General features: G+C 34.8%; 105 protein-coding genes. 50 read left to right on the plus strand and 55 right to left on the minus strand.

Going from position 1 to position 115,343, the window contains the following annotated elements:
* Positions 1 to 121: 121 nt before the first annotated feature.
* The 11 genes from BM296_RS12520 to BM296_RS12570 all read left to right on the plus strand — a co-directional run bounded on the left by BM296_RS12520 (position 122) and on the right by BM296_RS12570 (position 17,001).
* Entirely contained in the window at positions 122 to 1,057 is a 936-nt protein-coding gene (locus BM296_RS12520; RefSeq protein WP_091903323.1) for a nuclear transport factor 2 family protein, read from the plus strand.
* An 83-nt stretch (positions 1,058 to 1,140) separates the two neighbouring features.
* Positions 1,141 to 1,542 (plus strand): nuclear transport factor 2 family protein, encoded by a 402-nt coding sequence (locus tag BM296_RS12525; RefSeq protein ID WP_091903324.1) that lies wholly within the window; start codon positions 1,141 to 1,143, stop codon positions 1,540 to 1,542.
* Positions 1,543 to 1,564: 22 nt separating this feature from the next.
* Positions 1,565 to 2,077 carry a RidA family protein gene (locus BM296_RS12530; protein WP_091903325.1) on the plus strand — a complete coding sequence of 171 codons (513 nt, stop codon included), beginning with the start codon at positions 1,565 to 1,567 and terminating at the stop codon, positions 2,075 to 2,077.
* Between the two features lie 236 nt (positions 2,078 to 2,313).
* Positions 2,314 to 5,361: an ATP-binding protein gene (locus BM296_RS12535; RefSeq protein ID WP_091903326.1), complete on the plus strand. Its 3,048-nt coding sequence runs from the start codon at positions 2,314 to 2,316 to the stop codon at positions 5,359 to 5,361.
* Positions 5,354 to 7,519, plus strand: a complete 2,166-nt coding sequence (locus BM296_RS19630; protein WP_245787013.1) for an ATP-binding protein — start codon at positions 5,354 to 5,356, stop codon at positions 7,517 to 7,519. Before BM296_RS12535 ends, BM296_RS19630 begins: the two co-directional genes overlap by 8 nt.
* Before the next feature lie 6 nt (positions 7,520 to 7,525).
* Positions 7,526 to 9,643, plus strand: a complete 2,118-nt coding sequence (locus BM296_RS19635; RefSeq protein ID WP_245787014.1) for a sensor histidine kinase — start codon at positions 7,526 to 7,528, stop codon at positions 9,641 to 9,643.
* 18 nt (positions 9,644 to 9,661) lie between these two features.
* Positions 9,662 to 13,315 (plus strand): sensor histidine kinase, encoded by a 3,654-nt coding sequence (locus tag BM296_RS12550; protein ID WP_091903327.1) that lies wholly within the window; start codon positions 9,662 to 9,664, stop codon positions 13,313 to 13,315.
* 52 nt (positions 13,316 to 13,367) lie between these two features.
* On the plus strand, positions 13,368 to 13,742 hold the full coding sequence (locus BM296_RS12555) for a response regulator (protein ID WP_027067458.1): 375 nt from the start codon (positions 13,368 to 13,370) through the stop codon (positions 13,740 to 13,742).
* A 4-nt stretch (positions 13,743 to 13,746) separates the two neighbouring features.
* Positions 13,747 to 14,787 (plus strand): adenylate/guanylate cyclase domain-containing protein, encoded by a 1,041-nt coding sequence (locus tag BM296_RS12560; protein WP_091903328.1) that lies wholly within the window; start codon positions 13,747 to 13,749, stop codon positions 14,785 to 14,787.
* A gap of 27 nt (positions 14,788 to 14,814) precedes the next feature.
* Complete coding sequence (locus BM296_RS12565) at positions 14,815 to 15,441, plus strand: Pycsar system effector family protein (RefSeq protein ID WP_245787015.1); 627 nt, start codon at positions 14,815 to 14,817, stop codon at positions 15,439 to 15,441.
* A 54-nt stretch (positions 15,442 to 15,495) separates the two neighbouring features.
* On the plus strand, positions 15,496 to 17,001 hold the full coding sequence (locus tag BM296_RS12570; protein ID WP_091903329.1) for a M28 family peptidase: 1,506 nt from the start codon (positions 15,496 to 15,498) through the stop codon (positions 16,999 to 17,001).
* A gap of 213 nt (positions 17,002 to 17,214) precedes the next feature.
* On the opposite strand, the gene BM296_RS12575 is transcribed toward BM296_RS12570, so the two are convergent.
* A complete protein-coding gene (locus BM296_RS12575; protein WP_091903330.1) occupies positions 17,215 to 18,198 on the minus strand; it encodes an SDR family oxidoreductase in 984 nt (327 codons plus the stop codon).
* 293 nt (positions 18,199 to 18,491) lie between these two features.
* On the opposite strand from BM296_RS12575, the gene BM296_RS12580 reads away from it, so the two are divergent.
* Together BM296_RS12580 and BM296_RS12585 are read left to right on the plus strand one after the other, a co-directional pair.
* Entirely contained in the window at positions 18,492 to 20,519 is a 2,028-nt protein-coding gene (locus BM296_RS12580) for a S9 family peptidase (RefSeq protein WP_091903331.1), read from the plus strand.
* A gap of 4 nt (positions 20,520 to 20,523) precedes the next feature.
* Complete coding sequence (locus tag BM296_RS12585; protein ID WP_091903332.1) at positions 20,524 to 21,366, plus strand: endonuclease/exonuclease/phosphatase family protein; 843 nt, start codon at positions 20,524 to 20,526, stop codon at positions 21,364 to 21,366.
* A gap of 71 nt (positions 21,367 to 21,437) precedes the next feature.
* Here the strand turns inward: BM296_RS12585 and BM296_RS12590 are convergent, their stop codons facing one another.
* On the minus strand, positions 21,438 to 22,271 hold the full coding sequence (locus BM296_RS12590) for an alpha/beta fold hydrolase (protein ID WP_027067463.1): 834 nt from the start codon (positions 22,269 to 22,271) through the stop codon (positions 21,438 to 21,440).
* A 127-nt stretch (positions 22,272 to 22,398) separates the two neighbouring features.
* Between BM296_RS12590 and BM296_RS12595 the strand changes: the two genes are divergently transcribed.
* Positions 22,399 to 23,007 (plus strand): FMN-binding negative transcriptional regulator, encoded by a 609-nt coding sequence (locus tag BM296_RS12595; protein WP_091903333.1) that lies wholly within the window; start codon positions 22,399 to 22,401, stop codon positions 23,005 to 23,007.
* Between the two features lie 103 nt (positions 23,008 to 23,110).
* Positions 23,111 to 23,605 (plus strand): CIA30 family protein, encoded by a 495-nt coding sequence (locus BM296_RS12600; protein WP_036147098.1) that lies wholly within the window; start codon positions 23,111 to 23,113, stop codon positions 23,603 to 23,605.
* A 50-nt stretch (positions 23,606 to 23,655) separates the two neighbouring features.
* Here BM296_RS12600 and BM296_RS12605 read toward each other — a convergent pair whose 3' ends face one another.
* Positions 23,656 to 24,708 (minus strand): NAD(P)-dependent alcohol dehydrogenase, encoded by a 1,053-nt coding sequence (locus BM296_RS12605; protein ID WP_091903334.1) that lies wholly within the window; start codon positions 24,706 to 24,708, stop codon positions 23,656 to 23,658.
* A gap of 234 nt (positions 24,709 to 24,942) precedes the next feature.
* Between BM296_RS12605 and BM296_RS12610 the strand changes: the two genes are divergently transcribed.
* The 3 genes from BM296_RS12610 (at position 24,943) to BM296_RS12620 (ending at position 27,011) form a co-directional block, all read left to right on the plus strand.
* Positions 24,943 to 25,431, plus strand: a complete 489-nt coding sequence (locus BM296_RS12610; RefSeq protein WP_091903335.1) for a DoxX family membrane protein — start codon at positions 24,943 to 24,945, stop codon at positions 25,429 to 25,431.
* Between the two features lie 143 nt (positions 25,432 to 25,574).
* A complete protein-coding gene (locus BM296_RS12615; RefSeq protein ID WP_091903336.1) occupies positions 25,575 to 25,994 on the plus strand; it encodes a DUF2141 domain-containing protein in 420 nt (139 codons plus the stop codon).
* An 81-nt stretch (positions 25,995 to 26,075) separates the two neighbouring features.
* A complete protein-coding gene (locus BM296_RS12620) occupies positions 26,076 to 27,011 on the plus strand; it encodes a LysR substrate-binding domain-containing protein (protein WP_027067469.1) in 936 nt (311 codons plus the stop codon).
* Positions 27,012 to 27,015: 4 nt separating this feature from the next.
* Here the strand turns inward: BM296_RS12620 and BM296_RS12625 are convergent, their stop codons facing one another.
* Positions 27,016 to 27,435: a lipocalin family protein gene (locus BM296_RS12625; protein ID WP_091903337.1), complete on the minus strand. Its 420-nt coding sequence runs from the start codon at positions 27,433 to 27,435 to the stop codon at positions 27,016 to 27,018.
* Positions 27,436 to 27,513: 78 nt separating this feature from the next.
* Positions 27,514 to 27,711 carry a hypothetical protein gene (locus tag BM296_RS12630; protein WP_027067471.1) on the minus strand — a complete coding sequence of 66 codons (198 nt, stop codon included), beginning with the start codon at positions 27,709 to 27,711 and terminating at the stop codon, positions 27,514 to 27,516.
* Positions 27,712 to 27,855: 144 nt separating this feature from the next.
* Between BM296_RS12630 and BM296_RS12635 the strand changes: the two genes are divergently transcribed.
* Positions 27,856 to 29,124 carry a D-alanyl-D-alanine carboxypeptidase/D-alanyl-D-alanine-endopeptidase gene (locus BM296_RS12635; RefSeq protein ID WP_091903338.1) on the plus strand — a complete coding sequence of 423 codons (1,269 nt, stop codon included), beginning with the start codon at positions 27,856 to 27,858 and terminating at the stop codon, positions 29,122 to 29,124.
* A gap of 4 nt (positions 29,125 to 29,128) precedes the next feature.
* On the opposite strand, the gene BM296_RS12640 is transcribed toward BM296_RS12635, so the two are convergent.
* Positions 29,129 to 29,623: a peptide-methionine (S)-S-oxide reductase gene (locus BM296_RS12640; protein WP_091903340.1), complete on the minus strand. Its 495-nt coding sequence runs from the start codon at positions 29,621 to 29,623 to the stop codon at positions 29,129 to 29,131.
* 24 nt (positions 29,624 to 29,647) lie between these two features.
* Entirely contained in the window at positions 29,648 to 30,229 is a 582-nt protein-coding gene (gene nudK, locus BM296_RS12645) for a GDP-mannose pyrophosphatase NudK (protein ID WP_091903342.1), read from the minus strand.
* Between the two features lie 182 nt (positions 30,230 to 30,411).
* On the opposite strand from nudK, the gene BM296_RS12650 reads away from it, so the two are divergent.
* Entirely contained in the window at positions 30,412 to 32,139 is a 1,728-nt protein-coding gene (locus tag BM296_RS12650; protein ID WP_091903344.1) for an amidohydrolase, read from the plus strand.
* A 7-nt stretch (positions 32,140 to 32,146) separates the two neighbouring features.
* Here BM296_RS12650 and BM296_RS12655 read toward each other — a convergent pair whose 3' ends face one another.
* Together BM296_RS12655 and BM296_RS12660 are read right to left on the minus strand one after the other, a co-directional pair.
* Positions 32,147 to 32,743 (minus strand): gluconate 2-dehydrogenase subunit 3 family protein, encoded by a 597-nt coding sequence (locus BM296_RS12655; RefSeq protein ID WP_091903346.1) that lies wholly within the window; start codon positions 32,741 to 32,743, stop codon positions 32,147 to 32,149.
* Between the two features lie 3 nt (positions 32,744 to 32,746).
* Positions 32,747 to 34,447, minus strand: a complete 1,701-nt coding sequence (locus BM296_RS12660) for a GMC oxidoreductase (protein ID WP_091903348.1) — start codon at positions 34,445 to 34,447, stop codon at positions 32,747 to 32,749.
* Between the two features lie 342 nt (positions 34,448 to 34,789).
* Between BM296_RS12660 and BM296_RS12665 the strand changes: the two genes are divergently transcribed.
* Positions 34,790 to 36,343, plus strand: a complete 1,554-nt coding sequence (locus tag BM296_RS12665; RefSeq protein ID WP_455565248.1) for a M81 family metallopeptidase — start codon at positions 34,790 to 34,792, stop codon at positions 36,341 to 36,343.
* Here the strand turns inward: BM296_RS12665 and BM296_RS12670 are convergent, their stop codons facing one another.
* From BM296_RS12670 to BM296_RS12710, 9 genes are all read right to left on the minus strand, one after another.
* On the minus strand, positions 36,344 to 36,997 hold the full coding sequence (locus tag BM296_RS12670; protein ID WP_091903352.1) for a DUF2461 domain-containing protein: 654 nt from the start codon (positions 36,995 to 36,997) through the stop codon (positions 36,344 to 36,346).
* 271 nt (positions 36,998 to 37,268) lie between these two features.
* Positions 37,269 to 38,324 carry a class I SAM-dependent methyltransferase gene (locus BM296_RS12675; protein WP_027067480.1) on the minus strand — a complete coding sequence of 352 codons (1,056 nt, stop codon included), beginning with the start codon at positions 38,322 to 38,324 and terminating at the stop codon, positions 37,269 to 37,271.
* A gap of 288 nt (positions 38,325 to 38,612) precedes the next feature.
* Positions 38,613 to 39,776: an acetyltransferase domain-containing protein gene (locus BM296_RS12680; RefSeq protein ID WP_091903354.1), complete on the minus strand. Its 1,164-nt coding sequence runs from the start codon at positions 39,774 to 39,776 to the stop codon at positions 38,613 to 38,615.
* Between the two features lie 23 nt (positions 39,777 to 39,799).
* A complete protein-coding gene (locus BM296_RS12685; protein WP_177214958.1) occupies positions 39,800 to 41,119 on the minus strand; it encodes a Kelch repeat-containing protein in 1,320 nt (439 codons plus the stop codon).
* A 130-nt stretch (positions 41,120 to 41,249) separates the two neighbouring features.
* A complete protein-coding gene (locus BM296_RS19425; RefSeq protein WP_091903359.1) occupies positions 41,250 to 41,942 on the minus strand; it encodes a hypothetical protein in 693 nt (230 codons plus the stop codon).
* A gap of 161 nt (positions 41,943 to 42,103) precedes the next feature.
* Positions 42,104 to 46,135 carry a hybrid sensor histidine kinase/response regulator gene (locus tag BM296_RS12695; RefSeq protein WP_091903361.1) on the minus strand — a complete coding sequence of 1,344 codons (4,032 nt, stop codon included), beginning with the start codon at positions 46,133 to 46,135 and terminating at the stop codon, positions 42,104 to 42,106.
* Positions 46,136 to 46,566: 431 nt separating this feature from the next.
* Positions 46,567 to 47,364 (minus strand): TIGR00266 family protein, encoded by a 798-nt coding sequence (locus tag BM296_RS12700; protein ID WP_091903363.1) that lies wholly within the window; start codon positions 47,362 to 47,364, stop codon positions 46,567 to 46,569.
* 62 nt (positions 47,365 to 47,426) lie between these two features.
* Complete coding sequence (locus BM296_RS12705; protein WP_091903366.1) at positions 47,427 to 47,942, minus strand: hypothetical protein; 516 nt, start codon at positions 47,940 to 47,942, stop codon at positions 47,427 to 47,429.
* Positions 47,943 to 47,947: 5 nt separating this feature from the next.
* Positions 47,948 to 48,409, minus strand: a complete 462-nt coding sequence (locus BM296_RS12710) for a DUF4442 domain-containing protein (RefSeq protein WP_091903368.1) — start codon at positions 48,407 to 48,409, stop codon at positions 47,948 to 47,950.
* 191 nt (positions 48,410 to 48,600) lie between these two features.
* Here BM296_RS12710 and BM296_RS12715 point away from each other — a divergent pair, with 191 nt between their 5' ends.
* The 7 genes from BM296_RS12715 (at position 48,601) to BM296_RS12745 (ending at position 54,955) form a co-directional block, all read left to right on the plus strand.
* Entirely contained in the window at positions 48,601 to 49,083 is a 483-nt protein-coding gene (locus tag BM296_RS12715) for a DUF4870 domain-containing protein (protein ID WP_027067488.1), read from the plus strand.
* A gap of 182 nt (positions 49,084 to 49,265) precedes the next feature.
* Positions 49,266 to 49,601 carry a PadR family transcriptional regulator gene (locus BM296_RS12720; protein ID WP_027067489.1) on the plus strand — a complete coding sequence of 112 codons (336 nt, stop codon included), beginning with the start codon at positions 49,266 to 49,268 and terminating at the stop codon, positions 49,599 to 49,601.
* A gap of 2 nt (positions 49,602 to 49,603) precedes the next feature.
* Positions 49,604 to 51,394: a PspC domain-containing protein gene (locus BM296_RS12725; protein ID WP_091903370.1), complete on the plus strand. Its 1,791-nt coding sequence runs from the start codon at positions 49,604 to 49,606 to the stop codon at positions 51,392 to 51,394.
* Positions 51,395 to 51,500: 106 nt separating this feature from the next.
* Positions 51,501 to 52,232 carry a head GIN domain-containing protein gene (locus tag BM296_RS12730; protein WP_027067491.1) on the plus strand — a complete coding sequence of 244 codons (732 nt, stop codon included), beginning with the start codon at positions 51,501 to 51,503 and terminating at the stop codon, positions 52,230 to 52,232.
* Positions 52,233 to 52,322: 90 nt separating this feature from the next.
* On the plus strand, positions 52,323 to 53,336 hold the full coding sequence (locus tag BM296_RS12735; protein WP_091903372.1) for a dipeptide epimerase: 1,014 nt from the start codon (positions 52,323 to 52,325) through the stop codon (positions 53,334 to 53,336).
* A complete protein-coding gene (locus tag BM296_RS12740; protein WP_091903374.1) occupies positions 53,336 to 54,376 on the plus strand; it encodes a pyridoxal phosphate-dependent aminotransferase family protein in 1,041 nt (346 codons plus the stop codon). The genes BM296_RS12735 and BM296_RS12740 overlap by 1 nt, the downstream gene beginning before the upstream one ends.
* A gap of 132 nt (positions 54,377 to 54,508) precedes the next feature.
* A complete protein-coding gene (locus BM296_RS12745; RefSeq protein WP_027067494.1) occupies positions 54,509 to 54,955 on the plus strand; it encodes a hypothetical protein in 447 nt (148 codons plus the stop codon).
* A gap of 68 nt (positions 54,956 to 55,023) precedes the next feature.
* Here the strand turns inward: BM296_RS12745 and trxB are convergent, their stop codons facing one another.
* Positions 55,024 to 56,007, minus strand: a complete 984-nt coding sequence (gene trxB / locus BM296_RS12750) for a thioredoxin-disulfide reductase (RefSeq protein WP_027067495.1) — start codon at positions 56,005 to 56,007, stop codon at positions 55,024 to 55,026.
* Between the two features lie 220 nt (positions 56,008 to 56,227).
* On the opposite strand from trxB, the gene BM296_RS12755 reads away from it, so the two are divergent.
* Entirely contained in the window at positions 56,228 to 56,923 is a 696-nt protein-coding gene (locus tag BM296_RS12755) for a LytR/AlgR family response regulator transcription factor (protein ID WP_091903376.1), read from the plus strand.
* A gap of 10 nt (positions 56,924 to 56,933) precedes the next feature.
* Here BM296_RS12755 and BM296_RS12760 read toward each other — a convergent pair whose 3' ends face one another.
* The 28 genes from BM296_RS12760 to BM296_RS12890 form a co-directional block, all read right to left on the minus strand.
* Positions 56,934 to 58,067 carry a formylglycine-generating enzyme family protein gene (locus BM296_RS12760; RefSeq protein ID WP_091903378.1) on the minus strand — a complete coding sequence of 378 codons (1,134 nt, stop codon included), beginning with the start codon at positions 58,065 to 58,067 and terminating at the stop codon, positions 56,934 to 56,936.
* Positions 58,068 to 58,116: 49 nt separating this feature from the next.
* Positions 58,117 to 61,308 carry a beta-galactosidase, LacZ type gene (locus BM296_RS12765; RefSeq protein ID WP_091903380.1) on the minus strand — a complete coding sequence of 1,064 codons (3,192 nt, stop codon included), beginning with the start codon at positions 61,306 to 61,308 and terminating at the stop codon, positions 58,117 to 58,119.
* A 227-nt stretch (positions 61,309 to 61,535) separates the two neighbouring features.
* Entirely contained in the window at positions 61,536 to 63,098 is a 1,563-nt protein-coding gene (locus BM296_RS12770) for an arylsulfatase (RefSeq protein ID WP_091903382.1), read from the minus strand.
* A 33-nt stretch (positions 63,099 to 63,131) separates the two neighbouring features.
* Positions 63,132 to 64,265, minus strand: coding sequence for an amidohydrolase (locus tag BM296_RS12775; protein WP_091903384.1), 1,134 nt, complete (start codon positions 64,263 to 64,265; stop codon positions 63,132 to 63,134).
* Between the two features lie 50 nt (positions 64,266 to 64,315).
* A complete protein-coding gene (locus tag BM296_RS12780) occupies positions 64,316 to 65,290 on the minus strand; it encodes an MBL fold metallo-hydrolase (protein WP_091903386.1) in 975 nt (324 codons plus the stop codon).
* A gap of 57 nt (positions 65,291 to 65,347) precedes the next feature.
* The gene (locus BM296_RS12785; protein ID WP_091903388.1) at positions 65,348 to 66,550 is read right to left on the minus strand and encodes an alpha/beta fold hydrolase; all 1,203 of its coding nucleotides are present in this window, start codon (positions 66,548 to 66,550) and stop codon (positions 65,348 to 65,350) included.
* Positions 66,551 to 66,813: 263 nt separating this feature from the next.
* A complete protein-coding gene (locus tag BM296_RS12790) occupies positions 66,814 to 67,683 on the minus strand; it encodes a hypothetical protein (RefSeq protein WP_091903390.1) in 870 nt (289 codons plus the stop codon).
* The gene (locus BM296_RS12795) at positions 67,684 to 68,394 is read right to left on the minus strand and encodes a hypothetical protein (protein ID WP_091903392.1); all 711 of its coding nucleotides are present in this window, start codon (positions 68,392 to 68,394) and stop codon (positions 67,684 to 67,686) included.
* A 78-nt stretch (positions 68,395 to 68,472) separates the two neighbouring features.
* Positions 68,473 to 69,066 (minus strand): hypothetical protein, encoded by a 594-nt coding sequence (locus tag BM296_RS12800; RefSeq protein ID WP_091903394.1) that lies wholly within the window; start codon positions 69,064 to 69,066, stop codon positions 68,473 to 68,475.
* A gap of 195 nt (positions 69,067 to 69,261) precedes the next feature.
* Positions 69,262 to 70,020, minus strand: coding sequence for a DUF6090 family protein (locus tag BM296_RS12805; protein WP_091903396.1), 759 nt, complete (start codon positions 70,018 to 70,020; stop codon positions 69,262 to 69,264).
* Between the two features lie 237 nt (positions 70,021 to 70,257).
* Entirely contained in the window at positions 70,258 to 70,752 is a 495-nt protein-coding gene (locus tag BM296_RS12810) for a VOC family protein (RefSeq protein ID WP_091903397.1), read from the minus strand.
* A gap of 77 nt (positions 70,753 to 70,829) precedes the next feature.
* Positions 70,830 to 71,645, minus strand: a complete 816-nt coding sequence (locus tag BM296_RS12815) for a helix-turn-helix domain-containing protein (protein WP_091903399.1) — start codon at positions 71,643 to 71,645, stop codon at positions 70,830 to 70,832.
* 203 nt (positions 71,646 to 71,848) lie between these two features.
* The gene (locus tag BM296_RS12820; protein ID WP_091903401.1) at positions 71,849 to 72,820 is read right to left on the minus strand and encodes a TIGR03571 family LLM class oxidoreductase; all 972 of its coding nucleotides are present in this window, start codon (positions 72,818 to 72,820) and stop codon (positions 71,849 to 71,851) included.
* Between the two features lie 58 nt (positions 72,821 to 72,878).
* Positions 72,879 to 73,457, minus strand: coding sequence for an aldo/keto reductase (locus tag BM296_RS19740; RefSeq protein ID WP_317041538.1), 579 nt, complete (start codon positions 73,455 to 73,457; stop codon positions 72,879 to 72,881).
* The gene (locus tag BM296_RS19745) at positions 73,409 to 73,816 is read right to left on the minus strand and encodes an aldo/keto reductase (RefSeq protein ID WP_317041539.1); all 408 of its coding nucleotides are present in this window, start codon (positions 73,814 to 73,816) and stop codon (positions 73,409 to 73,411) included. The genes BM296_RS19740 and BM296_RS19745 overlap by 49 nt, the downstream gene beginning before the upstream one ends.
* An 11-nt stretch (positions 73,817 to 73,827) precedes the next feature.
* The gene (locus BM296_RS12830; protein ID WP_091903807.1) at positions 73,828 to 75,036 is read right to left on the minus strand and encodes an MFS transporter; all 1,209 of its coding nucleotides are present in this window, start codon (positions 75,034 to 75,036) and stop codon (positions 73,828 to 73,830) included.
* Positions 75,037 to 75,061: 25 nt separating this feature from the next.
* Entirely contained in the window at positions 75,062 to 76,000 is a 939-nt protein-coding gene (locus BM296_RS12835) for a cyclase family protein (RefSeq protein ID WP_091903403.1), read from the minus strand.
* Positions 76,001 to 76,134: 134 nt separating this feature from the next.
* Positions 76,135 to 77,232 (minus strand): L-dopachrome tautomerase-related protein, encoded by a 1,098-nt coding sequence (locus BM296_RS12840; RefSeq protein ID WP_091903406.1) that lies wholly within the window; start codon positions 77,230 to 77,232, stop codon positions 76,135 to 76,137.
* A gap of 32 nt (positions 77,233 to 77,264) precedes the next feature.
* Positions 77,265 to 77,747 (minus strand): cupin domain-containing protein, encoded by a 483-nt coding sequence (locus tag BM296_RS12845; RefSeq protein WP_091903407.1) that lies wholly within the window; start codon positions 77,745 to 77,747, stop codon positions 77,265 to 77,267.
* Positions 77,748 to 77,865: 118 nt separating this feature from the next.
* Positions 77,866 to 78,438, minus strand: a complete 573-nt coding sequence (locus BM296_RS12850) for a Crp/Fnr family transcriptional regulator (RefSeq protein WP_091903409.1) — start codon at positions 78,436 to 78,438, stop codon at positions 77,866 to 77,868.
* Positions 78,439 to 78,697: 259 nt separating this feature from the next.
* The gene (locus BM296_RS12855; protein WP_091903410.1) at positions 78,698 to 79,108 is read right to left on the minus strand and encodes a DoxX family protein; all 411 of its coding nucleotides are present in this window, start codon (positions 79,106 to 79,108) and stop codon (positions 78,698 to 78,700) included.
* 82 nt (positions 79,109 to 79,190) lie between these two features.
* The gene (locus tag BM296_RS12860) at positions 79,191 to 79,664 is read right to left on the minus strand and encodes a Crp/Fnr family transcriptional regulator (RefSeq protein ID WP_091903412.1); all 474 of its coding nucleotides are present in this window, start codon (positions 79,662 to 79,664) and stop codon (positions 79,191 to 79,193) included.
* 126 nt (positions 79,665 to 79,790) lie between these two features.
* A complete protein-coding gene (locus BM296_RS12865) occupies positions 79,791 to 80,633 on the minus strand; it encodes a serine hydrolase (RefSeq protein WP_177214959.1) in 843 nt (280 codons plus the stop codon).
* 283 nt (positions 80,634 to 80,916) lie between these two features.
* The gene (locus BM296_RS12870) at positions 80,917 to 81,837 is read right to left on the minus strand and encodes a hypothetical protein (protein ID WP_091903416.1); all 921 of its coding nucleotides are present in this window, start codon (positions 81,835 to 81,837) and stop codon (positions 80,917 to 80,919) included.
* 227 nt (positions 81,838 to 82,064) lie between these two features.
* Positions 82,065 to 82,571, minus strand: a complete 507-nt coding sequence (locus BM296_RS12875) for an SMI1/KNR4 family protein (RefSeq protein WP_091903418.1) — start codon at positions 82,569 to 82,571, stop codon at positions 82,065 to 82,067.
* Positions 82,572 to 82,704: 133 nt separating this feature from the next.
* Positions 82,705 to 83,820, minus strand: a complete 1,116-nt coding sequence (locus BM296_RS12880) for a hypothetical protein (RefSeq protein WP_143099070.1) — start codon at positions 83,818 to 83,820, stop codon at positions 82,705 to 82,707.
* Between the two features lie 174 nt (positions 83,821 to 83,994).
* Entirely contained in the window at positions 83,995 to 84,648 is a 654-nt protein-coding gene (fsa, locus tag BM296_RS12885; RefSeq protein WP_091903422.1) for a fructose-6-phosphate aldolase, read from the minus strand.
* Between the two features lie 56 nt (positions 84,649 to 84,704).
* On the minus strand, positions 84,705 to 86,735 hold the full coding sequence (locus BM296_RS12890; protein WP_091903424.1) for a transketolase family protein: 2,031 nt from the start codon (positions 86,733 to 86,735) through the stop codon (positions 84,705 to 84,707).
* Between the two features lie 401 nt (positions 86,736 to 87,136).
* On the opposite strand from BM296_RS12890, the gene BM296_RS12895 reads away from it, so the two are divergent.
* Positions 87,137 to 88,069: an alpha/beta hydrolase family protein gene (locus BM296_RS12895; RefSeq protein ID WP_091903426.1), complete on the plus strand. Its 933-nt coding sequence runs from the start codon at positions 87,137 to 87,139 to the stop codon at positions 88,067 to 88,069.
* On the opposite strand, the gene BM296_RS12900 is transcribed toward BM296_RS12895, so the two are convergent.
* The 4 genes from BM296_RS12900 to BM296_RS12915 form a co-directional block, all read right to left on the minus strand.
* Complete coding sequence (locus BM296_RS12900) at positions 88,070 to 88,759, minus strand: VIT1/CCC1 transporter family protein (protein ID WP_027067522.1); 690 nt, start codon at positions 88,757 to 88,759, stop codon at positions 88,070 to 88,072.
* 3 nt (positions 88,760 to 88,762) lie between these two features.
* On the minus strand, positions 88,763 to 89,440 hold the full coding sequence (gene rpiA / locus BM296_RS12905) for a ribose-5-phosphate isomerase RpiA (protein ID WP_091903428.1): 678 nt from the start codon (positions 89,438 to 89,440) through the stop codon (positions 88,763 to 88,765).
* 128 nt (positions 89,441 to 89,568) lie between these two features.
* Entirely contained in the window at positions 89,569 to 90,441 is an 873-nt protein-coding gene (locus tag BM296_RS12910) for a universal stress protein (protein ID WP_091903430.1), read from the minus strand.
* An 81-nt stretch (positions 90,442 to 90,522) separates the two neighbouring features.
* Positions 90,523 to 91,212 carry a Crp/Fnr family transcriptional regulator gene (locus BM296_RS12915; RefSeq protein ID WP_091903432.1) on the minus strand — a complete coding sequence of 230 codons (690 nt, stop codon included), beginning with the start codon at positions 91,210 to 91,212 and terminating at the stop codon, positions 90,523 to 90,525.
* 118 nt (positions 91,213 to 91,330) lie between these two features.
* Between BM296_RS12915 and BM296_RS12920 the strand changes: the two genes are divergently transcribed.
* The 10 genes from BM296_RS12920 (at position 91,331) to BM296_RS12965 (ending at position 102,257) form a co-directional block, all read left to right on the plus strand.
* Positions 91,331 to 93,727 (plus strand): heavy metal translocating P-type ATPase, encoded by a 2,397-nt coding sequence (locus BM296_RS12920; RefSeq protein ID WP_091903435.1) that lies wholly within the window; start codon positions 91,331 to 91,333, stop codon positions 93,725 to 93,727.
* A 286-nt stretch (positions 93,728 to 94,013) separates the two neighbouring features.
* Positions 94,014 to 94,223: a cbb3-type cytochrome oxidase assembly protein CcoS gene (gene ccoS / locus BM296_RS12925; protein WP_027067526.1), complete on the plus strand. Its 210-nt coding sequence runs from the start codon at positions 94,014 to 94,016 to the stop codon at positions 94,221 to 94,223.
* A 2-nt stretch (positions 94,224 to 94,225) separates the two neighbouring features.
* A complete protein-coding gene (gene ccoN / locus BM296_RS12930; RefSeq protein ID WP_027067527.1) occupies positions 94,226 to 96,424 on the plus strand; it encodes a cytochrome-c oxidase, cbb3-type subunit I in 2,199 nt (732 codons plus the stop codon).
* Between the two features lie 12 nt (positions 96,425 to 96,436).
* Complete coding sequence (locus tag BM296_RS12935; protein ID WP_027067528.1) at positions 96,437 to 96,628, plus strand: cytochrome c oxidase subunit IV; 192 nt, start codon at positions 96,437 to 96,439, stop codon at positions 96,626 to 96,628.
* Positions 96,625 to 97,581 (plus strand): cbb3-type cytochrome c oxidase N-terminal domain-containing protein, encoded by a 957-nt coding sequence (locus BM296_RS12940; protein ID WP_091903437.1) that lies wholly within the window; start codon positions 96,625 to 96,627, stop codon positions 97,579 to 97,581. Before BM296_RS12935 ends, BM296_RS12940 begins: the two co-directional genes overlap by 4 nt.
* 47 nt (positions 97,582 to 97,628) lie before the next feature.
* Positions 97,629 to 99,047 carry a cytochrome c oxidase accessory protein CcoG gene (ccoG, locus tag BM296_RS12945; protein WP_091903439.1) on the plus strand — a complete coding sequence of 473 codons (1,419 nt, stop codon included), beginning with the start codon at positions 97,629 to 97,631 and terminating at the stop codon, positions 99,045 to 99,047.
* A gap of 16 nt (positions 99,048 to 99,063) precedes the next feature.
* Positions 99,064 to 99,510 carry a FixH family protein gene (locus BM296_RS12950; protein WP_027067531.1) on the plus strand — a complete coding sequence of 149 codons (447 nt, stop codon included), beginning with the start codon at positions 99,064 to 99,066 and terminating at the stop codon, positions 99,508 to 99,510.
* A gap of 3 nt (positions 99,511 to 99,513) precedes the next feature.
* On the plus strand, positions 99,514 to 100,218 hold the full coding sequence (locus BM296_RS12955) for a sulfite exporter TauE/SafE family protein (protein WP_091903441.1): 705 nt from the start codon (positions 99,514 to 99,516) through the stop codon (positions 100,216 to 100,218).
* Positions 100,219 to 100,246: 28 nt separating this feature from the next.
* Positions 100,247 to 100,738: a GTP-binding protein gene (locus BM296_RS12960; protein ID WP_091903443.1), complete on the plus strand. Its 492-nt coding sequence runs from the start codon at positions 100,247 to 100,249 to the stop codon at positions 100,736 to 100,738.
* 64 nt (positions 100,739 to 100,802) lie between these two features.
* Positions 100,803 to 102,257: a vanadium-dependent haloperoxidase gene (locus tag BM296_RS12965; protein WP_091903445.1), complete on the plus strand. Its 1,455-nt coding sequence runs from the start codon at positions 100,803 to 100,805 to the stop codon at positions 102,255 to 102,257.
* An 81-nt stretch (positions 102,258 to 102,338) separates the two neighbouring features.
* Here BM296_RS12965 and BM296_RS12970 read toward each other — a convergent pair whose 3' ends face one another.
* Both BM296_RS12970 and hemN read right to left on the minus strand, forming a co-directional pair.
* Positions 102,339 to 103,160 carry a universal stress protein gene (locus tag BM296_RS12970; protein ID WP_091903447.1) on the minus strand — a complete coding sequence of 274 codons (822 nt, stop codon included), beginning with the start codon at positions 103,158 to 103,160 and terminating at the stop codon, positions 102,339 to 102,341.
* Between the two features lie 50 nt (positions 103,161 to 103,210).
* On the minus strand, positions 103,211 to 104,572 hold the full coding sequence (hemN, locus tag BM296_RS12975) for an oxygen-independent coproporphyrinogen III oxidase (RefSeq protein WP_091903449.1): 1,362 nt from the start codon (positions 104,570 to 104,572) through the stop codon (positions 103,211 to 103,213).
* Between the two features lie 186 nt (positions 104,573 to 104,758).
* On the opposite strand from hemN, the gene BM296_RS12980 reads away from it, so the two are divergent.
* The 8 genes from BM296_RS12980 (at position 104,759) to BM296_RS13015 (ending at position 111,157) form a co-directional block, all read left to right on the plus strand.
* Positions 104,759 to 105,148 carry a DUF983 domain-containing protein gene (locus BM296_RS12980; protein ID WP_091903451.1) on the plus strand — a complete coding sequence of 130 codons (390 nt, stop codon included), beginning with the start codon at positions 104,759 to 104,761 and terminating at the stop codon, positions 105,146 to 105,148.
* A gap of 7 nt (positions 105,149 to 105,155) precedes the next feature.
* A complete protein-coding gene (locus BM296_RS12985; protein ID WP_091903453.1) occupies positions 105,156 to 105,788 on the plus strand; it encodes a Crp/Fnr family transcriptional regulator in 633 nt (210 codons plus the stop codon).
* Between the two features lie 70 nt (positions 105,789 to 105,858).
* On the plus strand, positions 105,859 to 106,659 hold the full coding sequence (locus BM296_RS12990; protein WP_091903455.1) for a sulfite exporter TauE/SafE family protein: 801 nt from the start codon (positions 105,859 to 105,861) through the stop codon (positions 106,657 to 106,659).
* Positions 106,660 to 106,740: 81 nt separating this feature from the next.
* Complete coding sequence (locus BM296_RS12995; RefSeq protein WP_091903457.1) at positions 106,741 to 108,156, plus strand: MBL fold metallo-hydrolase; 1,416 nt, start codon at positions 106,741 to 106,743, stop codon at positions 108,154 to 108,156.
* Positions 108,157 to 108,282: 126 nt separating this feature from the next.
* Positions 108,283 to 109,692, plus strand: coding sequence for an MBL fold metallo-hydrolase (locus BM296_RS13000; RefSeq protein WP_091903459.1), 1,410 nt, complete (start codon positions 108,283 to 108,285; stop codon positions 109,690 to 109,692).
* A gap of 117 nt (positions 109,693 to 109,809) precedes the next feature.
* Positions 109,810 to 110,154 carry a rhodanese-like domain-containing protein gene (locus BM296_RS13005; protein WP_091903462.1) on the plus strand — a complete coding sequence of 115 codons (345 nt, stop codon included), beginning with the start codon at positions 109,810 to 109,812 and terminating at the stop codon, positions 110,152 to 110,154.
* A 94-nt stretch (positions 110,155 to 110,248) separates the two neighbouring features.
* Positions 110,249 to 110,887 carry a Tll0287-like domain-containing protein gene (locus BM296_RS13010; protein WP_091903464.1) on the plus strand — a complete coding sequence of 213 codons (639 nt, stop codon included), beginning with the start codon at positions 110,249 to 110,251 and terminating at the stop codon, positions 110,885 to 110,887.
* Between the two features lie 3 nt (positions 110,888 to 110,890).
* Entirely contained in the window at positions 110,891 to 111,157 is a 267-nt protein-coding gene (locus tag BM296_RS13015) for a cation transporter (protein WP_091903466.1), read from the plus strand.
* A 35-nt stretch (positions 111,158 to 111,192) separates the two neighbouring features.
* Here BM296_RS13015 and BM296_RS13020 read toward each other — a convergent pair whose 3' ends face one another.
* Positions 111,193 to 112,068: a sterol desaturase family protein gene (locus BM296_RS13020; protein WP_091903468.1), complete on the minus strand. Its 876-nt coding sequence runs from the start codon at positions 112,066 to 112,068 to the stop codon at positions 111,193 to 111,195.
* 237 nt (positions 112,069 to 112,305) lie between these two features.
* Here BM296_RS13020 and BM296_RS13025 point away from each other — a divergent pair, with 237 nt between their 5' ends.
* Together BM296_RS13025 and BM296_RS13030 are read left to right on the plus strand one after the other, a co-directional pair.
* Positions 112,306 to 112,512 carry a YgaP family membrane protein gene (locus BM296_RS13025; RefSeq protein WP_091903470.1) on the plus strand — a complete coding sequence of 69 codons (207 nt, stop codon included), beginning with the start codon at positions 112,306 to 112,308 and terminating at the stop codon, positions 112,510 to 112,512.
* Between the two features lie 128 nt (positions 112,513 to 112,640).
* A complete protein-coding gene (locus BM296_RS13030; RefSeq protein ID WP_091903472.1) occupies positions 112,641 to 113,951 on the plus strand; it encodes an NAD(P)/FAD-dependent oxidoreductase in 1,311 nt (436 codons plus the stop codon).
* Between the two features lie 54 nt (positions 113,952 to 114,005).
* On the opposite strand, the gene BM296_RS13035 is transcribed toward BM296_RS13030, so the two are convergent.
* Positions 114,006 to 115,298, minus strand: a complete 1,293-nt coding sequence (locus tag BM296_RS13035; protein ID WP_218157888.1) for an OprD family outer membrane porin — start codon at positions 115,296 to 115,298, stop codon at positions 114,006 to 114,008.
* Positions 115,299 to 115,343: the final 45 nt, after the last annotated feature.

Genomic DNA, 115,343 nt, shown 5'->3' on the forward strand with positions numbered 1-115,343 from the left:
TTATTTTGACAATTTACAATATGAAAACATAACTGTTTTTGAATTTAGCCAATATTCTGATGTCAAAAATGTCTGTCTTTTTTTAAAACGAAAAATCAAACCACTATTAAAAGTAAAAATTATGAAAAAAATTTTATTAGTATTCGCATTGATGACAACATTCATCACAATTGCTCAAAAGAAAAATGGAACTATTTATATAGAGCATCCAGCTATTGATGTAGTAAATAGTTTTACCCAGGCATTTGTTAAAGGAGACACCGTAAAATTAGCCAGTCTTTTAACAGATGACTTTAAAAACTATAATGGTGTTTCTACAAACCCCAGTGATAAAGGCACTGACAAAGCTAAATATGTAAAAAATTCATATCGTTGGTTCGATGAGCTAGATTATTTTTCAATTTCTGATTTTCCGGGTGCATATCCTGATGCCGTTGAGTATAAAGAAGATAATAAAGATGGAGAAATTTGGGTACAAACTTGGGATTTACTTAAAGGAGTACATAAAGAAACAGGTGTAAAATTCACATCTCCAATCCATCGTCTTATAGTTGTTACAAAAGACAATAAGATAAAAACAATCATTAATTATAATAATGAAGGCATCTTTAATGAATTGCGACAAAGTTTTTCTGACCGTACAAATGGTACTATTTACAACCACCATGAAAATATAAATACAGTTCGAAAAGCAGTGTATGCCTTTGAGAATGCAGACTTAGAGAAAGCACTTAGTTTTTATAGCGATGATGCCTATTTTTTAAATATAAATGATGATTTAGATAAGCCGGAAACTAAAGATGATGTGAAAAAAATTCGACAAGAATTTTTAGATGCTTTTGAAATTACAAGTATTGATATGATTGGCTATCCCGATTATTTAGAATACGAAATGGCTAACGGTAGAGTAGTAATGTCTTGGTGGGATTTTCACTTGGTTAGAAAATCAGATAAAAAGAAAATTACGCTTCCAATGCATATAAGTGATGACTTTGATGAGGACGGAAAAATAATTTCTGAAATCTTATACTTCAATAGAGCAGCATTAGAAAAGTAAAAAAAATGCCATAAAGTCTTGATTTGACTTTATGGCATTTTACATTTTGTTTAAAATTATTAACATCAATATATATTTTAACGATGGACAATTTGAAAATTATAGACAATTTATATAAAGCTTTCGCAACAGGAGATATACCAGTTGTATTAGACTTCTTAGATAAAAATGTGGAGTGGAACGAGGCTGAAGGAAATGCACTTGCAGAAGGTAATCCATATATAGGTCCTGATGCTGTTCTAAACGGAGTATTTATACGACTCTCTGAAGAACATGAATATTTTAATCTGAAGGATATTGAACTTCATGATATGGTTGATGACAAAGTTCTGGCAACCCTACGCTACGATGCCAAAAGAAAAAATAATGGTGCAGTGTATAACGCTCAAGTTGCACATTTCTGGAAATTGAAAAATAGAAAAATCGTGGCATTTCAACAGTATGCCGACACCAAAAAAATAGCAGACGCAACCCATACTAAATAAGCACTATATCAACTTAAATAAAATGAAAAAAACATACCTTAAAAATATAAGTGTCATTTTACTCGTAGCTTCTTTGTGTTTTGGATGTAACCAAAATAATACCGAAAAGACACCCGTTGAACTACCGCCAATAGAAGTAAAAGTAGAAGTGCCAGAATACTTTCAACTACGACCAGAAGTTGAAAAATTGTTTGGTTATTCGCATGCAGTAAAAATTGGAAATGATATTAAAATCTCTGGTGCCGTAAGTATGGATGCCGACGGTACCCCAACTGCCGCTGGTAATTTTGAACAGCAAATGATCAATTGCTATGCCGATCTACAGAAAATTTTAAATCATTATGGTTGCACGTTCGATGATGTCGTTGTCGAGAATATTTTCACTACCAACATGCCCAAATTTTTAGAAGCTGCAGCGTATAGAAATGAAATTTATACAAAACAGTTTCCCGCGGGTTCTTGGTTAGGGGTAAAAGAATTGGCCATGCCAGAGTTTATGATCGAAATAGAATTAGAGGTATTTAAAAAAGAATAAAATACATCCGTTTATACAGAAAATATAGAATTCCGTTGAAAGCTTCATTAATCTTAAAAGGAAATTATGTATTTTAAAGGCATAAAATTCCCCATTTTTTAATTGATTTCCAATTTGTTGTTTTTTCCTTTTGCGAAAAATAACAGAATGTATATGCTGTTTTTAGTAATGGATTATACTTTTTTATGGACTGATATTAATTTTTACTTTTTTCAAAACTAACCACTAATTAGTGCATGAAGCCAACCAAAAAGAGGGAAAAAGAGGTTATTGAAATTTACGATAAATGGATGTACAGCTACCTAAATGGTGATGTTGAAACCTACGACTCCTATTTAGATACTAACTTTCATTTTATAGGCTCTACAGACAATGAAGAATTCTTAAACCGTAAGGATACCACTAAATTCTTTGAAGCAACTGCTGAACAACTTTCTGGAAAATCTCAAATACGTAATGAAACCAAAATAGTAGAACAATTTGGTGAGCTCATATTTATTACCCACTTATTTGATGCTTGGTTTCTAAATGTAGAAGAATGGAATTATTATGGTCGCTTTCGTTTTAGCAATATTCTTGAGCAGAACGAAAAAAGCTGGCATTTTGTGTATCAACATTACTCAACCCCAGATGTAAAGGCACAAGAAGGAGAAACTATAGGCTTTGAACAGATTAGTAAGGAAAATCTAGAATTAAGAGAAGCCATTAAGCGGCGTACCATAGAACTTGAAATAAAGAATAGAGAATTAGAAATTGAAGGAGCTTTAGAACGGATTCGCACTAAGGCATTGGCGATGAATATCACTGACGATTTGTTAGATGTGGTGGTTACGCTACGCACTGAATTTGTCAAATTAGGATATGAAGCACAGTACTTCTGGCACATGATGTGGTTGCCAGAAACCTATGAAAAAGCCATGACCTCTGGTGATGGTAGCAAAATAGGATTTGTAATGTCCTTACCAAGACATCTTCATGGTGACATTCCTTTGTTAGCCGATTGGGAACAGAGCAATAATGCTACGGTCGTATATCCTATGAATGCAAAAGCTGCAATCAGTTATGTGGATAAAATGATGAACCTGGGCGATTTTAAAAAAATTGATCCTCAAGCACCAACACCTGATGATATAACCAATATTGGCGGATTAACCTTTATTATGGCCCGTACTTCACATGGTGAAATTGGATATAGCTTACCCGGTATAGTTGAACATCCACCTAAAGAAAACCTGCAAATTTTAGTGAAGTTTGCAAAGGCTTTCGACCTGGCTCATTATCGTTTTCTTGAACTTCAAAAATCTGCAAGACAAGCTCGTGAAGTTCAGATAGAGTTAGCATTGGAAAAAGTACGTTCACGAACTATGGCAATGCAACATAGTGATGAATTACAAGAAGCTTCTTTCCTATTAGATGAACAAGTAAGGGCGTTGAATATTAAAACCTGGGGATGCGCATTCAATATTTATGGAGAAAATGATTCTACTGAATGGTTTGGAAATGAGGCTGGTATTTTACAAACCTATAAAGTTCCAAGAGCAGGTATATTTAATGAGTACTATAAAAAAGGTCAGAGAGGTGAATCTCTAGTTATAAAAGAATTTACAGGTGATGAATGTGTGGCTCATTATGAATATATGAGTTCTCTTCCAATTATAGGTAATGTATTAAAGAAGCTGAAGGAAACTAATAATGGCTTCCCAACCTATCAAATAGACCATGTTGTTTATTTTAAATATGGTTATCTGCTCTTTATCACAAGAGAACATGTACCAGACGCGCATGATATTTTTAAACGTTTTGCGAAAGTTTTCGAGCAAACTTATACACGTTTTCTAGACCTTCAAAAAGCAGAAGCCCAAATTCGTGAAGCACAGATTGAAAATGCTTTAGAACGGGTACGAAGTCGTACAATGGCCATGCAGCGTAGTGATGAGCTTCCTGAGGCTGCCAACGACCTATTTTTACAGGTTCAGGCACTAGGCATACCAGCATGGAGCGCGGGATATTGCATATGGTCAGAAAATAAAGAAAAAGCCACTGCATTTATGAGCAGTGAGGGCGTAATTCAAAAACCTTTTATACTACCAAATATTGGTGTTGGTTATAATTTTTTAAAACCGTCACATAATGGTGAAACCTTTCATGTTGAGGAACTTGGTGGCGAACTTATTAAAGAACATTATGAGTTTATGCGCACGCTTCCTGTTTTTGGCGAAGTTTTGGATGGTGTTCTTAAAGCAGGGCATTCACTTCCTACTTTTCAAATCTTTCATATATGTTATTTTAAACATGGGTATGTTATGTTTATCACCTATGAAAGAGTACCAAAATTCCATGATATTTTTAAGCGCTTTGCAACGGTATTTGAACAAACCTATACTCGATTTCTAGATTTACAGATCAAGGAAAATCAAGCTACTGCCCTACTCTCAGAAAAAAAGAGATTAGAAATTACATTGTCTAATCTGCAAACTACCCAATCGCAATTAATACAAGCCGAGAAGATGGCCTCCCTTGGAGAACTTACAGCGGGTATTGCCCATGAAATTCAAAATCCATTGAACTTCGTCAACAATTTTAGTGAGGTGAATAACGAACTTATTGATGAAATGAACGAGGAACTGGATAAAGGGGATCTTGAAGAGGCCAAGGCTATTTCATTGGATATCAAACAAAATCTTGAAAAAATATACCACCATGGTAAACGTGCGGACAATATTGTAAAGGGTATGTTACAACACTCAAGGAGCAGTAGCGGCACAAAAGAACCTACGGACATCAATGCTTTGGCTGACGAATACCTACGTCTGGCCTACCACGGATTACGAGCAAAGGACAAATCATTTAATGCCGAACTCATAACCGATTTTGACGAGAGCATTGGAAAAGTAAATATTGTACCACAAGACATGGGCCGGGTAATTCTCAATTTGATTACCAATGCTTTTTATGCGGTAAACGAGAAATCAAAATCTGACATCGAAGGCTATAAACCTACTGTAAAAATTACATCAAAGCGAACTCCCCTCATTGGAGGGGTTGGGGGTGGGTCTCAAAGTGTACAAATTTCTATTTCCGATAACGGTAACGGCATACCCAAGGAAATTGTAGAGAAAATATTCCAACCCTTTTTTACCACCAAACCGACAGGTCAAGGTACCGGCTTGGGCTTAAGTATGAGTTACGATATTGTGACAAAAGGACATGGTGGTGAATTACAAGTAGAATCAAAAGAAGGTGAAGGCACCACTTTCATAATTAACTTAAGAATACATGATTAAACAATCCCTCCTATTCATCACGCTATTTTTCTGTATGCTATTTACGGCAAATGGGCAAGAAAACCCGGTAGATAAAAATGGGTTGGCACTCGATACAATTATACATTTTACGAAAGCAGATTTAGATTCAATTTTTGGTTTAAGGTTGACAAATAAAGCAGGTTGGATTTTTAAATCAGGAAATAGCCAAGATGCATCATCTATTGACATTGATTTAGGGGGTTGGGAACGATTAAACCCCTCGCAGATAACCAATGATATGGCAGATAGTTCTGGCAAATTTGAAGGCTGGTTCAGGTTGCAATTTACCATTGATAGTGCTTTCGCAAAGCTTCCACTCTACTTGGACAAAGAAGACCATGCAGCAGAGGATATTTATATAAATGGAAAGTTGTTCCGTCAATTTGGAGAAAAAGGGAATGACAGAGCCTCGTTTAAAGAGCATATTCAAGATTTTGAGATACGATCTCCTATTTTTTTAGAGCCTGACACTACATATACATTAGCCATACATTATGTTGACTATAGTACCTATTGGGGCATTGCTAAATTGCTTCCTTTGGGCTCTACCAGATTTGTTACCAATGACTATTTTGACTACATGGGTTTTATAGGTTACAGACATTTATTTGACTTATTGAGTTCTTTGATTTTCTTCATTCTTTTCTGGCTTCTTTATTTCCTTATTAAAGAGGAAAGTGAACTACTCTTTATCGCTCTTTTTTCTACTATAATGGTATTAGAGAATTTTAGCACAGCTTTCTATGGTGGTGATAGTTTGTACTTTACAATTCCTTCTCATTACATGATAATACTTGCCTATTGCGGATTTTATTTAGAATTATGTTTTTACTTATTCTGCGTTTTGTTCGCCTATAAAATATATTATGGAAAAGTTCCTAAATGGCTTATTTTGGCAAGTTTGATAATACCTTTATTTTTCTTCTTTTTAAATAACGATATAGGGGATTTCCTATATTTTATATTTAAAATTAGTATTGGCCTTTTCTTAATCTACCTATCCATAAAGTCTAAGAATAAAGTTTTATCTGCTAGAATACTTCTTTATTGTTTAACATCATCTTATGTCCTTACTCTTGTTGGACTTTTAGTAAGACAATCCTCTATAAAAGATGATTTTAGTCTAAGGTTAATAATGGTTCATAGTGATACGTTTGGTAAAGCCATTCTCTTTTTAGGCATGTTGGCATTTGTCGCTTATCGCATGAGAGAGAAAAATGAGGATATGAGGCAAAATGCAATGGAACTTGTAAAGGTTGAAGCTGAAAAGAGTGCACTTATTACTTCTCAAAATGAAAAGTTAGAATTAAAAGTAAAAGAAAGAACATCAGAATTAAATCAATCCATAGATGAATTAAAAACCACCCAATCTCAACTTATTCAATCTGAAAAAATGGCGAGTCTCGGAGAACTTACCGCCGGCATTGCCCATGAAATTCAAAACCCCTTAAACTTCGTCAATAATTTCTCTGAAGTAAGCAATGAACTCATTGATGAAATGAACGAGGAATTGGATAAAGGAGATCTTGAAGAAGTGAAGGCTATTTCGTTGGATATCAAACAAAACCTTGAAAAAATAAACCATCACGGCAAACGTGCGGACAATATTGTAAAAGGTATGCTTCAACATTCTAGAAGTAGCAGCGGCACAAAAGAACCAACTGATATCAATGCCCTTGCAGATGAATATTTACGCTTGGCCTATCATGGACTGCGGGCAAAGGATAAATCATTTAATGCCGAACTCATTACAAATTTTGACGAGAGCATTGGAAAAGTAAATATTGTACCACAAGACATGGGGCGGGTAATTCTTAATTTGATTACCAATGCTTTTTATGCGGTAAACGAGAAAAAACAAAAAGATGTTAGTTTTAAGCCGATAGTTACTGTCAGCACTAAAAAGTCTGATGAACATATCACCATTAGTGTTTCTGACAATGGTGATGGCATTCCTGAAAAAGTCAAAGAGAAAATATTCCAACCCTTTTTCACCACCAAACCTACCGGGCAAGGTACCGGCTTGGGCTTAAGCATGAGTTATGATATTATTACTAAGGGGCATAGTGGTGAATTGCTGGTGACAACACAACAAGGTGAAGGAACCACTTTTAAAATCATTTTTCCTATAATTTAAATGATAATGAAACATATATTATACATTATTGGCTTTCTACTTTCGTTGACAGTTTTTAGTCAAGAGGACAAAGTGTTAGTCATTACAGATAGTACTGTTGCTGATAACTGGATGATTCTTGGAATGGATTGGCGTTTTCAAAAAGGAGATAATAAATTATGGGCTAATCCAGAATTTGATGACTCTACCTGGAATGAATTCTCTAATAATAACTTAAATCTGCTTGATGGAAAAAACGTAATTGCAGATAGGGGCGAAATTGTATGGTTGCGTAAACGTATTATAGCAGACCAGTCGTTAAATGATGCAGTGGTTTTAAATATTTTTCAAGAAGGAGCATCAGAAATTTATTTAGATGGCAAACTAATTCACCAATTGGGTAATGTAAGCTCTAATAAGGATGAAGTTATCTACCATAATCCATTTAGCCAAGTGCTTCATTTACCTTTAGAGATAGGCAAGGAACAAATTTTAGCTGTACGTTTTGTCAATGCGCAATACAAATACCCTATCTACTACCATCATAACGGACTAATTAGAATTTATATATCGTCTTTGCGTAATGCCAATTCAACGGATGTGGTAAAGAATAAACGTGTAGCTTATTTTCAACAATATATCAATAATTATAATATCTCACTTGGTCTTGCCATTCTAATGTTTATTATTTTCCTATCGTTTTTTATTTTCTTCCCTAAAGAGAGAATTAACGGTTATTTTTCTGCCTCTTTATTATTCTTAATTCTATTTACATTAGGAGTATTGTCGTTCCATGATAGTACTGGTACTTATTTTTGGCTTACGTTTTATTTTGACACTTGCGTTCTTATTTCAAGCCTTATTCTTTTATTCTGTTTTTACAAAATATTAGAACAGCCTATAGACCTTGTTTTTAAAATTATTAGTTTTTTATGTTTTTCAACTATATGTTGTTACTTTTTATTTAATCCTGACGCGTTGGGGCCTATCTGGTCAATTTTCTTTTATGCTGGTATTATACGTTTAAGTTTAAAATCTTGGAACAAAAATAAAGTTGCCAGCTTTTTATTTTTAAGTTCTAGTTGTATTAACCTGGCCTTTTGGATTTTAATGATATGTTGGTATATGGGTTTAGTAGACCAGCGCATAGATAAATTTATTCCTTTTGCTTTTATGCTTATCCCTGTTGTTTTAGCTATCTATTTAGGTTACGCATTTGGAAAGCGCAGTCAAGATTTAAGATTAAATTTAAATCGTGTCCAAGAATTATCCAAAGAAAAAGAATCCATTTTATCTCAACAAAAAGATATTTTAGAGCAACTAGTTAAAGAAAGAACATTAGAATTAAATCAATCTTTAGATGATTTAAAGGCCACACAATCTCAACTCATCCAATCTGAAAAAATGGCGAGTCTCGGAGAACTCACAGCCGGCATTGCCCATGAAATTCAAAACCCGCTAAACTTCGTCAATAATTTCTCTGAGGTAAGCAACGAACTTGTTGATGAAATGAACGAGGAATTGGATAAAGGAGATCTTGAAGAAGTGAAGGCTATTTCATTGGATATCAAACAAAACCTTGAAAAAATAAACCATCACGGCAAACGTGCGGACAATATTGTAAAGGGAATGCTACAACATTCCAGAAGCAGCAGCGGCACAAAAGAACCTACGGATATAAATGTATTGGCAGATGAGTATTTACGCTTGGCCTATCATGGTCTACGGGCAAAGGATAAATCTTTTAATGCCGAACTCATTACAAATTTTGATGAGAGCATTGGAAAAGTAAATATTGTACCACAAGACATGGGGCGGGTAATTCTTAATTTGATTACCAACGCGTTTTATGCTGTAAACGAGAAAAAACAAAAAGATGTTAGTTTTAAACCTATAGTTACTGTCAGTACTAAAAAGTCTGATGAATATATCACTATTAGTGTTTCTGATAATGGTGATGGCATTCCTGAAAAAGTCAAAGAGAAAATATTCCAACCTTTTTTTACCACTAAACCAACTGGCCAAGGTACCGGCTTGGGCTTAAGTATGAGTTATGATATTGTGACAAAAGGACATGATGGAAAGTTAAAAGTGGAAACAACAAAAAATAAAGGAACCACATTTATTATAGAATTACCAAACTAAACCAACATCCAAACCAGTATGAAAAATACACAACAAAGTAAACTTGTACTTATAATCGGCTTTTTCTGCTGCTTGCTTTTGGTTTCTTGCCATAAACAAAGCAAGTCCGAAACGGAAACTACAGTAGGTGATATTAAGGTTCCAGAAACCATTCCATTACAATTTACGGACCCCGAACCTTTTGAATTGGAAACCATAACCAACGACACCGTTACAACCCCCGTTACTTATGATTTAAACGTAGATGCCTTGCCCAGCAAACCATTTGAACTAAACACGTTTAAACCGCTGAAGTCCCTAATGAAGGAATACGATTTGGATTGGGACAGTTATCGTACAGGGGAATTAAAGTTTGATTCCGTGCCCTTTACAGTAACCAAAGCACCCATAAAAAACCCGACCATTACCAAAATGAAACCTCCAGGAAATATGGACGGTACCCATGTAAACTTACTACAACTTTCTACCAATGAAGGATTATCCTCTAATGATATTACTTCCTTTTTAGAAACCGAAGATGGGGCTATTTGGATAGGGTCTTCCGCGACCAATACACCATTAACCTACTATGATGGTGAGAACGCCTTTGTATACGATTACCCAGGAGTGTACAAAATGACCTTTGACCAACAAGGTAAACTTTGGTTGGTTAGTCCGGGTCCTCGTTTTTTAACAGTATTGGATTTTAAGAACGATACGGCATATAAGATTACCTTGACAGACAATTTTACACCTTTCGATATTCTTTGCGACCATACAGGTACGATTTACCTGAACTCGCTTACTGAAGGATTCTACGCAATGGATGCGGAAATGAAAAGTTTACGAAAGATTTTAAATGAAGGCTCCAATTCGCCTTGGAAGATATTTGAAGACAGTAGAAATAATTTATGGCTCAGTTATCAAGATGGTTTGAGCGTGTTGGATCCCTCTAGAAAAGAATTTAGAACAATTTCTAATATAGCCGAAATTGAACTGAACTCAATAGTTTGGGATATTAAAGAAGATGCCAATAATAATATTTGGTTAAGTTATCCTTACCCAGCGCCTAATGGTAATTCCAATGCTTCTTCCAGTGTTTTTAGAATAGCAATAGATAAGCAAAAAGTTAGCGTTTTAGGTTCTGAAAACGGATATACTATTACAGGTGATAAAATAGAAGAAGATGCCCAAGGCAACTTATGGATATTTGGAGCGACAGAGGCCTTTATACTTAATAAAAATAGGGATAATTCCAAAATAATTGCTCTAAACGCTGCTCTGCAAGGTTCTCTTAGAATACCAACTCCTTTAAAACGTAAAGATGGGTCTATTTGGATTGCTACAAATGATAAAGGAGTGGTCATAGCCAATGAGTTCACTTTAAAAACAGAATATTTTGATGAAACAAGAGGCTTAGTAAATAATGAAATATGGGAAATAGAAGAAGATTCAAGGGGTGAACTATGGCTTGGAACCGCTGCGGGGATCAATATTGTCAACTTAAATAAAAATACTATCAAATCCCTAAGTTTTAAACAATTACATTGCAATCCTAACACAATTAGTTTCATTAAAGAGATTACACCTAATATTTACTTTATAAATACTAGATATGGCTTTTCTATTCTTAATAGAGATAAAAATAAAATGACTTCCTATGCAAATTCCTCTAATATTTTTGGAGCAGGTATTGCAATTATAAATGAACATACCTTTGCTATTTATACGAATACGGGCCTGTATTTCTATAATATTGAAAACAACAGCTTTAAAAAAGTAGTTTCCAAAAATGACCCTGATATTCTAATAGCAGGAAGCGGATCCATACCATTTTATGATAAAGAAATTCTTTGGATCCCCACTATGAAAGGGTTAGCCAAGGTAAATTTAAAAACAAACACTATACGTTATCTTAGAGAAGAACAAGGTCTAAGTAATAATAATGTATCCATAGCCAAAATTTCTAACGAAGGAGAGCTATGGTTAGCTACCGCAAATGGTATTAACATACTTAACTTAGAACAAAATACGCTTACCTCAATAAAGAAAGAAAACGGACTATATCCTACAGATTTTTATGATCTGACAGAAAAAGGGGGCATGATGTACGCTGCTAGTGGTAATGGCTTAATTGCCGTGGAAAAAACCACTGCAAAAACAACAGATAAAGGCTTCTATAATTTTAATGGTGGCCTCGGTTTTAAATCTAACGACTATTTACAAAATTCACCTAAATTTTTAAAAAATGGCCAGTTTTGGTCAGGTGTTACAAGTACTTCCAGTGAATTTAGGCTAATGGTGTTGAATACTGAACCTAAAATTGATAGTACCATAAGCGCCGTTCAAATTAATAACATGTTCGTCATGGATGAAAACCCGGGGTTCGGGTTCAACCTAAAGAAAGATTCTACAAAGGTGCAAAATTCAACCTATGCCAGTACCAATAGTATAACATGGGATTCGGTAAAACGTCCTTACAACCTACCTCAAGGCCTTGTCCTACCATATGACCAGAACAGTATTAGTTTTAGTTATGGAAGTAATGATATATTCAACAGGGATAAATTAAACTATCGTTTTATTCTAGATGGTGAAGATGAAGATTGGAGCTATGCTGCAAATGCAACCAAGACCAAGAACTATTATAACTTAAAACCAGGGGATTACACCTTTAAAGTGGCTGTTAGAAGTGCTAATAGCGGCTGGTCCGTACCAGATACACTTTCATTTAAAATAAATCCGCCATGGTGGCAAACTTGGTGGGCATACTTGCTTTTCGGTTTAATTGCAGCTAGTATTTTAAGAGCATATATTGTTTTTAGAGCCAGAAAATTAACTAAAGAGAATAGAATCTTAGAAGAGCGTGTTAGTCATAGAACGGTTCAGCTTAAAACTAAAATAGACGAATTAAAGTCCACCCAATCAAAGCTTATTCAATCTGAAAAAATGGCAAGTTTGGGTGAACTCACCGCTGGTATTGCACACGAAATTCAAAATCCGCTAAACTTCGTAAACAACTTCTCTGAAGTAAACAAAGAACTTCTGGATGAACTGGAAGAAGAAATAGATAACGGTAATTATGATGAAGTAAAAGCCCTGGCAAAAGATATATCTGCTAACGAAGACAAAATTATATTTCATGGTAAACGTGCCGATGGTATTGTAAAAGGGATGCTACAACATAGCCGAAGCAGTACCGGTCAAAAAGAAATGACCAATATCAATACCTTATCAGACGAGTACCTACGCCTTGCCTACCATGGTTTACGCGCTAAGGACAAAAGTTTCAATGCCACGTTGAATACCGACTTTGATGACTCTATCGGCAAATTGAATATCGTAGCTCAAGATATGGGTAGAGTTATTCTAAATCTTATAACTAATGCCTTTTATGTGGTAAAGAAGAAAAAAGAAGAAAATCCTAAAGGCTACGAACCTACCGTTTCGGTAAGTACAGAAAAGAAAGGTACTATGGTACTCATAAAAGTATCGGACAATGGCAACGGAGTTCCTAAAGAGGTTTTAGATAAAATATTTCAACCCTTTTTCACCACTAAACCTTCTGGGGAAGGAACTGGATTAGGACTATCACTTAGCTATGATATTGTAAAAGTACATGGTGGCGAATTAACGGTAGAAACAAAACAAGGAGAAGGCACCACCTTCACCATCTCATTACCAATGAATTAAATAGCAAAATGTTCCCTCATTATAATATTTACAAACACAAAAAAAACAGATTATGAAAATATTAGTTGTAGATGACGAACAAGATGTAAAAGTGCTTTTTCAACAACGATTTAGAAAAGAGATTCGCAAAGAAGAATTAGAATTTGTGTTTGCTTTCTCTGGAGAAGATGCACTCAAAATCATGAAAACTATGGAGCATGAAGCGGTGTTGATTTTATCTGATATTAATATGCCAGGCATGAGCGGACTGGAACTATTAGATAACATCAAAAAAAATTATGTAAAACCGCCACCAATGGTTATGATGATTACCGCCTATGGAGATGATGAGAATAGAACAATGGCAAAAAATCTAGGTGCCGATGATTTTCTGACTAAGCCTTTAGATTTTTCATTATTAAAAGATAAGCTGATAACCCTAACCTAAGACTATGGCAAAGATAATGGTAGTAGATGATGAGACAGACTTAGAGATACTCATCAAACAGAAATTTAGAAAGCAAATACGACAGAACGAATACGAGTTTGTATTTGCTATAAATGGTAGAGACGCACTTGAAAAACTTGATGAAAATCCCGGTATAGATATTGTTTTGAGCGATATTAATATGCCAGAGATGGACGGTCTTACCCTACTCTCTGAGTTACATGAATCTAGTCCGCTAATAAAATCGGTCATTGTTTCTGCCTATGGGGATATGGAAAATATTCGTGTGGCCATGAACCGTGGTGCTTTTGACTTTATCACCAAACCTATCAATTTTGAGGACCTTACTTTGACCATGGAGAAAACCTTAAAGCATGCCAGAGAAATTCGAAAGACCCTACAGGCTATTAAAGAGAACAATATTCTTAGAATGTATGTAGATGAGAACGTTCTAAATTTTATGAGTGGACAAGAATATGAATCTAAAATTATGGATAATGAAAGTATTGAGGGTACGGTCATGTTCGTAGACGTTTGTGGATTCACAAAGATTAGTGAAACTACGAGCCCAGATGTAGTCGTTACCATGCTCAACACCTATTTCGATGCCATGGTAAAAGAGATTATGGAGCAAGATGGAATCATAGATAAATTTATTGGTGATGCTGTTATGGCCGTTTTTAGAGGAGAATATCATTTAGACCGTGCCATTGATGCTGCTCTCGCGATAAGAAACCAAGTCAATGCTTTCCCAAATGTGGAGAATAAAGAAAATTTTAAACCCAAAGTTTCTATAGGTATTAAAAGTGGTGAAATGATATCGGGCAACATAGGTTCCGCTACTTTAAAACGACTTGATTATACCGTAATTGGCGATACCGTAAATACTGCTGCCAGATTACAAGATGCCGCTAAAGAAAATCAAATAATTATCTGCGAGGGTTGCTACGAACAAGTAAAAGAAGCTTTTAAATGTGAGAACCTTGGCAGTATTTCAATGAAAAATAAAGCGCAACCACTTACTGTTTATAATGTACTTGAATAATAATTTGCAGTATTTAAATTTCTAACTATGACCAAACCATTACCACCTGAAAATAAAAACACTACTAAAATTAAGGGAAAGGAAAATCCGTTATCTGCTTTTGAAAAAGGACTCTTAGATGAACTTAAATCTAAGGGGCATGCAGAAGAATTGGTGGATCACTATTGGGGTACCATCAATTACGTATCAAGCTTAATAAAGGCTTCTGAATTAAAAGCAGGTCTAATTCTATCCTTTTACGGTATTATATTGAATTTCATTTATCAAAGTGCAGCTCCTGTAATGCACTCGGTTTCTAATGCTATTTTATTTTATGTATTTATCGGACTTTGGTTTGTTGCCACTACTGTTTCCGTTTTTTATAGCGTACGCTGCTTTATTCCAAAATTAGAAGGAAACTATAGTGACAATGTATTTTATTTTGGAGATGTCATAACCAAATTTGGGAGCATCAAAGAATTCTCAAAAAAATTCTATAAGGTAAGTATGAACGAAGAAGAGGTTTTTGAGCAATTAGGAGAACAAATCTATATCAACTCAAAAATAGCCGCTTGGAAATTTAGAAACGTACAACGTTCCATTCGTTTTTTAGCCATTAGTCTAATTCTGTTACTAATAACCGCTATTTATTACGGGGTGCTTAGAATTGCTTAGCAATTGTAAAATTGATATAAATATTACCTGAATAAACCTATTAAAAATGAGATTATGAAAACAGCGAAACTTTTTTTACTACTATCAGCTTTAACTTTAAACACAATAGTTTCTGCGCAAACCGACACAGAAAAAGCAACAAAAACGGTAGACAAAAATAAAATTGAAGGTCATATCTATTTTTTGGCAGATGATGCTTTGAATGGTCGTGCCACAGGATCGCCAGAATTAAAGATTGCGGCATCGTATCTTGCAAATACCTTGCGAGGGTATGGAATACAACCGAACCCTGCCACTAATTCATACTATCAGTCATTTAAACTTTCACAAACAGCCCAACCAAGTCTGCTAAAAGTCTCTATAGATGGCGAGAACTATCCACATACCATTGCCGTTAAAGCAAAAGCAGCATCGCCTTCAGGAAAAGCTGTATATCTTGGTTTTGGAAGTGAAGAAGATTACAGAGGAATAGATGTAAGGGGAAAACTAATCATGGTTAAAGGCGGCACTTCAGAAGCCTCTGATGCCAGAGCTATTTATGGCTCACATAAAGAAAAGCAACAATTAGCCGTTAAAAATGGGGCTATTGGTTTAATTGAAATGACCTTGCTAGATCAAGAATGGTGGTCGAGAATATCGCACTTTATGGGAGAAAATGTTAAGATTCCTGATGCTATGGATGACCAAAATCCAAAAACTGATTTTATTCATCTTTGGGTAAACACGACTCCAGAAAAACTAGATGTATTAACTAATTCAAAATTATCGTATTCAATTGAAACTGATGGAAAGAAAGAGAAAACTCTAATTACGCAAAATGTGATTGGAGTCTTGGAAGGCACTGATTCGAAACTAAAGGACGAGTATATTATGTATTCTGCGCACTATGACCATGTGGGTATTGGCACGCCGGATGCCACAGGAGATAGTATTTATAATGGAGCCAGAGATAACGCTATAGGTACCACCGCAGTTTTAAGTATGGCAGAGAATATTGGAAAATTTCCTACAAAACGGTCAGCTATATTCATTTTTTTTACGGGCGAGGAAAAAGGTTTATTAGGTAGTCAATATTATGTTGAGAATCCTATATTTCCACTCAAGCAAATTGTATATGGTTTCAACACTGATGGTGGCGGGTATAACAATACAAAATTGGCAACCGTAATTGGATTAAATAGAACAACAGCACAAAAACATATTGTAGCTGGAGCTGCTACATTTGGACTAGAAGCCATAGACGATCCTGCACCCGAACAAGGTCTTTTTGATCGTAGTGATAATGTAAGTTTCGCTAGCAAAGGAGTTCCTGCTCCTACTTATTCCACAGGTTTTGATGCCTTTGATGATGAAATCAATAAATATTACCATCAAGCTGGTGATGAGGCAGATAGCCTAGATTTTGATTACCTACTAAAATTTTATCAAGGGTACGTGCTCTCAGGTAGGTTAATAGCCAACGATCCTGAAACACCTTTTTGGATTAAAGGTGATAAGTATGAAGCTGCGGCAAATGTTCTATATGAAATAGTTCCTGAAGCGTCACCTATCAAAAACTAGCCTATAGTCTACAAACAAAAACCCACCCCTAACCCCTCCCTAGAGGGGAATAGCTCCTGCTGACATTTTAAAATATTTACAGAATTGACATAGTAACCCTAGATTTAAAGGCACTTCTAGTTCGAAATCAAAAATGTAATCTTCCCCTCCTTGGAGGGGATAAAGCGGTGGGTAATACGAATGATGAATTACTCTAAAATTAAATTTCTAAATCTACAACCCTTTATAAACATTCAACACATTCTCGATTTTAGCTTCAGTCTCTTGATCTATATTCTGGCGCTCTGAATCTTCTTGTAACCACTTAATAGTCCTTTTTATCCCTTCAGAAAACGGAATGGTTGCTTTAAAACCAGGTACAAAGGTTTTGATCTTGCTATTATCGAATAAAACACTTTCTGCCTTATCTGCCAATAGAGTTCCCGTAAAAGAAGGTTCTATTTTACAGATAAAGTCAGAAGCAATATGTACTACATTCGCTTCTTTCCCTAAGGCATCTGCTAAAATCTTGTAAATCATATTCCAGCTCAAAACCTCATCTGATGTGATATGGAATGCATGACCAATAGCGGGTGTATTTCCTAATAACCCAACAAAGCCTTTTGCAAAATCGTCAGAGTGGGTAACCGTCCAAAGCGACGTACCATCTCCATGAATAATAATTTCCTTATCATCTAAAATTCGCTGTGCCGTATTATATTTATTAAATCCGCCAATGGCAATAGGTATTACGGTATCGTATGTTAGTGACGGACGAACAATAGTAATAGGAAATCCTTCTTCTCTATATGCTTTTTGCAAGCGGTCTTCACATAGAATTTTATTCTCAGAATAGTCCCACAGCTTGTTATGTACCGGAGTAGATTCGGTAATAACAGGATAACTTAAAGGTGTTTGATAACAAGAAGCTGAACTTATAAAAATATATTGTTTGGTTTTCCCTCTAAACAATTCAATATCACGCTCAATGTCTTCTGGTGTAAAAGCGATCCAGTTTACAACAACATCCCAGTCATGTTTTTTAAGCTCTGTAAGTTCTTCGGGTTTATTGATGTCTCCGATAATGGAATGTGCTCCTTCAATCTCAACTTTGGCTTTCCCCCTATTTAATACATATAAATCCATTCCCTTAGCAACAGCCAATCTACTACTTGGTGTGCTAATATTTCCTGTTCCTCCTATAAATAATACTTTCATTTTTATATTTTAAAATACTAATAATCAAATAATTACAACTTATCACTTTATACATCTGTATAAAATATTGACCTGCCTTAAAGAAAGAATAAAATGCAAATACATCAACTTTATAGCATGCTGTAAATACCAGATAAATTTGTTGTCAATAACCTTTATCTTCTTTAATGTGAAAATACAAAAAGAGAATGTTAAGAACATCTATATTTTAAGAAGTTTACTATAGCATGAGGCATCTCTTTTTAAGCATTATCATTATCTTCATACTATCATTTCAAACCAAATTCAACACTATGAAAATTATTAGTAAAACACTATTTCTCTTGCTGTTTACAGTATCTGTAACCGCCCAAGTTTCTTCAAATCTTGAGCTTACCGATATTTTTAACATGGAGTATGTATCTGACCCTCAGATATCACCTGATGGAACCAAAATTATCTATGTCCGAAATTTTAAGGATATCATGACAGATAAAAACTTATCTAACTTATGGATGGTAAATTATGATGGTTCACAAAACAGACCAATTACCACTGGTAACCAAAATGATTACTACCCACGTTGGTCTCATGATGGTAAAAAAATCATCTTTAAATCGAACAAATCCGATGATAAGATGAAATTATATATCATGTGGATGGATACCAAAGAAATTGCACCATTGACCAATACGCCAAAAGCTCCAGGAGCAGTTAGTTGGTCTAACGATGACCGTTATTTGGCATTTACCATGTTTGTACCAGAAGCTGAAGAATCTATTGTAAAATTACCTGCAAAGCCGGAAGGTGCAAAATGGAACACACCTCCAACTTACATTGACAAATTAAATTACAGAGGTGACGGACAAGGTTATATTAAAGGTGGGCACGATCAAATTTTCACCCTTTCTATTGATGGTGGTACACCTAAACAATTGACGGCAACAACATTTGATCACGGTGCACCTGTATGGTCTAAAAATGACAAAACACTTTTCTTCTCAGCGAATTTTAATCCTGATGAGGCTTTTGAACCTGCCAATAGTGAGGTATATGCGCTGAACATTTCTAACGGCGAAGTTTCTCCCTTGACTACAAGATATGGTCCTGACAGCTCTCCAACAGTTTCTCCTGATGGCAAGATGATTGCGTATACAGGTAACGATGATAAATTAATGGGGTACCAAATCACGAATTTATATGTGATGAATACCGATGGTACAAACTCAAAATTGCTATCTGGAGATTTCGATAGAGATATAGCTAATGCGCAATGGGCAAATGATGGTAAAGGTCTTTATTTTCAATATGATACGGAAGGTGCTACCAAAATTGGACACATTACCCTTGATGGAAAAATTACAACTTTAGTTGAAGGTCTTGGTGGTTTGTCATTAGGAAGACCTTATAATGCAGGTGATTTTACAGTTTCTAAAAACTCACGATTTGCATATACACTGGGTAATACGGAACATCCTTCTGATTTAGGCGTTGCTGATAAAAAAGGTTCTAAACGCGTAACTTTTGTAAACGATGATCTTTATTCTTTTAGAGATATAGGCAAAACTGAAGAAATTTGGTGGGAGTCTTCTTATGACCAACAAAAAATTCAAGGTTGGGTGGTTACTCCGCCAAACTTTGACCCTAATAAAAAATACCCATTTATCCTTGAAATTCATGGCGGACCATTTACTAGCTACGGTTCTGTTTATAGTGCCGAAATACAAGCTTACGCTGCTGCAGGTTATGTGGTTCTATATAGCAACCCTAGAGGAAGTACGAGTTACGGAGCCGAATTTGGAAATTTAATTCACCACGACTACCCTAATCATGATTATGAAGATTTAATGAGTGGTGTAGATGCCGTTATTAAAAAAGGTTATGTTGATAACGATAATCTTTTTGTTACCGGTGGAAGTGGCGGCGGAGTACTGACTGCTTGGATAGTAGGAAAAACAGACCGCTTTAAAGCTGCTGTAGTTGCCAAGCCAGTAATTAACTGGACAAGCTTTGTATTGTATGCCGATGGTGCTGCTTTTTTCTCTAAATACTGGTTCGGTAAAAAACCATGGGAAGATCCAGAAAATTATTTTAGACGTTCTCCTTTAATGTATGTAGCCAATGTAACTACCCCAACAATGTTACTTACTGGTGAGGAAGATTATAGAACACCTATCGCAGAATCTGAGCAGTTCTATACCGCACTAAAATTAGAGGGTGTAGAAACTGCTATGGTACGTATACCTGGTGCAGGCCACGGTATTGCCAACAGACCAAGTAATTTAATTGCAAAAATTGCCAGTGTTTTAGCTTGGTTCGAAAAATACAAAGAAGCAGAATAGAAGTATGAAAACTCAAAAAATTATTTTTATACTAGGATTATTCATCTCGTTTTTAACTACATACGGACAAGAAGTCAAGGTGTTATCATACAATATCAAGTATGATAATGTAAACGATACGGTAAACAATTGGAACGACCGAAAAGAAGCCATGGTTGAACTTTTAAACTATTATGAGCCAGGTATTATTGGTATGCAAGAGGTACTTGATCATCAGTTGACCTATTTGGATGAAAACTTATCAGACTACACCTTTATTGGCGTTGGTAGAGATGATGGAAAGAAAAAAGGGGAATACTCCCCTATTCTTTACAATACTAAAAAGTATACGCTTTTAAAAAGTGAAACGTTTTGGCTTTCTGAAACTCCACATGAAATTTCAGTAGGTTGGGATGCTTCTATGGAACGTATTTGTACGTATGGGGTATTTGTAGATATAGAAAGCGGTAAGCAGTTTATGGTATTTAACACCCATTTTGATCATATAGGCACTGTTGCCCGTGAAAAATCTGCTGAGCTTATAGTTACTAAAATCAAAGAAATAAATTCAAATAAGCTTCCGGTAGTTCTTATGGGTGATTTGAATTTGAGCCCTAATGAAACTCCTATCAAATTCTTGCAAGGCGCTTTGACAGATGGCCAATCTATCACCAAAAAACCTTTCTATGGTCCTACTGGTTCCTTTAGCGGTTTTGACCACAATAGAGTTTTAAACAACCGTATTGACTATATATTTGTTGAGAATTTTGAAGTTCTAGAGTATATTCATATTGATGACAGAATGGAAAACAACAAGCATATTTCCGATCATTTGCCCGTATTCGCAAACTTAGAAATGAAGAACTAAGATTTTATTAGACAGCATAAAAAATCCCGATTGTTGAAACAATCGGGATTTTTTATTTGAAAGAGATATTTTTATTTCTTTAAAAATGAAATCAATATCTCATTCAATTCTTCTGGGTGGGTTACATTAAGTCCGTGCGGAGCTCCTTTGATAACCTCTAACGTACTATATTTAATTCCTTCTGCAGCTTGTTTTGCAGATGTTTCAAAAGGTACAGTGGCATCTGCATCTCCATGAACTATTAATGTTGGCACTGTTACGTTTTTTAGCTCTGGTCTAAAATCCGTATGCATCCATGCAAGAGCCGCTTGTATTGTTGCTCTAGGCGAAGCAAATGATGCTATATTAAAGTCATAATCTAGTTGTGCCTGACTTACTCGATTATCCTTATTATCCTCATAATTATAGAATCCTTTGCTAAATTCCTTTAAAAAACCAACTCTATCTTTCTGTAAGGCATCTATAATACCATCTAAAGCTTCTTCTGGCACTCCATCAGGATTATCAGATTTATGTTTTACCAATGGAACAATAGAGCTTATTAACGCTGCTTTTGCTATTCTACTAGAACCATATTCCGTTAAATAACGTACTACTTCTCCTCCTCCCATTGAAAAACCAACAATAATTGCGTCTTTCAAATCTAACTCTTCTATAATCGCATTTAAATCACTTGCTAGAGCAGAATAATCATATTCTCCCCAAGGTGCAGATGATGTTCCGAATCCTCTACGGTCATATGATATACAACGGTACCCTTCCTCAACAATTTTCCAAACCTGTTGTTCCCAAGATTTACGGCTTAAAGGCCATCCGTGTATTAATATTACGGGTTGTCCACTTCCATAATCTTCATAGAAAATATCTACTTGTTCCTTTGCTTTTGTATTTGATATAAATGGCATATTCTTGTTTTAAAATTCTTATACAAGATAATTAGGATTTCGTCAAATACTTAGCACTAAGCATTAAATAATTGTTTCTAAAAGCAATTACGCAAAACCAGTATATTTACAATTAAAATCTATCTACATGTTTATTCCTGAACACTACAAGAACAATGACATTAACGAGATTAATGACTTTCTAAAAAGTAATAGTTTCGGTATTCTTATTAATACTATTAATGGCAAACCATGGGGTACACATATTCCTTTAGAATTGGGAAAGAATTCTAATGATGCCGATGTATTGGTTGGCCATATTGCCAAAGCCAATTTACAGAGCAAAAATTTAATTGATGGCGATGAAGTGCTTTGTATTTTTAATGGCCCACATAGTTACATATCCTCATCTTGGTATCAGCAAGAAGAAGTACCTACTTGGAACTATATTGCCGTTCATGTATATGGTACTGTAAAAATTCAAACTTCAGAAGAGCTACTTACTTCTTTACATGAACTTGTAAATAAATATGAGCAACAGTCAGAGCATCCTATTTCATTGAACGATATGTCTGATAAAACTATGAGACAAGTTAGTGGCATCATCGGGTTTGAAATTGAAATTAACGATATACAGGCAGTAAATAAACTCTCTCAAGGCAGAAGCCATGACCATCCTAAAATTATATCTGAATTAGAAAAACAAGGTCCTTCAGAAAAAGCTGTTGCGGATGAAATGAAAAAACGTATGCCTTAAAACTTTGGTGAACAAGTTAAAATAAAAAGGTTTAGAGTATTATTATTGGTTTTCTTTCCTCTAATTTTAATCGCAGTTTCTATCATCCCAAACTATTAAAATTATGAGCGAATTACTTTCTATTTATAAATTCAACAAAGCGTCCAAAATTAAAGAATGGCAAATTGTCAATGATGATGTTATGGGCGGTTTATCTATGGGGCTCATACAAATTAACCCCCAAGGAAATGGCGTATTTAGTGGGCACGTATCATTAGAAAATAATGGAGGCTTTTGCTTAGTTAGACTTGATTTAGATAGAATTGCAGTAGATACTTACTCCACTTTTGTAATACGATTAAAAGGAGATGGTAAAAAATATGCATTTAGATGTAAATCTGGCGAACATCAACGGCATACTTATAGCTATGACTTTAAATCTAGTAAAGAATGGCATACCATTGAAATTCCATTTAAAGAAATGGAACCTGTATTTAGAGGTGAAGAACTAAAATTGCCCAACTACCATGGCGATTATCTTGCCCAAATCGCTTTTATTATTAAGAACGGAATTGAAGAAGATTTTACTCTGGAAATAGAGAGCATACAATTAAAATAAAAAAGAGCCATATTTAGATATGGCTCTTTTCAATTATAGACTTCTATTATCTAACTATCTTTTAAAGATTTCATGTCAATTACAAATCTATATTTTACATCAGATTTTTGTAATCTATCATACGCATCGTTGATGTTTTGAATATCAATCATTTCAATATCTGAAACTACATTATGCTTGCCACAGAAATCTAACATTTCTTGAGTCTCTTTTAGACCTCCAATTAAAGAGCCTGCGATACTTTTTCTTCCCATTATTAAACTACCACCATGTAATGGATCTAAAGGTTCTACCGCCCCTACAATTACCATAGTTGCATCTCTTTTTAATAAAGCCGCATACGGATTCATATCATGCCCCACAGGAATAGTGTTTAGTAAGAAATCGAAAGAATTTGCATGTTCATTCATCTGTGCTTCATCTTTAGATATTAAAACTTCATCTGCACCTAATTTCTTAGCATCCTCACTTTTAGATGGAGATGTCGTAATCATAACTGTATGAGCCCCCATTGCATGTGCAAATTTGATCCCCATATGACCCAAACCACCTAAACCGATTACACCTACCTTATCCCCTTTTTTAACACCCCAATGTGCTAATGGAGAGTACGTGGTTATACCAGCACATAACAATGGTGCCGCTGCCTTAGGGTCTAAATTTTCAGGTACTTTTAATACAAACTCTTTATTTACGGTTACATTTTCAGAATAACCACCAAAAGTATGCCCTCCTGAATGTTTGTCTTTACTATTATAAGTAAACGTTGCACCATTTTCACAGAACTGTTCTAAATCATCTTTACATGCGCTACACGTTTGACATGAATCTACCAAACAACCAACACCTACTAAATCACCTACCTTAAATTTGGTAACTCCACTACCAACCTCTAAAACCTTACCTATAATTTCATGTCCTGGAACTACCGGATATGCGGAATTTTTCCAATCGTTACGTACTTGGTGCAAATCGCTATGACATACGCCACAATATAAAATATCAATTTTTACATCATCCTTTAACGGATCTCTTCTTTCTATTTCTAACGGCTTCAAATTAGCGTCTTTATTATCTGCCGCGTATGCTTTTATCTTAGTCATATATATTACTTTTTCTAATTCAAAGGTACACTTTAGCCCCCTTAATTATTGACTCTAAAAGATTTTAAACCAATTTTAATGGTGTGTATAAAATTAAATATATGAAGTTAAAATGTAAAAATGATGACGATAATAACTAAAAATAAACTGACTGCAATCAAGGATGCAAACTGATAATTATCATATCATAAAACATTTATTTTTATTAAGTTTAAGAAACCATTACCAACCAAAATGAACGAACAACTATACCCGTTAAAAAAGTTGATCATCCCATTTAGAATAGATGCGTTGTTACCAAATGTTTTAGTTTTAATTCCTAGAATATTTACAGGATACTTACTTTCCTTTGTTTTTGCAGTGAATAAGTTTGGTACTCCATGGACCCCCAAATCTGCCGAACTCGGCTTATTAGAAGTTTCTGATTGGTTCGTTGATTTGGTAAGACAATTTGGAGTTCCTTTTTCATACATGCCAGAATTCTTTGCCTGGTCTGCCGGGATGACTGAGGCTCTTGGCGGTCTTTTATTAATTTTAGGGTTAAATACAAGAATAACAGCTTTTTTTGTAACTATAACCATGTTTACCACCATCGTATTTAGACCTTGGGATGACTCTTGGAGTATTATACCCACTTTTACATTATTTTGTCTAGGGCTATTTTTTATGGGATTTGGCTCAGGTAAGTTTGGTTTAGACTATTTCATTACCAAAAGAAGATAGTATTTCACAAGTACTTGTTTTTTCTATACCTCCCCTTTTCTACAATTCAGGATAGCATTTCTACAACTGAGTTAGTTTCTATTTCAAAAAGCGTATTGATAAGGCATCTTTGAAGCATCAATTAATCTTTAAAACCTTATAAAATGAAAAAGTTACTATTTACCATTACTGTATTAGCAATGACCGTTACTATGAATGCTCAAGGAAATGACGGCGTAACGTTAACCGTTATTATCGAAAATGTATTGAACAATGAAGGTCATGTACTTAGCGCATTGCACAATGAACAAACTTTTATGAAAGCTGACAGAATTAAAACAAGCCATGACAAAGCTGAAGCAGGTGAGCTAATCTTAACCTTTGAACATATACTACCTGGTGATTATGCTTTTTCCGTTTTACATGATGCAAACGATAATCAACGTATGGATTTTGAAAATAATGGAATGCCCAAAGAAGATTATGCAATGAGTGGTAATTCTATGCAAATGGGACCTCCAACTTTTAGTGATGCAAAATTTTCTATTGCAAATGAAGATATGGAGATTAAGCTAAGATTTTAAAAAACAATAAGGTGTACATCCTCCTCAGGCAATAGGTTATAATAATGGTTTTTAGTAATTTTATAGCCTTAAACTATATACATGACCATTACTCAATTACAATATGTACTTGCTGTTGCAGAATATAAGAATTTCACCCTTGCTGCCGAGAAAAGCTTTGTTACTCAGCCCACTTTAAGCATGCAAGTTCAAAAGCTTGAGGATGAGTTAGATATACTACTTTTTGACCGAAGTAAAAAGCCTATAACAATTACTGAAGTAGGTAAAAAAATAGTGGCTCAGGCAAAAAATATTGTTAACGAAGCTGCACGTATCAAAGATATTGTAGAACAAGAAAAAGGGTATATAGGTGGGGATTATGTGTTGGGAATTATACCAACAATAATGCCCACATTATTACCAATGTTTCTTAAGAGTTTCATTCAGAAATATCCAAAAGTAAACCTTATCATTAAGGAACAAAATACAGAAAGTCTTATACAAAATATTGAAGACGGTCACATAGATGCTGCTATTGCCGCTACTCCATTAGAAGTTGATTTCATTACAGAGAGGCCTTTATATTATGAACCGTTTGTAGGGTATGTACCTAAAGAGCACCGTTTGGGAAATAGCACACAAATTACTCCTGATGATTTAGATATTGAAGATATTTTGCTTCTACAAGATGGTCATTGTTTTAGAGAAGGGGTTCTTAACCTTTGTAAAGCCCCAAAAATTGGCGGCGATCATTTTAGTTTACAAAGCGGTAGTTTTGAGACACTTATAAATCTTTCGAATGAAGGATTGGGTATGACCCTTCTACCCTATTTAAATACTTTAGAACTTGACGATGTTAAGAAAAAGAACCTAAAGTATTTTAAAGATCCTTCGCCTGCACGTGAGGTAAGTCTTATATATCATAAAAAAGAACTAAAAGTACAGATTACAGAGGCATTAAGAGATGTTATTACAGGTATTGTACGTGGAGCTATCGCTTTTCAAGATGTGAAAATCATTAGCCCGATTAACAAATAATTAGCTACTCTTTATTAAATCTATACAAACAACCTTCTATACAGATAGCAGGGTAAGAGGGTGATAGCGTTAATCTGGTTTTACTTTCATTAAAGTCTGCGCTATAGCCTAATGTATCTTTTTTCCCTTCGGTAATAAAATATAGATACAACTCTTCTTCTGTAATTTCGTAAGTACCGGAATCTAATAAGTTTTTATCGTAATCTGTTCTTTCATAATTTCCAAATTCATTGAAGAAGTACCGATACCCTTCTTCCACATCTTTCCATTCTGTAGCACCACCAGTACTGACATATGACTCATACAGCAACCACTCACCAACTAAACTTGTGTCATCTATAGGTGTATCATCAAAAGGCATGTCGTCATTTTGACATTGCATTAAGAATAAAAAAAATATTGAAATCAAAAATCTAATTGCCATCTGTGTTTTTTTATAAAAGATGACCAAACCATCTAAAGGTTGCTTAAAAAAAAAGAGCCACTTAAAGTGGCTCTTTTATTATGCTTTTAAATAAACTAAACTTTGTTGTAATTCTGGTTTATCCGTAATGTAACTTTCTAACCAGACTTTTAATTCTTCCACCTCTTCAGGTAGTAACGTCATTATGGCTTTCTTTAATTCTTTGCAGAAAAGCAAGGTATCAAAACTAACCTTTTTAAGTACTGTTTTACTATACTCTAGCATTGACTTAGACATGTTGTTGTTAGATTAATATATTTGTTGTTGTATAAAGGTAAACAGAAATGCATGTCGAATATTGTATATAAAAAGTTAAAGTAATACTCTTCGTGTTAAATTTTTATCGCATTAATAAGTATTCTATTTTGTACATTCGAATTCATGAAAAATTTTCTTTTTATAGGCATTATAATATTATTACTGTCTGCCTGTGTTTCAAAAAAATCTATTATCAGAAAAGATTTTGATAATCAGCTTTCTTCTTCATTTTATAATAATCAATTTACAGGTATCTTAGTCATAGATGCTGATACAAAAGATACCATCTACAATCATAATAGTCATAAATACTTTATACCTGCCAGCAATACCAAAATCTTTACATTATTTACGGCAGTAACTATTTTACCAGAAAAAATACCCGCATTAAAATACATCAACACCAACGATACTTTATATTTTGAAGGTACAGGTGACCCATCATTTCTTCATCCCTTTATAAAAGATTCATCTGCATTAAATTTTCTAAGAAACCAGAATAATGTAGTCTACGCGGCAGGGAATTTTGAAGATGAAAAATATGGACCAGGTTGGGCTTGGGACGATTATCAATGGTACTACTCTCCAGAGAAAAGTATACTCCCCATTCATGGAAATGTAATAATGGCTTATAAAACAAATGCCATACAGGTATCACCTACTTATTTTAAAGACAGTGTTCTAGAGTTGACCAACAAAAGAAACAGGAATGAATTTTCTAATGTATTCTATTATTCTCCTGAGTCTAGAGATACTTTAGAGACGCCTTTTATTACAAGCACGTTAACTACAAGATCAATCTTAGAAAATATATTAAAAACAAAAGTGGGTATCATCACTAGCATGCCATTGGGTAAGAAACAAACCTTATATAGCGTGCCTTCAGATTCTCTTTATAAAAGGATGATGCATGAAAGCGATAATTTCATAGCCGAACAATTATTACTAATTTCTTCATCACAATTAAACGATACCTTAAATAGTAAAGCTGTACGAACTCATATATTAGAAAATGACTTGAGTGATTTAAAACAAGAACCTAGATGGGTTGATGGATCTGGACTTTCACGTTACAATTTATTCACTCCGCAAAATATGGTTGCTGTTTTAGACAAATTGCACTCCCAAATTTCGCAAGACCGTTTGTTCTCCATCTTCCCAGCTGGCGGAAAATCAGGCACCTTAAAAAATAGATTTGCTGGTGAAGAACATCCGTACATCTTTGCCAAATCCGGTAGTTTAAGTAATAATTATTGTCTTAGTGGCTACCTAGTAACAAAATCAGGTAAAAAATTGATTTTTAGTTTTATGAATAATCATTTCAGGGAACCAGTATCCGAAGAAAGATTACGTCTAGAACAAATGTTACAAATACTTAGAGATAAGTATTAAGCTATTATTTTATAACTACATGTTTAGCGTATTTCTCCTTTAAAAATTTAATTTTAGGTGATATGTGTGTTTTACAAAATGGCTTCTCCGTATCACTGAAATAGTAATTTTGAAATTGTTCTTGAGATGATGTAAAAGCCCCGAATGGTATAATGGATGTAATTATAGGTTCATCGAAATCCTTTTGCAACTCCCTCATAATTTCCGCTAAAACAAACTCTTCTTTCTTTTCAAAAAAATAGATACCAGACCTATACTTATTTCGCATAGAATGGTTTTGGGTACTACGGTGAGTATCTAAATGAATAGCTACAAGGTCTTCTAATGCTATAATATCCGGATAGAAATGTACGATAACAGCCTCAGAAAAATCTTCTATATTTTCTTTTGGGGAAATAAAGCCCTGAGCTACTTTGGTTACACCACGTAGGGACATAAAAACAGCTTCGGTACACCAATGGCAACCACCGCCAAACCCGACTTTATACAAATTTTGCATATTAATTAGGTCGAATTAAAATGCTTAAACTAACCCGTTCAATTTTGCATGCTGCAATAACATTATAGTTTTAGCGTCTTTAATTTCACCGCTGGCCACCATCTTCATAGCTTCATTAAAATCTAGCTCCAAAACCTCAATATTTTCAGTTTCATCGTCTGCACCACCACCATCACTAACTTTCATACTTTCATCATACTCTCCAACAAAAAGATACAATATTTCGGTCACCGACCCTGGTGACATGTAGGTTTGAAATACCTTCTGTACGTTACTTATTTTATAACCGGTTTCCTCTTCGGTTTCTTTGCGTACACAATCTGCTGGGTTATCTCCATCTAAAAGACCCGCACAAACCTCTATCATCATTCCGTTTTCATTACCATTTACATATGTAGGCATTCGAAATTGTCTGGTAAGCACAACAGTCTTCTTTTCAGAGTTATACAATAAAATAGCGGCTCCATTACCACGATCGTAAGCTTCACGTTCTTGAATTTCCCAACTACCATCGGGCTTTTGATACTTATAGGTGTATTTATTGAGTGTATACCAGTTATCTGATAAAATTTCTCTTTTAATATCTTTTAAATTTTTATTTGGCATCTGAAAATCTATTTAACTATACTTTAATTTTTAGCTAACATAATTTGAAACCTACTAAGATACACCTCACAAACTATTAATCAGACTAAATTATTATATGCGGAAATCCAAAAAATCTAGATAAATCTCATTGCAATTATTTTAGTGATAAAATTGTAACTTAAGTTTTCAAAATCAAACCTATGAAATTTCTAACTTCTACTTTCTGTACTATTGCGTTAAGTCTACTATTATTGAATGGATGTAAGATTGCTACAAAAGAATACGGCACCATGTTAATACATGGCGGTCCGATTTACACTGTTGATTCATTACAAACAACAGTTGAAGCTGTAGTTACGAAAGATAGTATTATCCTTTATGCCGGAAAACTCGAAGAAGCCGAAAAGTACAAAAACGAACAAACCCAAGTCATCGATTTAGAAGGGAAAACTATGACTCCGGGACTTATTGAAGGACACGGACATTTTATGGGCTTGGGATACAATGAATTGGAACTAGATTTGATAAATACGACAAGCTATCAAGAAATCGTAGATGCAGTGGCCGAAAAAGTAAAAACCGTCGCTCCAGGTGAATGGATCTTGGGTGCAGGTTGGCATCAAAGCAAATGGGATTCATTACCAGTAGATGCTGTAAATGGATTTCAAAGACATGACTTGTTAAGTGCTGCAACTCCAAATAACCCTGTGTTTTTGAGCCATGCCAGTGGCCATGCAGGTTTTGCAAATGCCAAGGCTATGGAAATAGCGGGAATTGAGATATTACCCAAGGATGGTATTGATAAATTACAAGTCGAAGGTGGTGAAGTTATGCGCGATGAACTAGGAAGACCTACCGGAATTTTCAATGAGCGAGCACAAGGTCTGATCTGGCAGCATGTTCCTGAAAGCACTCCCGAGCAAAATAATAAAGCATTTGAACTGGCGGTAGCAGCTTGTCACAGAAACGGTATTACTGGTTTTCACGATGCAGGTATCGGTCGGGAAACAATAGCATTGTACGAACAAATGAAAACAGCAGACAAAATGAAAGTTCGTTTATATGGTATGCTCACCGGACGGGACAAAGAATTACTTGGCGAATGGTATGAAAAAGGACCGTTGGTTGATCCTGATAATTTAGTGACCATACGTTCCGTGAAATTAAATTGTGATGGAGCTCTAGGGTCACGTGGTGCTTGGTTATTAGAACCCTATACCGACCGACCAGGACATTTTGGACATGAAACTTTACCTATGGAAATGGTTCTAGAAACTGCCTTAAATGGTTTGCGAAAAGGATTTCAAGTATGCTCCCATGCTATTGGTGATCGTGCCAATAAAGAAATTTTAGACCGTTACGAAACTGCCTTTAAAGAATTGCCCGATTTAAAAACTGATCACCGATTTCGAATAGAACATGCCCAACATTTACATCCTGATGATATTCCCCGTTTTGCACAACTAGGTGTAATACCTGCCATGCAAGCCATTCATTTATCTTCAGATAGGTCTTGGGCCATTGACCGTTTGGGAGAAAAACGAATTAAAGAAGGTGCCTATATGTGGCAAGCCCTTCTAAAAAGTGGTATACCTATTGTAAATGGTACCGATGTACCGGTAGAGCCACTAAATCCGATTGCGAGTTTATATGCCAGTATCAGTCGTAAAACATTAAAGGGTTTACCTGAAGACGGTTATGAACCGGAACAGAAAATGACTAGGGAGCAAGCCTTAAAATCGTATACGCTTGATGCTGCCTATGGCGCTTTTGAAGAAAGTATTAAAGGAACGATCACTGCTGGTAAACTGGCTGACTTTACTATTTACAATCAAGATATAATGACCATACCGGAAGATGAATTCTTAAAAACAGAAATAGCTATGACCATTTTTGATGGTAAAGTGGTTTTTAAAAAAGATGAATAATTTAAGTTTAACCTAAACTCCATTTATTTCCCACTTCAGATAAGGGTTTACATGGTACATATTTTCCAGGTATGGGGTCATAACTCAATACATTTTTGCCAATTTCTTCAGACGTCATAAATGCCCAAATAGCCATAGATTTCATAGACCTATAAAAACCGATGCTTTCTTGCGGACCAACTGCTGCACCCCAAACTCCGGAACCAAATTTACCAGAAATCTTTTCTGCCTCTTTCAACACCTTGATGCTATCTTCGGTATTCAAATTGATAAAAATATCGCCGTAATTCTCTTTGCAATTCTCATTAAAAGCTGCAATAGCAGCTCGCAAACTATCTTGCCCTTCTTTATCATACGTTTTGGCAATCACCTTATCTATAAAGATATCAGACTTCACATCTAATGCCCCTGGGGTATCTGTTCTTGGTAAAATAATATCTACCAGCTTTGAAATAGTTTTTGCTTCTACATCGGTAAAGTATAACGGTTTCCAATCTAACCTGGTTTCCGTTTTACACGATTCAAATAAGGAAAGCATGGAAGGCATTAAAATTGTTGCTCCTGCAAAAAGTCCTGTTTTTTGTAACGCTTTTCTTCTGTCCATTGCTTAGATATTTAATTTTTTTAATTCTGATACTGCGTGATTTGCAGCTCTGGCCGTTAATGCCATATAGGTTAACGACGGATTTACACATGATGAGGATGTCATACAAGCGCCATCGGTTACAAATACATTTTTAGCGGCATGCACTTGATTAAATCCATTCAAAACAGACGTTTTTGGGTCATGGCCCATACGTGCAGTTCCCATTTCATGAACACCATAACCTGGTGGATGCTCATTGTCAAATCCTAAAACATCTTTAACACCGGCTTTGGTTAGCATTTCAACCGCATCTTCCTGTATTTGTTTATTCAATGCCTTTTCATTTGCTTTAAACTCAGCATCAATCGTTAAGGTAGGTTGCCCCCATTTATCTAAAACATCCGAATTCAAGGAAATTTTATTATCATGATAAGGCAAACATTCAGCAAAACCAGTGATGAACATTTCCCACCCCCCTGGCTTTAAAATACTATTTTTATAATCTGCACCGAAGGCTTCAATATTTGCAGGATTACCACCTCTATAAGCGCCGCCTTGATATCCGAAACCACGTAAAAATTTATCTGACTTGCTTTTTTCATCGATATTTACATATCTAGGAATGTAAATTCCGTTCGGTCTTCTTCCTTTATAGTATTTATCATCAAAGCCGTCAACTTTTCCCATCGCTCCAACTCTATACGTGTGATCCATAAGATTGTGCCCTAGCTCTCCACTATCATTTCCTAAACCGTTTTCAAATCGATTAGACTTAGAATTCATTAAAATTTGTGTTGTGCTTAAAGTGGATGCGTTTACAAAAATAATTTTAGCTGAATACTCAATAGCCTCGTTTGTTTCTGAATCTATAATACGAACTCCTGAAGCTTTTCCTTTTGCTTCATCATAAATTAAAGATTGTACTATTGAATAGGGGCGAATAGTTAGATTGCCTGTAGCATTCGCCGGTGGTAAAGTTACTGCATTGCTACTAAAGTAAGCGCCATAAGGGCACCCACGGCTACACCTATTTCTATTTTGGCACTGACCTCTACCATTATGAGGTTGAGTTAAATGAGCCACCCTACCAATCGTCATATTTCTACCTGCAAACTGTTCTTCAATTCTAGCTTTTACATGTTTCTCAACACAGTTAAGCTCCATCGGCGGTAAAAAATGACTATCTGGTAATTGGGGTAATCCTAATGCTTCACCACTTATTCCTGCAAACTTTTCTACGTAGGTATACCACGGCTCAATGTCTTTATAACGAATAGGCCAATCAACACCATACCCATCCTTCGCATTTGCCTCAAAATCTAAATCGCTCCATCTATAGGTTTGTTTACCCCACAATAGTGACTTACCACCCATTTGGTGACCACGTAACCATAAAAACGGTTTCTTTTCGGTATATGGGTTAGCCTTATCATCTGCCCAAAAATGTTCGGTATCTTTACCGACCCATCCTGAGCGGATGTTCTTATAATGTTTCTCTTTTTCTTCTGGTGTTAGTCCGCCCCTAAGTTCCATATCCCAAGGGTCTAAATTCATGGTTGGATAATCGACTACATGCTCTACAATTGGACCGCGCTCCAATACCAAGGTCTTTAAGCCTTTCTCACAAAGTTCTTTTGCTGCCCATCCACCGCTAATTCCTGATCCAATAACTATAGCATCATAGGTTACCTCTTTTTTAGCGTTAATATTAAAATTTGCCATTAAAATGTTGCGTTAGTTTCTTTCCTAAAATACTAAATAGTGGTCTAAACTTAATATTTACGGATTATTCTTAAGATTATGAGAAATTTTACCAACCATAACCAACTATTATATAATCTTAGTAATACTGTTTTTATTAGGCATTACTTATGATTTAGATTTTAATTCAATAAACCATAAAAGTTCGAAAGCCTTTTCGTTAAAAAGTGCAGAAAATTGCTTAACACTATCATTAATAGCTTCAAAATGGTCATCTAGCAAAAACTCTTGCCATCTAAAAGTCTTTTCATTTATCTTTTCGATACGAACTCTAAACTACCAACTACCTTGAAAACATTTTACATTTACTTCATTTTACTTTTAGTTCTAATTACATCTTGTAAAAAAGACCAAAAGACCAACACCACTAAAGAGTTACCAAAAATAGCGATTGCAGGTTTAGGTATTGAAAGTAGCACCTTCTCACCTGCCCTTTCAACAGAAAAAGCTTTTCATGCAAAAGTGGGAGATTCCGTTTTTACGAGATACCCGTTTCTGCAAGTAGATTCTGTGAATAGAAATAGAGCAGAATGGGTACCTACGTTAGTAGGTAAATCTTTACCAGGCGGTACAGTTACAAGAGAAGCTTATGAATCATTAGTAACTAAAAGTTTACAACTATTAGAGGAGAGCATGCCGTATGACGGACTCTTCTTTGATATTCACGGAGCAATGAGCGTTGTGGGGCTAGATGATCCAGAAGGCGATTTAATAGCTCGTATTCGTGAAGTAATTGGTGATGATGTATTAATTTCTACGTCTATGGACTTGCATGGAAATGTATCGGAACGACTTGCTCAACATACCGATTTAATTACTTGCTATCGTATGGCTCCTCATGAAGATGCTATTGAATCTAAAAAGAGAGCGGTAACCAATTTAATTGACCGTTTAGAAAACGGTAAAGGAAAACCAGCCTATAAGGCTTGGGTTCCTGTTCCAATTCTATTACCAGGAGAAAAGACAAGTACACGTATTGAGCCAGGTAAAAGTTTATATGCCAAAATACCAGATATTACGAAGCAAGACGGAGTTATTGATGCCGCCATTTGGATTGGGTATGCTTGGGCAGACGAACCACGTAACCATGCCGTTGTAATGGTTACGGGTGATAATAAAGAAAAGGTTGAAAAAGGTGCCGAAAAATTAGCTCAAAGCTTTTGGGATGTTCGTAATGAATTTGAATTTGTAGCACCTACAACTACCTTAGATGAAAGCTTAAAATTGGCATTGGCAAGTGATAAGAAACCTTACATGATTAGTGATATGGGCGATAACCCAACGGCTGGAGGTGCTGGTGATGTTACTTGGACCCTAAAAGAGCTATTGGCTAGACCTGAGTTTAAATCAACAAAAGGCAAATCTCTAATCTATGCATCTATACCCGGACCAGAATTTGTTGAAAAAGCAATGGAAATAGGTGTTGGAGGAAAAATTAAAGCCAAAGCAGGTGCTGCAGTAGATCATAGATTTGCAGGTCCAATTTTGTTAGACGGAACTATTACTGCCATTAAAGAAGGCGATACCAATGCCGAAGTTGAAGTAGTTGTTAAGGTTGGAAATATTGATGTTATAGTCACCAAAAAACGGAAGCCATACCATCATTTAAGTGATTTTACAAACTTAGGATTAGACCCTAAAAATGCTGATATTGTTGTCGTAAAAATAGGCTACTTAGTACCCGAATTGTACGAAATGCGAGGCGATTGGACCATGGCGCTTACTCCCGGCGGAGTAGATCAAGACCTTAATCGTTTGGGGTATAAAAGAATTAAAAGACCAATGTTTCCATTAGATAGTTTGATGACTCAGCCAGATTTATTACCAAGGTGGATTCCTGCAGCCGACGCTGAATAATTAAACTGTAATCGCTTTATTTAAATAACGCCTAAAGGGTAGCATTTCTTTACAGGCGTTAATTAACTCATCATCAAAAGAAGCCTTGTTGGTTTCCTTTGTGGAAAACTCTTGGAATACGGCAAAAGTCTTATTTTTGAGTAATTCTATATGTTTATGATCTTTATCAAAACCTTTAGGTGCGTTTGTTAGTTTCGCATCTTCATAGAGGTCTCCGAAACGAGTTTTGAAGGATTTCTTATTTAAGATTTTCACTAATTCCTCTCCGTCGTAATCTATGGCATCGCGAATGCTGCGTAATACTTTTGACTCAGGTCTCCATAATCCTCCAGCAAAAATGCAGCGGTCAGTACCTAGTTCAAAATAGAAATCTGCTGTCTTTGGTTTCTTATCAAACCCAGCACCAAAATGGTCTTTATAAACAGGTTTATTGGGATGAAACATCAAATTATTATTGATACGGTTAATTCCTTTTTTACCAGGTGTATCATAATATTCATTATCAATAGTAGCTAGTCTTGTATTCATACTATTTAACCAACCAATATATTCATCGCGAACTTGCTTGTACCATTTTCTATTGGCATCCATCCAATCTTTTGAATTGTTTTTCTGAAGTTCCTTGAGAAAGGCTATTTGGTTTTTGAAGTTCATTATCAATTTGATTATTAACTATATTGACAGGATTAACGCAAGAGAGATTTAAAATCATCTCTGTTTTACGCCAAATTAGCAAATAGAAATCAAAATAGCTTTAAAACTTCTTTGTTCCTTCAAAGGTTCAGTAGTAACCCATGTTCTCCTTTAAATTCAAAAAAATGTTCTATGATTCTGTATTTGTTTCTTGTTCAATACTTTACTTTTTATCGTTGAAGTCTACAAATAGAAAAAGACACTAAAACCCGAACTTTTTTACCATCATTATTTAAGGCCTGGCTTCTAATATCAAATTAAAAGGCGTTTCCACAGCGCTCTTAAATCTAGAAAAACCACCTTTGGTGATGACATCTTTCAGTCTCTTTTCTCCGGCTTGTGCGCCTAAAGCCAGTCCTACTTCTTGATTTAGTGAACACGGTGTGCAAAGCATTGTTGAGAAAGCGTAAAAGGCTCTACCTACAGGATTCAAGTTTTCTTCTAAGGAATCTTTTGCAAAAGGCTCTACAATCATACAAGTACCATCAGGTTTTAAGGCTGCCTTGGTGTGTGCACATGCACCAACAGGATCTCCCATATCGTGTAAGCAATCAAAATACGCGATAAAATCATAATCGTTACCTGGAAAATCTTTAGCTGTTGCCACTTCAAAAGATATATTAGATAAACCAGCCTCCTTAGCTCTTTCTTTTGCTTGTTCGATGGATGCTGCATGAAAATCAAATCCAATAAAGGAAGAATTAGGAAATGCTTTTGCCATTATTATGGTAGAAGCTGCATGTCCGCATCCAATATCAGCTACTTTGGCCCCTTTCTCTAATTTTTTGACAAGACCTTCCATAGCTGGAAGCCAACTAGAAATTAGGTTTCCTTCGTAGGAAGGACTAAAAAATTTTTCTGTTCCGCAGAATAGGCAATTGTTATGATCTCCCCAAGAAACTCCCTCCCCTGTTTTAAAAGCTTCTTCTATTTTTGGCTCATCGTGGTATACTGAAGCAATGGCATAAAATGCTCCTGTCATAAAAACAGGACTCTTTCTGTTTCCAAAAACCATAGTTTGCTCTGGCGTCATAGAAAATGTTTGTGTATCGGCATGATATTGTACATAGCCAGATGCCGCTTGTGCCGATAACCATTCTCTCACATACCTTTCAGCGGTATTGGTTTTGGCAGCTAATTCATTAGATGATAAAGGGTCTGATTCTGATAGCGTAGTAAAAAGACCAAGCTTGTCTCCAATTGTAATTAATGGACCGTTAGCTGCAGCACCCATTTCAGTTACTACTTTACCTAGTAAAGCGTGTAATTTTTCTTCATTTAATTCCATAAGATAGTATTTTAAATGGTTTATTTATATTGACAACATTGGTTGCCTATTGCAATTCGAATAGAGAAAACTGTTTGCTAAACAAGTTGAGGGAAGTTGTATAATGTTAGCATAGCTCTGTACAATTTTATAAAATTGTCAACCAGATTTCTTTCACTATTTATTCATTTTCTAGCAGTATTAATGAATGTCAATGATTCAACAACAATCTAGTGTTACAGAGTATATTTCCTTAAAAATTCATGTAAATAAAGGTTTCAGGGAAATAACCCTTAAATAACCTATCATTTACAAATAGCTTAGCCACCATTTATCGCGGTTGTTATTCTTATATTTCCAAAACCATTTACATAAAGGGTAAATTGTTAGTGTTATAGCTATCGCTAAAATGTATACCACTACCAGATTAAACCCAAAACCTTGAAGGCTTTTTGTTAAGCTTATAAATAATTCAATAACCATCAATCTTGGTGAAAATCCCATTATTGTTGCTATGATTAAAGCAACTAAGTGAATGACAAACAGGTGAACGACGTAAAAAAAAAATGGCACACGACCAATGATAACAATAGCATGGTGAATACGACCTTTCCAATTCTCGACAAAGGCTAGTAAAAGTATAGAAGGACCTAATGTTATCAGTAAATATAACAACGAAGGCGGATATTTAGAAACATTCATGAATGACAAAATCGTAGAAGTCAACGATTCAAAATTTGACCAACTATTCGGGTCACCATAAAAGTTTAATGCTCTAATAATAAAGAATAAACCTATTGCAATTAAACCCAAGTAGATCAAATATTTCTTTCTAACTCTCGGGTCAAAATCTTGGGTATATAATACTCCAAAATGATAACCAAGGGGCATTACAAAAACCCAAGGTACAAGAGGGTAGAAAACCATTATAGCGAAGTATTTGGTAACTATCGGGGCTTGTAAGTGAAGAATAGTCCATAGCCCATTCCAAGTTTCAGGTTCAAATCCATCCAATGCATTATGTCCGAATATCACTATTAAACTAACTGTAATCATTAGCCTTTTTGGGACATAAATAAATGCTGCTAAAAATATCATAGATACCCCAAGCACCCAAATTACTTGAAGTACATTCATAGCATAATCTAACTGAAACTGCCAGACGAATTGTACAATTGTTAATTCAAAAATAACCAGCCAAACGCCACGTTTAATCAGCCAAGTACTCAGTTCTTTCTTATTTTTTCTTCTTCCACTCAAATATGCCGAAGTACCCGCTAAAAAAACAAATACTGGTGCACAAAAATGAGTGATAAAACGGGTAATGAATAATGGAACGGTAGTCTGCGATATATCTGTAGGACTGAAAAAATAAGAATCGTAATGTAGAAATGCTCTTGTATGATCCAATGCCATTAACACCATAACAATGCCTCTTAATAAGTCAATTGATTCTATTCTATTATTTTTCATAAGATTCTAATTAAAGTGCTATTCTAATCCATAGACCAGACATCATTTAAAAGAGCAGATCCAGTTGACCCACCAATTATCCATATTTTATTATTAAATGAGATAGGGGTATACTCTAATCTCCCGGTATACGGACCTTCTTTAATTACTTGTGTCCAAGTTTCACCATCAGCACTTTGCCATATATCATTAACTCGAGATGAGCCATCAAACCCACCTATGATCCACATTTTATCGTCAAAAACTACAGAAGTATGACCTTTTCTTCCTGAGAAAAGTGTGTTTGCATTAACCTGGTTCCATATTTTACCATCACTACTTTGCCAGGTATCGTTTAAGGGTGTATTGAAATTCTCTGCTCCCGCTCCATTTCCTCCTATAATCCATATTTTATTATCGAAGACTAGGGTCGCAAAGCCAAACCTATCAGTAAAAGTTATTTGAGAATCGACACTAGTCCATGTTTCACCATCAGAACTTTGCCAAATAGTATTCATTGATTTGGCTGGACCAGATCCACTTCCTATGACCCATAATTTATTTTGAAAAGCTATTACTGATTGGTCATAACTTATATTAAATGGAAGTGCTCCGGTAACCAATGTCCAATTTTCGCCATCACTACTCTGCCAAATATCAGTTAATATATCTGAGCCATTATGACCGCCCATTACCCATATTTTATTATCAAAGACAACGGTAGAATGAAATCTTCTTTTATGAAAAGGAGCCTCTGCAGTAACTTGAGTCCACGTTTCACCATCTGTACTTAGCCAGATATCATTTAAATGTGAGAAACCATCATAGCCACCAATAACCCACATTTTATTATCAAAAACGACCGAGGCATGATCTCTTCTCTCTGAGAAAGCTGCACTTGCTGTTACTGGAGTTTCAGGGATGTGCAGATTTCTTGTAGTAAAACTGAAAGTCTCACTAGATGTTGTATTTCCTTCTGAATCAATCGCTACAACTTTCCAGAACAAGTCTTGGTTTAATGGTAACCTTTCTTCTAGGGTAAAATTGGTTTCGTTTATAGTATTTGCCAAGCTAGTAGTGGGGTTGTTATTTTCATCCACAAACAATTCATAGGATATAGAATCTCCATCAGGATCCACAGCTGCATTCCATAAAAAATTCGGCATTACATCTACATCTGTTGCGCCATCTATAACAGCTATAAGCTCAAAGTCATCTGGTGCTTGATTGACTGTTTTATCTTGTTGATTAGGTGTTTCGCCTTCTTCTAAGATTACTTTATCATCATCATTTCTACAATTAATGAATGTTGAGGATAATGTGATAAATGAAAAAAGCACCAAATACATTTTTTTTGTTTTCATCGAATTTGTTTTTGATTTTATAATAAATCGGTAAGAGTTTGGGAAATTATTTTCATTAGACATTTATAATACTACCCTGAAAGATATTACAGCACTCCCTGAGTAGTATTTTAAGCTAACAATTCCTTTTTTATTTTTCTAAATCAAAATGAGTAATCAATTCATCATGTGACATTTCACTAAAGTCATTGCTGCTTTTAGCAGAATTTACAGGAGAAGATGGAGAAGAAATAGAGGAAGCCGGAATTACAAATATTTTGAATTCTTCAAAAGTTACTTCTGTCAAATATGGATCTAGAGTTCCTAAATCATATAGATTTACAATATAATCAGAACTTGGACCACCAGACAGAACAGCAGTGCTTCCCTCTATAATTACCCTTGTTTCAAATAAAGTAGGTTCACCTATTCCAGGAACGGGTACCCACCTTTTTTTAGTTACAAAAGAATTTCCAGCGTTGGGTGTTTGAAAAATCTCAGCATAAAACCCTAAAACTAAACTCTCGTTTAATTCATTTAGTGATACACCGTCCATTGGGTAGGTAACACTACCCGTAGTAATGGTTTCTGACCCATATTCTAATAGTTGAACATCTGCATTACCATCTTCGCCATCTATACCATCGACTCCATCTGATCCATCAACTCCGTCAGCTCCATCAGCTCCATCAGCACCATCAACTCCGTCGAGACCATCAGAACCAGTTTCACCTTGAGTACCAGCGGGACCAACAGCTCCATCTTCACCGTCTTTAGCACAAGAGGTAATTGTTAATGATAAAATGATTAATACGTAGGCAAAAAGTTTCATTGTAGTTTTCATAATGTTTGTTTTAATTATTATGATACAATGATATTGTGCATTAATAAAAAGGACTTGTACGATTAATTCAAATAGTAGTAGTATTGGTTCATTGACAAAAAAAAGTAAGCACTATTATTGCATTTTATGCAATAATAAAATATCAAATAACTGAATATCAATTATTTATGAATACTACTTGGAGAAATTCCAAATTCGTCTTTAAAAGCTCTACTGAACCAAGAAGGGTCGTTAAAACCAACCTCATAGGCAATTTCGGAGATTGTTTTATTAGTGGTTTCAATTAATTCTTTAGCTTTTTGTAGTCGAATAGATCGAATAAAAACTGCTGTAGATTTATCGGTAATTGCTTTTAATTTTCTGTAGATTTGAGACTCACTTAAATGAATTTCTTTAGCTAATTGAGATGTTCCAAAATCAGCATCATCCAAATTATCATGAATGACTTTTATTACGTGTTGTAAAAATTTGGTTTGAGGATTTTCTATTTTATTCTTGACTAGAGCTGCAAATCCATGTTTTTCTAATTTACCAATCAATTTTTTGCGTACCAAAATTAATTGATCCAAACGTGTAAATAGTTCCTCTTTTATAAAAGGCTTTCCCAAATAGGCATCGGCACCATGGGTTAGCCCAGTAAGTCGATCTGCTGTAGTAACCTTTGCGGTTAAAAGTATTATTGGAATATGATCTGTACGTTCATCTGTCTTTAAGGTTGCACAAACTTCATAACCATCCTTGCCTGGCATCATTACATCACTTATAATGATATCAGGTATTTTTTCGTAGGCCATTTCTATACCAATATTACCATTATTGGCATGCAAGGTTTGGTATTTTCCTTTTAAACATGTTTTTAAATAGTGGGCCACATCGTCATTATCTTCAATGATTAATGCCAAGGGTAATGTAGAGGTCTCATCTAAAAAAGGCGGAATCGTTTTGACAATTAAAGTAGTTTTGTTAAGTGACGGTTCAACAGTTATTTTAGCGTCAGCTGTTTTAATCGCTTTATTCGTTACAGGTAATTGTACGATAAAGGTACTACCCTTACCAAAGGTGCTCTCTACCGCTATGGTTCCTTTCATTAATTCCACAAATTCATTAGCTAAAGAAAGACCTATACCTGTACCTTGTTGCTTGTGCGAAGATTCATTTTCAACCTGATAGAAACGGTCAAATAAATGCGCGATGTCATCTTCTGCCAACCCTAAACCGTTGTCCTGTACTTTTAATTGAAAAAACTCAATCTCTTTACTTTTGATTTTGTTAAGGTGAACAATAATTTTACCATGTGCTGGGGTAAATTTTATTGCATTTGAAAGTAAATTAGAAATAATGGAGGCTACTTTGTTTACATCAATATCCATCTCCAAAGAATCAATTTCTGAGTAAATGGTGAGGTTGATATTTTTAGACTGCGCCAAGGAATGAAAACTTTCACTCAAATATTTCACAAACGGAATGGCATCGGTCTGTACCAGATTCAACTCCATAGAACCACTTTCTACTTTTGCCAAATCAAGCATTTCATTGACCAATTGTAACAAGTTTTTACCATTTCTGCGAATCATTTCCAAAGAATTTTCAGCCCCTTCAAAACTCTCTTCTTTAACTTTGGATTTTAAAGTGTCAGCCATACCGAGAATAACTGTCAGCGGTGTTCGAAATTCATGGGTAATATTTGAATATAGCTTTGTTTTTGCCTCGTTCAATAATTCGAGTTGTTCTGTTTGATGGCTTAAAAGTTCATTTTTTTGTCGTATTTCTTGAGTTCGATTATTAATGATGTTTTCTAATCTTATATTTTTTTTCTGTAATTCATTAGATCTCCATTTAGAGTATAGCCCAACAATGCCAATTGTTCCTAAAACATAAACTACATAAGCCCACCATGTTCTATACCAGGGGGGTAAAACAGCAAAAGAATAATTATCTTCAGTACTTACATGATTAAAGACATTCTTCGAACGAACCTTAAAGCTATAGTCTCCTTCAGAAATATTAGTATAATCTTTTTTGGTTTCCGACGTCCATTCTGACCAATCTTCATCAAAACCTTCTAGTATATATTGGAATTGGTTTTGAGACTCGTCATCAAAACTAGTACTGGAATACTCAAATCTAAGTGCGTTTTCTTTAAATTTAAGGGAAGGAGGTTTTACTTCTGTTCTAGCTCCTCCATATAATAAAGAATCTTTTAAAAATGTTACTTTTCTAATAAGGGTTTTGAAGTTTTTAGAACTTTCTGTACCAACATCTAAATCATGTCTGATAATACCTCCGCTTCCTCCATACCAGACGACATTATTATCTTCGGGAAAATGAGCGACTCCAACATCTTGAGTAATTCTTTCATCAAAATTTTTTTGTATCATATAATTACCATCCTTTGTTTTTATCGCCTTTATTCTTGATCTTCTTTTATCATCTTTCTTTATTTGGGCGAACATCCATAAATTTCCCTTTTTGTCTTCTCTTTTTAACGAGATTTCTCCTGGTAGTTTTAAAAGTTCGTTAATACTGGAATCTCGGATAATGCTATCGTTTTGTTTATTATAACTATACACATCATGGTCTATATTGAAGAGTACCTTATCCTTTATGAATCTAAGAAACAAGATACCTTCGGGTAGTTCCTCGTTAGCTTTAAAATGTTTTACAACAGGTTGCTGCTTGCCTAAATTAGTAGTCACCTTCCAGACACCGTCATTTTGAGATTCTAACCATAGATTTCCATCGCTATCTTCAACAATTTCTCTTATATCATCTACAATTCCATTGATTTTTCCATCGTTTTGCCATTTCCCATTCTTGTAAATAATTGACGCTAAACCGTCAATTAAGCCTACATAAATACGTTTTGGATTTTTCTTTGACCGAAATAGCGCACCGCTTTGTAAATCAATTTGTTGAACAAGTTTATGGTTTACAAAAACGAATAACCCAGCTCTGGTACCAGCGAACAAGGTGTCCTTCGATATGAGGAATTCAATAGCCTGCTTTGAGGAAATTTTGGTGGAGGAAACCGATGGTCCTACGTTTTTAAACAATTTATGACCTTCAATACTGTCCTCCTCTAGTCTTAAAACTCCATTGTAGTTAGCGGCATATATTTTACCGTTGTATAAAATAATGTCATTTACATATCCTTCAATACCTTTTCTGTCATCAAAAATTGAATACGGAGATTGAAGTTCAATACGGGAAACACCGTTATTAGTCGCAGCCCAAACACCTTTTTGTTGGTCTTCAAATAAACGAAAAATGGCATTGTCTTGTAACCCAAGATCCTTATTCACCGCCTGTACTATATTTCCGTCTTGATCAATGGTTATGATTCCATTTTTTATAGTCCCAATAACATAATTTCCATTCCTGAGTTTAAGTATTCTACGGGCTAACCATTTTTCTAAAAATATTGAGGTATTAAGATTTAAGGGTTCTATTTTTCCTTTATTTGTCACAAAAAGTCCTTGCCCATAAGTTAAGAGCAACAGCTCATTATTTTTGTACAGGGCAACATCCGTAATTGCCTTAATCCCTGCGGTTGAAGCATTGATTATCTCTTGAGAATCATTTGCACTTATTTTTATAAGCTCTACTTTGTTTTTTACAACAAAAACATTCTCGCCTATTGTTTTACATAGATTAAAACCTGAAGGAGCGTCGTGAATTGAAAAAGCATTGTTTTTCCATTCAAATATTTTTTGTTCAGATCTGAAGTAGACAATGTTATTATGCGCGCTAATATCTTCTATTTGCTGAAAATTCTTATCCTCTAAATCTTCCTTTAAAGAAGTGAATTTTAACAAGCCTGAATTGTCAGGTTCTAAATACCCTAATTCATTGTACCCTCCCACATATATTCTATTGTTCTCATCTATAGCCATCGCTCTTGCGACTCCAAAATTGGGTAATTGAATAGTTCTCCAAGAGGTACCGTCATATTCTAGAATACCTTCGTTATTGCCGATATAGATTATTCCCTCTTTACTTTGAAGAATGTCCCAGTTCTGCGATGCACCTTTGTATTGATCTGAAGAGTAGTTTTGAATATATGGCAATCCAATTTCAGAAACCTGTTGGGAATAAACACAGTGAAAAGTAACGTTTAAAACAAGCGACAGTAGAAATAATAGCTTAAAGCGATTTTTTGAGTAAATGGAATATAAGATTTGAGTTTCCTCCATTTTTCACTTGGTTTTTAGAAAAATTGGTCCATTTGTACTCCAAATGAAATTAGAATTAACAAAAAACAGTTCTAAATTTGAATTTTCGCTTTCATAACGAATTTAGTAAAGTACCTTCCCAAAACTTAATGTAACTGTACCATAAGTGATAATCCAAGTTTTGTTAGCTAATTATTATGTGTAGACTGTAAATCAATAGCGTATGATAATATAATTAATAGCATTCTTTAAACAATAGTTTTAATAATTTGTATTGGTTGTTTATTCCTTACAATGAACCGAATAATACATCCTATAAAAAGACCCTTTTAAACCAATACAAATTATTAAAACCAACGTTGTAGGCTATTTCTGAAAACGTTATAGGCAAGATTTGTTATTGTTCTTTTCCATTTCCCAAACGTATTAATAAGAACAAACAATAGTAATAATTAAAACCTATTATCTCCACCAACGATATCTCCAAGAGTACCCAAAATACTTCCCTCTCCTTTATCTTTTCCACCTCTTGGTATTGAAGCTAGCACTCTACCTGCAAGACGACTGAATGGTAATGACTGAATGTAAACGGTACCTGGTCCGCGAAGCGTTGCAAAGAACAATCCTTCTCCGCCAAAAACAGTATTTCTAATTCCGCCAACAAACTCTATGTCATAATCGACATCTTTGGTAAAACCAACGATACAACCCGTATCTACTTTTAGCACTTCGCCCGGTCCGAGGGTCTTTTTTGCTAAGGTACCGCCTGCATGAATGAAAGACATTCCATCACCTTCTAATTTTTGCATAATGAATCCTTCTCCACCAAAAAGGCCACGACCTAGTTTCTTTGAAAACTCAATACCTACGGAAACCCCTTGTGCAGCACATAAAAACGCATCTTTCTGGCAAATGAAGCGGCCGCCCATTTCAGAAAGATCAATTGCTAAAATTTTACCTGGATATGGAGAGGCAAAACTTACTTTCTTTTTACCTTGCCCTATATTTAAAAATGCTGTCATGAAGAGACTCTCGCCTGTCAACATTCTTTTCCCTGCAGAAAATATTTTACCTAAAACGCTATTATCTTGATTACTTCCATCACCGAAAATAGTATTCATTTTAATATCGGTATCCATCATCATAAAGCTACCTGCTTCAGCAACAACTGCCTCTTGCGGGTCTAGCTCTATTTCAACATATTGCATTTCTTCTCCAAAAATCTCGTAGTCTATTTCGTGTGCGTTCATTTCTTAATTTTTATTGATTGATGCTTATTAGTTGTTGAATGCAATGGTTTTGTTACAACAAATCAACTATTATTTGAAATGGATTTCAATAATTCTTGAGGTCTTTGACTACCAATAAGATATTTATCGCCATTTTTAAGTGTTAAAGAAATGCCTTGTGTTCCCTTAACATTATAGACCGTACCATACTTTTGAGTTTTTCTGATACCATACCCCACAAAATCATAATTAGTTATTCGATGCTCTATTACATCACTCAACTTAATCGTTTTTTTATAAAATAGCAGATGACGAATATTAATTTCCTTTTCAGTAACTACTACTTTAAGTTTTAGTAAAATCAAAAATAACACGGTGAGTAGGTAAAAAAAATGGGGTAATAATTCAACTAAAGATCCTTTATGGGCAATCCATGTCATACTAGTATTATTTGATTCAGCTGCTGGTATAACACCAAATAAATATAGATAACTACTTATAAATCTTAAAGCGATTATAATTATTGGTGCAAGTATAATTAACCACAACCACCATTGGGTAAACTTCTGAGTTTCCTTGAATCTTATTTCTCTATTCATTGAAACTACTTTTTCTGTTTCAACCTCACTGTCCACTCAAAATCAAAAGTACTTACCACTACTCCATCTTCATTAACGCCAACAGATTTCATCCAAATAGTTTGCCCTTCTCCTGTCGCAATGGTCTTTTCTAGAGCTTCTTTTATTAAATGCCCGTCATTACAGGTAAATGTAATTTTACCGGTTGCCTTTTTTGAAAAATTAGCTTTGTTATTAGCAACCAACATAGATATTTTCTTTCCTGTAGCTTCAATTTGATCTATCATCATAGCACCTGTAGACAATTCTGCCGCCATACCTTGCACTGCCCAAAACATAGAATTAAACGGATTCTGATTGATCCATCTATGTTTAACAGTAACTATTGCCCTGCTTTTATCTATTTCTCTTAAACGCACCCCGCACCACCATGCTGCTGGCAATTTTAAAAATGAGAACTTGTTGAATTTACTAGCTGTAATCGCCATATTATCTAATTATTTTGATAAAAGTAGCTATTATTTACAGCATACTAAAATGTTAATATATTGTTAAATATAAGTACTATGCGTTACATAGTACCTTTTTTTAGCCATATATTTGCATAGGAAGTTAATAGGTTATCAACGTAATTGGCTTTTACATAGTTTTAAAATCAATCATCATCAACGAACCAATCATGACAGAAACAATAACAAAACACGAAAGAAATCTCTCTGCACTCATCCATGCAAGTACGTTTTCTAAATTCTTTATTCCGTTTGGGAATTTTATAATTCCACTTGTATTATGGACGGCGAATAAAAAAGAATATGAATTTGTAGACCACAATGGCAAACAGGCGCTAAATTTTCAAATTAGCATACTACTCTACTCTATTCTTGTAGGTATGATAAGCATACCTTTTTTCTTAGGTGGGTTTCTACCAAACATATTTGACTTTGACAATTTTGCTTTATCCAATATGCACAGTTTCAATAATATCAATTTCAATTTTGATACCGATGACCTTTTTGGTCCTTGGATGATACCAGTAGCATTACTTGGTCTGGCCCAATCAGCCATATTTATCGTCAATATTGTATACACCATTTTAGCCACTATTAAAACTAATGAAGGTGAAGTTTTTGAATATCCATTAACCATAAAATTTATCAAATAGCGTATCAGTTTATAGTAAAGAGGGTATTCATCACACCCTTAGGAGTTTATTTATCAATCAAAAAAAATCAATCAAGATGTTTATTCATCAAACAAAAAACGAACAGTTAATCTATGCAGACAACAGAGACGATGGAGCAATCCCCTCCGAAAGCGGGACTGCATAAAAAGCAAAAAGAGATTATGAATGTAGAAAATACAAAAGCGCAAATGCGTAAAGGGGTTTTGGAATATTGCATCCTGTCCATTCTAAATGGTCAAGACAAGTATGCTTCTGAAATCTTGGGAACGCTAAAAGATGCTAAAATGCTTGTAGTGGAAGGAACTATTTATCCGCTACTAACCAGATTAAAAAACGCAGGACTTCTAAACTACCGTTGGGAAGAATCTACTTCTGGACCGCCACGTAAATACTATACCCTAACCGAGACCGGTAAACTTTTCCTTAAGGAACTAGATACTACTTGGGACGAATTAAGAAAAGCCACCAACCTGGTAACCAACTCAAAAAACAGCTAACGATGAACAAGACAGTAAATATAAATTTAGCAAACATGCTCTTCCATATAGATGAAGAGGCATACAATATAATGCGTAGGTACTTAGAATCTGTAAAACGTTCTTTTGCCAATACACCTGGTAGCGATGAAATCATTGCCGATATAGAGGCCCGTATAGCCGAACTTTTTCATGATAAGTTAGAAAACGAAAGACAGGTTATTACTCAAAAAGAAGTAGATGAAGTTATTGCCATTATGGGGCAACCCGAGGATTATATGGTAGATGAAGACATCTTTGAAGATGAACCTAGAACTAAAACGTCTACAGCCCAAAACAGGGTTAAAAAATTATACAGAGATACTGAAAAGAAATATGTTGCAGGTGTATCTGCCGGTTTAGCTCATTACTTTGGCATAGACCCGTTATGGATTCGTTTACTTTGGATTTTCTTGACCATTTTTACATGGGGCGGATTCATCTTTATCTACGGTCTTCTTTGGATTCTTATTCCTGAAGCGAAAACTACTGCTCAAAAATTAGATATGAGCGGTGAAACGGTTAACATCAGCAATATAGAACGTAAAGTTAAAGAGGGTTTTGATGACGTAGCGGATCGTGTAAAAAGTGTGGACTATGAAAAAGTAGGCGACACCGTCAAAAAAGGAGGTAAAACGATTTTTGACACCTTTGGTGACATTGTAATGTTTCTTTTTAAGATTTTCGGTAAATTCATTGGTATACTATTGGTTATCATTGGTGCTGCTACTTTAATAGGACTTTTTGTAGGCATGTTTACTGTTGGTATTTTAGATATAATTCATGTACCCGGTATTGATTTCTATAATGTTGTTAACTCTACCAACTTACCAATTTGGGTGGTATCATTATTAGCATTTTTTGCCATCGGTATTCCGTTTTTCTTCTTAATGTACTTAGGATTAAAAATATTGGTAAACAACCTCAAGTCAATTGGTACTGTTGCAAAATTCTCTTTATTAGGATTATGGTTGATTTCCATTATATGTTTGGTAGTCTTTGGTATTAGAGAAGCTGCAGCACATGCGTATACAGGTAGCACATCTGTAGAAAACGAAATAACTTCTATTATCCCAACAGATACTTTAAATATTAGGTTAGTATCTACAGATGAGTATGATTATGAAAAGGACATGCACATGGGAGATACCTTTATATCTTATGACGAAGCTGGTAATAAGGTTTTGGTTTCAGATGATGTTAGGTTCCGTATTCGTAAGTCTCAAGATACTTTGGTACGCGTTCAAATACGCAGAGAGGCTGATGGACCATCTAATAGAGAGGCAAAAGATATTGCAAACCAAATTGTATATGAGTATGAAGTAAACGGTAACACACTTTCTTTTGACGATTTCTTAACGACACAAGGTCCTAAATTTAAAGATCAGGAGGTACGTGTTAATATATTCTTGCCTGTAGGCACCATTTTAACTTATGACCAGACAAATTCTAGAGATTGGATTACTACCGTAAATACAGACAGAGATGTTGAAGGTCTAGAAGGATATATATGGAAAATGACTGAAAGCGGAGAGCTTGAGTGTCAAGATTGTCCTGAGTTCATTGAAATGAACGATGAAGATGATAACAGCTCTAATCGCATCAATATCAATGAGAATGGAATCGATATCAATATCAACGATAATGGCGACAAAGGTAAAATCATTATCAACGAAAATGGAATTGACATTGACGTTAATGATAATGGAGAATCGTTTAAAATGAAGTTAGATCAGAATGGCGTAAAAGTAGATACAAACGATAGTATCAACTAATTACAGTTCAGGCATCTTAAACAACAATTCAGTATTTATTAATCGCAGAAGAATTATAAAACAATCATTTTTACATCATCAAATAACAATCATAAAACAAACAATCATGACAACACTAGTTAGAATTACAGTCGCACTCGTCTTAGCCTTATTACTTACATCTTGTGGCTTTGACATTAACTTCGGAGATTTTGGATCAGGTGAATCAGGTAACGGCGTAGTCGTTGAGGAAACTAGAGAAATAACCGGAGAGTTTACAGAAGTATCTGCTTCTGAAGGTTTAGAAGTTTTTGTAACACAAGGATCAGATTTTGATATCTCTGTTGAAGCTGACGAAAATATTATGGACCTTATTGGTACTGATATTAAAAACGGAAAGTTAAAAATTCATTGTATTGAAAACATAGGCCGTGCAACCAAAAAAGTATATGTGACCATGCCAAACGTTTCTGGACTTTACGCATCTAGCGGCTCTCATTTAACTACTGAAAATAGAATTCAATCAGATAAATTAGAAGTAGATGCAAGTAGCGGTGCTATTATAAATGCCAATGTCCACGCCACAAACATGGACATTGATGCCAGCAGCGGTGCAAACATTTCTTTAGAAGGTACTGCAAAAGAAGTTTATGTAGATGCCAGTAGTGGTGCAAATATTAAAGCTAAAGACTTATCAACTTTAGTTGCCACCGCAGATGCCAGTAGTGGCGCCAACATTAGCATTGATGTTACCGATAACTTGACAGCGGAAGCTTCAAGTGGTGGTAACATATCTTACAAAGGTGACCCATCTGTACAGAAGAATAAATCGGTATCTGGTAGCGTTCATAAATACTAAAATATTCCTCAATCAATTCAACTTTAAAACCCACTGAAATATCAGTGGGTTTTCATTTTGTAGTCGATACCTAATCTGTATATTAGTGGTATGCAAGTACACCTTAAGAAATATATATTACCATTAAAACATACCTTTAGTATTTCAAGAGAATCTCATGATTTTCAGGATACTATGATTGCATCATTAACCCTAAACGGCAAAACGGGATATGGTGAGGCAACATCAAATCCGTATTACAAGATCACTACCCAGACCATGATGGATGAAATCAATGCCATTTCTTCTGAGATTGAACAATTTGATTTTACCAAGCCTGAAATTTTTCATGCGTTTTTAGTAAGCAAAGGCTTATCTAATTTTGCTATTTGTGCATTAGATTTGGCAGCACATGATCTTTACGGAAAATTATTAGGCAAACCTTTATACGAAATTTGGGGAACTAGTATTGAAAACTATCCAACAACCAATTATACTATAGGTATTGCAGCTATTGATGTTATGTTAGCCAAAATGCAAGAAATGCCGTGGCCTATCTATAAAATTAAATTAGGCACTAGTGATGATGTTGCTATTGTTCGCGAATTAAGAAAGCATACAGATGCCATTTTTAGAATTGATGCCAATTGTGCTTGGACTGCAACAGAAACGATACATAATGCACCACTTTTAAAAGAATTGGGAGTTGAATTTTTAGAGCAACCCCTAAAAGCAGATGATTGGTCTGGTATGGAAGAAGTCATGCACCATAGTATTTTACCTGTTATTGCAGATGAAAGCTGCATTATAGAAAGTGATGTAGAAAAATGTGCACTACATTTTAGCGGTATCAATATTAAGTTGACCAAATGTGGCGGACTCACCCCTGCCCTACGGATGATTAAAAAAGGTAAGGAATTAGGTCTTAGCGTAATGGTTGGTTGTATGACGGAATCTACTGTAGGTATTTCTGCTATTGCTCAATTAATTCCTCAATTAGATTATGTTGATATGGATGGCGCTCTGTTATTAAGAAGTGATATAGCAACGGGAGTTCATATTGAACCTGATGGGAAGGTTATTTTCCCTAAACTAACCGGTAGCGGTGTTCAATTGTTAGATTAATGTTTACTATTGATGAATTTCCGGATAGGTCAATTAACATAGAAGGTGAAGAATATCTATATTTTGGTGGTACATCGTATTTAGGGCTTCAAACTGATCCTGAATTTCAATTGCTATTCATCAATAATATTAAAAAATATGGCACGGCCTATGGCGCATCTCGTAAATCGAATATTAAAATTGCTGTATTTGATGAAATAGATGCCTATTTATCAAAAGTGGTTGGTAGTGAAGCTTGCATTACCATGTCATCAGGTTATTTGGCTGGTCAATTGGTTTGTGATTTTTTAAAAAGTGATGAATATCAGTCATTTTACGCCCCAAATACCCACTCTGCATTATATAGCGGTCAACAGGACTTATATCCCAATTGGGTTGAATTAACCAAAGCCATACATAATAGCCCTAAGAAAACGCCTGTTCTTTTTTTAGATAGTATTGATTTTCATGGTGATAACTATCCTTACTATTCTTTTCTTAAGAAGTTACCATTACAAGATATTATTTTGGTAGTAGATGATTCTCACGGAATTGGTATAACTGGTGAAAATGGTGGTGGTAGTTTTAAGTTTTTGCAATCATTACAACCAAAAGAACTTTTAGTATCATGCTCACTTGGCAAAGGTTTTGCCGTACAAGCTGGAGCTATATTTAGTACCCAAAGGATTATAGACCTTTTAAAGGAAACACAGTTTTTTGGTGGTGCAAGCCCTGCAACACCTGCATCATTAGCTACAATAAAAGATGCCCATCAACTTTTTGAAACTAAAAGAGCCCAGTTATACAAAAACACTGCATTATTTTTGTCAAAATTAAACAGCACCTCATCTTTTGTTCATGTTGAAGGTCACCCAACGTTTAATTTTCAAAATGAAACTCTTGCCACACATCTTGAAGAAAATAGAATAATAGTAACCAATTTTAGGTATCCTACAAAAAACGATTCATTAATGAGTCGTATAGTTTTAAGCGCTTCTCATTCAAATAAAGACATTTTAACAATTTGTAATATTCTAAATTCATTCTTCAAAAAAGAATAATTCTAAGTATAATAAGGTCACTTTCATTATGTTATTCGTAATTATAGAGTGAATTTTTTGTTAAATTCTAATTTATAATTCGTATCTTTTTAGTACACATTCAACTCTTTATTAACTAAACACCTTACCACTATGAAAAAAATTATAGGATTGGTATTGTTGATGCTATTATTGGTTTCCGCAGCCTCAACTAATTCCATTAAAGAAAATTACATGCATACCATTCAAGGTACATGGGAACTGGAAAGCTTTTATAATTATGACGGACAACAGGTAATTGACACTGTACCTACCACTGATGGGTATAGACAGGTTAAAATGTACTACAACGGTAAAATTATGTGGAGCCGCTACGTGCCTGTAGATAAAATTGGAAGATTTGGTTATGGCACCTATAAAATTACGGATGACAGGCTTATGGAAACACTTGAATATGGTGATAATGAGATGATCCAAGCTATGGATACCCTGCGTATTTTTACTTTTGAATTGCTTCTCGATGATGACAAATTCAGTCAAATAACCTTAGATGAAGAAGGAAATAGAACATTTTCTGAAAACTATGTTAGAATAGATTAACTCAATTAATTCAACAAAAAAAGAGCCCATTCAAATGAATGGGCTCTTTTTAATTATAAACTATTGTATTATAATTTGTATTGATCTGCTACTGCTTCTTCAACAGAACCAATTGATGCTAGGTAACGCTCTGCATCTAATGCAGCCATACAACCAGATCCTGCAGCTGTAACCGCTTGTCTATACTCCTTATCCTGAGCATCTCCACTAGCGAATACGCCTGGTAAATTAGTCTTGGTAGACTTACCTTTTGTAATTAGGTAACCCGTTTCATCCATATCTAATTGACCTTTAAATATATCGGTATTCGGTTTGTGCCCAATAGCTACAAACAAACCGGTAATTGCAATTTCTTCTTTTTCTCCAGTTTTATTGTTTTTCATGCGTAGACCCTCAACAACTTGTTCTCCAAGAACTTCGTCTACTTCAGTATTGTAACGTACTTCTATATTTTTAATACTATGCACTCTATGTTGCATAGCTTTAGATGCTCTCATTTCATCTCTACGTACCAACATAGTAACTTTGTTACAAATGTTAGCCAAATAAGATGCTTCTTCAGCAGCAGTGTCACCTGCCCCAACAATGGCTACATCTTGACCTTTATAGAAAAAACCATCACACACGGCACATGCAGAAACACCACCTCCACGTAAACGCTGTTCACTAGGGATGTTTAAATATTTGGCAGATGCACCTGTAGAGATAATTATAGTTTCAGCTTCAATTTGCTTCTCACCATCGGCAGTTACTTTGTGTATGCCGCCTTTTTCCTTTGAAAATTCAACTGAAGTAATCATACCAATTCTAACCTCGGTACCAAAACGTTCTGCTTGTTGTTGTAATTGCACCATCATTGTAGGTCCATCGATACCCTCTGGATACCCTGGAAAATTATCTACTTCTGTTGTGGTTGTCAATTGACCTCCTGGCTCCATACCTGTATACATAACAGGTTTTAAATCTGCACGGGCAGCATAAATAGCTGCTGTATACCCTGCAGGGCCAGATCCTATAATTAATGTTTTTACACGTTCTATTTTATCAGACATAATATCAAGTGGTTCTATTAAATTCTCTATAACAAAAGTAGGTTTTTGATTGAAAAACTTACAATATAGTTATCAAAAGTTTTTATACGATAATTAGTAATGAAGATAAGTATTTATTAATTTTCCCCGTTTTTTGATCTTTAAGATTAAAATTAATTTAAGAAAAATGAACTTTCCCCCATTCTTTACGTATGTATAGTAGAACTTATATTATTATTGAATGAAGACCTTTAAATGTGCTATCATAGAAGATTCTAATGTTCAGAGGAAAATTCTTGAGCAAATTATTGAAAAAAATAAAAACTTAAAGCTTGTACTTTCTGCAAGCGCTAGTACTGAAAGCCTTAAGGAAATAAATGCATCTAATATAGATTTGTTATTCCTTGATATTGAGATGCCTGTTATGAACGGGTTTGAATTTTTAGAGGGATTAGATATCCATCCACAAGTAATCATTACTAGTCAGAACCAAAAGTATGCTCTTGAAGCTTTTAATTTTAATGTAACCGATTTCCTTTTAAAACCTTTTAGCACTGTCAGATTTGATGCTGCTATAAAAAAAGCAATAGACAAGGTGAAAACTGCAAAGCAGAAGAAACCGGAAAGTAAATTAGTGGTAAAACACAATCTTAAGCAGGTTGAACTTAATGTGCATGGTATTTTATACGTTGAAGCTTTGGGCGATTATGTAAAAGTGGTGACCGAAGAACGTAACTACGTTATTCTATCTACCATGAGCGCTTTTAATAAAAGACTGGAAGCCGATAAATTCATTAGAATTCATAAATCTTACATTGTCAACTTAAAAATGGTGGAACGCTACAACCATGAGTTCATAGAAATCAAGAACAAAAAAATACCGATTAGCCGAGCCAAAATAGTGGAGTTGGATCAACTTTTAAATTGTCTTGATTAAACCGACTATATTATTCGGTTATCATATCAACTGTAGCAACGGTTCTAAACCCTGTATGCTCTAAAGAAGAGTCCATACTGGAACCCATTCTTGCAGATACTCTGTAACTAGCACAATATGATTCGCTGCACAAGAAAGAACCTCCTTTCATCACCCTTTCTTTTGCCAATTGGTTATTTGGTGTGAACGGACTTTCTGCTCCTGTAGGATTCACCAATACTGTATTTCTAGCCTTTATTTCTTTGTAGTAGTTGGTATTATACCAATCACTTGTCCACTCCCAAACATTACCGGCCATGTCATACAAACCATATGCATTTGGCGGATATGATTTTACAGGAGCACGTAGTTCAAAACCATCGGCTTCCGTATTCTCTACAGGAAACTCACCTTCCCAAGTATTTGCTTTTTCTTTTAAAACAGATTCATCGTTACCCCAGTTATACACAGTACCAAAGGAACCTGCTCTTGATGCCAGTTCCCATTCAGCCTCGGTTGGCAATCTTCTATTTGCCCACTTGCAATAAGCTAGCGCATCTTCATAAGCAACTTGTACCACCGGATAGTTCTCTTTGCCTTTGATAGTACTTTTAGGACCGTTTGGGTGTTGCCAATTGGCACCAATGGTCCAGTTCCACCATTGTGAAAAATCATATAAATTAGGTACCGTCGATTTAGATTTTTTGAAAGTTAGCGAACCAGGTTGTAAAATAGAATCATGTGGTTTTTCGGTACCTACTGGTACTTGTTTTTTCAACTCCTCCCAGTCAATTCCTTTTTCAGCAACAGTTACATACCCCGTAGCCTTTACAAATTCTGCAAATTGGGCATTAGTAACTTCAGTGACATCCATAAAAAAACCATCAACTGTTACATCTATAGCTGGCTTTTCATGTTGCATTGCAGTTTTATCATTACTTACCGCACCCTGCTTAAAGGTTGCGCCAGATACCCAAACCATACCATCTGGAATGGCAATTTCTGCTGGTTTATCAACTAAAATCTTATGGTCGACTACTTGAACAGTTGATTCAATATTTTCAGATAATTTATCTTGAACCTTATTTACTTTGGGTTCTGACTTACAATTGACGAATGCCAATAATAAAATACCTAACTCCAAAAAACGTGCGCATTTATTCATAGCCTAAATATACTTTCTCCCATTTTAAATACAGATAAATCTAGAAAATTTAACGTATCGGACTTATTACATATTGAAATGAAAGATTCTCTGGCTTTATTTGATACTTTTCCAACGGTAAAAATCCCCAACTGTTATCTCCGCCAACACCCATTTGACTATGGTCAATATTAATATTGATTAAATTTCTTGCTGGTATATCATAGGTGTGCTGTTGTCTTTTCTGCATGCCTTCATCAAAATCTGAATTTAACTGATGGTGTGCAGTGAAAGAGAACAATTCTGGAGCAGTTATTTTAATTCCTCTTCCCTCTGAATTTTCAAATGATAATGATCTTATATCTGTCCTATTGCCATTTTCTTGCGGACGTATATATTCGAAATATAAATCGGAAACATTAGCTTCATACACACCGACCATCGCAGAGGTATTACGATCTTGATAGTTTTCGTGTTCTCCTCTACCATACCATTCTACTTGATCGTAACTGTCATCAATAATTAAATTATTACCAAATCTTGGCAATATCGGCAAATCGCCACTAATACCTTTTAACTTTGTACTTACTAATATTTCGCCCTTGGTATTTATAGTATAGGTTACATTTACCTGACCATTTACTGAAGGTAATTCGTAATCTGCAGTCAGCTTCAAATCCTTTCTAATTTTAAACGGATTAGCCGTTAACTTTACAGCATCAATAATTTTCTTGCCCTCATTTGAGTTCAATTCTAAACTTATGATATTTTGTATATCGGTAGCCTCTTTCCATTTCTTTAATAGACTGGGCATATTGTAGCCATAATCGTTATCGTTCGGTGCTCTCCAGAAATTTACGGTCGGTCCTTTTTGTAATAAATTACCTTGACCGTAATCTATAGAAGATAATGTTCCGTTTTTACTATTAAAACCAATTTCAAATCCGTCACCTTTTACAATAATGGATTCATCAATTTTAGTAACAACTAATCCGTCAATATTCTCCTTAAATATAGAAAGATTAAATTCTGTTAACTGAAACTGTTCATATGCTAATAAATAATTTGCAGGTATTAAGGCACTTTCATTTTTTGTTGTCATATAAACATTCAAATGATATTCAGAACCTGTATTTGCTAATGCTGGCAAGTCTATCTGAACTTCTTTAGTTTTGTACGGAGCAATATCAACATCTGCTAAATTCCCTTGCCCTACTTCTACTCCATTTTCTAATAATTTCCAAGAAAAGGAATATTCAGACAAGTTGGTGAAATCATACCTATTCTTTAAACTGATTTTTCCAGATTTCGGATCTACAGCCTTAAATTTCACATATTGATACACCTTCTTTACTTCATATAAAGCAGGATGTGCAGAACGATCGGGATCAACTAATCCGTTCAAACAAAAATTATTATCATTCTGTAATTCTGCCCCACCTATATCGCCACCAAAGGCATAAAACTCCACACCCTCTTCATTGGTCGCTTTTAGACCTTGATCTACCCAATCCCAAATGAAACCGCCTTGCAGCACATCATACTTTTCTATGGCATCCCAATACTCTTGTAAATTTCCTACGCTATTTCCCATAGCATGTGCATACTCGCACTGAATTAAAGGTCTCTTCGGGTTATTCTCTGCATAGGCAATAGTTTGATCTACCCTTGCATACATAGGTGCCTGTATATCTGTATTTGAGTAATTAGTCGCTCCTTCATACTGTACTGGTCTGGTAGTATCATGTGCCTTTAACCAATCGTACGTATCAAAAAGATTTTGACCATTACCCGCCTCATTACCTAATGACCACGTAACAATAGATGTGTAATTTTTATCTCGCTCGAACATACGAATCGTTCTATCTAAATGCATTTCTCTCCACTCTGGGCGGTATGCAGGGTGAATTGCAATTGCCTCCTCATCACCATCTAAACCTTGGTTGGTTGCCCCCATACCATGAATTTCAATGTTAGCTTCATCAACTACATAAAAACCATATTTGTCTGCCATTCTATAGAAAAACTCATTTTTAGGATAGTGACTACAACGAATTGCATTAATATTGTTTTGCTTCATTACCTGCATATCTTTCAAGGTAACCGCTTCGCTAATAACATGACCGGTTACTTCATCATGGTCATGAAGGTTTACACCTTTTATCAATACCGGCATTCCATTAACTAAAAACTGATTATTCTTGATTTCGATTTTTCTGAATCCGATTTTAGAACTGATCGCTTCGGTAGTATTTCCTTTTTTATCCTTTAGCGTAAAAAGTAGCGTATATAAATTTGGCTTTTCAGCATTCCATGTCATTACATCAGTAATTTCCTGAGCAAATTTTAACGTAGTTGTGCCTTCAACAACATCTAATTTCTGGTCTACTTTAAATATTTCCTTGGCACCATCTAATAAGGTAACTTCTACTTGAGCACCTTTTTGCTTCTTGCCCGTATTCGCCAGTTTTAAATCTAAACTGAATTTACCGCTGGTATACGTATCATCTAAATCTGCCACCACGGTGTAATCTTTTATGGTCGCTTTATTAGTCGCATATAAATACACATCTCTATCTATACCGCTTAAACGCCAAAAATCTTGATCTTCTAAATAGCTGGCGTCAGACCAGCGTAGCACTTGAACAGATAAATCATTTTTGCCTGGTTTCAGGTATTTAGAAATATTAAATTCTGCGGGCGTTTTACTGCCTTCGCTATACCCAACCATTTGTCCGTTCATATACACATACATAGCACCGCTTACACCGCCAAAATGCAAATACACTTCTTTTCCATTCCAGTTTTCAGGAGTTTCAAAACTGCGTTTATAGCTACCTACGGAGTTGATATCGTGGGGAATAAATGGTGGATTCTTAGGAAAAGGATACACCACATTGGTATAAATTGGTGTGCCATGACCTTTAAGTTCCCAGTTCGATGGTACCGTAATTTTACCCCAATCCGATGTATCGAAGTCAGATTCAAAAAATGTAGTTGGTCTTTCTGGTACACTTGCGGCATAATTAAAATACCACTCCCCGTTTAAAGACTGATAGAATGATGAATTCTCCCAACTTTCATTTGCTAAAGCTAATTCCGCATTCTCATAACGATATAGAGATGCCGTGGGTTCTTCCCTATTAATTTGAAATATTTCTGGATTCTCCCATTCAGGATTTTCCCATTTTGGTGCTTGGGCAAACCCTATTACCGTAAATAAAAAAAAAGAAAATACGCAGAATTTAATACCGTTTCTCATGTTATAATCGTTGTAGTTTGGTGGTTCTCAAAAATGTAGAATACATTAAATTTCTAATGATTTCTTATTTTTAGTAATTATATAAATCGGAATTCACACTTTAACACCCTAAAAATTTAGATACCATCAATGATTCCATCCTTGCAAAATACAATTAAACTTGCAAATTTGAAAAGGAAATGAAATTGTAAAAAATGTAAAATCGAAGAAGATGAAATTGCTAAATATTAATCACTTAATAATCCTTTTTCTAAGAATGGAATTTTAAATAACTGGGTCTCAGGTTCGGTATGTTCTTTATCGAAAATTTCAGCTGCCCTTTTTAGAATTTCAGGATGTTCTGTTGCAATATTGTTTGTTTCGGTAGGATCATCCACTAGATTATACAGTTCTAATGTTGGTTTCTCCTCGTCTTTTAAATGCTGGCGAATAACTTTCCAGTCACCCATTCTAATGGCAACCTGACCACCATACTCCGGAAATTCCCAATACATAAACTCATGCTTTTCTTGATTTTGCTCCCCCAACAATGTGGGTAAAAAGCTAACACCATCTGTTTCTATTGGTTTGTCAAAATCTAAAACATCAGCAAAAGTTGCTAACATATCATAATGTGCAGATGCATGATTGCTTGTTGTTTCCGCTTTAATTTTACCTGGCCACGTAAAAAAAGTAGGAACTCTAATTCCGCCTTCATACACAAATCCTTTTCCCCTACCATACTCTCCGTCAAACGGTTTTGCACTTTCAAAAAATATTGGGTCTGCACCACCGGCATAACTTGGTCCGTTATCTGATGTAAATACAATCAAAGTATTATCATAAATTCCTTCGTCTTTTAACTGCTTTACTAGCTTACCCACATTTTCATCAAAATAAGATACCATAGCTGCATATGCAGCATGGGGTGTTTGATGTGAAAAATAACCATTTCCATTACCCGATAAATATGGCTCTTCTGGACCAAATTTTTCGATATAGTGGTCTACCCAACGCTTTGGCGCCTGTAATGCTACGTGTGGAACAGGAGTTGCCCAATACAAGAAAAACGGATTTGCTATATTCTCAGCTACAAAACCGGTAAGCTCTTCGAACATTAAATCGGGTGCATATTCTGTTAATGTATAATCTTTATAACTGGTAGGGTCTTTTGGGTCTAAACCTTTTGGAAAAGGTGTACTTGGCGCAATGGTATCATTCGCCAAATGCACACGGTTTTTGTTCTTGTATAAATGCAATGGATAATAGGTATGTGCCTGTCTTTGGCAGTTAAAACCGTAGAAAAAATCGAATCCCATTTCATTGGGTACGGAATGTGTGTGCGGTGCCCCTAAGCCCCATTTACCTACCAATGCAGTTTTGTACCCTTCTTCTTGTAAATAATTGGCAATGGTCTTGGTGCCTTTGGGAACTGGGCGTTGACCTTCTAATGTAGAATCTTTTGCCATGGCTTTATAATCCCAGACATCGCCACGATCGTTCCACTCATCATTACCACGAATAAATGAATTCCCTGAATGTTTACCTGTCAAAAACATATATCTGGCGGGAGCACAAACGGGAGCGCTTGAATAGTGCTGTGTAAAAATCATACCTTCTTTTGATAAGGCATCGATATTGGGAGTTTCTATTTTTTCTTGACCAAAAGCACCTATTTCGGCATAACCTAGATCATCTGCTAAAATGTAAATGATATTCGGTTTTTGGACTGTAGATTTTTCTGGTTCTTTTTCTTCTTGACAGGAATGTAGGTGAATTACAACGAGTAAAAAGAGAACTATTTTTTTCATTTTGGTAGGATAGGATGGTTATCTTAAAGATACTTATTTTCCTAAAATCTCGGTAATCAAACCTTTAAACATTTGTATACCCGATGCTATTAACTCATCAGGAAAATCATAATTAGAATGATGCAATGCCGGTTGATTTTCTCCTGCTCCTAATCCAAAAATTGCACTTTTATAATGCTGTGAAAACCACCCGAAATCTTCACCAAATTTTAAGGAACTTGGGTTCTCAACCAATTCTAAATTTTGTTGTTTCGCCACCTTTTCAACTAATGCAACACATTCTTTATTGTTTTTTGATGCAGGAAAAAACTCAAACCATTCCATATCAAATGTCAATCGATATTTGTCTGCGATATCATTGACCGTTTTCTTTATTTTATCTTCTAGCTCGGTCATTACTTCACCACTCCATGTGCGTATAGTATAATGTAGTTCTGCATCTTCAGCTGAAATACCGTAATTCTTCTCCCCTAGGTTAACATATATTGGAGTTAATAAAGCAAAGTCTTTACATTGTGAATTTGGTTGTACAAAGCTTGATAGTAATTGTATTAGTTCAGCTACTGCCAACGCAGGGTTAACTCCATTTTCTGGCTCAGAGGCATGTGCTTTTTTACCCTTGAAATTAATACTCATACTCTGTACCGTTGCTGTAAAATAACCTGATTTTACACTAATAGTATGTTTTTTAAACCCAGGTAAATTGTGAAGTGCAAATACGTAATCAGGTTTAAAATTTGTAAGTCTGGTATCTTCCAAAACCTTAGCCGCACCTTTACCGGTTTCTTCGGCAGGTTGAAATAATAATATTACTTTACCCTGATTAATTGTTGCATTTGTTAACCAAGTAACTAATCCAGCAACAATAGTCATATGACCATCATGTCCGCATTTATGGGAGACTCCGCTGTTCTTAGATTTATGTTCAAAAGTATTCGCTTCTTGTATGGGTAGAGCATCTAACTCACACCGAATTACAACTGTTGGTCCACCATTATCAAATTCATAGACCACTGCCACTCCTGCCCCACCTACATTTGTAATAATGTCTTTTGGATTGAACTTCTTTACAAATTCTGTTATGCGTTTAGCCGTGGTATATTCTTCACCCGAAAGCTCTGGGTATTTGTGTAGTTCTTTTCGTAGCTGAACTAGTGTTTCATTCATAGAACTAAATATACTGCATATTCAGACATTTTATCAGCTATTTATGTAAGCTATAATTCAAATACATCATTGATTCGTCCAATTTTAAACCCTTTTTTAAGTACTAAAAGACTTTCTTGACTGTTAGGGTCTAATAACGGATTTGTATGGTTAAAATGGATAAAAACTACTTTGCTTTTATCCTTTTCGCTTAAGCCCTCAAACATCTCTATACTTTCAATTACAAAGGGATGTGGAATTTCACTAATATCCCTATTATTAATTTCTTTACCACTGTAAAAAGTTGCATCTATAAATGCATAATCAACCTTTTTAATTTCAGCGACAATATCCTTCTCCCATTTATCCCATTTATCAATATCAGGAATAAACAACGTACTTTTATTTGGTCCTTCTATATGATACCCTACTGTTTCTGAAAATTCGTCTCTATGCGGTACTAAAGTAGGTGTTACCTCAATTGATTCCGATAAACGTACCGGAGCTTCATTTACCATCTTGTGGAGCACAATATTTTCTCTTTTTACAAGCTGGTTCCAAGGTCCGTTTTCATTAAGAAAAATTTCCATTTTTGGCATCACATACACAGGTGTACTTTTGGCATCCATGGCTTCCTTTCCTAAATACATTAACCCGGTATAATGACCTATATGTGCATGTGTTATAAAAATACCATCTACCAATTCTTTATCGTTTTTTGTCTCAATTGTCGTAAGCATTTTCATCTGCTTACCAATGTCAGGTGTAGCATCAAACATATATGTTTTTTGATTATCCGTATCAATTAACCCTAGTGAAATAACGAGCGTTTCTATAGTGGCATCTTCAAAGAGTTCAATGCAACACTCTTTTTTGCAGCCTATTTGTGGTGAACCTGCATCTTGTGCCGTTCCAAGAATAACGATTGAAGTATTCGTTACGCCAACTTCTATGCTAGATAATATATCTTGTTTTGATTTTGGTTTTGGTTTTTCAGAACAGGAAAAAATCACGAAAGCTATAATAATTACAAGAAATCTATTCATTTGTATTTAATACATGGTGTTTATATAACCAATAATAGGTAGAAATGTAGCGATTTATTATTGTTTCAACTCTAACAACACATTCTTGGCATTTTCATTTTCCGGATTTAATTCTAGTGATTTCTCATACATTTTCATTGCCTCAGCCTTCTTATCTGCCATCAACAAAACTTCTCCATAACTGTCATAAACATTAAAACTATCTGGAAAAAGTAATGTATTCAATTTAAAAACTTCCATAGCTTTTTCTAGTTCTTCATTTCTTAAAAATGAATACCCCAGTTCATTCAAATCATGCTCTGAACGATTGTTTACCTTAGTTTCAATAGACATTTCAATGGCATTATCTAAAGCTTTTTGCAACAACTCTCTTTGCTGATTTTCATTTAATGTTGCTGAATACGCTTTTATAATTGTATTGATGATTAGCCCTGGATTATCTTGAAATACCGCATGCGCACTTCCGTACGCTATAATATTTTCTACATTGTCTTTATTATGGTTAAATTCTTTGTGAAGCTTTCTCCATCTATTTGAAAGCACTTCTGGAAAGCCTGCAAATGAGTTTTCAGGAAAAACATTTATAATAGGTATGTTATTTGGAAATTCTATGTTTCTCATATATCGCATAATTTCATTGAAATTTGCATTCATATAATAATCACCCGAAGGTTTTACTATCGTACTTGTATCAAACATGTTATCTCTCATTGTCAGTAATTCTTCATTCCAGAAGTTATTAAGAGTAACATCTATCAATACAACCGATTTTACCTTTTTAGGATATTTATGCGCATATAACAGGTTGTATAAACCACCGTACGAATGAGAAACTAGTATTATTTCATTGTCATAACCCAACTTTGAAAGTCCTATCTCCAGTTCCTTAATTCCATTTTCTATACCAAAATCTGCATCATTTTTTAGTTTTGGATTTAATTCACTTGTTCCAAATCCTGATCGGTCATAGGTGATTAATGTAGTACCTGTAACGTTATGAATTTTCTCTAGTATGCCGTGCCAAACAGAAGCATCATTACCTGCCCCTGCTTCAAAAAGAATTGGAGTGCCTTCGCCTTTCATTATTCTGAAATGCATATTATAACCGCCAACGTCTACTAATGTATCTTGAGTTTGAGAATGTATGGAAAGTGAAAATAAAAGTACTATTGAAAGATAGAAAAATTTCATTTGGTCAGTGGTTTTAGGTTCATTTAAAGTCTTTTTGTGGTCTATTTTATGAAGCAAGAATCGTTCCATAAAAAGCTGAATTTTCAGTCTTAGCTTTACTTGTAAAATTTAATTCCAGTCTATTATTTTCAACCTTAATTCCCCATAATCTTGTATAATAAATAAGAGTTACATTTCATCATGCTTAACTATAAAACAAAATATAGTAGTGGATACAGATTACTTCATAGTAAAATAGATTGTGAATTAGCTTAATAAAAATGGGAACGAATAATTCATTCTTAACTTAAAAAATCTTTTGAGTTAGAGTAAGCTCCTAACCACTTGTATGTTTAACTTTTTGCTCTTTTTTTATTGATATGATATGTAAATTGCAAAACTCTTAAATTCCATAACGTCAAGGTCTGTATTGCAATTATATTTTCATTTTTAGAGCTTACAACTAGCTCATCTTTAAATGATTTAATGAATTTAGTCCAAAGGTTTCCCTTAGAGTCGTTGAGTAAAAAGTAAAAACCACTATCGCCTATTTTCTTTCCAGAAGAAGTTAAAATCAGCTCTCCGTTTTTACCTACACTCGGACTTAAAATAACCGTTGCGCTTCCGTTCGGCAATGGAAATATGGCTTTAATACAAGTTTGTCCCGATGGTATTACACATGTCTCATAAACACCCGAATACACTACCTCCCCTGTTCCCTTAAAAGATCTAAGCCAAATAGTGCGTTTCACTTCTTTGGTTATAGCATCTAATAAATGAATTATATCACTTTTTAAGGATTCTGAATCTTCAATATTTTCTATCGGAACATTTAACTGTTCAATTCGATTACTAAATAATAATCTTAGCAGCACACCAAATCCTTTAAAAAAAGGATTCCATTTTACTTTCAAATCAAAATCGTAGTTACTCGTATTTTCGTAGAAATCAATTACACTTTTGGATAATTTATTTTGTTCTTCGCTAGATAAATTCAACTGATTTATTGATGATAATATCCCTTTATCATTTTCTTTCTCATCAACTATTAACTGCTCATTTTTAGCTAGTTGTTTAATAAATTTTACACCTATGCCATTTGTACTCCCAAAAGGACCTAACAACCATTTGTTTTGATCTTCAATAATTTTTTTTCCAAATAGTATTACCCATTGTTGGGTAATTAAATCTTGAAGGTTTTGTTTTAGAATTGCAATTCCCATTTAGTTCTTTTTAAGATCAGGAATATAATTCTCTTTGCCTTTCCACGAACCAAACTCAGAAATAGGCTTAAAACGCAGCGTCGTAAATTCGAAATGAAAGTCTTTTCGTTCCCGCTCTTTCATTGCATTTGCATGTCTTTTTGGCTTAGGCATGGTACTATGACCGTGAACCATATTGGTCATTTCCTCTTCTGTTTTCCAAATTGAAAAAGTAGAAACTGTATTTGGAAATCTAACGGATGCTAATGATAGTAAAGTGCCTTCATGGTCACGTACTAATTTTTCTACTGGTCTTCCCCAATGTAGAAACCTAGGTACTGCCAATGGTTTCATTCTAGCAATGGTAACTGCTACAACAGAAGATGCCGAAGTTGCTAATTTTGCTTTCTGTTCTGGAATTTTGAATCCGCCTATTTTTCCCCACTCCCTCATAAATTCTAACCGAACATGCCAACCATTTAACAAGAGTTTGCCAATTTTTTCTTTATTCAGGTACTCTTCAAGGGCTTCTTCATTTTCCCATTGTGCAAAAATTGCGACTTGTTTTATAAGAAATCTAGAAGTAGATATAATTGGTGAGCCTAATGTCATCGCCGTCATATATTCTGCATGAATTAAGCCTTTGGTATTCTTATCAATTGGATTTAAAAACAATCCTTTTATCGCCATTGAAAATGGTATACTAACAAGATGATAAGAGAATAAGGTCATATATTTTTATTGAATCTTGTAGGTTTTGTTTCGTATTGCTTAAGTTCTTCTGTTATATTAGTTAAAATACATTTACTACTAATTAATAATATCTTCAAAACCCACCATTAAGTCCACAAGCCTCTGTTTTTCCTCAAAACCTGGGTACTTTTGAGATATAGATATTTTAGGAGCAAAGCTGCTGTAATTTATATATTTCTTATTCTGATATACATTAAAATGATAAGTTTGCCCACCAGAAGTAGCTAGCGCCAAAGTTGTATTTTCTTTATCCTCAAAATTTAATTTGGCTTTATCAATTTTAAATTTCCTTTGGGTTATGCAAGTATTTAAAAAACTCCAATACTGCAGATAATTATTCTTTTTTATTTTTACTTTTTTTACTTTTTTTACTTTAGCTTCTACTTCGTTTTCAACGGATTCAGCTATTTTATATAACTCAACCTTTCCATTATTTAGATACACGATTACATCAGAATCCAGTACTCTTATTGGGTAACTAGAATAGCCAATTTGAATAATCAAGGCATTTTGGTCTTTCAATTTTAATATTTCTGTATAACTATTTTCTTCAATAGCTATACCTTCAAATTGAATTTCTTTTATTTTAGAGTTTTGAGCACATATAATCACAGGACAGATAGTAAAAAAATAAAGTAAAAAATATTTCATATAATTCGTAACGTCTAAGCTGAGCATAGTCAAGGAATTTTTCGTTTCCATTTGCATACGAAGCTAAAGCTTTTTGCTTGGTATTTTTTATTGCTCAAAGCAATATTCCAAGGATTTAGCGACTTTATAAATATAAACAGTCCTTAAGATTTTACTCTAAGGTTCACGCTACTTTTAGATTTCGTTGCGCTATCGTTACTCTTCCTCTAATTCAACATCTATAATTTGTATCATTTTTTGGATTTTATCCATAAAAACTTGTTCATCCAATACATTCTCTTTTTTCCAGCTGAAAATATTGGCTGTCAAATCTTCCATTTCACGATTATTGAAAAACCACTTATAGTCAGAGGAGTAAGTTCCTTTCGGGAATTCTTGGTACTGTTCAGCAGAGGAAATAATGTCTAAAGCACTCAATTTACCATCTGTAGCAGGCCAAAAGCGGTCATTTAGTAATTTTCTCACATAGCCATCTTCTTGATTAGCATCTATAACCATAGATTCGAAAGAAGAAATATAAGATTTCAACTCCGCATTCTTTAAATAATCAATTTTGTTTGATGCAATAAGTGATTTGATATATCCATCTTTTGCTTCAAAAGAATATCCTGAAAAAGCATTTGACATTAATGAGTCTAATTTTGATTCAGAAACGCTGGAAACATCAGTTCCAAACAGTTTTAAAATAATAATGCCATCCTCAAATTCTGATTTATGTTGTCTATTTATTTTTTTGAGGTCTTCAAGATTATATTTTAATTCAGTTTTTAAGTTTTGAAGAATTTCTATTTCCGCAATTTTAATCTTTCGTTTCTCATTCCAATTATTTATCTGAAGCGCAATTAAAATTCCAATAACTACAAGAAGAATTTCTCCGATTGCGTATTTAAAATACTTTCCAGTTTTACCTTCTGAAAGCAAATTTTGTCTAATTTTTCTAAAAAATTTTATCATTAGTTAGCGATTGGTAATAATGAAGCACAACATTGATAATAAGGGTAGTGTGGGTATTTTGAGCGCAAGCCTTTACGGTTATAGTACATAGCTAAGCCTTATTTTTTGTTTTTAAATTTAACTATAAAAACTCAAAATAAGGCTTTGCGCACTTCGATTTACAGAACTACCTTTCGGAAAGTACCAAAGTCTGTATTACTTATGTCTATTATTGTGCGTTCGTTCTATTTCCCTCGTTTAGTTTGGGGAATGCAGACCAATTTTATTCCCTTCCGAATCGAGAAATATTGCGTAATATCCACTTTCATCTGCGTGAGGTGATTTTGGAACAATTATTTTCCCGTCATTTTCTTCGACCTTATCAAGAATTATTTGAAGATTATCTCCTCCATTTAGATATATGGTCACTCCTTCTGCAGAGGGTTTATAACCTTCTGCTTTCATTATAACTCCCGTTATCATTTGCCCTTCGTATGGGAATATTCCCATTTGCATTTCTGGGAATTCCATTTTTTCAATATTAATGTCTAAAATTGCCTGATAAAAATCTACTGCTCTTGAAATATCTGTAGCCGGAATTTCAAAAATGGAAATAAAACTTTTCATATCGCTCATTTTATGTGTTTCGTTTGAATCTGTTTGTTGGTTCTCGGTACTGGATTTGCCTTGACCTTTACAAGCTATAATGCAAAAGGAAAGTATAACCGCACTACAAAGTATTCTCTTTTTCATATTTGTTTTTTTTAAGTTCTCGGTACAAATATGAATTATTTTAGAAGTCTAAAATTGTAAAAATGCGACACGTGGTTTTACTTGTAGAAGAGTGTTGAAAGAGCCATATTTTCGTTAGCTAAAAACTCCTTAGGGTTAATACCTGTAAACTCCTTAAAGTCTTTTATGAAATGTGCTTGGTCGAAATATTCACTTTCATATGCAATGTTGGTTAGGTTGTCCTTCTTTTTGTTAAGCAATATTTTCAATGCAGTTTGAAGTCGAATTACTTTACCCAATTGTTTTGGACTGATACCAATTTGCTTTTTAAAATTTCTTTCGAGTTGTCTTCTTTTAGACAAATCTTCTTTAAGAATAGTGGTTATAGATTCAGTTCCATTTGATGATAAAAGAGCTTCAACGGTTTGTTTTACGATATTGTCAATAGTAATTTTGTCATTCAATTTTTCCAAAAGAAAATTCTCTATGATTTCAATTCTATGTTTGGTGTCTGCTGCGTGAATTATTTTTTGTTCCAATTCATTGGCGGTGTATGCTCCGAACAATAATTCTATAGGTGTTTCTTTATTTGCCAAATCTTTAATTGGCATTGTAACGAAATTAGCAAATCCATAAGGGTAAAATCTAATTGAAAATGTATTTACGAAACCTGTTGGTTCGATATAAAATGGTTCAATAGTTTGCCCAAGTACCATTGCACGAGGTTGCAGTATAAATTCATCTTTTGAAGTATAACGCTTAATGTCGTCTCCAAGAATAAAGGCCATTTCAATACAACCATCAGGTATAATTCGCTGTCTTTCAGAATTGTTCTCCGCAGGAACTTCTAAAGTCCAATAACAACTTATAAGGGATCCTAAATCTGAATGTGGTTGAAAAGTTTGATAGTTCATTGATTAATTGATGCTCTTTGAATGACGCACAACGGTTTCGGCATGATCAGTTGCGTACAAATAGGCTAAAATTCTTTGAGATACAATATAATAAAAAGTAGAGAAGGACCATCGTCTTAGCCAGCACTAGCAATTAATTATACACGTTGCTGCCACACATTTTAATTGAGGAATTAATATTCTTTTATTTTTTTATGAATCATTTAAAAACCAATAGCAAACTCTGGTAATACCACCTCCTCAATTTTAGCAATAGCCTCACTTACGGGAGTTTCAGACTTTCTTAGGTTTATTGCCATATGATTGACACCGACGTTTTCATAAGCTTTTAAATATTCGGTAAGATGGTTGATGCCCACAGTGCCACCAAAGCGCTGTGGTTTAAAAGTCACATTGTCGTTTTTAGATAGGTTTAAATGTATAGCCGAAATATAAGGCTTTGCTGCTTGGTCTTCATCGTACAAAGCATTACACCAGTATTTTCTATTTTCTAAAGTTTCGGCAACCGGTCTTGGATAATTAAACCAAGCTTGCGCGTTTTTGGCAATCCAGTTAATACTTTGTCCGGAATGACCAGCTACTACAAGTGGAATGTCTTTCTTCGGTTTTGGATAGACTTCAATACCGCTATTTAAAAAATCATACATAGATTTTAAATCGCTATTAGTTTTCCAAGCTTCTTTAATAATGTCAAGATTGTTTCTAAAGATTTCAGGTCTTTTTTTATAGTCGATATTGTACATTGGGAACTCTACAGGTCTGTCTCCCAAACCTAAGCCTAACATTAGTCTGCCATCACTTAAATTTTCTATGGTCGCAATAGCTTTTGCCAATTTTATAGGTTGCTGTAGTGGCAATACTATGGCAGCTGTACCTAGTAAAATGTTTTTGGTAGCAGCAGCTAAATAGCCCAAGTAAGGTAGGGTGTCAAACAATTGCGCACCATCACCAAAGTTAGGGTCGTACACCGGAACATCTCGCATCCATAAAGCGGCGAACCCTGCTTCATCAATTTGCTTTGCCAATGCTAAATGATTGGAGATATCTGGAACTCCAAATGGTCTGTTGTCTTCCAAACGTTTGCGATTGCCTACGGTTGACCAATCGTTATCTAAAGGAAACTCTATACCAAGTGTCATTTTACCTGGTTTGTATAGTTTATCAAATGGATTCATAATGTGTTTTTTATTAAATTCATCAGGTATCCGCTAAGACACCTGATGAATAATATGATTAAGCATTCCAGATACTATCTGCAGTGTATGGTCCGTTTTCAACTTCCCAAAATTTACCATCTATAAAACGGTGTCCTTTATCTAAATCCTTCAATAATGCCATATCTTCTTCAGTAAGTGTATGGTTTAACGTCTCTAAATTCTGAAGTAATCGTGCTTCATTTATAGATTTAGGAATTACCGCAATGCCTCGTTGTATTGTATATGCCAATGCGACTTGTGCAGGCGACATATGTCTTGCTTTGGCAATGTTTTTTATCGTATCATTTTCTAACAAACGAAGCGTGCTATTGTCATCTACAAGCGAACCTAAAGGTGCATATGCAGTTAGCAGAATATCGTTTTTTACGCAGAATGATTGTAATGCTTCTTGCTGTAAAAACGGATGCATTTCTACCTGATTCATTTCTGGTTTATGAACTGCACTCGCTTTTATTTCTTTCAACTGATTCTCATTGAAATTACTCACGCCAATATGCTTTGCAAGTCCTTGTTCCAAAGCAGCTTCCATTCCTTTCCAAGTATTGGTTAATGGTACCTCTGAAAGCGGAATAAAATCAGATGCTTTTTCTGGCATTTCCGTTCTTTTTTTAAAGCTACTGGCCAGTGGATAAGATACAGGTCTAGATAATCTAGTTGTAAATCTTCTAAAGTTTGATTCAACGCAGGAATTACATTCTCTTCACCGTGAGAAGCATTCCATAATTTGGAAGTCACCCATAAATCCTCTCTTGAAACCAAACCTTGTTTAATTGCATCAGCAATGGCATTACCAACTTCTTTTTCGTTACCGTATGCCGCAGCACAATCTATATGTCTGTATCCAATTTTTATAGCCGAAAGAACAGCATTGTACACTTCATTAGGTTCAGATCTAAAAGTTCCTAATCCTAAAATTGGCATTTCGTCGTTATTTCTAAATTTTAATGTAGTCATCGTTATTATATTTATATTTTTTCTCTTTTGAATAAAACAAGTGTCAACAAGAACCCTACAATTACTAGAATACCGCCTACCCAAGGTGTTGCTTCAATACCTAAGCTCGATTCTACAACCATACCGCCTACATAAGCACCAATAGCAATACCTACGTTAAATGCTGCAATGTTTAATGCAGATGCTACGTCTTCTGTTCCTGGTAAGTACTTTTCCGCCATTTTCACTACGTATAATTGCAATGCTGGCACGTTTGAAAAGGCAAGTATTCCCATAAAAAACAAGGTTATTATTGCAAAAATCTGACTAGAAGCCGTGAAGTATAAAACAAACAACACAATGGCTTGTAACGCAAACATTACCAATAATGCTTTACCTGGTTTGTTGTTAGATACTTTACCTCCAATAATATTTCCTATAGCAATGGCGATACCATAAATTAAAAGGAATACACTGGTCATATTTGAAGAGAAACCAGTTACTTCTTCTAATAGCGGTGTTAAATAAGTAAAAGTTACAAACGTACCACCATAACCAAATGCAGTAATGGCTAATACCAATAAAATAGACGGATTTTTAATCACTTTTAATTGATCAATAAAACGTAATGGTGCAGATTGTTTGATGTTTTTAGGCACCAAAGCTAAACTAGCTATTGCACCTACTAATCCTAAAAGGGCTACACCAATAAAGGTTGCTCTCCATCCAAAATTCTGACCAATGTATGTTCCTAAAGGCACACCAGTTACAATAGCCACAGTAAGACCTGCAAACATTATAGAGATTGCAGTTGCCCTTTTATCTTTAGGAACTAAACTAGCTGCAATGGTAGAACCGATAGAGAAAAATACACCGTGAGCAAAACCTGTTACCACTCTTGATAATAGCAACAACTCAAAACTAGGTGAAATAGCTGCTAATCCGTTACCAATTATAAATAGCAACATAATGCCCATTAATAACTGTTTTCTTGGAATTTTACCTGTTAGGGCAGTTAGTATTGGTGCACCAATAGCAACACCAATAGCATAGAGACTTACTAATAATCCTGCTGATGTCAATGATGTGCCTAGATCGTTAGCAACTGTTGATAATAAACCTACAATTACAAATTCTGTTGTTCCTATGGCAAATGCACTTATGGTCAATGCCCATAATGCGGCTGGTAGTCCTTTCTTTTTAGCTACCGTTGTGTCTTTATTTATAGTTGATGTTTCCATAATTTCTAATCGTTTTTTGTTATTCTTATTTAATAGCAACAGGATTTATTTGTACTTGCGTAGAGCCTTCATATAAAGGGTGACCTAATACAAACAGGAATTCCCAAGCCTTATCAGCAACCAACTCATCCACAAGAATGTTTTCTAATACCTGAACACCATATTCAGTTGCCATCATTTGATTTACAGGAAAAGAAAGTTCGCTGTTTTCGTGTGGTACAGCCTCAAAAGACCAGTTATCTGCACCTGCTGCTACAATTCCTTTTTTACCTAAATAATGCGCAGCTTCAACACCAATTCCAGGTCCACCAGCTAAATAGCGTTTATCATCTTTACCCATTAATTTTGTCCATCCCGTGTAGAACAATACCACATCACCTTTACGAATTTCAACACCTTGTTTTTTAGATACTTTTTCAATGTCTTCAACTGTAAAAACAGTGCCTTCTTTTACAATATCTTGATTGTAATATGAGCGCATATCTAGCACAACACCTCTAGTTACAATTGGAGGTAATTTTTCTAGACCTAATTTTTTCACACCAGATACGGTTAAAAAATCTTCTACTTTATGTCCGTTATAATGCACATTGTCTCTACCGTAATGTGCCAATCCGTTTATTTGAGACCCAACACCTGTCCAACCAATTAATTGATCATCTACGTAAGTGAATTTGTTAGAACCTGCAGCAGCTGTTTCTGGTTGTAAAGTTTCAATGTGAAAGTATCTGTGACGAAAAGCTGCAGTTTGTGCATTTACCACCATTCCTAAGCGATATACTTTTCCTTTTTTAACCAATTTTACCGCATCTAAAACTGTTTCTTCATTCAAAAGGTTTAGTGCGCCAATTTCATCGTCAGTACCATAAGGTGACGTTGGTACTTGTTGTGCGTTTGTAGTTAAAGCAGTGAAAAGTGTAGCTGCTAAGGCAATTGTTTTTAATGTATTTACTATTGTTTTCATTTTAATATGTTTTTAAATTTCTTATACAAATTTCCGATTAAAGCAAGAGGTGTGCGAGGATGTACATCACCATTTTAAAGTGATGTATGTCACATTTTAATTTTGATCATACATCACCTTGTTTATAATTTTATTTAATCTTGAAGCTTCATTTTTAATACCAAGTATGGCGGTTTACTAGCATCTTTTCCTTCATTTAACAAAGGCAGATTATGAAGCTGATTAGCTACTATATATAAGTAGTTTCCGTGTATGGCAACACCATCGGGCCAAGACAGGTCTTTTTTGGATTGCGCAATGGTTTTCATTCCAGCAGGCGTACTTTCTACAATGGCTGAATTTTCAACATCGGTTACATATACTTTTCCGTTTGCACCCACTTTAAATCCGTCAGATTTTGGTTTATTGGCATAAAACTCGATGTACTTATTCAGTTCGCTATCTTGCTTACTTTCATCTGCTAATACGGCAGAAGGTATGCGGTAAATTTTGGTATTCCCCATTGCACCATAGTAGATGTAATTGTTTTTGTCATCTATAGAAATTGGATTTAATGGGTATCTTGGTTGAATGGTAGTACCGTCTTTTCTTTTGTGGGATACTAATCTACCGTGAATTTTCACTGGTTCATCAGCAGGTAAAAATGAAGCATTCCCTTCCAAAACACGTCTTATATAACCTGTTTCTAAGTTTATCACAACAAAAGCTGGTGCAATTGGCGGATTTAAAGCATCGGTCATATCTGCAATTACCGCAGTGTTGTTTTTAACATCGATTACAAAATCCTGTAAAAAAGGTTTTGTTGATAATACCGTATTCGGGATAGGAAATACTTTTGTTACATTACCGGTAACCAAATCAAAACCAAGCAATTTTGGAACCTGATTTTGTTTCACATTACCCATATCCAAAACCCAAAGAATTCCGTTAGCATCTGCTTGAATTCCGATGGTTGAACTGATACCTTTTATACTTCCGTTTTCTGGTTTTACAATCCATTCTTTATCACCAAACGGAATGGCTTCTCCATTAGGCAAAATTTCTTTCACCATATATTTTGAAGTACTTAAGGCACTCATTGTTACAAATATTCTTCCGTCGTTAGACACCGTTATATTTCCTGGTCTAGATTCTGGAAATGTTGCTATCGTTTCTAATTGTGCTTGTGCTAATAGTGTAAAATTCATTACAAATGCGAACAAGACTGTTTTTATAATTGTTATTGTTTTCATCGTTATTATTTTTAAAAGTGAATATGATTTAATTAGTTGCCTAAAAATTTCTTTTGGGTTGAAGGGTCTACCCAGATAACATCGCTTGGGTCTCTTGCAATGGCATCAAAAACGAGCACGTCTAACGGACCTTCTAAAATTTTTCCGTTTCCGTGCGCTGTGCCTTTTCCCCAAAACAATAAGTCGCCTTTTCCTGCAACCACAGGACCTTTATCGGCAACATAAAATTCTGCTTTGCCATTTAAAATGTAGAGGTAGGCATCAGATTTTGCGTGGTAGTGCATAGGCACTTCGTCATACAACCGAAATATTCTAACGCCTGCGTGTTCACGGTCTATTAATCTGATGTCTTTGATGATACCATTATGACTTTTAGGAAGTAGCGTTACGTATTCATCAATATTAATAATACCGTAGGCGTTACCCATTAACGGTCTTTTGTCTTCTTGCGCATAGGCGTTAAAACCTATAGCAATTACCGTAAATAATAGAAATAATGTTCTTGTAGTTTTCATAGTACATTGTATTTAATTGTTCGATACAAAATTCTATGAAAACTAAGGGGTGTGCGAGGACATACATCACGGATTTTTTGTGATGTATATCAATCTTGAAAAGTGATTTAGGTCACTTTTAGCTGTTAAAACGACTTAAAGTTTCTCTGGATACGCCTAAATAAGAAGCGATTAATTTTTTAGGAACGCGTTGTATTAATTTTGGAAGTTTGTTTAATAGATACTCATATCTACTTTCTGCGGTCATTGTAAGCAAAGACAAGATTCTTTGTTGCAGATTGATATAACCGTGGTTAGATTTAATTCTGAAGAAATTGGCAACGGCAGGGACTTCAAAACAAATTTTTTCCCTGTTCTCTAAAGACAAACAGAAGAACTCAGAATCTTCAAGACAATCCACAAAAATAGTCCCAGGTTCTTGATGTTGAAAAGCACAATGGTCACTCACCCAATAGTCTTCCATGGCAAATTGAAGAATGTGTTCTTTGCCTTTTTCGTCTATGGAATACGCTTTTACTAAGCCTTTGATAATCCAATATTCAAAGTCTACAGGTTGCCCAACTTGTATTAAGAATTGGTGTTTTTTAAGACTTTTAAATTCAAAGTGCGATTTTACAAAATTCCACTCCTCATCAGTTAAAGAAACGATTTCCTCAAAATGTTGTCTTAGTAACTGTAACTTGTCTTCCATACCGCAAATTTATTTTTTATTTCTGTTTAAGGAAAGTTTGCTAGTGTTTAAATCAATTGATAGGTGTTACTTGTTTTTAAATGTATGGAAACGGTTGGTATATGGAAAGTAGCAGATTTATTTGCGATAACTGTCCGTTTAAACAAAAATAGCAGAAAAGAAATAAACTTTAAGTTTAGCTCTTTTCTGCTATTTTATATACATAGTTGTATGCCGTTTTTATTCAGCTCAGGTAATGTATAAAGTAATTAATTTTACATTAATTCTTTGCAAGTATAGGTGCTTTTTTACTTCTTCCCCACGCAATAAAAAGTGCAAGTCCTAGTAAAATTACATTCATTCCTATTGCAGTAAACTCTCCTCTAGAAGCATGAAATCCACCGGCTAATACCATAACCAAGGCTAAACCAAGAGCAGCCAATATCGTTAAATTAGGTTTCCATCTGAAAATAGAAGGGATTAATAATCCTAAACCACCCAATAGCTCACTAATTCCTATAAATTTAACCAACGCAAGCGGGGTATTTGCTACCCATGGAAGAGATTCTGTAAGTGCTTCAACAGGTTGTGTAGCTTTCATTAATCCAGCCATGATAAACATTACGGCTAATAATCCTTGTGCAATCCATAATGCTATATTAATTGCTTTGTTGTTTTTTTGATTTGTCATTTTACTTTCTTTTTATTTCAGGCACAAATGTCATAGTTTAAGAAAACCTATGCATTGATGTACATCAAGAAATGACATTAGTTTATTTTTCTAGAGAAAGATCATGTCGGACACGACTTAAAGCTTCAGGCGTAATTCCTAAATAAGAAGCTACCATTTTTAATGGAACCCTTTGAATAATGTTTGGATACGTTTTAATAAAATGCTCATACCTTTCTTTTGCATTTGAACTCATTAACATTATAATCCTATTTTGCATAGTATTTAACCTTCTTAACAAGGCATTTAAATCAGGACCTTCTTTTAATAAATCCTCTTTTAAAGCAATATTTATAATAGTGTCTTCAATAGCATCTATAAATAATTGACAAGGTGTATTGGGTTCACAACTATCAGCAACTAACCAATGTTCTGGACCAAACATAAATATATGTTCTTTCCCTTTTTCATCAATTGTATAGCTTCGCAACAAACCACTTTCAACAAGATAAACCCTGGAACTAATATCTCCTTTTCGTTGTAAAACAGCTCCTTTTTTTACGTTTATTTTTTTCAATTATCAAGTCCTATTATAGTTTGTTCATATGGCATACAATGGTCTGGGCTATGAGTAATTGCGTGGTTTAGCGGTTAACTTGTTGTGTACTTGCAATTACTTATAGCCATTGTTGTGCGTTTGTTTTTATTCTCTTTTGTCTATTTCTTCTTTGCCCCAATAATCATAAAAAAGTCTACCAATTTCTGCTGAAAATTCAAATCCTGCATTCGTCGAATTAAGCGGTTTTGAATCATCCACATTGGTGCATTTTAGTCCGATAATATATTCACTTTTAGATGTTTTGACATAAGCAACATCTCCTCTATAACCTGGCGTATATCCTGCTTTGCCGTACAATTCAATTCCGGCATATATTGGTTTGTATTTTCCAAATGCTTCCATAGTTGTGACTTCTTCCACAAATGGACTCCAAGGCAAGTGACGAGCAAATCCATTATCCTCATAATGTTTTAGCATAATACTTTTGCATAAATCAGCTGCTTTAATCGAATAACCATATTCTTCTGGCCGAGCTAATATTTGAGCTGCAATTGCTAATGACTTTGCCGAAGTTGAAATCCATTCTCCTTTAAAAACCTCCCCTTTTACTTTGGTGTCATTAATACCTACTTTTTTCAAAAATTTATCAACAGCTTCTATTCCTCCTACTTCTCTTAAAAGTATATTGGTTGCAACATTGTCAGAAATGGACATCATCAAATATGCAACGAACGATAATGAAACTTGATTTCCAGGTATTTCGAAACGCAACACACCTGAACCATAAACTTTGTCTTTTTCAGTTAGTATTATTAGGCTTGTTGGGTCTATCGTGCCATCAATAACTTGTTCGGCATAGGTAAGTAAAATGTAAATTTTTGCTTCACTTGCTGCATTATGAACACTACTTGCATTAATATCTATAACTTGTCCAGTTGTGAGATTTTCTGCGTATAAATGAGCATCACCATCGAAGTTTTCAATCAATTCATTTAAACTACTATCAAGACTATAATCCTCTTTAACTTTAGTTGTACAAGATAGAAGTAATATAAATAAAGTTAATATTGATATTCTAAATGATTTGATTTTCATTAATCGTGATTATTCTGTTGATTAGTTTTGTCAAATGACGCGCAACGTGTTTATATTTGGTTTAATGCGTGGTTTAAGCACATAATTTAACACAAAAAAACCGAATAGAAAATCTGCGAGGATTTTCGTAAGTAAGCAAGTACTAGCAATGAATTAAACACGTTGTTGGCAACAGTTATTTATGTTTCCAATTTGTCAAGATAACAGCTATTTCTTTACCAACCTCTTTTTCTAAACGAGTTGATAATTCCGAATCAGAAAGTATTTCATTTTTGTTTAAATCTGTGTTAATTAAAAAATTGAGAAGCTTTATTAAAATATCGCTTTTACCGGAATTAATTATTGACTTTGCGTTTTGATAGAGTTGCATTTGATACCATTCATAGTTTTGAGGCGTTAGTTTTTGAACATATTTTTCTTCAAAATCTTTGAGTGTTTTAAATTCAGCCATTCTATCTCCAGATTGTATTACAAATTCTGGATAGGTATCCATTAATTCATAAGAAGAATTAGATTGCTCTTTTATAAAAGAATACATACTCAATGTGGCAAATAATTCTTGTAACCACTTTCTTTGCGGTTTAGTCCCTTCTTTAAAATGATAAAGATGTGCTAATTCGTGAATTGATAATGTCTCTCGGTAAAAGAGGTCCAAATCAATATTCTCTCCGTAAACAGGCTTTAATGAAGTCCAATATTGTTCAGGTAACTGAGTAACCATTTTTTCTATTTCTCGCGAAACAACAGACTTATCTAATCCAAGTATTACATTTCCATTCCCAGCTTGAGGTAAACCAGGTGGTGGGAAATATGCGTACTTACTCCACTCTTTATTTTCAATGAATAAAACAGCAAAGTCTAAATCTGTTTGAAAAATTTTGTCAAAATAAAGTTTAGCATTGTTAAGGTTCTTAAGAGTTTCTGTTGTGGTTTTAATTGAATCATTTGAAACCAAGGTTTTAAAAGTGTACTCTGTTTTCAATTCTATTAATCCACTATGAATAGAAGTGTCAATCCAAGATTCTTGACCTTGTAATTGAGTTGATAAACAACACAGTAAAATTGCAACCAAATTCGTTAAAGTTGATTTTTTCATAGCTATATTTATTTGTTGCCAACGTTTTAGCTAAGCGTAGTGCGGAGGTAAGGAAACATTTTCGTTTCCGTCTGTGCACGAAGCTAAAGCTTATTGTTTAGTTTTTTCTTTTTTTGTTCGAAAGCAAAATTCCAAAGATTTAGCGACTTCATAAATATACACAGACCTTGTCGTAAAACCCGAAGTCCGTATTAATTATAGACTTTGTTGTGGTTAGTTTTTTATTCCTATTTAGTTTCTTCATTCATAAAGCCCAAAACTCCATTAAAATAAGCTTCCAAATTTTTATGCTCCTCTTCTCCAGGAAACCAATTTGCAAACTTCCAATATTTCCATTTATCGCTTGATGAATTTGTGGGAATTAGCAGAAAGTATTGTTCTTCGTTTATTCCTCCAACAACTATACTTTTTTCAAGCTGCATTCCTATATTTTCAATTCCTTCAATACTGTAAGCTTCTATGATATGGCTGTCAATATTTTTCAGGAAGTCTATTTTGTTAATTGGCTCGAAAGTCAGTTCTATTTCGTTTGGCGCGGAAAATCCGTTTGTAATTGATAAAAACTGTTTAAAGTCATTCGGAAATTCAATTCCGAGTCTTTTTTCTATCAGTTTTATTTCAGTTTCAGCAGTCGGTTTAGCTCCTAACCATTTATTTTCAATCTGTTCTTGAGTGAACTCAAAATCAGCTAAGTCAATTGCTTTCTCTGATATTTGTTTTAGTAAACTGTTCATTTTTCAAAATTAACCACAACGATTGAGCTCGTATTTTTTTTTCTATAGTTGAAGATATTTTATTTATATAACTAAAATCTTATCCACTTAGAATATTCTGTTATTAATTTTCTTAATGTAAATAACATTTCCATTAATGAACATTAATTTTTGATATTCTATTGCCATCGTATTCAGCAATATATAGTTCATTACCATAAAGTGCTAATTCTCTTGGCCCAGATAACCCTGATTTTACATCTGTTACAGTAGTTGAATTAGATGAAACATCAATTTTTGAAATCTTATTTCCTTCATATTCAGCAATATATAGTATATCTCCATCAAGTGCTAATGCAGTAGGACCAGATAATCCAGTGGCTACATTTATTAATACAGGCTCTTTTTCCGAAATATCAATTTTAACAATTTTGTTACCAACTCTTAAAGCAATATACAAATCATTACCATTGAGTAATAAACCATCGGGGCGAGGACCAAATTCCAATTGAAGTACATCTATAAACGCAGGTGTTGTAGATGAAATATTAAGTTTTCTAATTTTATTTACGTCCGGCGCTGCCACATATAATTCATTTCCATTAAAAGCTAATGCTGTAGGACCATTACTTCCTAGGATTACGGGACTTATGATAGGCGTTGCGACTGATATATCAGTTTTAGAGAGTAGATTAGCTTGAGGCTGAGAAATATATAATTCGCTGCCAGAGAAAGCTAATCTGCCAGTAATTAATTCCGTTAACACATCTGTTGCGATAGGGTTTTCCTCAGAAACATTGACTTTTGATACTTTGTAACCATCTACTTCAGAGTAATATAAATCATCACCATTAAATGCTAATCCTACAGGGCTCAATAAATCTGTTGTTACATCTGTAATTGTAAATAAATCGATGGTAGTAAAACTAAAAACACTGCTTTCAGTAGAATTGCCATTACCATCATTAGCTATTACTTTCCAGTAATAAACTTCTTCGGATTGTAGGAAGGAGTCAAATGTAAATTTAGTTCCTTCTATATTGGATGCGATTATTGTATTAGGATTAGAATTATTGTCTAATAATAAATCGTAACTGATGGGGTCATTATCTGGATCTGTTGACGCATCCCAAGTTAATGTAGGCTTTAAGTCTATATTTTTTGATTGGTCGTTTACAGTCAAAAGTAAGAATGTATTTGGAGCTTGATTAGTAGGGGTTACTATAACCTCTTCATTATCAACATTATCGCCTCCACAACTGGAAATCAATAAAAATTTAGCAGTTATTATAAAAAAAATTATATTCTTTCTCATTTTCTTTTCAATATTTTAATAGATGTACCTTTAGTAAGTTTGGTCGTTTTTTAGAAGCACTAATTTAACACAAAAAAACCATCACTTTTCAGTGATGGTTTTGTATATCAATAGCCTAAATCTTACGATTTAGTTACCCTTATTGTAATCAGCTAAGAATTTCTCTAAACCGCTATCAGTTAATGGGTGCTTTAAAAGTCCAACAATTGAACCTAAACCACCTGTCATAACATCAGCACCAATTTTAGCACAATCAATAATATGCATTACGTGACGTACAGATGCTGCAAGAATTTGAGTTTCGTAACCGTAGTTATCATAGATTAAACGAATATCAGCAATCAACCCTAAACCGTCTGTAGAGATATCATCTAAACGACCAATAAAAGGAGATACATACGTTGCACCTGCTTTAGCGGCCAATAATGCTTGACCAGAAGAAAATACCAAAGTACAGTTAGTTCTATATCCCTTATCAGAGAAGTACTTAATTGCCTTTACACCTTCTTTGATCATAGGTACCTTAATAACGATTTGTGGGCTAATTTTAACCAACTTCTCGCCTTCTGCTATCATACCTTCATAATCGGTAGAAATAACCTCAGCACTAACGTCACCATCAACAACATCACATATTTTCTTGTAATGTGCCAAAATGTTATCAGCACCAGTAATGCCTTCTTTTGCCATTAAAGATGGGTTAGTTGTAACACCATCTAAAATACCCATATCCTGAGCTTCTTTAATCTCGTCTAAATTTGCTGTATCTATAAAAAATTTCATCTTTTTCTAATTTTAAAATTATTATGAATGTCTTTAGGGCAAACCCTAAATACTATTTACTTTAAAAAATCTACTACTTGTTGGTATACTTGATCTCCGGTGAACCCGAACTTCTCATCCAATACAGTTGCTGGTGCAGAATAACCAAAATGCTCTAAACCAAACACTTTTCCGTTTGCTCCTGCTAAACCTTCCAAGTTTACAGGAAGACCTGCCGTAAGTCCGAAAACTGGTTTGTTTGGCGGAATCACTTTTTCTTGGTAAGCTTCAGACTGTTGTCTAAAAATACCTTCTGATGGTATTGAAGCGATATTCACTTTTAGACCTTCTTTCTCTTCTAATAATTTAGTCGCCGCTACCAAAGTTGCAACTTCAGAACCATTAGCGATCAAAATAACATCTGGATCAGCTACTTCTTGTATTAAGTATCCTCCTTTTTCAGCTCCTAAAGCTTCCTCGTAACGGTTACCACTTTTCGCTGGAAGATCTTTTATCCCTTGACGAGATAAAATAAGTCCGGTCGGCGTTTTTTGGTTTTCCATTGCCATTTTCCAAGCTACATTGGTTTCTTGAGAATCCGCAGGACGCAATGCTACAAAACTTTGCTCGTGGCTATGGTTCTTTAATTTCTCTAACAAACGTATTTGTGCTTCTTGCTCTATTGGTTGGTGTGTTGGTCCGTCCTCACCTACTCTAAAGGCATCATGTGTCCAAACAAACTTCACCGGTAATTCTTGAATACAACTTAAACGTATTGCCGGCTTCATATAATCAGAAAATACGAAGAAGGTTGCAACTACTGCCATAACCCCACCGTGCAATGCAATACCATTTGCCATGGTAGCCATTGTTAATTCTGCTACACCTGCTTGTAAAAACGCTCCAGAGAAATCACCTTTCTTTAAAATGTGTGTTTTCTTTAAGAAACCGTCTGTTTTATCACTGTTAGATAAATCTGCAGATGATACGATCATATTCTCTACATTCTGCGCTAAATACGCTAAAACGTTAGATGATGCCGCTCTTGTTGCCTGACCTTCTTTTTGTGCTACTGAACTAAAATCAAGTTCAGGTAATTTACCTTCTAAGAAACCATCTAATTTTGCAGATAAATCAGCATTCTCTGAACGCCATGCATCAATTTCTCTTTTCTTAGCTTGTGCTTCGTCTTTCTTTTTATTGATAATACCTTCGTAATACTCTTCTACTTTAGCGTAGATATCAAAAGGATTAGCTACATCTGCACCTAAGTTTACCAAGGTCTTTTCATAATCTGCACCTGTATCGCCAATTGGCTTACCATGCAATTCTGTATACCCTTCGTACGGAGTACCATCTGCAGTTACACAACCTTTACCCATTATCGTTTGACCGATAATCAACGTTGGCTTATCTGTTTCTGCATTGGCATCTGTTAATGCTTTTCTTATTTGATCGTGATCATGACCATCAATGGTTACAACTTTCCATCCCCATGCTTCATATTTCTTTGCCGTATCTTCTGATGTTACCTCATCTGTTTTAGATGATAACTGAACATCGTTAGAATCGTAGAACATAATAAAATTGCTCAAACCTAAATGACCTGCAATTCTACCTGCACCTTGAGAAATTTCTTCTTGTACACCACCATCAGAAATGAAACCATATATCTTATGGTTCATCCAATCTCCAAAACGTGCCTTTAAAAAATTAGCCGCTACCGCTGCACCAACTCCCATAGTATGCCCTTGCCCTAAAGGACCAGATGTGTTTTCTATACCTCTTGCTACATCAACCTCTGGGTGACCCGGTGTTACCGATCCCCATTGTCTAAAATTAGCAACATCATTCTTCTCGAAATTACCCAATAGGTAATACTGCGCATACATCAATGTTGATAAGTGTCCAGCATCCATGAAAAAACGGTCACGGAATGGCCATTTCATATCAGAAGGATCATAGTTGAAAAATTCAGAATATAAAATGTGCATGTAATCTGCGCCTCCCATTGGCCCACCTGGATGTCCAGAGTTTGCCTTTTCTACCATCGCTACAGCTAATGCCCTTATATTATCGGCTGCTAATTGATCTAGTTCCTTGTTCATTATATTTTTAGATTATTTTTCAGGTTCGTGTTTACTTTAAAACTTCTAATATCTCCGTAAAGATACTTTATATCGGGCGCTAATTAAAATAATTTGCCCAACATAATTCTGTAGTATTCAAGTATTAAACGCTAGATCACCTATGTGTTATCATATGTACTCTTTCGAAAGGGTTTTCGAAAATAATCTTTTCAATGCTTTTCTACACATTAGCCCTTTAATTACTATAAGTAAGCTACTTACGCAGTACATTTGCCCATATATTAATATTGACAAAAGATTGATAATAAATGGAGACAGCCCGATATTTAAAATGTTAAGTTTACTGAATACTTAATTTTTAACGATTTAGCCTAATTCTGTTTACCCCTATTACCCTCCTTAATGCTACAATACCCCATATGATTTCGAACATATCTTTCTCTCTATTTTGTAAATGCATCGTATTAATTGGCACATTTTTGACTTGGAACTCCACGCTTTGTCAAGTCTCCAATAACACGCCCGATGCTGTACAGATGAAAACCTACAATTACGCCGATACCTTAAAGCTAGATTTTTATAGTATACCCTCCACTACCCTAGAATTGAAACCTACTGTGGTTTTAGTACATGGTGGCGGATTCACTGCCGGACAACGAAATGGGGGTGATGAAAAAAGATTGAGCACCTATTTAGCAAGGCAAGGATTTAATGTGGCTTCTATTAATTACCGGCTATCTAGAAAAGGAAAATCTTTTGGGTGCGATTGCCCAGCTTCCATTAAAATTGATACCTATGTTGAAGCTGTTGCAGATCTTTCTAAGGCCATAAATTACTTAACTAAAGATTCATTGCCTTTTAAGGCAGACCCTACCAAAATATTTTTGATAGGCAGCAGTGCCGGTGCTGAAACCATTTTAAATTTTCAATTTATGCGTTATGACTATCGCTTTAAAAACCTGCCTTATCCTAATGCAGAAATAGCCGGAGCAGTTGCTTTATCGGGCGCGGTTTTAGACGAGAACTATATTGATAATAGCAATAAAGTGCCATTACTATTTCTTCATGGGGTCAAAGATTCTATTATTCCCATAGATACTAATCCACATCGATTTTGCAGTTCTAATGAAACGGGCTATTTACGAATTAACGGACCTAAAGCTATTGCAGAACGATTATCTGATATTGGCGGAAACTTCAGCGTGTTTTATAATGAAAATGGCGGACATGAATGGGCCTCCCTAGGTTTTGATTTTCCAGAATTGATAAGTGATTTTTTAAAGGAGGTTCTTAAAGGAAATTTTTCAAAGCAAGAATTCAATGAAATTGCTGCTCCTGTAACTAAAAGGTAATTACGCTAGATTAACCTCGAACAGATGACCAATTAGTGCCGTAATTGCCATGGCTACCGTACCCCAAAAGCTAATTCTTAATACTGCCTTCCAGATATTAGAACCGCCCGCTTTAGCCGCAATTGCCCCTAAAACTGCCAAGAATACTACCGCAAAACCATACTGCACATATTCCATCTGTTCCAGCGGACCAAAATAGGCTACAAGAACAGGTAATAATCCGCCGAAAACAAAAGCTCCACCAGATGATAATGCCGCCAATAACGGATTAGCTTGTGTAATATCGTTTATGCCCAACTCATCTCTAGCATGGGCACCCAGAGCATCATGAGCAGTTAATTGCTCTGCAACTTGCAACGCCAAATTAGCATCTAAACCACGCTCTTCATAAATCTTAGCCAGTTCTTTGAGTTCTTCCTCTGGCATTTCTTCTAGCTCTATCATTTCTCGAGCTAGATCGGCTTTTTCTAAATCTTCTTGTGAGCTTACAGATACATATTCACCTGCAGCCATTGATAAGGCACCTGCTACCAAGCCTGCCACTCCCGCTAAAATAACGGGCTCTCTGGTCGTACTTGCCGCGGCAACACCTATTACCAAACTTGCTGTTGACAAAATACCATCATTAGCCCCTAAAACGGCTGCACGTAACCATCCGCTTCTAGTACCATAATGTTTCTCGTCTTGCATAGTTTATTTTTTCGATGTAGTTGCTTGCTCTCCTTTTCCAATAATAACCAAATTGGTCGATGTCAAAAACAAGCCGGTTTCTACAATACCGGGTATTGCTTTTAATTGTTGTTCTAAATCCGACAGTTTAATATTGGTATCCCAAATATCAATATCTACAATATCGTTATTCTCATCGGTTTTATAATCTTCATCACCGTTCATACGTTGAACAGGTTTTAATCCCATTTCATTAAGCTCTTTGATGATAAGTTGTGTAGCAAATGGTATAGTTTCTATGGGCAATTTAAACTTACCAAGGCGAGATACACTTTTAGAGGAATCGGCAATGATAATATTCAAATCTGAATTATGTGCCACTATCTTTTCTCGTAATAAAGCGCCGCCGCCACCTTTTATCAATTGAAAGTCTTCATCTACCTCATCTGCCCCATCAATTGTAACATCTAGCCTTTTTGCTTCTGCTAACGTAATTACATTTATACCAAGATTAGTAGCTGATTTTTTAGTCGCTTCAGATGTTGCAACGGCTTTTATCTCCAAACCGTTCTTAACCATTTCGCCAATAGCCTCAATCATAAAAAATGCAGTAGAACCGGTACCTAAACCAACTGTCATTCCAGATTTAATATATTTTACAGCTTCTAATGCCGCTACTTTTTTCTCGTTTACTGCGCTCACTTTAGTATGTATTAAGGTTTATTTGGTGTTAAAGATATTTAGAATAAATTGATAGGATTACCCTTAACACAAACTAATATGTAAAATTTTGTGATTATAAATACAACAAAACCTTTTCAGACCTTTATTTACTGACTCACACTTATGTTATTCTCACTTAATTGCAATGATAACATTGGTAGGTTACAGCAAAATGTGGATTTACCTACAATAAAATCATTACATAAATTTCTTAAATAACTATTAGCACCATTGGGCAGTACAATTAATTGGCAATTAGTTTGATCAACATACTTCTTTAAAGTAGTTGTTAAGGTAGTGTCCATATTTAAAGCCTGAATCTTATGAACAATATTACGTAATGAACTACCTATAGTTACGTGATTTAGTTGTTGTAAGTCTGATCTTGGGGAAATTGCATTTTGCAAGCTTGCAATTTCAACTGAACAATTAAATTCTTTTGCCAGTTTTGCCACGGGGTTTAATTCATCATTATTGAATAAATGATTGTGTTCCGATACTAATGAAATATGTTGCAAATATGTAAATTGCACCGCTGCAGGTATTACTAAAACGGGGCATTTGTCTACATTATTTAAAATACGAACTGTATTTCTTCCTAAAAAAATGGAATCATCGTCTGCAGCACCACTAGCACTCATTACAACAAAATCTATGTGTTGTTGCACAACCACTTCTCTAACCTCATCTATTAACATAGAAAAAGTTGAAATCGACTTATAGGTATGAAGCGGGTTATTGTATTCTTTTTTAATTCTTTTTATTGTTTTTTGCAATCCTTTTTCTGAGGCTAATTGGGCTGAACACGTTTTAGAAGTTTCAGCTATTCTACCTGCCATTAAACGGTTACTATATAATTCTGGTGTATATGCATTAAGAAAGTGAAACACACACTTAGATTCTGCAAATAGTTGTAATGCGTATTTAGTTGCATTCCAAGCAGCTGTTGAAAAATCGGTTGGTATTAAAATATTTCTCATGAATGAGGTAAATCATTTGAATGATAAATGTAGGCTCACTATAGAACTGAAACTATGACATTTATCAGAATAGTAAATTATTTAAAATCCGTCGGCAAGTTCTTGCAGCGTACAATCTTGTACTATCCCTATTTTCTTACCATCGGTCTTAATAAGTCCTTTTTTCTTGAATTCAGAAATCATACGAATTAGAGACTCGGTTGCCGCCCCAACAATATTTGCATAATCATCCCTACTTAATGTTAGTGAAAGAAATCCGTTCACATCTTCCCCATAATTATTCTTCAAATAAATGAAAGCTTCAGCCAAACGCTGCTTTACGGTTTTCTGAGACATATTTACAATAACATCATCGGCTTCTTTTAAGTCATGAGCCAAGTGTCTAAGTACTTCTAATGAAAAATACGGATTTGTATTTAAGATATTAGAGATGGTTTCTTTTGGTATAAAACATACTTCCATTTCACTAATAGCAGTTGCACTTAAATTGGTGAAATCTTCTGCAATTACAGAGCGCTGCCCCATAATCTCTCCCCTATTGGTCAATTTTACAATCTGCTCTTTACCATTACTACTCAATTTAGATAATTTAGATACGCCATTGCGTACACAAAATACCCCATCAAGTTTCTGCCCTTCCGTAAATAAAGCATCTCCCTTTTTTATTATCTTAGAAATTTTAGAATCTGAGACTTTTTTTAACTCGTCTTTATTTAACGCACGGAGTGAATTAAACTGTCTAATGATACAATTTTCACATCTATGTTCCATGGCAATATTATTTATTATCCGCCAAAAATAAACAAGCCTGCGAATGTATTAACTGACAATTATCATGTTTTAGATTGTGTATGATTTTCACCTTTGCCATACTTATTAGTTTAAATTTATGCAGGCTACTAATTGTTACCATTGCGGCGATCCTTGTGAAAGACAACTCATAACATTTGATGAAAAATCGTTCTGTTGTGCCGGTTGTAAAACTGTCTATGAAATTTTTTCCAGTAACGACTTGTCTCATTATTATGAACTACAAGCGGCGGCAGGTACTACCCCAAAAGCTATAGAAGGAAAATATGATTTTCTGGATAATGAAGAAATCATTTCTAAACTAACGGAGTTCAATGATGGCAACATTCAAATCATTAACCTTTATATACCCACTATACACTGTAGTTCCTGTATTTGGATTCTAGAGAATTTAAATAAGCTGAACAGCCATGTTACCAATTCTCAAGTAGATTTCCCCAAGAAAACAATACGTATCACCTATAAGCAAGAGGGTTTCAGCTTAAAAAACTTAGTCTTGCTTTTAGCAAAAATTGGATATGAGCCTTATATTTCGTTAGAAGATTTTGATGGTAAAAAGAAGGTTATAGACAGAAGCCTCATTTATAAATTAGGCGTTGCCGGTTTCGCTTTTGGCAATGTTATGTTTCTTTCATTTCCTGAGTATTTTGATTTAGGATCAAGCGCGGCATCGGGTGGTGAATTTTGGCTGAATAAATATCAAAATCTATTTAGATGGATGATGTTCATATTTTCACTACCGGTAGTTTTCTATGCAGGATGGGATTATTTTGTTTCTGCCTATAAAGGACTACGCGCAAAACTTTTAAACATAGATGTACCCATAGCCCTTGGTATTCTAGTACTTTTTCTAAGAAGTACTTTTGATATTACTTTTGATTTAGGAAGTGGTTTTTTTGATTCCCTAACAGGATTGGTTTTCTTTCTTTTACTAGGTAAATTCTTTCAACAAAGAACCTACAGCTTTTTATCTTTTGAACGCGATTATAAGTCATACTTCCCCATTGCAATTACAAGATTAAATACTAGTGGTAAAGAAGAAACGGTTCCTGTACAAGAAATTGTAAAAGGTGATAGAATACTTATACGAAATGAAGAAATGATTCCCGTAGACGGTACATTGGTATACGGTAATGCACAAATAGACTACAGTTTTGTTTCTGGAGAATCTGAACCCGTATCAAAAAATACCGGTGAACAAATATTTGCTGGTGGAAAGCAACTAAACGGAGTTATCGAAATGATTGCCCTAAAATCTGTCTCGCAAAGTTATTTGACCCAATTATGGGGCAATGCCGTTTTTAAGACGGATAAAGCAAATGCCTTTCAAAATCTAACCGACAGCATTGGCAGACGCTTTACTATCACAGTACTTTCAATAGCCTTTACTGCTACTACATTCTGGTTATTTTACGACCCATCTAAAGCTTTGAACGTTTTTACGGCGGTATTAATAATTGCCTGCCCATGTGCTATAGCATTGGCATCACCATTTACATTGGGCAATATGCTTCGCATTTTTGGCAAGAAAAAATTCTACATTAAAAACACGCAGACCATAGAACAATTAGCAAAAATTGATACTGCAGTTTTTGATAAAACAGGAACAATCACAACTACGCAAAAAAGTACAGCGCACTACGAAGGAATGCCTTTGACCCCTGAGGAGGAATCTATCTTAAAAAATACCATTAGAGCTTCTAACCACCCTTTAAGCAGATCTTTATATGATCTACTTAAAGAACAGAATATCATAACCTTAGATGAATATGAAGAACATGTTGGAAAGGGATTAAAAAGTTCTAAAGATGACATAAATATGAAAATTGGTTCTGCCAATTTTGTTGGTAAAGCCAATACAGATAATGTGCTTGACACTTCTATCTATATCAGTTCTAATAATGACTATAAAGGTAGATATGTTTTTCAAAATCAATATCGTGACGGACTCTCATCTGTTTTCAAAGAGATGTCTGAAACGCTAAATTTGGCGATACTTTCTGGTGATAATGAAGGAGAAAAAGAGCGACTAGAGGCATTGTTACCAAAATTGACTCCACTCTACTTTAATCAGAAACCTGAAACGAAATTAAAGTTCATAAAAACGTTACAAGATCAAGGAAAAAAAGTACTAATGGTGGGCGACGGATTAAACGATGCAGGAGCGCTGGCACAAAGCAATGTAGGTATAGCCATATCAGAAAACATTAATGTCTTCTCCCCTGCCTGCGATGCTATTTTAGATGCTACAAAATTTAAACAGTTATACAGTTATATTTTGGCTTCAAAGAAAGCAATACGTATTATTAAAATGAGCTTTATGCTATCGCTGCTATATAATTGTGTAGGACTTTATTTTGCGATTACTGGACAATTAGAGCCTGTTATTGCGGCGATACTCATGCCATTAAGCTCTATCAGTATTGTTGTTTTCACTACGATTATGACCAACCTACTTGGTAGAAAATTGCCGTAATCTGATGAATACTAATTCAAGTAAAAATTTGATTAGGACTAACTTATTCTGCGACTTACATTCATCTTATCACAAAAATATAAATCATATATTTTAACATAATCGGAATATTATTCTTCACTGTGAATATTATTTTAAATAGCTCATTTACAACATAATAAAACCTATCACTGATTACCCTATCATCTAATATATTTAAGTTTTTTAAGAAAAATTTTAAAGTATGACATTTGTCATTTTCTAAGGTATACAACCCACTTATTTTTACCGAATAATTCAGGTAGGTATGAGTGTTATTTATGTTTTACTAGCTATTAGTCTAGTTGTGGCGATTATCTTTTTCATTGCCTTTATCGTGTCTGTAAAACAAGGACAATACGATGATTCTTACACTCCATCTGTTCGTATGCTATTTGAAGATGAATTGGTCAAACCTAAAAAGACCGTTACAAAAGAGTTTAAACAAGAGAAAATCCAACTAAATAAACAAGTATAATTATGGAAGTACAGCAGTTTTATTACGATAACAAAATCGTGAAAAATTTCCTTTATGCAACCATGTTCTGGGGTATTGTGGGTATGTCTGTAGGCTTATTATTGGCCTTTATGTTCATGTTCCCCAATTTAACAGATGGTATATCATGGTTAAGTTTTGGTCGCTTACGCCCGTTGCACACCAACGCGGTAATTTTTGCATTTGTAGGTAATGCTATCTACGCAGGGGTCTACTACTCTACGCAACGTCTATTAAAGGCGCGTATGTATAGTGACTTTCTAAGTAAATTCAATTTTTGGGGCTGGCAGGCAATTATTGTAGCCGCCGCTATAACCTTACCTTTAGGATACACAAGTTCTAAAGAATATGCCGAACTTGAATGGCCTATTGATTTAGCTATCGCTGTAGTATGGGTTGCTTTTGGTGTAAACCTAATCGGTACCATGATCAAAAGAAGACAACGTCACCTTTATGTGGCTATCTGGTTTTATCTGGCCACTTTTGTAACCGTAGCGGTACTTCATATTTTCAACAGTTTAGAATTACCTGTTAGTGCATTAAAAAGTTACTCGGTTTACGCTGGTGTTCAAGATGCTTTGGTACAATGGTGGTACGGCCATAATGCGGTTGCATTTTTCTTGACTACTCCGTTCCTAGGTCTTATGTATTACTTTGTTCCTAAAGCGGCCAACAGACCGGTGTACTCTTATAGACTATCTATAGTTCACTTCTGGTCATTGATTTTTATATATATCTGGGCAGGACCACACCACTTATTATATTCTGCTTTACCAGATTGGGCTCAGAATTTAGGTGTTGCCTTTTCTATTATGTTATTGGCTCCATCTTGGGGTGGTATGATCAACGGACTTCTAACTTTAAGAGGTGCTTGGGATAAAGTACGTACCGATCCTGTTTTAAAATTTATGGTTGTTGCAATTACCGGTTATGGTATGGCAACCTTTGAAGGTCCTTTACTTTCTCTTAAAAACGTAAACGCAATTGCCCACTTTAGTGATTGGATTATTGCTCACGTACATGTTGGTGCATTGGCATGGAACGGTTTCTTAACCTTTGGTATGATCTACTGGTTGGTACCTAAAATGACCAAGAATAAATTATTCTCTATCGGTTTGGCGAACTTCCACTTTTGGATCGGTACTTTAGGTATTATTCTATATACCCTACCTATGTATGTAGCTGGATTTACACAAGCTTTAATGTGGAAAGAATTTAATCCAGATGGGACTTTGGTTTATGGTAACTTCTTAGAAACCGTACATGAAATTATGCCTATGTACTGGATGCGTGCCATTGGTGGTAGCCTTTATATTGTAGGAGCTTGTGTTATGATTTATAACGTAGTTCGTACTATTAAATCTGGAAGTACTATAGAAGATGAGTTAGCGGAAGCGGCTGCACTTACACGTGTTTCTAAACATAGAACAGCAGGTGAAACTTTCCATACTTGGTTAGAGCGTAAGCCTATTCAATTAACCATTTTAGCTACCGTAGCTATTTTGATTGGTGGTATCATACAAATTGTACCTACCATTTTGGTAAAATCTAACATACCTACTATTACAAGTGTAAAACCATATACTCCTTTAGAATTAGAGGGTCGTGACCTATATATTCGTGAGGGTTGTGTAAGTTGTCACTCTCAAATGGTTCGTCCTTTTAGAAGTGAGGTTGAACGTTATGGTGAATATGCCAAAGCTGGTGAATTCGTTTACGATCACCCATTCCTTTGGGGTAGTAAACGTACTGGTCCAGATTTATTAAGAATTGGTGGCAAGTACTCTGACAACTGGCATTTAAACCATATGTATGATCCACAAAGTACATCGTCCGGTTCTATTATGCCTTCTTATTCTTGGATGATACGTGATGAGCATGACCGTAGTGATATACAAGCTAAAATGGAAGCTATGGTAACTTTAGGCGTTCCTTACTCAGAAGAAGAAATTGCAAATGCTGATGCTCTAATGGATGCACAGGCAGAGAAAATTGAGAAGAACTTATATAGTGATCCCGATTTTGCAAGATCTTACGAAGCAGACAAAAAATATGCTGCAGAAAACGGTGAAGAATTCATAGAAATGAGAGACCGTGAAATTGTATCCTTAATTGCTTACCTACAAAGATTAGGTACAGATATTAAGGTGAAGGAAACTGGTGAATTATTATCTGATAAATAAAACTAAAAAATCATGTTCAAATTTGTAAAAGGTTACATGGAAACTATAGATGGTGTAGCAACCTACCCCATGATATCATTACTTATCTTCTTTGTGTTTTTCACATTGTTATTTTGGTGGGTAATTACAGCCTCAAAATCATACATAAAAGAAGTTAGCGAATTGCCTTTAGAAGAAGATAACCAACTAAACAACGAATTATGAAAAACAATACAGCCTGGTGGTTAAGAATAACATTAGCTTTTTTCTTGGTCATCGTACTCATGGAAGTTTATATTGATAGTGGAGACAAGCCGGCTTTTCTAGCCTACCCTACTATGATGTTCGGTTTTATGGCACTTATCCTGTTACTATTAATAGCTATTGCCTTTATTGTACAAGCCATTGAAAATGTGCTTTACAATACACTTGACGAAGAAGCAAAAGTTCGTTATGTAGCTGCTAAGGAAGAAAAATGGGAATGGACATGGGGTAAAAAAGTGTACAACAAAATGTTGGGCACTAAACCTATGGAGGCAGAAAGTGAAATTATACTAGATCACGACTACGATGGTATTCGCGAATTGGATAATAATTTACCGCCATGGTGGGTATATCTATTTTATGCTTCTATTGTTTTTGGCGTAGTATACTTACTTCGTTTTCATGTCTTTAACGACTATAACCAAACTATGGAATATGAACAAGAAGTAGCTGCTGCTCAATTAGAAATTGAGGAATACAAAAAAACAGCAAAAGGTCTTGTTGATGCCAATACGGTCGAACTTTTAACTGATGCATCAGACCTTAGTGCCGGTAAAGGCATTTTTGAAGGAAACTGTGTTGCTTGTCATATGGCTGATGGTGGCGGTGGAATTGGACCTAACCTAACAGATCAAAACTGGATTCTTGGTGGCGGTATTAAAAATGTATTCCACACTATATCTGAAGGTGGTCGTGATGGTAAAGGTATGATCGCCTGGAAACAAAACTTAAAACCTGCAGAGATTGCACAGGTAGCAAGTTATGTCTTAAGTTTTCAAGGTACTACAGCTGCCAATCCAAAAGCACCTGAAGGTGATATATGGGTAGACCCAAATGCGCCCGCACAAGAAGCTCCAGCTGAACAAACAATGCCAGAAGTAGCAATTGATTCTGCTTCGGTTACCATGAACTGAATACAATGAGAGCGTAAAACCTCTTAAGGCACTTAAAGAGAGAGAAAATGTCGCAAGATCAAGATAATTTTAGAGATTCCATAGGCACCATTAAAGAAGATGGTAAGCGTGCTTGGGTATTCCCAAAAAAGCCAAGTGGTAAACTTTACGAGTACCGTAAATATGTAAGTTACGTGCTGCTTGCCTTCTTGATATTGTCTCCCTTTATTAAAATAAACGGCAACCAATTTTTAATGTTCAATGTCTTAGAAAGACGTTTTAACATTTTTGGTTTCCCTTTTTACCCACAAGATTTCCACCTCTTTGTAATCTCAATGATTATTGGAGTAGTTTTCATTGCGCTATTTACAGTAGCCTTTGGACGTATTTTCTGTGGATGGATGTGCCCGCAGACTATTTTCATGGAAATGGTCTTTCGTAGAATAGAATTTTGGATCGATGGAGATCGCGGTGCTCAAATTCGCCTAGACAGACAAGAATGGAGCGCAGAGAAGATTCGTAAACGTACATTGAAATGGTTTATCTTTTTTATTATATCGTTTATCATAGCTAATGTATTTCTTGCATATCTTATTGGTAGCGATCGTTTAATTCAATATATAACAGATGGTCCTACTCAACATGTAAGCACCATGGTTTCGCTGTTGATTTTCACAGCGGTATTCTATTTTGTTTTCGCTTGGTTTAGAGAGCAAGTGTGCATTATTGCCTGTCCTTACGGACGTATGCAAGGGGTTTTATTGGATAACAAATCTATTGTTGTTGCTTATGACCATAAACGTGGAGAAGCTGAAAACGGTAGAAAAAAATGGCGTAAGAATGAAAATCGTGAAGAACTTGGCCATGGTGATTGTATAGACTGTTTTCAATGTGTAAACGTTTGCCCTACGGGAATAGATATTAGAAACGGAACGCAACTAGAATGTGTAAACTGTACTGCTTGTATTGATGAGTGCGATACCATAATGGAAAAGGTAAATCTACCTAAAGGATTGATCCGTTATGCAAGTGAAGATGAAATCACCAAAAAGGAAAAGTTCAAGTTTACACCACGCTTAAAAGGATATACCGCAGTACTGATAATTTTAACCGGAGTACTTGTTGGTATGATGTTCTTAAGAAATGATTTGGAAGCAAATATTCTTAGATTACCTGGTCAACTTTACGAACATAAAGAAGGGAATATAATTAGTAATGTGTTTACCTATAAATTATTGAACAAAACCACTAAAGCGGTTGAAGATGTTCATTTTGAATTAATATCTCCTAAGGGTGAAATTAAACTGGTACGTAATGATAATTTTGATGTTCAACCAGAAGCTCTAGCAGAAGGTACATTGTTTATTGAGATTAATGCAGCAGCTTTGAGCGGTGATAAAAATAACCTTAAAATTGGGGTTTACAGTAAAGACAAGTTAATAGAGACCACTACGGCTCGCTTCTTGGCACCACGTAGTTATAAATAGATTTAAAAAGAAAAATATGAAAATTAATTGGGGTACCGGTATTGTAATTGCCATAGTTGCATTTATTAGTTTTATTATGTTTTTCGTAGTTACAATGACTACAAGCCATAATGCCAACCATGATTTGGTTACAGAAGAGTATTATAAAGCTGAACTTGGTTATCAAAAAGAGATAGATGCAGAGAAAAATGCTCAAATTGCACCTACGCAAATACAATTAAAAAATTCTCCTGAAGGATTATTAATTCTTTTTCCTGAAGGTTATGATGACACTAATGTTACTGGCACAGTGTCCCTTTACAGACCATCCAACAAGAATTTGGATTTTGACTTGCCCATAAGTTTATCCGATTCACATTTGCTCATACCTGACAATCAATTGTTGGATGGTCGATGGGACATTAAAATATTTTGGAAACACGAAGGAAAGGATTTTTTACATAAAGAGAGTATAACATTTTAGTACATGCTATTATCTGCCCTCATATTAGGATTCATGGGAAGTTTGCACTGCGTAGGTATGTGCGGACCCATAGCCTTTATGCTTCCGGTAGATAGAACAAACAACTATAAAAAATTCGGTCAAATATTTATATATCACTTTGGACGATTATTAGCTTACGGGTTCATAGGTCTGATATTTGGCTTACTTGGAAAGGGGCTTTCAATATTCGGTTTACAACAAAAACTCTCTATTGCCATTGGGGCGTTAATGATTCTGGTAGTTTTAATTCCTTATAAAACCTTCAATAAATACAATCTTTCCAAACCCATTTATAAAATTATATCAAAAGTTAAAAACCAACTGGGGAAAGAGCTGAAGAAGAAATCACCAGATACCTTTTTAACCATAGGTTTCTTAAACGGGTTTTTACCATGCGGATTGGTGTACATGGCGCTTTTTGCTTCAATAGCAATGGGCGACGCATTACAAGGTAGTCTTTACATGGTTCTTTTTGGTTTAGGTACCCTACCCTTAATGACTGCTGCAATTTATTTTAGTAATCTACTAAAAGGTGGTGTACGTCAAAAAGTACAAAGAGCTATTCCTGTTTTTGTCGTTATTATTGGTGTACTTTTCATTCTAAGAGGTCTTGGTCTTGGTATACCTTACGTATCACCAGCACCTGTTACAGAATTAGCTTCAAGTGCCATAGAGTGTCATAATTAATGGCTTCTGCCAAACTAACAATACTAATATGAAACCGTTACCGAACGAAATTGTGCTTCGCCCTAGGTTTCAATTAGATATACCTACAACCAAAGAAATTGTTCTTTCTAAATTTGAAAAAACAAAAGAAGCGCCATTTTTAATAAAACGATTAGATGAGCATATATTCATCAAATTCAATCAAAAAGAACATCACTTTTGGTCACCTCAGCTTCACTTAGAAATTGATGAAATTGATTTGCACAACTGTCGGTTACATGGCGTATTTGGTCCCAACCCTACTCTTTGGACATTCTTTATGTTCATACATTTCGTAGTTGCTACACTTTTTATAATTGTTGGTATCTGGGCATATGCCAGTGCATCTTTAAACGGAATGTATCATATACAAATAGGTATTATGGTAATATTAGTAGTAATATGGTTTGTACTCTATTTTGCTGGCAGAAGCGGTAAGAAAAAAGGGAAACCACAAATGCATCAATTAAATGATTTCATACAGAATGTTCTTACAGCCTAAATTTTAGATTTTTCACTGTCTTCATTATATTTGATAGTCAACCAACAACCTATAAACCAAACACATGATAAGATTTTTACTCTTAGTTTCAGCCTTTGTTTTGTTGAACATAGAACTCTCTTTTTCACAGCAAAAATTAGAAGAACCAAAGGGAACTGAAAACATAGCCTATAAATGGGGGAAAATGGCGTTGGACGCAACGGCTTCCGATACCGAAAAATTTAAACCAAGACCTACGATAACCTCTCGCTACCTTGGTTTAATCTTTGTCTCTATTTTTGATGCTTGGTCTGTATATGATGAAAATGCAATTCCTGTTTACCTAAAAAATGTAGAAAGAAGACCATTAGCAGAGCAAACACTTTCAAATAAAGAAATTGCTATTAGTTATGCCGCTTTTGGTGCCATGAAAGAATATTACTATTCTGATACAGAAATGTTCAGGAAATTTATGGTGGAATTAGGTCTTGATCCAGATAATACTTCTACTGACCCTACTACTCCAGAAGGTGTTGGTAATTTGGCAGCTAAAGCAACTATAGAAGCAAGAAAAAATGATGGGAGTAATCAATATGGCGAAGTAGAAGAATCTAACGGAGAGGCTTATTTTGACTATACTAATTATAGCCCGGTAAATACTGCAGATGAAAGTACAGACATCAACCGTTGGCAACCTAAATACTTTTCTGATGGAAAAGGCGGACAATATGCACCAGGATGCCTTACTCCTTACTGGCAAAAAGTAATTCCTATCACCATGACATCAGCTGATCAATTTAGACCAGGACCACCACCAATGGTAGGATCAGAACAGTTAAAAAAAGAAGTTAAAGAAGTTGTTGATCTACAGGCCAACCTTACCGATGAAGATAAAGCTTTGGTCGAATTTATGCGAGACGGACCACAGTCTGTTCAACAAGCGGGACACTGGTTGAAATTTGCGCAAGATGTTTCTCGCCGAGATAACCATACCCTTGACCAAGATGTAAAAATGTATTTCTTAACTGAAATTACTGCTATGGATGCTTTCATAGCTTCTTGGGATTCAAAAATGTACTACGACTATGCTAGACCATACGCTCTAGTACATGAATATTACAAAGACAAGATGATTAAAGCTTGGGGCGGACCCGGTGTAGGTATTGTTGAAATGAAAGGACAAGAATGGAGACCTTATTCTCCTGATATTTTTCTTTGCCCACCGTTTCCTAGTTACACATCTGGTCATAGTACCATTAGTGGTGGTTGTGCAGAAATATTGCGCCTTTTTACCGGTGATGATTATTTTGGCGAGTCTATTGAATTGGTACCAGGAACTTTAACAGAAATAGATTCTGCATTCTACGGAAAACCTGTTACCATAACTTTTCCCACATTTACCGAAGCCGCAAACATGGCGGGAATGTCTAGAGTAATGGGCGGTTACCACATACAAGCCGATAATATAGCAGGTTTAGAATTAGGTAGAGACGTTGCTAAACAGGCTTGGAAATTTTATAATGAACACCTAGGCAAGTAATTATTCGTCATAAAAATTATACACAAATAAACCCAAGGCTTTCACCTTGGATTTATTCTTATCTATAGTATAGGTTAGTATCTATATTTTAAATGTAATCACTGGTATTCTAGCATGGTTCACCACATCTTCACCAACGCTGCCATTGAAGAAGTGTGAAATTCCTTTACGGCCATGCGTAGGTATGGCAATAGCATCTGCAAGTATTGTATTACCATAATTAATAATACCTTGCTCTACACTATAGTCATTATAAATTTCTACTTGTTGCGCTGAATTTGCTTTGGTCAAAAACTTGTTTATTTTTTGATATGCATCTCTGTTGCTTAAAAAATCATCATTAGGTGTGTTTATAAAAACAACTTCCATAGATGCCTTTAGTAATTTTGCAAACTCACTTGCTTTTTGAAAAGCAGGTAAATTATCATCATTAAAATCACAAGCAAAAACAAAACGTTCAATGTTTAAATTTTCAACCTTACCTTTTATCACCAAAACAGGTACGGTTGCATTTCTAACCACTTTTTCTGCATTAGATCCTATAACCAATTCTTCAAATCCGCTAGCACCATTAGAGCCCATGACAATTAAGTCTGCATCGTGCTCTTTTGCCATTGCATCTAACTCGCTATAAACTTTGTAATGTTTTATTACCGGTGTTACCTTAACACCATCTAAATATGGTTTCTTTAAGAATTCATTTAAGTTCTTCTCTGCCAATTTTACCATGAAAACTGTTTGCTCTATATAAATACCATCTGTTGACGGAAGTATGGCCTGGTTAAGCTCTAACATGTGAACAACAAAAAGTTCTACATCGTGTTTCTTGACTAAATCAACAGCTGCTTTTAAAGCATATTCCGATTGTTCTGAAAAATCTGTAAGTACAATAATTTTTTTCATGATTAATTTTTTTAGCAATTAGTAAAATAGGGACTTTATCTTTTTTAATATTAAACGGTCATTGAAAACAACTTGGTATTTGGCGATTTATCCTGTAATGGTAAATCGAATGCCATACAAACGTTACGTACAAAAGGTCTGCCTTTTTCTGTAATTCTTAAATTACCCTCGGTAATTACCACAATACCATCTCTTTCCAGTTCTTTAAGCCTATCTAGTATACTATCCAATTGCGGTAAATGCAATTTAAATACACTCCATGATGTTTGAAACTGGCACATTAAATTTAAGATATGTCTTCTTATAATTTGATCTTCTTCTGTTAAAATATGACCTCGATAAAGTGGAATAATATCGTTTGCAACTAAATTTTGATACTCTTCTACATTTTTTACATTCTGTGCAAAACCATACCAACTATCACTTATACTAGATGCTCCTAACCCAACCATCAAATGGGTATTAGAACTAGTATATCCCATAAAATTTCTATGTAGGGTTCCATTTTCCATAGCTTTAAACAAACTATCAGATTCTAAAGCAAAATGGTCCATACCAATTTCATGATAACCATACTCTAACAGCAATTCTTTACCAACTTCATACTGAGTTCTCTTTTCTTCACCTGCAGGTAAATCTGCATCATTATACCCTCTTTGACCGTTTCCAGCCAACCACGGCACATGTGCATAGCTATAAAAAGCAATTCTATCTGGCTTTAGTTCTTTTGTTTTTTCTATGGTATTTATAACATGCTCTAATTTTTGATGGGGCAGACCAAATATAATATCATGGCTTATAGAATCATAACCTATTTCCCTAGACCATTCGGTTACATTTTTTACATTTTCAAAAGGTTGAATTCTATTAATTGCCTTTTGTACTGTTTCATTATAATCTTGAACACCAAAGCTTACTCTTCTAAACCCAACGTCATACAATGCCTGTAAATGTTCTTTTGTAGAATTGTTAGGGTGACCTTCAAAACTAAATTCAGCATCTTCGGCTTTTGTGGCTATTCTTAAAATTCCTTCAATAAGAAATTTTAAATTCTCTGGAGTAAAAAATGTTGGTGTACCACCACCTAAGTGTAGTTCTTTAATAATCGGTTTTTCATCAAACAAATTTCTATATAACCCCCACTCTTTTAAAATTGATTTTATGTAAGGCAGTTCCAGATCGTGCCTTTTTGTAATACGCTTATGACAACCGCAAAACGTACACATACTTTCACAAAACGGTAAATGTATATATAGGCTTATACCTGTAGATGAATTACTAAGGTGAAAGCTTTTCTTAACTGTTTCTTCCCACTTCTTACCTGAGAATGTAGAAATATCCCAAAAAGGAACAGTAGGGTAACTAGTATATCTAGGTCCTGGAACATTATATTTTTGAACAAGCGAACACATAAAAGTCTTATTTAATAACAAACTTACATGTCATAAATAGTTTATAATATGATTTTTATCAGTTCACAGTACAATGTAAAAAAATAACTTACCCCTCTTTTAATAGTTATAGAATGCTTTGTTATGTAACCAATGTTACCGATCAGATAATCCAAATCCAATAATTTTGTTGCTAAATTTTAATGCATGTTACCAAAAGGTTCCAAGTTGTACAGTATCATATTTTTAAGTTGCCCTAGATGCCATAAAGGAAAATTCTTTGAGGCTAATCCTTATAAATTAAGTAATTTTAATAAGGTAAAAGAACGTTGCCCGAAATGCGATTTAAAATATAGTATTGAACCTAGTTTTTATACTGGTTCTATGTATGTATCTTATGCAGTAGGTATTGCCGTAGCTGTAGCTACTTATGTATTAATATTATTATTTGGTTTAGACCTTTCATTGCCTACCTTGTTCATTACTATAGTTGTCGTACTGATCTTGACTATGCCTTGGATAGCAGCAGTGTCAAAATCAATTTGGGCAAATATGTTTTTTAAATATGATAAAGAAATAGCTCAAAAAATTAATTAACCTTAGCATGATTCAGAATTTAACGGAAGAATACGGAAATATCTTTGAGCCAGAACTTATTAATGAAATTGTACAAGTAGGTACTTTTAAAGAAGTGCCCGAAGGTTATAAATTAATAGAAATAGGTGACTACTTAAGAGGTATGCCTTTATTGATTTCTGGAGTTATTAAAATTTTACGGGAAGATGAAGATGGTGATGAATTGTTGCTATACTACCTAGAAAAAGGAGATACCTGTTCTATGACCATGGCTTGTTGTATGGGCGATGCCAAAAGTGAAATAAGAGCTGTTGCAGAGACCGATGCAAAACTGATTATGGTTCCTATTCAGAAAATGGAAGAATGGACAGCCAAATATAAGTCTTGGCGAAACTTCGTTTTTAACAGTTACCACGTAAGACTAAACGAACTTTTAAGTACACTAGACAGTATTGCCTTCCAAAAAATGGATGAGCGTTTAATTGGCTACTTAAAAGAAAAAGCAAGGGTTACTAAAGATGATATTATTCATAGTACCCATCAAGATATTGCATATGATCTTCATAGTTCTAGGGTTGTCATATCTAGACTTTTAAAGAAATTAGAGGAAATGGGTAAAATTAAACTCCATCGAAATTACCTAGAAATTTTAGCTTTATAATCCTTCTGTAACCATTGTTACTGCACAGGTTTCCATACCACTTTACATTTGTGATTATTAAAATAATCACATGGAAATTTTGCACATATTTGGATACATTAGCGCTTTGATAATTGGTATATCATTAGGTCTCATTGGTGGAGGTGGTTCTATTTTAGCAGTACCCGTATTGGCATATCTTTTTTCAATTAACGAAAAAGCTGCAACCGCCTATTCTCTTTTTATTGTGGGTGCAAGTGCTCTTGTCGGGGGGTGGCAACAACATCTTAAAGGGTATGTAGATTGGCGTACCGCCGTTGTATTTGGTATACCAGCAATTATAAGTGTTACGCTTGTTAGACATTATGTAGTGCCAGCTATGCCAGATGTTTTATTTCAAATTGAACACTTTCAATTTACACGTAGAATGGCAATGTTTGGACTATTTGCCATTCTAATGATTCCCGCTGCATATTCCATGCTTAAAAAAGAAAAGACGGTTCTTAAAACGGGGCAAGTAACCTATAATTATCCATTAATTTTATTAGAAGGTCTTTTAGTTGGTAGCATTACCGGCTTAATTGGTGCAGGTGGCGGATTCTTAATTATTCCTGCATTGGTCATTTTAGCAAATGTTGAAATGAAAGTTGCAGTAGGTACGTCTTTAATTATAATTGCCATTAAATCTTTAATGGGTTTCTTTCTAGGCGATGCAATGAACATGCTTATTGATTGGAAGTTTCTAGCAATTTTCACATCGCTTTCTTTCATTGGTATTTTTATTGGAAGTTACCTCAGCAACTTTATTGATGGCAAAAAATTAAAGAAGGGTTTCGGTTATTTTATTCTTGTAATGGCAGGCTTTATTTTCTACATGGAATTCTTTAAATAAAATTTTCCTTATGTGACTAATGTCACTGTACAGCTCTTTTACAAATGGTATTTTTATTTCATTAATTAAAAAACCATAAACATGAAAGTAGAACAAATTTATACCGGATGTTTGGCACACGCCGCATATTATATAGAAAGTAACGGCGTTGCCGCAGTATTTGATCCGTTACGTGAAGTACAACCCTACATTGATCGCGCAAAGAAAGATAATGCTAAAATCAAATATGTTTTTGAAACTCATTTTCATGCCGACTTTGTTAGTGGTCATTTAGATTTACAGAAAAAAGCTAATGCCGAAATTGTATTTGGTCCTGGTGCAAAACCAGCTTATGAGGCAACTATAGCAAAAGACAATCAAATTTTTGAAATTGGCGATTATAAGGTAAAAGTCATTCACACTCCTGGTCATACCATGGAAAGTACTACTTATCTCTTAATTGATGAGAATGGAAAAGAGCATGGCATTATTACCGGAGATACCTTATTTATTGGTGATGTTGGTAGACCTGATCTAGCGCAACATGTAGTGGCAGATTTGACTGAAGAAAAATTAGCAGGACATTTATATGATTCTCTTAGAAATAGAATTATGCCTTTAAGTGATGATTTAATAGTATATCCAAATCATGGTGCCGGTTCTGCTTGTGGTAAAATGATGAGTAAAGAAACCACAGATACCTTAGGGCATCAAAAGAAAGTGAACTATGCTTTAAGACCAGACATGAGCAAAGAGGAATTTATAAAAGAACTCTTAACCGGACTCACAGCTCCTCCAGGATATTTTCCTAAAAATGTTTTAATGAACATTCAAGGGTATGAAAGTTTAGACAAAATCATGGACCGTGCTACTACATCATACACTCCCGAGGCTTTTGAGGCTGTAGCCAATGAAACCGGAGCATTAGTTTTAGATACTAGAAGTGCCGAAGATTTTGCCAAAGGTTTTATTCCTAATAGTATTAATATCGGACTAGAAGGTAGTTTTGCCCAATGGGTAGGTGAAATGATACCAGATATAAAACAAGAAATACTGCTCGTTACTTATAAAGACAAAGAAGAGGAAGCTATTACAAGACTGGCACGTGTTGGTTATGATAATACGGTAGGTTTTTTAAAAGGTGGTTTTGATTCTTGGAAAGAAGCTAAAAAGGATTACGAAACAAGTGATAGAATCGATGGTAAGGAATTGGAAGCATTATACGCTACTAAAAAACCATTTATCATTGATGTTAGAAAAAAGAGTGAATTTGATTCTGAACATGTGGTAGGCGCCATCAATGTTCCTTTAAATGAAATCAACCAGCATCTATCTCAATTTCCAAAAGACAAGCCTTTCGTTTTACATTGTGCCGGTGGTTATAGAAGTATGATAGCAGCTTCGATTTTAAAGCAAAGAGGATGGCAAGATTTCACAGATGTAAGAGGTGGATTTGAAGCTATTTCAAAAACATCTATTCCAACGTCAGAATATGTGTGCCCCTCTACCCTATTATAAATTTTTAAATAATTTAAAAGCCCTGTATCACATAGGGCTTTTCTGTACCTATTCATCTATGTAACCTAAGTTACTGTGTAGTCCTTTTTACAGATGTAATTTTGTCTCAATAATAAATATGAACTTATGAAAGTAGAACAAATATATACGGGTTGTCTTGCGCAAGGTGCTTATTACATTGAAAGCAATGGAGAAGTCGCCATTATTGATCCTCTACGAGAAGTACAGCCTTACATAAAGAAAGCTGCGGCAGATAATGCTAAAATCAAATATATTTTTGAAACTCATTTTCATGCCGATTTTGTTAGTGGTCATGTAACCTTGGCCAAAGAAACCGGTGCTGATATTATATACGGACCAAAAGCAAATCCGTCTTTCGAGGCTATAATCGCAAAAGATAATCAAGAGTTTAAATTAGGTGATATTACTATTACTGCATTACATACTCCTGGTCATACAATGGAAAGTACCACATATTTACTAAGAGATGCCAATGGTAAAGACTATGCTATATTTAGCGGAGACACTTTATTTTTAGGTGATGTGGGCAGACCTGATCTTGCTCAGAAAATGGGCGAATTAACAGAGCGTGACCTAGCCGGATTCTTATTTGACAGTCTACGTGAAAAAATTATGCCTTTAGCAGATGACGTCATCGTCTATCCCGCTCATGGTGCCGGTTCTGCATGTGGTAAGAATATGATGAAAGAAACCGTAGATACCTTGGGCAACCAAAAGAAAATGAATTATGCTTTACGTTCAGATATGACGAAAGAAGAGTTTATTGATGAAGTGATCGATGGTTTACTACCACCACCTCAATATTTTCCTTTAAACGTAAAATTGAACAAAGAAGGTTATGAAGATATAAAAGAAGTCTTGGAACGTGGTACAAGAGCTCTTTCCCCAAAGGCTTTTGAAGCTGCTGCAAATGAAACAGGTGCCATTGTATTAGATGTGCGAAACCAAGATGATTTTGCGGCAGGTCATATACCGCGTTCTATTTTCATAGGTCTTAACGGTAGCTTTGCTCCTTGGGTAGGTGCCTTAATCGCCGATGTCAAACAACCTATTTTATTGGTTACCCCTGTTGGTATGGAAGAGGAAGCAGTAACTAGACTTTCTAGAGTTGGTTTTGATGGTACTTTAGGGTATTTAGAAGGAGGTTTTGATGCTTGGAAAAAGGCAGCAATGGAATATGATACCGTTAGCCAAGTTGATGCCAACAAGCTTAAAAAAGTTCTTGAAACTGAAAAAGCACCTGTATTTGATGTGCGTAAAGAATCTGAATTTCTATCTGAACATATCTTAGATGCAAAAAATACTCCGTTAGATTTTCTAAATGATCATTTAGCAGAATTTCCAGAAAAGAAACAGTTTTATGTACACTGTGCCGGTGGTTACAGAAGTATGATTGCGGCATCTATTTTAAAAAGTAGAGGTATTCATAATCTTATAGATGTAAAAGGAGGATTTAAAGCTATAAAAGAAGCTGGTATTCCAGTTTCCGAATTTGTTTGTCCAACTACATTATAATCTAAATAGACATTTACAAACTCAAAGATTTTTTTATTGGTTGGTTTATTAAGGAAACGGTCATATACTAAAGACCGTTTCCTTTTAATATTGAATATTAATTATAAATAAAAAACTATGTCATTTTTAAGTACACTTTTCGGTAAAAAAGAAGAAACTACAGGTAATATCACTATCCTGAATAAGACCGAATATGCAACACAAATTGTAGCGAATAATATAAAACCTTTTGATGTTAGAACAGCTTCTGAATTTAATAGCGGACATATAAAAAAAGCAATTAACGTTGATTTTTTTAACGCAGGTAATTTCAATAAATATTTTGAAAAACTTGATAAAAATAAGCCTGTTTATGTCTATTGCAGATCAGGGGCAAGAAGCCAAAAAGCTGCACGCAAGTTATTAAACATGGGCTTTTTACAAGTATATGATTTAAAAGGAGGTTATAGTGCTTGGCACTAAACAAGAATAGCTCTCAGCTTTTAATTATTTGAATTCTACTTTACTTTTATTGAAGCTAATAAATATCATTTAACGGGTTATAAATCTAATTCTCATGGATAAAATCTTTTTAATGCTTGGACTTGTTTTTACATTTAGTTGTAAAGATGCTCCAAAAGTAAAACAAGAAATTATAGATAATTCTAAGAGTGAATCTTTCAAAAAACACACAACCGTTAAAGATGCAAAAATTAGTGACAGTCTACTATTGGAAAAAGGCAAAATGTACGCACAAAAGACCCAGACGGTATTAGGCAAAAACTTAATGCTTCAATTGCAAAAAGGTGGTCCCGTTGATGCTGTAGCATTTTGTAATGAAAAAGCGTATCCGTTAACAGATAGTATTGCCGCTATTTACAATGCCAAAATTAAAAGAGTAACCGATAAGCCTAGAAATCCAAAAAATAAAGCTAATGAGCTTGAGCTTGAGTATATTGAATATTTTAAATCAAAAATTAAAAATAAAGAATCGTTTGAGCCAATTCTTACTAGTAATAATGGTACAACGAACTTTTATTCCCCTATTGTTACTAATACCATGTGCTTAAATTGCCATGGAACGCCCGTAACAAATATAGCGCCAAAGGTTTCACAAATTATAAACGATAAATATCCCTACGACAAAGCTACTGGTTATACAGAAAATGAGGTAAGAGGTATTTGGAGTATAAGTTTTAACAAAGAAAAAAATTAAAATATGACATCAGTAATTCCTATTCAAAACCTTAAATGTGGCGGTTGTGCCAAAACTATAATTGCTAAATTGGAAGAGATACCGGCAATAACAAATGTATCTGTGTCTGTAGAATCGTCATCTGTTCAATTCGACGCTTTAAATCAGCAAGGAATAACAGCAGCAAAAGATAAATTAAAGTCAATTGGATACCCCAGTATTGACCAAGATAACTCAGTATTATCTAAAGCCAAATCTATTGTAAGTTGTGCTACAGGCAAACTATCTTAATAAACATAAAATAACCAAAGAAGAGGTTAAATTGTTTACTTCTTCTTTGGCTTAAAACCATGTACCGCTTGCCCTAAAAAGTCTTTTGGCAAATCCTCATCTCCAGGATATCCTAACCTTATATTACCGCTATCTTCTGGTATATAGTCCGTCTTAAAGATATAATCCCATATACTTAAACTAATACCAAAATTGACCCCATACGTTCCCTCTGGTAAATCATAGGCATGGTGGTATAAATGCATTACAGGATTATTGAACAGATATTTTAAAGGTCCCCAAGTAATTTTTATGTTAGAATGATTAAAATGACCAATAGCTATAGCAGCAAAATGGACAATATACGCCTGTTCTGGTTCAAAGCCACCCAGAATCATTACACCAAAAGTTTTTAACGGCTTGTAAAGAATATTCTCCATCCAATGATAACGTAAATGTGCAGCAAAACCCATTTCTTTCACGCTATGGTGTACTTTATGAAAATTCCATAGAAAAGCATATTTATGAAGCAAAGTATGCGTAAACCATTGTACAAAATCCAATACAACAAAAAACAATAATAGCTGGCCCCACATTGGCCAATTGGAAATATCTATAAGCGCCAGACTGTTAGATGCTACACCTATATCCTCAAAAAATACTTGCAGCATCTTATAGATGCCGCTAATTGCTATAGCGAACAAAAAGAAGTTGAAAAACATATAAAAAGCATCTAACCAAAAGTCTTTTCTAAAAACACCTTGCTCTTTTCTCCAAGGAAAAACTATCTCTAAAAGCCATACTACTAACGAGATAAGAATTAAGCCCCAAAAGTAATTTAGATACCAGGGAACATTAAAAATTATTGACTTCCAGGTCCAACTAAATGTCCCTGAAACTGCGTTTAAAAATGCCTCTACATATGCTTCCATTCAAATAACAATTTTTACAAAAATACTTTTTTTAAAATCGCAACTTGGTAACTTAAGTTACATTAATTCTTCCCATTAACATTGAACTTTACACATGACTATTATCATATTCTATGTAATTGATTACGTATACATTGCATTTATAATGAGCAGTATACAAGCTGCTTAATTGATAAGTCTTTTATAAACGCAAATCATTACAATTTGCAAACAAATCATAATTTAAAAATTAGTATCATGAAAAAAAACATGGGAAGTACAGATCGTTTTATTAGAATATTTATTGCCGTAGCACTTTTAACTACATTCTATACGGATACAGTTACTGGCGTTTTAGGCTATATTATGGTAGCTATTGCCGCTATTTTTATTTTAACCACATTCGTTAGCTTTTGCCCGCTCTATACTTTATTCGGAATAAATACGTGTAAGCTAAAAAAATAGATTTTCAACTGGTATAGTATATTAATTATAATGAGGTTGTACATTACATTCAACCTTATGTAACCTTTGTTACATAATTATCATTTTACAACTATTATATTTATTGAATTCTAATAAAATAGCTGAAAATGAATTCACATCATCAAATTATAGTAATTGGAGGTGGTACTGCAGGCATTATGGTAGCAGCGCAACTTCTCTCTCAAAAGAAAGCAAAAGACGTTGCTATTATTGAACCTGCGAATACACACTATTATCAACCCGCATGGACACTAGTGGGTGCTGGTACGTATGATTATGAAAAAACAGCAAGACCTATGTCTTCTGTAATTCCTAAAAATGCTACTTGGATAAAAGATAAAGCTACCGGTTTTGACCCCGAAAATAATATCGTACACACTGCCAAAAAAGGAGATATTACATACGATTATTTAGTAATTGCACCAGGTCTTGCATATGATTTCAGCTTAGTGCCTGGCTTAGGTGAAGCTATAGATAAAGGTGTTGTAAGCAGTAATTATACAGACCCTAAACATACTTGGGATGTTATTAAAAACTTCAAAGGTGGTACCGCACTTTTTACGCAACCGACAACCCCAATTAAATGTGGTGGAGCACCACAAAAAATAATGTACTTGGCTGAAAGCCATTTTAAAAAAAGTGGAATCCGTAAAAAAACCGATGTAATTTTTGCTACAGGTGGTACGGTTATTTTTGGTGTAAAGAAAATTGCTAAAACATTAATGGAGGTAGTTGACCGAAAGGATATTAACCTTAGATTTCATCATAAACTTGTGGCTGTCGATGGTGATAAACAAATTGCCTGGTATGAAATGGGGCAAGAAATTACCGCTGGTGGTTGTGTGGTTATTTCTAGTAATAAGGCCGATGATTTAAAATTAGACGAAAAATTTCAATATAATTATAAGGATGTAAAAGTTAGCGTTGATGGCAACCGTTATGGAATTCATTATGATATGATGCATACCGCACCGCCTTCTGTGGCTCCTAAATTTGTAAAAGATTCGACTTTAGTAAACGCAGCAGGTTGGTTAGATGTAAACCATCAAACTATGCAACATAATCGTTATTCAAACATTTTTGGATTAGGTGACGTAGCTGCATTACCTACCGCAAAAACAGGAGCCGCGATTCGTAAACAAGTGCCCATAGTAGTTGATAATATAGATCGTTTAATACATACTAATAAAATGGGAACGCAATCATATAACGGTTATTCTTCGTGCCCATTGGTTACGGATTATGGCAAAATGGTGTTAGCAGAATTTGATTATGATAATAATTTCACCCCGGATCCTAAGTTAAAAAGAATGCTCATAAACGATTCTTCTAAAGAACATTGGAGATTATGGATGCTTAAAAAATACGGGTTGCCCTACTTGTATTGGAACAAGATGATGAAAGGTAAAAACGTTTAGCTGAACATAATATGAAGTCCCCATTAAAATGAGGACTTTTTTATGTTATATCATTTAAAAATTATAATTCAAGATTATATCCAAATGAAACAAATCAACCTTATTGAAATAGAAATTTGGGTTGTCCTGAATATCCCCATTTCCCATTTTAGAAATAATCAATAATTCTGGTCGTAGGTTTTTAATTTTCTCTATTTTAAAGAAAATATCCAGGTTGATATGGGTATAATCTGGCATTGCATATTTATTTAAAATAGCATTGGTTACATCTGGTTTCCAATGCTTTCCAATACTCAATATTGAAATTAGGTTTAGATCCTCTTTAAGAATTTTAAACTCTTGTTTATAGTTTAGAACCAGTGCATGATTATCTGCAGAACCTTCGCTACGTTCTCGCTTTTGAAAACTGAATAAATCTTCTCTACCCCATTCTCTTGGCGATAAAAATTGACCTTGTGGCAAAATTCTATTATAAGCTAAGCTCAACAACCCGCCATTACTTTTATATCCAATTTTCAATCCTAAAACATCTGCAGTATTCTGATTATAATAGCGAAGTGAGTCTACACTGCTACCACCATCACCAACCTGATTTTGATGCAACCACTCTCCTTCCAACATCAACGATTCAGATATTTTATAAGCAGGTTTTATATAGAACGAATTGAATATATTGTCTACATATTGGTTCCATATTTTCACATTAAAATCGTCAGTTACTTCAAAATCGACATTTGCCATTAAAATATAATCAGATGCCGTGTTGTCTGCATACTGAGATGCAGTACCAAAGTTATTTCTACCCACTGGGTATGTGCCTATACTTTCACCAATACCATAAAATTTACCAGTGGAGCGTGGTGCTATTTTATTTAAAATTCCAAACTGAAACGATGTCTTTTGTTTATTGTATTTATACCAAAACCCTTGTACCAAAGTGGGTATCATTCTCCCATCTTCTGGGTTAATTAACAGACTATTAATTTTCATCCGCCCAAGCGTAAATGAATGCTGAGCTAGGTGATATTTCGCATATAGCTCCCCTAATAAAAAAACAGCATCATTTTCTAAATCTAACCTATCGAAAAGCCCTTCTTCATATCTACTAATTCTTCCGGTTGTTGCATCAGGTATTGTTAAATCTTGTAATCCTAAATTGGTAGCATTATATAATGCTGCACCTATTTCTAAGTTTTCTAGTAGATTATACTGGTACTTTAATTTACCTCCCGTTGCTAAAGCATTAAAGTCTTTTAATTCACCTTTATTTGAGGTCATCATATAATACGTTCGCCATTGCCCAGATAAAATTCCTTTTTTCTTTACCGCAACAGTATCTTGGGCCATAGAAAAAATAGGTAGACAAATAAGTAGTACTAATAGTATTCGCAT

This window comes from Maribacter stanieri (genome assembly GCF_900112245.1).
Taxonomy (GTDB): Bacteria; Bacteroidota; Bacteroidia; order Flavobacteriales; family Flavobacteriaceae; genus Maribacter; species Maribacter stanieri.

Coding starts and splice junctions, on each gene's coding strand:
- BM296_RS12520 (WP_091903323.1), top strand. CDS start 122: ATGAAAAAAATTTTATTAGTATTCGCATTGATGACAACATTCATCACA.
- BM296_RS12525 (WP_091903324.1), top strand. CDS start 1,141: ATGGACAATTTGAAAATTATAGACAATTTATATAAAGCTTTCGCAACA.
- BM296_RS12530 (WP_091903325.1), top strand. CDS start 1,565: ATGAAAAAAACATACCTTAAAAATATAAGTGTCATTTTACTCGTAGCT.
- BM296_RS12535 (WP_091903326.1), top strand. CDS start 2,314: ATGAAGCCAACCAAAAAGAGGGAAAAAGAGGTTATTGAAATTTACGAT.
- BM296_RS19630 (WP_245787013.1), top strand. CDS start 5,354: ATGATTAAACAATCCCTCCTATTCATCACGCTATTTTTCTGTATGCTA.
- BM296_RS19635 (WP_245787014.1), top strand. CDS start 7,526: ATGAAACATATATTATACATTATTGGCTTTCTACTTTCGTTGACAGTT.
- BM296_RS12550 (WP_091903327.1), top strand. CDS start 9,662: ATGAAAAATACACAACAAAGTAAACTTGTACTTATAATCGGCTTTTTC.
- BM296_RS12555 (WP_027067458.1), top strand. CDS start 13,368: ATGAAAATATTAGTTGTAGATGACGAACAAGATGTAAAAGTGCTTTTT.
- BM296_RS12560 (WP_091903328.1), top strand. CDS start 13,747: ATGGCAAAGATAATGGTAGTAGATGATGAGACAGACTTAGAGATACTC.
- BM296_RS12565 (WP_245787015.1), top strand. CDS start 14,815: ATGACCAAACCATTACCACCTGAAAATAAAAACACTACTAAAATTAAG.
- BM296_RS12570 (WP_091903329.1), top strand. CDS start 15,496: ATGAAAACAGCGAAACTTTTTTTACTACTATCAGCTTTAACTTTAAAC.
- BM296_RS12575 (WP_091903330.1), bottom strand. CDS start 18,198: ATGAAAGTATTATTTATAGGAGGAACAGGAAATATTAGCACACCAAGT.
- BM296_RS12580 (WP_091903331.1), top strand. CDS start 18,492: ATGAAAATTATTAGTAAAACACTATTTCTCTTGCTGTTTACAGTATCT.
- BM296_RS12585 (WP_091903332.1), top strand. CDS start 20,524: ATGAAAACTCAAAAAATTATTTTTATACTAGGATTATTCATCTCGTTT.
- BM296_RS12590 (WP_027067463.1), bottom strand. CDS start 22,271: ATGCCATTTATATCAAATACAAAAGCAAAGGAACAAGTAGATATTTTC.
- BM296_RS12595 (WP_091903333.1), top strand. CDS start 22,399: ATGTTTATTCCTGAACACTACAAGAACAATGACATTAACGAGATTAAT.
- BM296_RS12600 (WP_036147098.1), top strand. CDS start 23,111: ATGAGCGAATTACTTTCTATTTATAAATTCAACAAAGCGTCCAAAATT.
- BM296_RS12605 (WP_091903334.1), bottom strand. CDS start 24,708: ATGACTAAGATAAAAGCATACGCGGCAGATAATAAAGACGCTAATTTG.
- BM296_RS12610 (WP_091903335.1), top strand. CDS start 24,943: ATGAACGAACAACTATACCCGTTAAAAAAGTTGATCATCCCATTTAGA.
- BM296_RS12615 (WP_091903336.1), top strand. CDS start 25,575: ATGAAAAAGTTACTATTTACCATTACTGTATTAGCAATGACCGTTACT.
- BM296_RS12620 (WP_027067469.1), top strand. CDS start 26,076: ATGACCATTACTCAATTACAATATGTACTTGCTGTTGCAGAATATAAG.
- BM296_RS12625 (WP_091903337.1), bottom strand. CDS start 27,435: ATGGCAATTAGATTTTTGATTTCAATATTTTTTTTATTCTTAATGCAA.
- BM296_RS12630 (WP_027067471.1), bottom strand. CDS start 27,711: ATGTCTAAGTCAATGCTAGAGTATAGTAAAACAGTACTTAAAAAGGTT.
- BM296_RS12635 (WP_091903338.1), top strand. CDS start 27,856: ATGAAAAATTTTCTTTTTATAGGCATTATAATATTATTACTGTCTGCC.
- BM296_RS12640 (WP_091903340.1), bottom strand. CDS start 29,623: ATGCAAAATTTGTATAAAGTCGGGTTTGGCGGTGGTTGCCATTGGTGT.
- nudK (WP_091903342.1), bottom strand. CDS start 30,229: ATGCCAAATAAAAATTTAAAAGATATTAAAAGAGAAATTTTATCAGAT.
- BM296_RS12650 (WP_091903344.1), top strand. CDS start 30,412: ATGAAATTTCTAACTTCTACTTTCTGTACTATTGCGTTAAGTCTACTA.
- BM296_RS12655 (WP_091903346.1), bottom strand. CDS start 32,743: ATGGACAGAAGAAAAGCGTTACAAAAAACAGGACTTTTTGCAGGAGCA.
- BM296_RS12660 (WP_091903348.1), bottom strand. CDS start 34,447: ATGGCAAATTTTAATATTAACGCTAAAAAAGAGGTAACCTATGATGCT.
- BM296_RS12670 (WP_091903352.1), bottom strand. CDS start 36,997: ATGAACTTCAAAAACCAAATAGCCTTTCTCAAGGAACTTCAGAAAAAC.
- BM296_RS12675 (WP_027067480.1), bottom strand. CDS start 38,324: ATGGAATTAAATGAAGAAAAATTACACGCTTTACTAGGTAAAGTAGTA.
- BM296_RS12680 (WP_091903354.1), bottom strand. CDS start 39,776: ATGAAAAATAATAGAATAGAATCAATTGACTTATTAAGAGGCATTGTT.
- BM296_RS12685 (WP_177214958.1), bottom strand. CDS start 41,119: ATGAAAACAAAAAAAATGTATTTGGTGCTTTTTTCATTTATCACATTA.
- BM296_RS19425 (WP_091903359.1), bottom strand. CDS start 41,942: ATGAAAACTACAATGAAACTTTTTGCCTACGTATTAATCATTTTATCA.
- BM296_RS12695 (WP_091903361.1), bottom strand. CDS start 46,135: ATGGAGGAAACTCAAATCTTATATTCCATTTACTCAAAAAATCGCTTT.
- BM296_RS12700 (WP_091903363.1), bottom strand. CDS start 47,364: ATGAACGCACACGAAATAGACTACGAGATTTTTGGAGAAGAAATGCAA.
- BM296_RS12705 (WP_091903366.1), bottom strand. CDS start 47,942: ATGAATAGAGAAATAAGATTCAAGGAAACTCAGAAGTTTACCCAATGG.
- BM296_RS12710 (WP_091903368.1), bottom strand. CDS start 48,409: ATGGCGATTACAGCTAGTAAATTCAACAAGTTCTCATTTTTAAAATTG.
- BM296_RS12715 (WP_027067488.1), top strand. CDS start 48,601: ATGACAGAAACAATAACAAAACACGAAAGAAATCTCTCTGCACTCATC.
- BM296_RS12720 (WP_027067489.1), top strand. CDS start 49,266: ATGAATGTAGAAAATACAAAAGCGCAAATGCGTAAAGGGGTTTTGGAA.
- BM296_RS12725 (WP_091903370.1), top strand. CDS start 49,604: ATGAACAAGACAGTAAATATAAATTTAGCAAACATGCTCTTCCATATA.
- BM296_RS12730 (WP_027067491.1), top strand. CDS start 51,501: ATGACAACACTAGTTAGAATTACAGTCGCACTCGTCTTAGCCTTATTA.
- BM296_RS12735 (WP_091903372.1), top strand. CDS start 52,323: ATGCAAGTACACCTTAAGAAATATATATTACCATTAAAACATACCTTT.
- BM296_RS12740 (WP_091903374.1), top strand. CDS start 53,336: ATGTTTACTATTGATGAATTTCCGGATAGGTCAATTAACATAGAAGGT.
- BM296_RS12745 (WP_027067494.1), top strand. CDS start 54,509: ATGAAAAAAATTATAGGATTGGTATTGTTGATGCTATTATTGGTTTCC.
- trxB (WP_027067495.1), bottom strand. CDS start 56,007: ATGTCTGATAAAATAGAACGTGTAAAAACATTAATTATAGGATCTGGC.
- BM296_RS12755 (WP_091903376.1), top strand. CDS start 56,228: ATGAAGACCTTTAAATGTGCTATCATAGAAGATTCTAATGTTCAGAGG.
- BM296_RS12760 (WP_091903378.1), bottom strand. CDS start 58,067: ATGAATAAATGCGCACGTTTTTTGGAGTTAGGTATTTTATTATTGGCA.
- BM296_RS12765 (WP_091903380.1), bottom strand. CDS start 61,308: ATGAGAAACGGTATTAAATTCTGCGTATTTTCTTTTTTTTTATTTACG.
- BM296_RS12770 (WP_091903382.1), bottom strand. CDS start 63,098: ATGAAAAAAATAGTTCTCTTTTTACTCGTTGTAATTCACCTACATTCC.
- BM296_RS12775 (WP_091903384.1), bottom strand. CDS start 64,265: ATGAATGAAACACTAGTTCAGCTACGAAAAGAACTACACAAATACCCA.
- BM296_RS12780 (WP_091903386.1), bottom strand. CDS start 65,290: ATGAATAGATTTCTTGTAATTATTATAGCTTTCGTGATTTTTTCCTGT.
- BM296_RS12785 (WP_091903388.1), bottom strand. CDS start 66,550: ATGGAACGATTCTTGCTTCATAAAATAGACCACAAAAAGACTTTAAAT.
- BM296_RS12790 (WP_091903390.1), bottom strand. CDS start 67,683: ATGGGAATTGCAATTCTAAAACAAAACCTTCAAGATTTAATTACCCAA.
- BM296_RS12795 (WP_091903392.1), bottom strand. CDS start 68,394: ATGACCTTATTCTCTTATCATCTTGTTAGTATACCATTTTCAATGGCG.
- BM296_RS12800 (WP_091903394.1), bottom strand. CDS start 69,066: ATGAAATATTTTTTACTTTATTTTTTTACTATCTGTCCTGTGATTATA.
- BM296_RS12805 (WP_091903396.1), bottom strand. CDS start 70,020: ATGATAAAATTTTTTAGAAAAATTAGACAAAATTTGCTTTCAGAAGGT.
- BM296_RS12810 (WP_091903397.1), bottom strand. CDS start 70,752: ATGAAAAAGAGAATACTTTGTAGTGCGGTTATACTTTCCTTTTGCATT.
- BM296_RS12815 (WP_091903399.1), bottom strand. CDS start 71,645: ATGAACTATCAAACTTTTCAACCACATTCAGATTTAGGATCCCTTATA.
- BM296_RS12820 (WP_091903401.1), bottom strand. CDS start 72,820: ATGAATCCATTTGATAAACTATACAAACCAGGTAAAATGACACTTGGT.
- BM296_RS19740 (WP_317041538.1), bottom strand. CDS start 73,457: ATGCCAGAAAAAGCATCTGATTTTATTCCGCTTTCAGAGGTACCATTA.
- BM296_RS19745 (WP_317041539.1), bottom strand. CDS start 73,816: ATGACTACATTAAAATTTAGAAATAACGACGAAATGCCAATTTTAGGA.
- BM296_RS12830 (WP_091903807.1), bottom strand. CDS start 75,036: ATGGAAACATCAACTATAAATAAAGACACAACGGTAGCTAAAAAGAAA.
- BM296_RS12835 (WP_091903403.1), bottom strand. CDS start 76,000: ATGAAAACAATAGTAAATACATTAAAAACAATTGCCTTAGCAGCTACA.
- BM296_RS12840 (WP_091903406.1), bottom strand. CDS start 77,232: ATGAAAACAATAACAATTATAAAAACAGTCTTGTTCGCATTTGTAATG.
- BM296_RS12845 (WP_091903407.1), bottom strand. CDS start 77,747: ATGAAAACTACAAGAACATTATTTCTATTATTTACGGTAATTGCTATA.
- BM296_RS12850 (WP_091903409.1), bottom strand. CDS start 78,438: ATGGAAGACAAGTTACAGTTACTAAGACAACATTTTGAGGAAATCGTT.
- BM296_RS12855 (WP_091903410.1), bottom strand. CDS start 79,108: ATGACAAATCAAAAAAACAACAAAGCAATTAATATAGCATTATGGATT.
- BM296_RS12870 (WP_091903416.1), bottom strand. CDS start 81,837: ATGAAAAAATCAACTTTAACGAATTTGGTTGCAATTTTACTGTGTTGT.
- BM296_RS12875 (WP_091903418.1), bottom strand. CDS start 82,571: ATGAACAGTTTACTAAAACAAATATCAGAGAAAGCAATTGACTTAGCT.
- fsa (WP_091903422.1), bottom strand. CDS start 84,648: ATGAAATTTTTTATAGATACAGCAAATTTAGACGAGATTAAAGAAGCT.
- BM296_RS12890 (WP_091903424.1), bottom strand. CDS start 86,735: ATGAACAAGGAACTAGATCAATTAGCAGCCGATAATATAAGGGCATTA.
- BM296_RS12895 (WP_091903426.1), top strand. CDS start 87,137: ATGATTTCGAACATATCTTTCTCTCTATTTTGTAAATGCATCGTATTA.
- BM296_RS12900 (WP_027067522.1), bottom strand. CDS start 88,759: ATGCAAGACGAGAAACATTATGGTACTAGAAGCGGATGGTTACGTGCA.
- BM296_RS12910 (WP_091903430.1), bottom strand. CDS start 90,441: ATGAGAAATATTTTAATACCAACCGATTTTTCAACAGCTGCTTGGAAT.
- BM296_RS12915 (WP_091903432.1), bottom strand. CDS start 91,212: ATGGAACATAGATGTGAAAATTGTATCATTAGACAGTTTAATTCACTC.
- BM296_RS12920 (WP_091903435.1), top strand. CDS start 91,331: ATGCAGGCTACTAATTGTTACCATTGCGGCGATCCTTGTGAAAGACAA.
- ccoS (WP_027067526.1), top strand. CDS start 94,014: ATGAGTGTTATTTATGTTTTACTAGCTATTAGTCTAGTTGTGGCGATT.
- ccoN (WP_027067527.1), top strand. CDS start 94,226: ATGGAAGTACAGCAGTTTTATTACGATAACAAAATCGTGAAAAATTTC.
- BM296_RS12935 (WP_027067528.1), top strand. CDS start 96,437: ATGTTCAAATTTGTAAAAGGTTACATGGAAACTATAGATGGTGTAGCA.
- BM296_RS12940 (WP_091903437.1), top strand. CDS start 96,625: ATGAAAAACAATACAGCCTGGTGGTTAAGAATAACATTAGCTTTTTTC.
- ccoG (WP_091903439.1), top strand. CDS start 97,629: ATGTCGCAAGATCAAGATAATTTTAGAGATTCCATAGGCACCATTAAA.
- BM296_RS12950 (WP_027067531.1), top strand. CDS start 99,064: ATGAAAATTAATTGGGGTACCGGTATTGTAATTGCCATAGTTGCATTT.
- BM296_RS12955 (WP_091903441.1), top strand. CDS start 99,514: ATGCTATTATCTGCCCTCATATTAGGATTCATGGGAAGTTTGCACTGC.
- BM296_RS12960 (WP_091903443.1), top strand. CDS start 100,247: ATGAAACCGTTACCGAACGAAATTGTGCTTCGCCCTAGGTTTCAATTA.
- BM296_RS12965 (WP_091903445.1), top strand. CDS start 100,803: ATGATAAGATTTTTACTCTTAGTTTCAGCCTTTGTTTTGTTGAACATA.
- BM296_RS12970 (WP_091903447.1), bottom strand. CDS start 103,160: ATGAAAAAAATTATTGTACTTACAGATTTTTCAGAACAATCGGAATAT.
- hemN (WP_091903449.1), bottom strand. CDS start 104,572: ATGTGTTCGCTTGTTCAAAAATATAATGTTCCAGGACCTAGATATACT.
- BM296_RS12980 (WP_091903451.1), top strand. CDS start 104,759: ATGTTACCAAAAGGTTCCAAGTTGTACAGTATCATATTTTTAAGTTGC.
- BM296_RS12985 (WP_091903453.1), top strand. CDS start 105,156: ATGATTCAGAATTTAACGGAAGAATACGGAAATATCTTTGAGCCAGAA.
- BM296_RS12990 (WP_091903455.1), top strand. CDS start 105,859: ATGGAAATTTTGCACATATTTGGATACATTAGCGCTTTGATAATTGGT.
- BM296_RS12995 (WP_091903457.1), top strand. CDS start 106,741: ATGAAAGTAGAACAAATTTATACCGGATGTTTGGCACACGCCGCATAT.
- BM296_RS13000 (WP_091903459.1), top strand. CDS start 108,283: ATGAAAGTAGAACAAATATATACGGGTTGTCTTGCGCAAGGTGCTTAT.
- BM296_RS13005 (WP_091903462.1), top strand. CDS start 109,810: ATGTCATTTTTAAGTACACTTTTCGGTAAAAAAGAAGAAACTACAGGT.
- BM296_RS13010 (WP_091903464.1), top strand. CDS start 110,249: ATGGATAAAATCTTTTTAATGCTTGGACTTGTTTTTACATTTAGTTGT.
- BM296_RS13015 (WP_091903466.1), top strand. CDS start 110,891: ATGACATCAGTAATTCCTATTCAAAACCTTAAATGTGGCGGTTGTGCC.
- BM296_RS13020 (WP_091903468.1), bottom strand. CDS start 112,068: ATGGAAGCATATGTAGAGGCATTTTTAAACGCAGTTTCAGGGACATTT.
- BM296_RS13025 (WP_091903470.1), top strand. CDS start 112,306: ATGAAAAAAAACATGGGAAGTACAGATCGTTTTATTAGAATATTTATT.
- BM296_RS13030 (WP_091903472.1), top strand. CDS start 112,641: ATGAATTCACATCATCAAATTATAGTAATTGGAGGTGGTACTGCAGGC.
- BM296_RS13035 (WP_218157888.1), bottom strand. CDS start 115,298: ATGGCCCAAGATACTGTTGCGGTAAAGAAAAAAGGAATTTTATCTGGG.